This window comes from Phycisphaerales bacterium (assembly GCA_040221175.1).
Taxonomy (GTDB): domain Bacteria; phylum Planctomycetota; class Phycisphaerae; order Phycisphaerales; family UBA1924; genus JAHCJI01.
Genome location: JAVJVK010000013.1, coordinates 1 through 115343, shown reverse-complemented (window position 1 = coordinate 115343; position 115343 = coordinate 1). Strand labels below are relative to the sequence as shown.

The window sequence follows — 115343 nt, the reverse complement described above, 5'->3', positions numbered from 1 at the left end:
AGTGTCGAGCCGAAACGGCCGATATGCAAGGTAGAACAGGACCGCGCGGTCGAACGGACGGGCCGTTCGCTCGTAGGTAGGCAAGTAGTGGACGGGCCGCGGGAAACGACCCTGCGGCCGTCGGGGTTGGCGGACCCCAGCACCGGATGGAACCGCCGATTTCACCGTGAGGCAGCCGTAGCAATGACAACGATCGCGACGCAGACCCAAGGCTCCGCGGGGGCCCCCGCCCTCGACGACGAGAATCGCAACCCGGTGTTCGACGAGCTTGGGTTTCCCAAGGATCCGAACAATCTGTACACCCAGACCGTCGGCAGCATGCTCCATGCCGCCGACATGCTGGATCTGCAGCACCGCGTCAAGATCATCCTGGCCCAGCCCAAGAACGAGATCATGGTGCACTTCCCCGTCCGCCTGGACGACGGGCACCACCACCTGTTCAAGGGCTACCGCGTCCAGCACAACAACGCCCTGGGCCCGTTCAAGGGCGGCCTGCGATTCCACCCCGACGTCCACCTCGATGACGTGAAGGCGCTGGCGTTGCTCATGACCATGAAGTGCTCGCTCGCACGCCTGCCTCTGGGCGGCGGCAAGGGTGGCGTCAAGGTCGACCCCCGCAAGCTCAGCCCCGACGAGATGGAGCGCGTGACCCGCCGCTTCACAAGCGCCATCATGAACGACATCGGGCCCGACTACGACATCCCCGCCCCCGACGTGGGCACCAACGCCCAGCACATGGCCTGGATCGCCGACACGTACCAGATGTCCAACAGCAAGAGCGCCTACGACGGCATGCGCGTCGTCACCGGCAAGCCCGTCGAGGTCGGCGGCTCGGTCGGTCGTGAGAAGGCCACCGGGCAGGGCGTCGCCGACGTTATGGCCGAGATCCTCCCGCAGATCAAGATCCCCATCGAAGGCCTGCGCTTCAGCATCCTGGGCTTCGGCAACGTGGGTTCGTGGGCCGCCCGCATCCTCCAGGACATGGGCGCCACCCTCATCGCCGTCATGGACCACTCGGGCGCCCTCCGATGCGACACCGGCATCGATGCCCACGCCCTGAGCGAGTACAGCTACGAGCACTACGGCATCGCCGGCTTCGAGAAGTCCAAGGCCGCCACCGAAAGCGGCAAGGACGGCAAGGGCGCCGACGCCATCTCGAAGGAAGACTTCTACAGCACCCCCGTCGACGCCTTCATCCCCGCCGCCCTCGAGCAGATGATCGGCCCGCAGGAGGCCGAGATGCTCCAGTGCCGCGTGGTGGCCGAGGGCGCCAACGCCCCGTGTACCCCCGCCGCCGACCGCGTGCTGCAGCGCCGCGGCATCGAGGTGCTCCCCGCCATCCTGTGCAACGCCGGCGGCGTGACCGTGTCCTACTTCGAGTGGGTCCAGAACAAGGCCTGCCAGATCTGGGACGTTGAGACGGTCGACCGCGAGCTCAACAAGGTCATGTGCATGTCCGCCCGCCGCACCCTGCTGGCCCGCCAGCGCTACGAGTGCGACATGCGTACCGCCGCCTACCTGGCCGCGCTCGATCACATCGGCCGCGTCTACAAGACCCGCGGCATCTTCCCGTAAAGACCCACAACGTCTCAACCAAGGCCGCGTGCGAAAGCACGCGGTTTTTCATTGCCCCTAGAGCACGCCCTGTAGCGCCGCCCGCACCTGCGACACCGTGTCACCCGTCGGATCGATCCGCACCGCCTGCCAACCCATCGCCCGCGCCGCCGCGACGTTCCCGTCGAGATCATCGAAGAACACGATCTGCGATCCCGACGCCCCGGCCGACCTCTCCAAAGCCTGATAGAACCCCACGTCGGGCTTAGCGGTACGATGCAGGTGGCTGGCGAGTTGGTGCTCGAGTAGGGCCGCGGCGGTGAACTCTTCGCGGCGCGTCCAGTGCCGGGCGTTCGTGTTGCTCAAGAGCGCACTCTGCAACCTCTCATGGCCCGCCAATTCCTCGGCCAACCGCCTGGCTCCCTCGTACTCGTGCAGCAGCCACGCGTCGTGCAACCGCTCGATGTCGCGTGCCGAGTACCCCGGCGAGAGCTCGGCCACGGCCGGAAAGTACTGCTCGCAAGGTAACTGCCCGAGTTGATACGCCTCGGCCAGCTTCCGTCTCTGGGCGCGTATGTCGTCGCTCACCGGTGCTTCTGGCAACGGCAATCCCGCGGCGGTACATGCCTCTTCCCAGCCGCCACAGATACGCAGCAGCACACCGCCCCAGTCCAGGCACACCACGCGGACGTCCTCGGGCCGCTGGATGCTCATGCGTTCGGCAACTGATCCGGCTTCATCACCTCGGCCATCGCCTCGGTGGCGAAGCTCCCCTTGGGAAGCTCAAACCCGCAACGCACGTACGTCCCGTGCGCGTCGGCCCCGCCTTCGACCTGCGGATACATCAGCGGCACCCGCAGCGGCCGACGATCGCCCTCCATCGATCCACGATGACGCCTGGCGAACCTTGCCAGATCCTCGGGGGTCAGGCCAAACCGCTCGAGCGCCTCGGTCTCCATTCGGCCGGGCTCTCCCGAAGCCGTCCGCATCGAAGGACCCCACAGCGGGCCGGTCGGGCTGACCTCCAGCCTTGCCAGACGTTCGGCCAGTTCGCTGCTCTTCGCTTCTTCCGCGCTGACCACGAAGGTCGTTCGCCCGGCTCCATGCACGACCGCGACGTCGCCCTCGACCAGGGTATCAAGCATGTCCAGCCGCATGCGCTCGCGGAGCACGTCGTTGAAGATCGCGCTCTGCAGGGCGCTCACCATGAAGCCCGTCTCATTGCGCCCCAGCCGCTCGATGGCCGCCTTGGCAGACTTGCCCTGCACCAGCGCGTTCAGCACGCGCCGCTCGCCCTGGGCGCTGTGCGGCAGCTTGTTCAGTGCCTCGGCGTGGTCACCGGCCGCGTATGCCTCGCGAGACTCATCGGTACGGCCGTCGGGCGTCGGGCCCAGCAGCAGGTCGCACGCCTCTTGCGCCTCGCCCAGCACCAGCGCCCGGCCGATGCGGTGATTGGTGTTCCACTGACCAAACCGTTGCTCGCCCACCGAGTTGGCCAGCCCCTTGCGTTCGAGGATGCCCAGCGTCTTGTGGGCATGCAACACGCTCTGGGGGTGGACGCCGCGCACACGGATCGAGAACCCGTTGCCCGCCAGGTGCCCGCGCCGCATCTTGCGATCGTGCATCTCGGCCCACAGGATGCGCACGCGATCGTCCCGCAGGTCGGGGAAGTCTTCAATCCGCTTGCCCGGCACGTGCACCGTGACGTGCTGTCGGGTGATGGCCGTCTTGTCTTTCAGTCCCGCGTAGCCAATGTCGCCTTCGCGCACACCAAAGTGCCGCGCGAGCATGCCGATCAGGTACGACGTCGACAGCCCCTTCTTTTCGACGAAAAGCATGAGGTGCTCGCCCTCGCCCGAGGGCGGATACAGCGGCAGTTCATCGACCAGGAAGTCGTCCTCACGCTGCTTGAGCACGCCGCCGATGCCCGGTACGCCCTCGCTGCGGTACAGCGTCTTGGGCGGTGAGCCCGCCGTCGAGCCGGGAGGCATGCCTGCGTGGTGGCGCTCCATCAGAAGGGAGGCCCTTCGTCCTCGTCGTCGTCTTCGTCGGGCTCGAACTGGTCCTCGAGCGGATTCGTGCTCGTTGCCTGTGCCAGGACGTGCTCGGCGACGTAGATCGGGACACTCAGCCCGATGCCCAGCGCGATGGCATCGCTCGGCCGGGCGTCGACCTCCACGATCTGGCCATCCGCATCCCGGATGCTCAGCACCGCATAGAACGTCGCCTCCGACAAGTCGGTGATGGCGACCGATTCGAGCGAGGCGCTCAGGCTGTCCAGGATGTTCGCCAGGAGATCGTGGGTCTGCGGCCGCTTGACGGGCACCCCGCTCAGCCGCCGCTCGATGGCCTGGGCCTCGGGCAGCCCGATGACGATCGGGAAGGTCCGCAACTCATCCTGGGGCGTGCCGTTGTCCGAGACTTCCCGCAACTCGATGACCTGGTAATCGGTCAATTCGCGGATGAGAATGCGCGACAACTCCATTCGTACCGTCATCGCCGCCTCCCTCCGCCGGGCGCCAGTGCCCGGGCCTGCAGAACATCGAAGGCTCGCCGGCCCGCACCGTCAACGCGCCCGACCCATCCCTCTACCATCCGTGCGTGCTCAAGACACGACGCACCAGCGCCGAGCCACGCATCGAGATGGCCCCCATCATCGACGTGGTCTTCCTCCTCCTGACCTTTTTTGTCTTCTCCCTGCTGCTCCTTTCGCGTGTCAGCGTGGTCGATCTGGACTTGCCGGCCATGGGCTCGGGCGAGCCCAGGCAGGGTCCGCAGGCCATCGTGGTCGCCGTCGACAGCCAGGGCATGGTGTTCGTCGACGGCCAGCCCGTGGGCCCGGCTTCGGCCCAGGGCCAGCCGCTGGCGGAAACCACGCGGACCGCGCTGATCGATGCGATTAAGCTCTCCGCCGGCCCCGGAGCCACGCCGGCCGACCAACCAGCCACCAAACCCACGATCCGCCTGGAAGTCGACGAGCGAGGCGTCTCCGGCGCCCTGCTCCGCGTGCTCGACGTACTGCGAACCCAGGGATACGAGGCAATCGAACTGGTGGGCTCCCCCGCCGAGCCAGAAGCGACTACGCCCGCGACGCCCGCCCAAGGCGATCCCTGACCATCGCCGCTTCGTAGCATTTCTTTCATGACTGGCAGCAGACATCCTAGAGCCGTGTCCATCGCTCGGTGGGCCATCGCCCTGCCGGCGAGCGTTGGATGCCATGCGCTCGTCGCCGTGCTGCTCTTGCGGGGCGGGGTCGACCCTGGGAAGATGGCCGAGGCGGCCGAGCGGATGCCGCCACTGGAAATCCCCGTCAAGCTGGGCATCGAGAAGAGCGACGCCGTCACGCCAAGCTGGCTGGGATTCGAAACGTCTACGCCCCACGTTGCCGCGCCATCCACCACCGAGCAGAGCCCGCTGACCCGTGCCGAGGGAAGCCAGCGGGACAACTTCGCCCGAACCATGGCCGCGAGCCTCCAGGCCAGCACCGCCCAGGCACTCGCCGAGGCCCGGACCCTGCTGGACGTCTTCCGCGATCGGCTGGCCCAAGCCCAGGCCGAAGCACGCCAACGGCGAGAGGCACAGGCCCAAGAGCAAACCGAAGCCCCGGCACAACCAGCCGAAGAACCCACGCCCGAAACCGTGCCCGCCGAGCCAACGCCCGCCCAGGACGATCAAGGGGAGGGCAGCCCGGGAATCCACGACACGCGCTCGGCGCCGCCCTCGAGCGAACCGACGGACTTGCGACGGCTGGAACTCGGACGCGTCGTCTCAGCCCAGGGCCTGCGCATTAACACGACGCGCATGCACCTGACGAGCTTGCAGCGAGCCTACCGACCTTCGCAGAGCCCGCTCGTCGAGATCTTCTTCGATCACGAGGGCAAGGTGTCGCAGGCACGTGTGCCGCCCGGCCGCGGCTCGGGCCGCTCGGACATCGATCAGGCTCTCATCAACGCCATCTATGAGTGGACCGCCCAAGGCGAACCGATCGACCAGTTGCAGGAGGGCGACGCCCCGTTGCTGATTCGCATGAGGATTCTGATGTGATCATTTCGCTGCTGCTTATTGGGCTCTTTGAAGGACTGGCCCAAGACGGGCGCGTGCCGCCCGCGAGGGTCGATCCGACCTCGATCCCGGTGCCCGCCTCGACCGAGCCCGTGTTGCCCAGAGGGACGAGCCAGGAGCAATCCGAAGCACAGGAGTCGGCAACAGACTCCGCCGCTTCGGCCCGTGGCTCCAGCCGCATCGACTGGAGCCGCCAGCCCGCGACGATCGCGCCACGCCAGCACCAGCCCGCGTCGATCTTCACCGACGAGGCGTACCGGCACGCACGGGTGCGGTCATTGCTGGTGGCGGCCCTGGAGGGGCGCGTTTGAATTCGGCCGGTTGACCTGGATCACTCGCCCAGCAGGGCGCTGATCTCGTCTTCGACCGGGTTGGACACCTTCCGCGTTGGCTTGGACTTCTTGTCGTCCTCGGCCTCACTAGAGGCGTCGGTATCGTCGTCGTCGTCCACGCCGGTGTCGGCCGCGTCGAGCTTGGCGATCTGGGCGTCCAACTCGGCGTCGGCGTCCTTCTCGGCCTGGTCGTCCTTGGCCTTCTTGCGCTTGGCCGCCTCGACCTTGTTCTTGTCGGGCGCCAGCACGATGCTCGCCTGCCGCATGACCCACCGCGGGGCCATCTCGACCTTGGCGATGTCGCTGAGCTGCTCGACGATCTCGGCCAGGCGTTCGAGCCCAAGCTCCTTGTGGACCATCTCGCGACCGCGGAAGCGCTGGGTGATCTGGACCTTGTGGCCCTGCATCAGGAAGCGTCGGGCCTGGTTCACGCGGATCTGCACGTCGTGGGGGTCGATCTTCACCGACCGGCCCAGGCGCACTTCCTTGATTTCCTGCTGGCCCGTGGTCTTGTTGTCCTTGCGCTTGGACTGCTCGTACTTGTACTTGCCGTAGTCCATGATCTTGCAGACCGGTGGCCGCGTGTCGGGCACGATCTCCACAAGGTCAAGGCCAGCCTCCTGGGCCATGCGCATCGCATCTCGCGTGTCTACCACGCCAACCTGCTCGCCCTCGGCCCCGATCAGCCGGATCGGGCTGATGCGAATCATGTGGTTGACCCGGGTGCGTTGCACGGGGCCGGCGTCGCGGTAAAACCTTCGTCCTCGGATGGGTGTTCTCCTTCAGGGTCGCCGGTGATGCACCGGCTTCGTGCTCACGCCGGAACCGTTCCGGCGAAACTCCAGAATTCCGGCCGCCCGGCCGCCACTCTCCTCCAGAAAGCGGCAAGCGACCAAATCACTCACGCAAGGGCTTACACCCTTGGCGGCGTCGTCCCGGCCGGGCCGTGCGCCCAGTCCAGCATCGGTTCGCGGTGGTGGCCGCTCAAGTCTGGCGGCTCATCGTGCCCGTCACGCCGTAGAGAATAACAGATCCACGCATGCCGAGCAAGCCAATTTGTGCGGGATTCTCCACACAAACTGCAAACCACGGGATCGCCGGGGATGTTCCGTACGTGGTCAAGACTACCCAATCCCGACGGCCGCTCATGCCAACTGGATCAGGTTGATCACCAGGCTGATCGCCAACAGCACGCCCAAGGCGATGAGCAGCGGCGTCCGGAAGTCGCTGCCCCCGGCTGCCGGCTGCGGTGGCTGCATCTGCTCGGGAGCCGCGACGCTTGCCGTCTCCAGGTGGCTCAGCGACGCCAGATCGGCCTCGTTCAGCCCGCGGTGGGCCAGCGGCGGAGCCTTGCCCTGTTTGACGGCGTCGAGATCGCCCATCAGGTCAGGGATGCTCCGATACCGCTGCTCGCGCTTCTTGGCGAGCATCATCTCGATGACCTCGCTGATGCCGCCGCTGAGTTTCGGATTCGCCTGATCGGGCGGCACCACGTCGGCCTTCAGGTGCTTGTGCATCACGCTGGTGGGGTTCTTGCCGTCGAAGGGCACCGCCCCGGTCACCATGTGATACAACGTGGCGCCCAGCGAGTAGATGTCCGCCTCGGCGCCCACGTTGGTCTCGCCGCGGATCTGCTCGGGGCTGATGTAGAAGGGCGTGCCGAAGGCCTTGCCCGCCTCGGCCTCTGCGGCTTCCTTGTCGCTCATGGCGCGGGCCAGGCCCATGTCGGCCAGTTTCACCACGCCGTCCTTGGTGATCATGATGTTCTTGGGCTTCACGTCGCGGTGGATGATGCCCCGCTCGTGGGCGTGGCCCAGCGCCGTAGCCACCTGACGCACGATCTCGATCGCGTCGGCCTCGCTGAAGCGCTTGTTCTTCACGATGTCGTCGTACACGGTGCGTCCGTCCACGTACTCCATCACGAAGTAGTGGTACTCGCCCGCCTTGCCGACGTCGTAGGCCTGCACGATGTGCGGGTGGTTGAGCTGCGCGGCGGCACGGCCCTCGGCGTAGAACCGCTCGATGAATTGCGGATTCTGGCTGAACTTGCGCGGCAGCACCTTGATGGCCACCAGGCGATCAAGATTCAATTGCCGCGCCTTGTACACCGTCGCCATCGCGCCGGCGCCCAGCTTGCCCAGCAAGCGGTAGCCGGGAATCTTCTGCCCGCTCCGCTCGGCGTCGAGTATCGCCTTCAACCGAGCGATCTGGCGCTTGGTGACGAAGTCCTGATCGATCAACTCGACCGCGAGCGATCGCTGGCCGGCTTCTTCGCCCTCGGCCGCGCCAACCTCGCGGAGTCGATCCTTGCACAGATCGACTTCTTCGCGGGTTGCCAGCCCATAGTCGACGACCAGCCGGCCCAGCGCGGTATCAACGTTCGACCCGCCCTTGGCCACCTCGGCCATCGCTGCGTCGAGATCCTCGGGCGTCGAAACGCCGCTCAGCGGCGTGATGCCCGATCGATCCATGGCCGGCAGGGCCGCCGTCCGGCTGCCCGACAATGCGCCAGTACCCGAGGCCGAAGCTTCGGCGGACTTTCTGGCAGGTGTCGGGGTTGGGTCGGCCATTGCTCGTAATACCGGATTCTCGAAGTCGCTCCCGTTGATGGGAGGGGAACATAGCGGCTCAGCCGCGCACGGACAAATCCTCGCGGAATCACCCGGCCGCGGCCCGGGCCCGCCGCAGGTGTTATCGACGCCCGCGGGCACCAAGCCCAGCGGGCCTGCCCGAACGGGCCACTTTCGCTCCCCACCGGGCTGACGATTCGCACGAGACGGCCGAAAGTTCGCGCCAGGTTCGGCATTTCCGGCAGCCGGGGGGTACCCATTCCGGGCCGATAAGGCCGCTACCGTTGCGGTTCCCGCCCTGTCGCTAGCAGGGACTTGAGAAGGCTCGCCCATGGTCATCGGAACATCCCGCCCGCGAAACCTGGGGCCAATCCACGCCGGCCCGCTGCTCTACGGAGACTGGGGCACCAGCCGCCTGTACGTGCTGGGATTGGCGTTCCTGTACACCGGGCACGCCAGCGTCGTCTATCTCGCCGCGATCGGCGTGCTGATGCTGGCGGTGAGTTGGATCTACACGCACATCTGTCGCTGCTACCCCGATGGTGGCGGCGTCTACTCAGCCGCACGAGACGTCAAGCCGGTGCTCAGCGTCATCGGCGCCACCCTGCTGATGAGCGGCTACATCATGACCGCCGCCATCAGCGTGATCGAGGCTTTCCATTACTTCGGCGTGCCGCGCGCCATCACCTTGCCCCTGGCCGTCGGCACGCTCGTGGGCATCGGCGCCATCAACTGGCTGGGCTCGAAGCGATCGGGCCAGTTCGCGCTCATCATCGCCATCATCGCCATGGTCGTCTCGGCCATCCTGGCCGTCCTGGCCGTACCGCTCTTCATCGACGGGCTGAGCACCATCAGCTTCGACTACTTCACCCAGGTTGGTCCCTTCGACGCCTGGGTCAGCTTCGCCAAGATCTGCCTTGCGCTCGCCGGACTGGAAGCCGTCGCCAATATGACGGGCATCATGAAAAAGCCCGTGGGCAAGACGGCTCGCCGGACGATCTGGCCGGTCAGCCTCGAGGTCGTCGTGCTGAACATGGTCTTCGGCATCGCGCTGGCGGGCATGAGCACGACGCTGAACACGCACCAGCCCGACGAACTGACCTACGGCCCGAAGCTCTCCATGACCCACCACCAGGTGGTCGAAGCCGTCGAGGCCGGAGAGATGAGCCAGGACGAGGCCGACCAGCTCGAAAGCGTCATCGCCTATCGCGATACCGCGATGAAGCGCATCGCCATCGAGAGCGGCCAGCGCATTACGGGCAACGACACCGCCGCCTTCATTCTGGGCAAGGTTGCGGGCGTCACGTTCGGCCTGCTCTTGCTCAGCGCCGCCAATACGGCCGTCATGGCCATGGTCAGCGTGATGTTCGCCATGGCTCAGGACCGAGAGCTTCCGCGATCACTAACCAGGCTGAACTACTCGGGCGTGCCGTGGGTGGGCCTCATCGTCGCGGTCGTGGTGCCTACGGGCGTGATCCTGGTGGAGCAGGACGTGCAGGTGCTGGCCAAGCTCTACGTGCTGGGCGTGTGCGGGGCCATCAGCACCAACATCCTGTGCGGCGCCGTCAATCGCAAGCTCGACATCCCGCGAGTCGTGCGCCTGTTCATGTGGATCTTCGGCGGCATCCTGGCGGCCGTCTCAATCACCATTGCCGTCACGCAGCTCGAAAGCCTTGCCTTCAGCGGCGGCCTGGTGGTCCTCGTGCTCACGATGCGCGCGCTGGTGCAGGCCAAGCGCAGCCGCGAGCCGCAACCGCTCGAAGCGCCATCCCAGGGATGGCTGGCCGAGGTTCGCCGGGAGCCCATCGCCCTGGATTCCAGCAAGCCCCGCGTCATGCTCGCCGCCCGCGGTCGCTACCAGTCCGAGTTCGCCGTCGATCTGGCCCGCAGCCGCGGGGCCGTGCTCTTCGTCATCTTCGTGCGCACGTTCCGCGTGGCCGACCTGGGCCCCCAGCGCCTGCCCAGGATCGACGAAGACCACGAGGCCCAGGAAGCTCTTGGCACCACCATCCTGCTGGCTCGCGAGCACGGCGTGCCGTGCGTGCCCATCTACGTCACCAGCAACGACGTGGTGCACGAGATCCTCGACTACACCGTCACCTACGGCTGCGACACGCTCATCATGGGCGAGAGCCGTCGCCCCCTGCTGGCACGGAAGCTCGAAGGCGACGTTACGACGCGGATCGCCCACGACCTGCCCGGCGAGATCGCGCTCATCACGCGCTCGGCCAATACGCCGCACGCCATTCGCTCGAACAGCTAGCGTGCTCGCCCGTCGAGAAGCCGTCCGTCTTTCCAGGCCGGAAACTCGGCCCGCCAGGCGCGGAACGCCGGGACGTCCAGGTCGACGGTCAGCACCGCTTCCTCTTCGCCCAGTTCGCCGATGATCTCGCCCTTGCCGTCCACCGCGACCGTGCCGCCGGCGTAGGCCACGTGCGGGTCGTCTCCCCGACGATTCACCGCGAGCATGAACGCCTGGTTTTCAATGGCCCGAGCGATGGCGAGCGCCCGCCAGTGGGACTGCCTGGCCGCCGGAAAGTTGGCGATGCAGGTGAAGACCTCCGCCCCCTTTTCCAGGCCGATGCGATAGAGCTCTGGAAAGCGAAGGTCGTAGCAGATGGTCGGGCACACCGTCAGCGATGCATCGCCCGACGCCCACGCGAACGTCTCCACGTGCCGGCCGCCGACGAACTTCTCGCTCTCGCGGCCATAGGTGAAGGGGTGGATCTTTGCGTAATCGCACAGCAGCCTGGGCTCGCCGCCATCAACGCCGGGGGCGAACACCGTGGCGTGGTTGGTGGCCTTATCGCAGCCACCGTTTGCGCAGCCGGCCACGGTCCGCCCGCCGATCACGACCGCGCCAAGGTCGTCGGCCACTTGGGCGAGCCAGCGCTGGGTGGTGCCGTCGTCGGCCGTCGTCTCGGTATTCAGGGAGAACCCGCTGTCGAACATTTCGGGCAGCAGCACCAGGTCGCCCGACCCGACGTCCACGCCGTCCAGCAGCCGGTCGACGCGGGCGAAGTTCGCCTCGCGGTCTTCCCATACGATGTCCAGTTGGACCAGATGCGCACGCATGACGACAGCATAGCGGGCGGGCCCGAGATCCCGCCGTTGCCAGCCGTGCGCCTGCTGCTGGCTAGCGGCAGCGTCCGGCGGCGGGATCTGCTGACGAGGCTGGGCGCGGACTTCCACGTCGTACCGGCCAGCATCGACGACGGCCAGCTCTCACCACCTTCGACCGCTTCGGCCATCTCGTGGACCATGGCCATGGCCTACCTGAAGGCACGCAGCGCAGCACAGGAACTCGCCCCGGGCAGCTCGGGCTTCATCGTGGGCGCCGACACGGCCTGCGAGCTCGACGGCAGGATCATCGGCAAGCCAACCGACGAGAACCAAGCACGCCAGATGCTTCGATCCATGGTCGGCCAGAGCCAATGCGTGGTCACCGGCGTGGCGGTCATCGATGCCAGCCAGCCCCGGGGCCCGCGGCTCGTCGTCGCCGACGTTGCCCGGGTGACCTTCGGCATGATCTACGAGGACGCCATCGATCGCTACCTCGTCACGGGGGCATGGCGCGGCAAGGCGGGCGGTTACAACCTGACCGAACGCATCGGCGATGGATGGCCGATCACCGTCGAGGGCGACCCAGACACGGTCGTCGGCCTGCCGACACGTCGCCTGGGCGGCTGGCTCGGCCATGCGCAATCATGGGGCGCCCCCGAGTGAGTGGCCTGGCGCCCATCTGGATTTCCGGTCCGCTCGCGATGGTCACGCTGGTGATCGTGGCGGCACACCTCCTGGCCATGCGCGGCGCCGACATGCCCGAGAGCCGGCGGCGAATCCGCACGGCCAACGGCTGGCTCATCCTCATCACGGCTCCGGTGCTGGCTATCGCGTTCTCGGTAGTTTCGCCTGCCAACCCGAGGCGTTTCGCACTCGTGTGGGCCGTGGCGATCCTGCTGCTGGGCCTGGTCATCCTCATGGCGTTCGTCGACATGGCCAACAACCTCCGCCTGGCGCGCCACCAGCGCCGTCAGCTTGGCCGATCGATGGGTCACAGCCTGCGCCAGCACCTGGCCGCGCAGCGGAAGGACGACGATGGCCCGTGATCGCCGCGCCGACCACGGGCCCATGCCGGCCGTGCTGCGCCCGCTGGCCCCGCTGGCCGAACGCCTGTATACCCGGGCGATCGCCCGTCGCAACGCTCGCTATGACGCGCGGACCCGAGCGTCTGCCTTCTCCCCCGGAGGCCTGACGGTCACGCTCGACCGCCCGGTGATCTCGGTGGGCAACCTGAGCGTGGGCGGCACGGGAAAGACGCCCACGGTCCAGCTGATCTGCAAGTGGCTCCTGGACGCCGGCCGCCATCCAGCAATCGCCATGCGCGGGTACGGCGCACGAGACGGCCTGAGCGACGAAGCCGAACTCCATCGCGCCGCCTTGCCCGATGTTCCCCTGGCCATCGGCCCAAATCGCGTCCAGCAGCTCATCCAGCTCTTCGCGAGTCCACAGGGCGAGAGCGTCGACACGATCGTGCTCGATGATGGCTTCCAGCATCGTCGTCTCGCACGCCAGCTCGACATCGTGCTCATCGATGCGACGCAGGATCCGTTCTCCCAGCGGCTGTTGCCCGCTGGCTGGCTGCGCGAACCGGTCGCGAGCCTGGCGCGCGCCGATGCCGTCGTGCTCACCCATGCCGATCGAGCGCGTCCCGCCGACGTGACGCGCATCGAGGCCGAGCTGCGCCGACGCTTCCCCCGTCTCATGATTGCCCACGGCTCGCATGCCTGGGCCGATCTTCTCGTCTCGGTCGAAGGCGACGAGCGGACCGAACCCATCGAGTGGTTGCGCGGACGCAGGTATGCTCTGGCGTGCGCCATCGGCAAGCCCGAAGCCTTCATCGAGCAAGCCGAACGATCCTTTGGTTCACCCACCAGGCAGATGGTGCTGCGAGACCACGACCCGTACGCGCCCGCCACCATCCAACGCCTCATGCGCTTGGCTGCCGGCTGCGACGCCCTCCTGGTGACGCAGAAGGACTGGACCAAGCTGGCTCACGCGCCCGCTGAGCAATGGCCCTGCCCGATCGTTCGCCCGAGCCTGGAATTGCAGCTGGACACCGGCGGCGATGCACTCGTCGACGCCGTGCTGGCGACCTCGCTGTGGCAAGACCCCGTGGACGAAGAATCGGCGGGCCGCGAATCGGCAGATCACCATGAGGCAGGTTGAACGCGGATTCATGTCCGATTCACGGCCGCACCAGATTCGACCTGTATGCTCTCTTTGATAGTGGTCCGCACGTTACTGCGTTCGGATACAAACCACCCGAAAGGAGCACACCCATGACCGTTGTGACAGGTCTCTTCGACACGCCCGGCGATGCTGCCGCCGCCGTCCACACCCTCGAAGCCCGTGGCATACCCGAGAACGAGATCAGCATCATGGCCGGCGAGAACTTCAAGAAAGACGCCTTTGCCATTGACTCGCACTCGAAGCTGCCCGAAGGCGTCGCGATCGGCGCAGGAACGGGCGGTGCCGTTGCGGCCCTCGCCGCCGGCCTGACCACCGTCGGCGCCGTTGCGACCGGCGGCGCGGGATTGCTGGTTGCCGGACCGATCGTCGCAGCGCTCGCGGGCGCCGGCGCTGGTGCGGCAACGGGCGGCGTCGTCGGCGGTGCGATTGGCGCTGCGATTCCCGAGCACGAGGTAAAGCACTACGAAGACGCCGTGCAGAAGGGCTCGGTGCTCGTGGGCGTGCACTGCGACGATTCAGACCACCAGTCAATCGCCAAGCAGACTTTCAAGGACTGCGACGCGGATCGCGTCTCCAGCGCCTGATCGGCCGCACACGGCTGGCTCAAAGCCCGCCTCAAAGAGAAAACGCCATCCTCGGCCACGAACGGCTGAGGATGGCGTGCCTGGTTTCGGCCCGCTCGGTTATTCGAGCACGATGATCTCCACGCGACGGCTTTCGCGCTTGGTGCCCTTGGGCTTGGCTGGGCCATATGCGGCCGAGTGCACGCGGTCGTTGCTCAGGCCCTTGGAGACCAGGTAGCTCTCCACCGCCATGGCTCGCTCGGCGCTCAAGCGTTCGTTGGTCTTCCAGTCGCTCTTCTTGATGGGATCGTTGTCGGTATAGCCCGCCACGCGGATCTCGGCGTTCGGATACCTCTGCTGGATGACCCGCACCACGCCATCGAGCACGCTGCGGGCGCCCGACTTGATCGTGACCGAGCCCGAGTCGAACAGCACCTCGCCGGCAATGTCGACCACGACCTCGCCCGGTCGGCGGCTAACGCCCGCGCCCAAGCCCTCGAAGCCGGTCATGTCGCCCGGCGCCGGCTGGGCGGCCAGCTGTGCCGCCAAATCACGATTCTGCTCGTCCAGGGCGCGGTAGCGGGCCTCCGCATCGCTGAGGGCCATCTCAAGGCTTTCGTTGACGCGGCGGAGTTCCTGGTTCTCCATGACCAGCGGGTCGTCGGGGTTCGGGCCGTTGCTCGCGCAGCCCACCGTCGCCAGCGCCACGGCCAGCAGCACCGACATACAGGCCACACGAGAGATCGAATTGCGAAGCGAGACGCACATGGGCATGCCTTGGATCCTCCAACGCCGATGCGGAGCGGAATGCAACGGTCCGGCAACGCCCCCTCCGTGAGGGCAACCGAACACCGCAACCTTATCGGCGAGACCGCCCCGAAAGCTGTCGCTTGCGAGCAAAAACCGTGCAGGGGCGCTTTTTGACCGTGGCGACCGGCCATGGGTGATCCGTCAGCGTTTTCCCCATTCAGGCCGCATCAGCCGTGACTCTGATGTCGTATACATCGCCATGACGAGAACCAACCTCTTTACCCTCATCGTGCTGCTTTTGGTAGCTCTGGCGGCGAGGTACTTGACGATCGTCTTTTTCGATCTGGCTGCCATCGGGGCAACCAACGGCGTCATACGAGATCTGTCAGCCTCCGAGGCGGTATCGGACTCCGACTTTCAGGATGCGAGTAAGGCTGTTTATGACGCGATCGAGCAGAACACGGGTTACAGGCTCGTCGTTCACTTGGTACTAGATGCAGTGATAATCGTGTCAATGCTGTGGTGGATGGGTTCGCGTCGCCATGCGTCATCTCGGGCGGTATCGACGGCCCATTCAACGAGCCGGATTGGGTGACAACAGACCGAGCCCCGCGCGCGAGTGAAGGGGATGGATGTCCGGATGTGCATGCCGATCAAAACGCCTTGCATCCGGCCAAGATTTCGGGTACAACTCTGGCATGAGCAGGTACGCCAGGGGCCAATCGATCGCCAGCATGCTGGCCCTGACCACAATGGTCGGCCTTCTGGCTCTTGAAATGGCGCCCGACGCGTCGTGGAAGATCAGGATCCCGATGGTGATCGTGTTCGTGCTTGTCGCGGCGATGGCGCTTGCTTTCGCGATCCTCACTTGGTTCGATCGACCGAAACGCTCGAAGCCTCAGGCTACGGAAGATTCACCGGCTGCCCCGTCATCAGGCTCAGCCCGAACTCAACCGCCGGCTTGAACAGCAGCACCAGCACGGTGGCGATCGCAAGCGAAGGGCCGTAGGGCATCGCCCGCCCCACGCCGCGGCTGAGCGAGAGGCTGTAGAAAGTCAGCAGGATGCCCACGAACGCTGCCCCGAAGAAGGCCAGCACGGCATCGACCCAGCCCACGCAGGCCCCCACCGCGGCCATCAGGTGTACGTCGCCCAGGCCCATGGCCTCCTTGCCGAAGCCCAGGCTGCCGAACAGCCGGATGGCCCATACCACGCCGCCACCCACAAGGTAGCCCAGGAGCGAGCCGCCCAGCACGTCCAGCCACAGCGGGCACAGGCCCTCGAACGAACCGGCCAGGACGAATCCGGCGATCGCGAGCACCATGGGCGGCGCCAGGAAGGCCATCTCCTTCACCATCTCGCGCCGGGCGTGCGGATAGGCAATCCACACCTCGGCATCGCTGGCCTCTTCGGACGCGTCCTGCGATCGTGCCGGCACGAGCAGCCGCAAGGGAACCCCGGCGAGCACCGGGCCGATGGCCGCCCCGATGCCCGCACCGATGCCCGGGGCGTAGCCCAACACCCCGGCCACGACGCCACCGGCAATGGCGCTGAGCAACACCAAAATCACGACGATCGCAGGGCCGCGCAGCCAGCCGGTCTGCGGTCGCCACTGGCCGGTTTCGGAGGCGTCCATCTCCTCGAGCGTCGGCAGCGGCGGCAGGCCCTGCTCCTTGCGGTGGGCTTCTTCCCATGCCTCGGCGTCGGCGAAGCTCCGGCGGATCAGGCCCAGCTTGACCAGCAGCAGCGACACGCCAAGGCCCACGACGCCGCCCACGCCCAGCCCGAGGCTCGCCCAGCCGTGCGAGGGAATCGCCCATCGCCAGGCCATCTCGCCGCCGGGCATGGGATACTCGAGGCCCTTGATGGTCATGAACACGCCGTAGCCGGTGTGGATGAGCACGCCCGCGAGCGTGGCGAACCACGGCAGGACCAGCGGAATCATGGTGGTCTTCAGGTCGGTCAGCGTCATCGCCAGCAGCGAACCGAGCAGCAGCAGCACGACGGCGAAAATCGGCGCCGATTGCGCCGGCACGCCGTTGTACCGGTCGACCGCCGCCCAATCGGGCCGCAGGGTCGCCAGGTCGAGCCCGAGCACCTCGAAGCCCGAGCTCGTCACGCTCATCGCGGGGATCAGGTACCACGCGATGTAGAAGACCGTAAAGAGGCTGGCCGCGAACAATTCGACGAGCGGATACTCGGGGGATATGGGCGTCCGGCAGTAGCGACACCGACCCCGCAGGATGACCCAGCCGAAGATCGGGATGTTGTCGTTCCAGCGCAGCCGGGTCTCGCACGCCGGGCAGCGCGAGGGCGGCGTGACCACCCCGATGCCACGAGGCAACCGATACGCCAGTACGTTGATGAGCGACCCCACGCACGCGCCGAAGGCGAACACGAACAGCAGGGTGGCCACTCGGGGCAGGATAATCAGCAGGTCTTGCACGCGTTCAGGGCTCCGGCAGGGCTATCGGCCAGATCGCTCGGCAGGGTCAATCGGCCTTGCTCGCCTGCCCGTCGGCTCCCTCGGCCTGGAGTTTGCCCGTCACGTCTTCGATCCGCTGCTCGGCGTCCTTCAGAAGGCTGCGGCACCGCGCCAGGAGCCGAATGCCCTTCTCGTACTCACCGATGGACCGCTCCAGCCCGCTCTGGCCGGTCTCGATCCGCTCGATGATGGCCTCGACCTCGGCCAGGGCCTCCTCAAAGCTCGGCTCGGGCCGGGACGCATCGGGTTTGGGCTTCTTCTCGGCCATGGACTTCAATCTCCCGGATCGCCAAACAGGCCCGGCTGGGGCGGTTCGCTCTTCTTCGTACGCCTGGACCCGGCAGGTCGGCTTGCCGGCGCTTGCCCGCCAACCGTCGAGCGTACCCGCCCGTCGGCAAGCGTGGTGACCAGTTCGTCTCCGGCCGACACCGCCGTCGCCGAGCGAACGAGCCGACCATCGCCAAGCGTGGTATAGGAATACCCCCGCGCGAGGACGGCCTGCGGCCCGACGGCTCGCAACTGACGCTCCTGGGCATCCAACGTCTGGCCCGCGGCGCGAAGGCGCTGCGCCACCGCGCGCTCCAGACGTTCGGCCACGTGATCCAGCCGCTGCGCTCGGCGAGAGAGCTCGGCGGCGGGCTTGTGCGCATCGAGGCGCGCATGCAGCCGTTCGAGCCGAAGCGTGGCGTGGTGCATCCTTGTGCGCAACCGGTCGGCCAGTCGATCGGCGGATCGCTCGAGCCGCCCGCGTGCATCGGCGGTCATGGTCGCCGGGTTCGCCATCGGCCGGCGACGGGCGAGGGCCTCGATTGCGCGCGCGGCCTCCGCCGTCCGGCGCAGCAGCGCGCCACGCATCCGGGCGTAGGCAAGGTCGACCTGCTCGAGCAGCGTGTCGCCATCGGGCGTCAGCCGCATCGCTGCCTGCGTAGGCGTCGCGGCCCGGACGTCGGCCACCAGTTCGGCGATCGTCGTATCGGTCTCGTGCCCGATGGCCGCCACCACCGGAACCGGGCACTTCAGGATCGCCTCGGCCAACGCTCGGTCGTTGAAGGCCCAAAGGTCTTCGGCCGACCCGCCGCCACGGGTGATGATGATCGCGTCCACGCCCATCTCCCGATGACGGCGAGAGAGGGCCACCAGCTTGGCGCGCAACTCGGCGGCGGCCGATTCACCCTGCACGCGCGCATCAACCAGGGCGACTTCCACGGCCGGGCAACGGCGACGCATCGTGTCCAGCACGTCCTGCAAGGCGGCCGAACTGCGGCTGGTGATGACAGCCACGCGGCGCGGGAACGTGGGAAGCGGCCGCTTGCGAACCTCGTCGAACCAGCCCAGCCCGCGCAACTCCTCGCAGAGCTGCTTGAACGCCAGATCCAGTGCGCCGGCCCCCACTGGCTGCGCGTTGGTACCGATGAACGAGAGCTTGCCCGCCTTGGCGTAGAACTCCAGGGACCCGGTGACGACGACCTCGAGCCCGTCGCGCAGCACGATTCGATGCTTGCGCACCACGTTGGCGAACAGCACGCACGAGATCACCGCCTCGCCGTCCTTGAGGTCGAAGTACAGGTGCGTGCGATCACGCAGCCCGCTGACCTCGCCCACGACACGAAGCGGGCTGGCCACCCCCCGCCGGATGGCCCCGTCGACCAGCGCCGCCAGCTCGCGCACCCGCATGGGCGCCTCGCCGCCAGACGCCGGACTGGATGGCTCCGGCTGGCGCGGGCGGGAGGCCATCTTGGATGGATCGAACAGCGGGCGCGTCATCCACAGATTATCGCACCCCAAAAAGGAAGGGCCCCACCACGCAGCAGGGCCCCCCAGGCAAAGAAGGAGAACGTTCTCGGACGAGATCAGTCGGCGGACGCGACCGTCGCCTCCTGCTCGGGTTCGGCAGAGGCACGCACCGTTGCCTCGTGGGCCTTCATGCGCTCCAACGCGGCGACCAGGCGGGCACGGTCAGACGCAGGCGCCTGCACGCGGAAACCCCCGCCTCCGCTGGCGCCTTCGGGCATGCGGATCGTCGCTCGGGGCACGATGGCGGCGCGGTCTGCGCCGACGCGCTCACCGGCATAAGAGGTCACCGCCGCGTTCTCGCGCAGCCACGCGAGCCTGGCTTCTTCCAGACGATCGGCCACGTACCGCTGGGCGCGGACGAAGCCGTTGGTCACGCGGGCGTAGTTGCGGATGGTTCCATCGACGCGAATCTCGAAGCGCGACGGGTCGTTCTGACGCTCGTGGGGGTTGATGACAAACCGCTGGAATGGCTCGAGCCGATCCATGGTCGGCACTTCGACGACGATCCGGGTCTCGCCCTGAGCGTCGCTGGAGGACGTGGCGGCTTCCACCGTGCGCACGTCGCTGACCGGGTGCAGGCCCTGGGCAAGGGCCGAGCCGGCCATCGCGCCACAAGCAAGCAATGCGATTGCAGTTCCGTTCTTCATATCTTCACTTCTCCCGCTCTGCCACCCTCCGGGCGGCGTGTGGGTCAGACCCCCTGCACAGGACTATTCAACCGCATAAACCAATCTGTTGCAAGGCTTTATGCATCGAGAGCCAAAAATGGTTCAAGCACACGCCCGGAGGACCCGCACAGCCTGACTTATCCGGACTTCCCGGCCGTCATGCCCGCATAGATCGACTCGACCGCGGCCACGTGGGCGGCTCCAACGTGAAAGCGCTCGATGGCTTCCAGGCCCTTGCCGCGGCGCTCCTCGGCCAGCCGCTTGTCTTCGAAGACGCGGCGGAGTTCTTCGGCCCATCGATCGGGATCACCCGGATCGAGTTGCGTGACCCCATAGTCCGGGCCGAGTTCGTCGATGATCGGATCCGTCACCGCCGCGACGAGGATGCCCTGGGCGTGGGCGTCGAGCACCATGCTTCGGTGTTCGTGCAGGGCCTCGGGCACAAGCAGCGCGTCGACACGCAGGGCTGGCTCGCGGTGGGCCTCGACCGAGGGCACGAAGCTCACGTGCTCGGCCATGGCCAGTCGCTCGACCACCGTCCGCAGGTGAGCATGATGGGCCGCGTCGGCATCAGCGAAGATGAGCGGGGGTTGATCGCCATCGAGCCGAACGCGCGAGAGCGCTTCCATCGCATGGGCCCAGCACTCGCGATCATGGCCCGTACCCGCCAGCAGGACGGCTGGACGATCGCCCGCGGCCATGGGCCGATCGGCACCCGAACTGGGCTCGGCATGGACGCCCCAGCGGACGAGCCTGAGGTGCCGGCTGTCGAGTTTGCGAAGGCAGCGACGTTCCAGGCCCGGGCTCGGGACGCTTGCGATGACGCGATCGTCAACGCTGTCCAGGTGTGCGCCGCCCAGCGCGTCGGCCAATGGCGCGCTGTAGACCTCCAGAACGAGCCCGGCCCCCAGCAGGCCTGCCGTTTCGAAGGCCAGGGGCCACGCCTGGGCGCCGAACACGTGAACGAGCGCGACGCCGTCGCTGCCGCTCGACTCGAGGGCCTGTTGCGCCAGGCTCCGCGCCCGGCGACCGAGCGGCGGCAGCGGGCCGTGGGGCGTGTAGCCGATGGCCTGGGAGAACACCCGCCCGTCGAGCAACTCGGGCAGCGTATCGGGCACGGCATGGAACACGCGCGTGCCGCCGGTAACCAGGCCGACCTCCAGCCGCGAGAGCAGATCGCGCTCGCGCGAGGCGAAGTCTTCGTCGGCCAGGATCATGACGGCGGGCATGGCGCCTCGCTTGGTTGATGCAAGGGCGCTCAAACGCTGGCAACGGCCTCACGCTTAGCGCGATAGTTCAGGTCCGGCGGGCGGCTCTCGTGGTCGCTGACGGCACGCGTCCGCCACACGCCGACCCAGTGGCCCTTCTCGACTTCCTGGAGGTAGTAATCGCCGGCGGGTTCGTCCTTGGCGGCAAGGTCTGCCGGCGGCTTGTGCCAGGGCCACCACGGGCGCACGCCCTGGTCGGCTCCGGGCAGGCGCTTGAACTGGGCCTCGTCTTCGACGACCTCCTTGATGGTCACCAGGCGATCGAGCCGGCTGCCGATCTTGGGAATGCTCGCCAGCAGCCCGCGCGTGTAGGGGTGCATGGGGTTGTCGAAGACGTCGAACACGGTGCCGTACTCGACTACGCGCCCGGCGTACATGACGCATACCACGTCGGCGTTCTCGGCCACCACGCCCAGGTCGTGGGTGATGAGCATGACGGCCATGTCCATCTCGTCCTTGAGCGACGAGAGCAACTCGAGGATCTGAGCCTGGATGGTCACGTCCAACGCGGTGGTCGGCTCGTCGGCCAGCAACAGTCGCGGACGACAGGCCAGGGCCATCGCGATCATCACGCGCTGACGCATGCCACCACTGAACTGGTGGGGATAGGCCTTGATGCGCTTCTCGACGTCGGGGATGCCCACCGATCGCATGGCTTCCAGGGCGATGTCACGGGCCTTGCTCGCGCTGACGCTCTGGTGTAACAGGATGGCTTCCATGATCTGATCGCCCACGGTGTACACCGGGTTGAGGCTGGTCATGGGCTCCTGGAAGATCATGGCGATGTCGTTGCCGCGGATCTCACGCATCTCCTTTTCGCTCTGGCGGAGCAGGTCGATGGTGTTGCCGTCCTCGGTTCGGAACTGGATCTGACCGCGATCGAAGCGGCCGGGCGGACGGGGCACGAGTTGCATGGAACTCATCGCCGTCACGCTCTTTCCGCAGCCGCTCTCTCCCACCACGGCGAGCGTCTGGCGCGGGTAGATGGTCATGCGCACCCCGTCGACGGCCTGGATGCGCGGACCATTCCCATTGTCGAACGAGACGGCAAGATCACGCACCTGGATCAGTGGCTTGGCGTTGGGATCAACGTCGCCGGCCTTGGTGCTCTTGAGTGTGGTCGCGTCGGTCAAGTCGGGACTCCGTAGTCGTCTGGCTCGTTCTTCGTCCGGGGGTGTGGCGTCGGCACCGTGATCACACGCGGGCCTTCTTGAGCTTGGGATCGATGGCGTCGCGGAGCGCCTCGCCGATGAGGTTGTAGCTCAGCACGGTCAGGAAGATGGCAAAACCGGGGAAGATGGCCAGCCACCACATGAACTTGCCAACCTGGTTATTCGCGTCGCTCAGCAGTCGGCCCCAGCTTGCCTGGTTTGCAGGCCCCAGGCCCAGGTAGCTCAGCACGGCCTCGGCAAGGATTGCCGCCGCGATGGCGAATGATGCATCCACCAGCACGGGCGTTACGCCATTGGGCAGCATGTGCTTGAACAGCACGCTGCGAAGCGGCAGGCCGACCGAGCGGGCCGACTGGACGAAGTCCTGATTTCGAAGCTTGTAGAACTCGGCGCGAATGAAGCGTGCGCTGCCCGTCCACGTGACGCACCCGATGATGGCCATCATGACGTAGGTATTGCGGGGCAGCACGGCGGCGGCGACGATCAGCAGGAACAGCAGCGGGATGGCCATGAAGACCTCCACCACGCGGTAGAGCAGCATGTCGACCCATCCGCCGAAGTAGCCCATGAGCGCGCCCACCGTCACGCCGATGACCACCGCGATGGCCGTCGAGACCAGCCCGATAGAAATCGACAGCCGGCAGGCGTGAAGCAACTGGCTGAGCATGTCCTGCCCGCCCGAATCGGTGCCGAGCACGTACGCTGGCCCGGGCAGCGACTCGAGCAGATCGATCGCGCCCGCCACGTCCAGATCGGGATCTGCCGCCGCTGCCTCGGCCACGACGGCGAAGGCCACATCGGGATCGGTCGGCAGCGTGTCGGCCGCGTAGCCGAGTTGGTCCTCGATGGCAGCGAGCACTTCGGCGTCCAGCGGCATCTCTTCCACCGGCGTGCCCGTGCTGCGCGATCGATCGCTGAGCGCGACGTCTTCCAGACCCTTGAGCACCTGTGAATACACGGTGCTGCCCGGCGGCAGGAGGTCGACGGCCGTCCCGCCCTGGTTGGGCGACCACGGGATGATCGTGTAGATCGCGCTGATGCGGCCCTGGGTCTCCTGGGCGACGTAGCGGAAGTTGGGCAGCGGCGTGGACCAGCGGACCGCCATCAGCCCGAACATCACGAGCCCCACCAGCAAGGCGACGCCCGCACGGTTGCGCAGCTTGTTCAGGGGGTGGGCCACGATGAAGAGCCCGCCGATGACCGCGGCGATGATGAGCGAGGCGATGGTCTCGAAGTACGGCTGGCGCTCGAAGGCACGCAGCCACGGGGCCGCGTCGCGGTTGGCCGCCTGCCCGCTCACGATCGAGTGCACCAGCATGGTCAGCCCGGCCTGCAGCGAAACGGTCAGCAGCACCTTCGCGCGATCGCCACGCGAGCCCCACCAACGAGGCACGAGCAACACCAGCCCCACCATCGCACCAACCAGCAGCGTGAGATCGACCACCGTGAGGTAGCGCAGCAAGGGGCTCCGCACCGGCGCCTGCTCGTCGATGCCCGCGGCGATGCCAACGAGCGAACCGATCGCAACGAGCCAGAGCACCGGCGTGGTGGCGATGCGCGCCCGCCGCGAAAGGTCGAACGCGCCGGCCGCCCAGACGAGACCACCAGTGGCCGCAAGGTCCACGATGATCTGGAAGGCGAAGCTGGTGGCTTGCCCGTCCTGGGGTCGGCCCAGCAGGAACTGCGCGAAGCCATAGAGCGCCGAGCCGAGTTCTTCCTCGCTCTTGCCGATGAAGAACTGGGCGAACACCCGCAACGCAAACACGCCCGTCACCAGCAAGGCAAGACCGGCCAGCGCAGGCATGGGCAATCGACGAGGCGCGAGTATCCATGCGGCCGACCAGATCAGGGTGAACAGGATCAAGCGGACGCCATCGAAGCTGGTGATGGCAGGGCCGAGATCACCCAGTAGCTTGGCCAGCGGGTTCACGTCCGGCTGGGCGACCATCAGGATCGGATGTCCATTGGCCACCAGCGGCGCAAAGACGGCGAAGAATGCGATCATCGCCACCCATGCGATGCCGATGACCGCGCCCGGACGCTTGAAGACCTGCTTCCAGGCCTCGGTCCAGAAGCCTTCGGCCGGCCGATGCCCGATGCCCTGCATCAGGTGCACGCCGGTGACCGAGGTCAGCTCCTGCTCGCCCTCGAAGTCGCCGGGGGCGCGCATGTCCTTGCCCGGATCGTCCATGGGCCCGGGCACGCCGCCGGCCTCGCTCGATGTGGTCGGTTCGTTCTTCATCAGTCGTAGGAGATCCGTGGGTCTGCAAGGGCATACAGGATGTCGGCAAGCAGCAGCGCCAGCATGTTCACCAGGCCGACGATCAGGGCGTTGGCCATGAGCAACTCGCGATCACGCAGCCCGATGGCGTCGATGATCAGGCTGCCCATGCCCGGCACGCTGAAGATGCGCTCGATGACGACCGAACCGCCCAGCATGGCCGGGAAGATCGAGACGAACATCGTGATGATCGGAAGCAAGCTGTTGCGGAACACGTGGCGGAAGACCACGTCCTTGTGCGAGACGCCCTTGGCCTTGGCCGTGCGCACGTAGTCGGCGTTGAAGTTCTCCAGCATCGCTGCGCGAGTCTGCTTGCTCAAGATCGCAAAGCCGGTGTACACCAGGCACGCCACGGGCAGCACCAGGTGCCACAGCGTGTCGAGGATGTAGCCCCGCTGCCAGCGCCCTTCGACCACCTGGGGCAGCATGGTCATCGACTCGGCCTCGGGCGAGTGCAGCCCGGTGACGGGGAACCAGCCCAGCCAGTCCTTGCTTGCCAGAAAGCCCACCGCCAGCACGCCCGCCCACACGACCGGGATCGACCACAGGGCCACGTAGAAGGCTCCCAGGCCCACGTCGACCAGCGAGCCCTGCCGGCTGGCGGCCAGCACGCCCGAAGGAATGGCAACGAAATAGATGATCGGCACCGCGATCAGGTTCAGCATCAGCGTGACCGGGAGCGCCTCCCAGATCAGCGTCGATACGGGGCGCGAACGCGAGAAGCTCATGCCCAGGTCGGGAGCGGCAAGCGACACGGTGCCGGGGATGATCGGCACGCCGGCCTGCCGGAACAGCTTGGCGTCGAACACCGCCTGCGAGCGCGCCGTCGCGTTCAACAGGAGCTCGTAGTCGCGCAGCATGTCGGCGGCGCGAGCCTCGGCCGTTGCCCAGAGCGCTTCGTCGGCCGACGCGAACGCGCTCTTACCGATGCGCTTTGCGGGTCCGGGCTTGATCTGTCCGCGATCCTTGACGGCTTCGGGGTGGTCGATGGCCTTGGCCAGATCGCCCATGGCGATCTCGAACCGCGTGCGCGATCCCAGGTACGCCGCACGCACCTGGGCGTAGTTGCCTGCCGCTCGGCGATAGATCTGGGCGCGGGCCTCGGCATCGTCCGGAGGGACGACCTCTGCGGCGGGCTCGGCTTCGGGCAAGTCTTCGGCAAACCACTGCCACAGGGGCGGCGCATCGATCTTCTTGGGCTCGGAGAATCGCTCGCCGCTCGGCGTGAACTGGTCGCGGGCGCCGAACTTGATCGGGCTGACCCGGCCAAGCCACCGCACGTATTGGACGAGATACGGCGCATCGAGCCCGTATCGATCTTCGAGGTATGCCCGCTGCTGGGCGACGCTACCGGAGTCCATCTGTCCGCCGCCCGAAACCTGAAGGGCGGCGCCGACGCCGCCGGGGCTCATGGCCACGAGAAGGAAGATCAGCAGGGTCATGCCGATCACCGTGGGGATCATGAGGAACAGGCGTCGGATGATGTAAGTGGTCATACGCGGTGGCGCTCGTGAACGAGGAAATGGATCGCGGCGCGAGCCGGGGCGCGAACGCCTCGGGCGACGTCAGTTCTGCGTGGGCTGGCTCTCGCGGCCGACCCAGAACTCGGCGTACTGCAGGCCCGAGTTGTACTCCTGGATGTTGCCCGACCGCTTGGTCGTGAAGCGAATCCAGGGGATCTCGTTCATGAACGTGTACGGCTGCTCTTCGTGATAGACCGAGTGCAGCTCGTGCCAGACCTTCATGCGTTCATCGAAGTCCAGCGTCTGACGTCCCTTCTCGATGAGCGTGTCGGCCTCGGGGCTGTTCCACTGGATGAAGTTGTCGCCCTGGTTCTCGATGTTGTCCGAGTGCCAGATCTGGTAGGGGTCGCTCTCGGGCGCCGAGGCCGACCACGCGAAGGTGATGGCGTCGAAGTCGCGGCGGTTGAGGATGTCAACGAGCACCGACCAGTCGATGGTGCGCAGCTGCATGTCGATGCCGTAACGCGCAAAGTCGGCCTTCATGAAGTTGGCCATCTGGAGCGTCGAGTCGGACCCGTTGGAGAAGGTGAACTCGAAGGTGAAGGGGTTGCCATCTTCGTCCTCGAGCATGCCGTCGCCGTCGCGGTCCTCCCATCCGGCCTCGGCCAGGAGCGCGAGCCCGGCGTCGGGGTCGTGCGGCCACGGCTCGATCTCGGGATTCGACTGCGGCGTGGAGCTGAGGAACGGGCCCGTGGCCGGACGCACGAGGTTCTTGGAGATGTCACGACGGATGCGATCGCGGTCGATCATCATCGTCATGGCCTTGCGGACGCGGGCATCGTGGAAGGGGGTCAGCTTCTGGCCGTTGCGTGGGCCGCACTGCCAGGCGATGAAGGAGTAGCCACCGCGCATGTTGTACCAGATGCGGGGATCGTGCTGCTCCAGGAATCGCTGATCGGCACGCTGCTCGACGAACTGCTGGGCGTTGGGACGCATCATGTCGCCGCGGCCGCTGTTGTAGGCGATGAGCTTGGTGGTGTAATCGCTGATGACCGTGATGCGGTAGCTGTCCAGGGCGGGCTTGGGGCCCCAGTACTGCTCGTTGCGCACCAGAACGATGTCGCTGGGCGGGCTCCACTGCGAATCGGGCGAGACCGTCGCGAAGCGGAACGGACCCGAGCCGATCGTCAAGGCCGTGCTCTGGTTATACCGCGTGGGACTGGCGATCCATTCCTGATAGATGTGCTTGGGCAGGATCTTGAAGCCCATCGCCTGGTCGAGGTTATCGAACCGGGGCGTCTTGAAGGTAAACTCGACCACGCGACTGGTCTCGGGATCGCCGATGACCTCGATGTCTTCGATCGAGTTGTACACGCTGCGGAAGCGTTCGGCCTCGATCTGCATGTTGAAGAGCAGATCCTGATACGTCCAGCGGACGTCTTCGGCCAGCACGGGCGAGCCGTCGCTGTAGCGGGCCTCGTCGCGAATCTTGACGCGCAGCCACGTGCCGTCCTCGGGGTACTGCCATGCCTCGGCCAGCAAGCCGCGCATCTTCAGCGTCTTGGGGTCATACCAGCCCAGGCTCTCGCAGACCAGGTCCACCACGCGACGGCCGTAGACGTCGGCGTAGGTGTACGGCGTGAGCTTGGGCGGCTGGCCCTCGTAGATCTCGGTGAACTCGCCCCCGGGGGTGAAGCCTTCGTCGTCGCGCGGGTCGCTGGTGAAGGTCCAGGGCTCGCTGACGGTGACCTCGACGCCTTCCCGGGCCCAGTCGGTACTGGCCGGAGCGGTATCGGTGGTCACCGGTTGGCCGCCGGGCATGGGAGCGCCCTGGCCGGCGACGACGACCGGGCGGCGGGTGATCTCGGTCTCCAGCCGGACGATCTGCTTCTCGAGGGCTTCGAGTTTGGCGTTGGCCTCGACGGTCTTGTCCCAGCGGCGGTCATCCTGATAGATGGCCACCCAGACGCTGACGAACAGCCCCAGGATGAGCGCGATGACGATCAGGTCCTTCAGACCGAAATTGTTCTGCATAATCCAAACCTCGGCGGGTCTTTGACCCCAGCAGGCGTGTTCGGCTCTCGAGTGGGCGCAGTGATAAAGAGCCACCAGCACCCATCGCTAGTGTAGCGTGCAGGGATTATGAAGCCCGAGGCCCATCGCGGCACTTGCGCGGCCTAGCCGACCCTCAAACAGAACACGGGCCCACACGCCGCGAATGCGGCGTACGAGCCCGACAGGGGGAACCCGATGGGTCGCGATCAGGCGGCGCGGGGGCCGTCGTCGTCGCCGTCCAGATCGAACCGGTCGATCAGGTCGCGGAGGTTGTCAAGCCGGCGCTGGGTCTGCTCCAGAGCCTTGTTGACCTGTGCGACCGAATCGCCGGCCGGACCCACCGACAGCCGCAGCGGGCTGTCCGGCGCCGGCGGCGTCTTGGCGCGTTTGCCTTTGGGCGACGGACCTTCGGGCGGGGTTGTATCGGTATACGTAAGCATCGCTATGGCATCGGCTTAGCCACACGATGTCTTTGCGCCGATCGCCGCGAATCGGCGCGCGAAACACGGTTTGGGCCGCTCCAATCGGCATGCGCGATGCGGAATGACGTTCGGACGTTGTTATTGGGCCCTGGCGGCCCGGCGCTCTGCTTTGCTGCGGATCTTGGGCTCGGTTCCTGCCGCAATGCGGCTGAGATTGCCCCGGTGGCGGACTACCACGAGCAGCGCAAGCAGCGTGGCGATTGCAAGCATCGGATAGACCGCCGGCCGCAAACCACCATGGACGAACGCCGGGACCAAGGCCGCCCAGATGGGAACGCTTGCGGCGGCGCAGACCGACGCGAGACCGACGTATCGCGACATCTTCAGGACGATGAGCCAGACCAGCAATCCGCCGACGACGGCGACGGAAAGCACCCAGAACACGCCCAGCAGGGCGCCGAGCCCCGTCGCGACCCCCTTGCCGCCCCGGAAACCCAGATAAGGCGAGAACATGTGTCCCAGCACGGTGGCAACCGGCGTGAGCAGCCAGAGCCATACGTCGGCGGACGGCGCGTCGAGATCGGCCAGCGTGCCGAGCGCAAGCCCCGCGGCAAGGGTCGGCAGCAGGCCCTTGAGCACGTCGAGCGTGAAGCACAGGTTGCCCGGCCCACGTCCGAGAACTCGCTTCACGTTGGTGGCCCCGATATTGCCCGAGCCGGCCTTGAAGATGTCCACGCCCTTGGCACGGGCGATGAGGTAGCCGAAGGGGATGGCCCCGATCAGGTAGGCTGCGGCGGCAAGGACGAGGGCAAGGAACACGGGGCGAGGGTATGGAGCCGGTTTGGTGCAAGAAGCGTTGGCGGAACGGCCGGTTTGGGGTAGGCTATTGGTTCAGGCCTACTTATCTAGAGGAGGGGGCGAGATGGATACGCGGATCTGCATGGCGGCGGTGCTTGGCCTCGGATGTGTGGCGGTGGCCCAAGAGACGGTCTCGATCGACCTGGCAGGCGTCCGGCTTGAGGACGGGCGCGACGTGTCGCGGAGCAGTGCTCCGGACACGATCACTCCGGCCACGCGGTACCGCTACGAGGTTTCGGGCATGGTGCAGGGCAGCGGCGTCGTGCTGGGCTCGCTGTTTCCCGATCCCACGCCTCTGGCCGACGCACTCGAGCAGCTCTCGCCCGGGTCTTCGGACTTCCTGACCGGGGAGGTCGACAACCTCGCCGGCACGCATCCGTTTCAGGTGCTCGGCGAGACGTTCATGGGCGAGGAGACGCTGGCGGGCATCACCGTGCGTTTCGCGGCGACGTTCGACGCGGGCATCGGCGCCGACGACGTGGCGTTCTTCAACATTCGCGACGTCACGCTCTCGCCGAGCTTCCTCGTGGGCTCGCTCACGTTTACCGAGGGCACGGCGTTCATCGAGCGCGTCGAGATCGACTGCCGGGCGGACATCGACGGCGATGGCAGCCTGACGATCTTCGACTTCCTTGCGTTCCAGAACGCTTTCGACATGGGCGACCCGATCGCGGACTTCGATGGCGATGGATCGCTGACGCTGTTTGATTTCCTGGCGTTCCAGAACGAATTTGCGGTGGGCTGCGGCTAAGACGGTTCACCGCCACGACGGGAGACGGCATGATCTCGAGCATGCTCGAGCGAATCCTCGCAGCGCCGTCGGTGCACGTCGGCGTCGCTCGGGGGCTGGTCTTCGTGGCGGTCGCGATCATCGTGTTCGCGCTGTTTGATCGCCTTGCGCGGGCCGCGGTGGGCGCGCGCCGGCGGCACTGTCCCAAGTGCCGCTACTCGCTCGATGGGTTGGCGGTCGACGATGATCGCTTCCTGTGCCCCGAGTGCGGCTTCCGCAGCACGCCCACGCGGACGGGCCGGTTCGAGCGGTATGACTGGCAGCCGCGAAAGCGACTGCTGTTCCTCGGCGTGGTGGTGTTGCTGGCGTCCACGTTCACGTGGTGGTGGTTCGAGCGGCCGGCACCGGGGCCCGCGCAGCCGCAGGCTGCCCGGCACCTTCCGCCGGCGCCCTATCCCCCGCCACCGCCCAGGCTGCCGGGATCAAACTAGCACGTCCGCCGCCGCTCAGTATGGATTGATGGGCGTGAAGGGCAGGACGATCGAGACGAGGATGAGCACGATGATGACCCACTCAAGGGTTTCGAGACGGCGCGTGCCGGCGACGCCTTCCATCTTGTCGTAGAGGTTGTCGGTGGCCTCGAGCTTGCGGCGGACGCTGGCGTGCCAGGCGGGCAGGTCGAGCCTGCTTGCGGCCACGCGGTAGAGGCGGGCCAGGTACTGGTTGCCCAGGAGCTTGATGGCGTTGTTGACGCCCTCGAACATGACGGCGGCGTCGGTGTGGGCGGCGGCGACGCGGCCCAGGATGCGGCCGGTGGCAAAGCCCGGCCAGATGCGACGCTTGATGAGGTCGTTGAGGGTTTCGTCGGCGTGGTCGAGGATGGCGTCGAGCTCCTGGTCGAGCACGCGGAGCTCGAGCAGCTCGACGTTGGCGTGCTGGAGGACGGCGATGACGTCCTGGGGCTCCTTGTCGAAGAGCACCGCGGCGTTCCAGTCGATGATGGCCAGGTCGTTGTCCGTGTAGGCGATGCGGCCCGAGAGCGTTCGCTCGGCCTGTTCGTGCGAGACGGGTTCACGCTCGGCCTCCAACGCCATGGCCAGCGTTGCCTGGAAGTCCCTGGCCAATTCCTGGGGGTTGGCGTCGGCGGGCCACTGCTCGATGGAAAGGACGGTGTAGTCCTCGACGGCCTCGTGGAGCTTGGGGCGGACGACGGCCGAGCCGATGGCCTCGATGATGCGCTCAAGATGGGCCCTGGCATCGGCCTCGAGAGCCGCGTTGTCGTGCAGGGCGCAGGCCAGGGCCGGGAGCTGGTCGAGCGAGGTGGGCAGCGGGGTCCGGTAGGTCAACAGGGCGGCGCCGAAGTCGTAGAGCAGCAGTTCCACGCTGGCATCGGTCATCGGCGCCGACGGGCCATCGGCCAGGGGAATCTGGTTTCCCGAGAGCACGAGCATCAACGGCGGCGGGCTGTAGTCGAACCAGACCGGGGCCGGACGGCGTGCGCGGACGACGCGGCGGCGGGTGGCTTCCTGCACCCAGGGCTCGGCCCTGTCCAGGTCGACCTGGAAGCCGATGTCGAAGGCGAGCATGGTCCAGGCCCAGCCGGCGATGTCGACCGAGCCGCCTTGGGGCGAGGGATTGGGTTGCGTATCTGGCATGGGAATCCACGAGGCTGGAAATAGCGCGGCTGCTGTTGACGATATACACTATCGACACCTCGCCGGGCGCGGCCACGCACATCGCGTCGGCCCGCCGAATAGCCCGGCTCGTGGGTGGGGATCGGTGCATCCGTGGAACAACCCGAATCTGGCGCGCCCGCACACTCGCGGCAGCTGGACATCGACATGCTTCCCCAACCGGACGACGAAACGTGCGGGCCGACCTGCCTGCACGCGGTGTATCGGTATTGGGGCGACCAGCGGCCGCTTGGCTCGGTGATCGAGTCGGTGCGTTCGTTGAACAACGCCGGGGCCGGTCGCGGCACGCTGGCGGTCATGCTGGGCGTGCACGCGCTGGCCCAGGGATACTCGGCCTCGCTGTACACGTTCAATCTTCAGATGTTCGATCCCACGTGGTTCGACGCTCTAGGCCAAGCGGACCCGCGGCTGCTCGGCGAGAAGCTTGCGGCCCAGGTGGCCGCCAAGAGCTACGAAGACATGCGCTTTCCGGTGGCGACCGAAAGCTACCAGGAGTTCGTTCGGCTTGGCGGTCAGATCCTGTTCAACGACCTGACGAGCGAGTTGGTGTCGGGGTTCATTAGTTCTGGCCGACCGGTGTTGACCGGGCTCAGTGCGACGTACCTGTACAAGTGTGCGCGCGAGTATGGGCCCAATGACGATTACGATGACGTTCGCGGCGAGCCATCGGGGCACTTCGTGGTGCTCCATGGCTACGACGAAACCGCTCGAATGGTGCGCGTGGCCGACCCGCTTGCCGACAACCCGGGCTTCGAGGTCCAGGGCTATGAGATTCCGCTTGCCCGCCTGGTGCCGGCCATCATGCTGGGCGTGCTGACGTACGACGCCAACTTGCTCGTCATCGAACCGAAGAAAACCGTCTCGGAGGCCAACGGCCAAACGTCATGAAACCCTTGTTGATCGTTGACTCGCCCAAGCGCTTCCCGATGGACGTGCCCGGCGCGGAGACTGTTTCCGCGTACCGGTATCTCACCGACCCGCAACTGGCGCACGGTCGCGGGCGCAAGGTGTTCAACCTGTGCCGGAGCCTTCGCTACCAGGCGTCGGGCTATTACGTCTCGCTGCTGGCCGAGGCACGCGGGCATCGGTGCCTGCCGTCGGTTGCGGCCATTCAGGACATCCGGCTCGCTGCGGTGGTCAGACTTGCGGGCGACGACCTTGACGAGTTGATCCAGAAGAGCCTGCGGCGCATCAAGAGCGAAGCCTTCGAGCTGAGCGTGTACTTTGGCCACAACATGGCCGAGGGTCACGAGTCGCTGGCGCTGGCGTTGTTCAACGCTTTTCCGGCGCCGTTGCTGCGGGCACGCTTCGAGCACAATGGGCACTGGCGGCTTGCATCGGTCCGCGTGATCGGCCTGGCGGACGTTCCCGAAAGCCATCGTTCGTTCGTGGTGCAGCAAGCCGAGCGGTACCTGCGTCGAGCCCCGCGGAAGGCCAAGGAGTCTCCGGCGGCTCGATTCGACCTTGCCATCCTGCACGATCCCGACGATCCGATGCCGCCCAGCGACAAGAGGGCGCTCTCGCGATTCATCGAGGCGGGCGAGAAGATGGGCATCCGCTGCGATCTGATCGACAAGTCGGCCGCGGGTCGGATCGCCGAATACGACGCGCTGTTCATCCGCGACACGACGTACGTGGACCACTACACGTATCGCATGAGCCGGCGGGCAGCGGCCGAGGGCATGGTGGTCATCGACGATCCGCAGTCGATCGTGCGGTGCACGAACAAGGTGTTCCTGGCCGAGACGCTCGGCAGGCACAAGCTGGCGGCGCCCCGCACGCTTGTGTTGACGCGCGACAACGCGGTGGAGGGACTTCGGTCGCTGGGTTTTCCGTGCGTGCTGAAGCAGCCGGACAGTTCATTCTCGGCCGGCGTGTCTCGCGTCGACGGCGAGGAAGGCCTCGATGCCGTCCTTGATGCGCAGTTCGAGCACACCGACCTGATCGTGGCGCAGGAGTATCTGCCCACGGACTTCGACTGGCGCATCGGCGTGCTGGCGGGGCGGCCGTTGTTTGCGTGCCGATACGGAATGGCGCCCGGGCACTGGCAGATCGTCAACCACAAGACCAGGGGCAAGTCGAACGCCAAGTATGGCGACTGGCAGACCATGCCCGTGGAAGAGGCGCCCAACGACGTGGTGAAGCTGGCGGTGAAGGCTGCGGCGCTCATGGGCAACGGGCTGTATGGCGTGGACCTGAAGGAAGTGAACGGCAAGCCGATCGTGATCGAGGTGAACGACAACCCGAACATTGATTCGGGCGTGGAGGATCAGGTGCTGGGCATGGAGCTGTATCGCCGGATCATGGAGCACTTCTTCTGGGAGCTCGAAGCCCGATGAGTAGCGCGGTCCAAGCGTGGCGGAACTCGATTGGCCTGTTCGGCGCGTACGGCGTCGAACTGGAGTACATGATCGTCGATGCCCAGACGCTCGACGTGCGGCCGGTGGCCGACGAGCTCTTTGCCATGATGAACGACGGCGACCAGAGCGTGGGCGAAGCCGAGCCCGACGGGCCCGACGGCCCGGTGAGCTGGTCGAACGAACTGGTGCTGCACGTGCTGGAGCTGAAGACGCAGAAGCCCGCACCGTCGCTCGATGGTCTGGCAGGGCATTTTCAGCGGCACGTTGGCATCGCAAACGAAAGGCTGGCACAAATGGGCTGCCGGCTGCTGCCCACGGGCGCGCACCCCTGGATGGATCCACTGAAAGACACCAGGCTGTGGCCCCATGAGTACACCGAGGTCTACAAGGCCTACGACGCCATCTTCAACTGCCAGGGGCACGGCTGGAGCAACCTGCAGAGCACGCACCTGAACCTGCCCTTCGGCAACGACGAGGAGTTCGGGCGCTTGCATGCGGCGCTGCGGCTCGTGCTGCCACTGGTGCCTGCGATCGCGGCCAGTTCGCCCATCCTCGAAGGCCGGTGGAGCCCCGTGGCCGACCAGCGGCTGGAGTACTACCGCAACAACTCCAAGCGCGTGCCGCTCATGGCCGCCAAGGTTGTGCCCGAGCCGGTGTACACGCGTGAGGGCTATGAGCGCGACATCCTGGGAAAGCTGTACGACCAGCTCGCGCCGCTGGACCCCTCCGGCGTGCTGCGGCACGAGTTCGCCAATGCGCGCGGCGCGATGGCGCGCTTCGACCGCGGCGCCATCGAGCTGCGATTGCTGGACATCCAGGAGTGCCCCGCGGCCGATTTGGCCGTCGTTCGGCTGGTGAGCGAACTGGTGCGGGCGCACGTGGAAGAGCGGTGGATGCCCTACGAACAGCAGAAGAAGGTCTCGACCGACGCGCTGTACGACGTGCTGCTGGAGACCATCCGCACGGCCGAGCGCACGCGCATCCGCGAGCGATCGCTGCTGGACGCCCACGGCGTCGGCGGCTCGCTGGTGTGGGCCAAGGACCTGTGGCAGCGGCTGGCCGAGCAGGTGATGCCCGAAGGCCACGAGGACACGGCGGTGATGGGCCGCCTGCTCAACGCCGGCACCCTGTCCAAACGCATCGGCGGGGCGATCAAGCGATATCCGACGCGAAACGAGCTGCGTGAGGTGTACCGCGAACTGGCCGACTGTCTCCGGGATGGGACGCTGTTCCGTGCGTGACGAACCCACGTGGGCGCCCGAGGTGGTGGTCCTGTCCTGCGAGCATGGCGGGCACGACGTACCCCCGGCATATGCATACCTGTTCAAGGGGGCCGACGACGTGCTGGCCAGCCACCGCGGGTGGGACATCGGCGCCCTGGGCGTGGCCCAGCGGATGGCGTGCGTCACGAGCTGGCCGCTGGTGGCGTGCACGTTCACACGATTGCTCGTGGAGCCCAACCGCTCGCCCGACTCGGGCACGCTCTTCAGCAGGTACACGCAGGGGCTGGATGACGCGACCAAGGCGATCATCACACGCGACTATTACGAGCGCCACCGCGGCAGCGTCGAACGGGTGGTGGGCGACGCCATTGGCGCGGGCCGGCGGGTGCTGCACGTGGGCGTGCATTCATGCACGGACGAACTCGACGGCCGCGTGCGGGAGCTGGAAGTTTCGCTGCTGTTCGACCCGGATCGCGAAAGCGAGGCCGAGATCTGCCAGGCGTGGAACACCGAGCTTGCGATGCTCGAGCCCGCGTGGCGGCTGCCGTTCAACGAGCCGTACAAGGGCACCGACGACGGGCTGACGACGTGGCTGCGCGGGAAGTTCCCCGGGGACTACTACGCGGGCGCCGAGGTTGAGGTGCGTCAGGGCCTGATCGCCGGCATGAACGCCCGGCGGCACGTGGGCGACGTGCTGGTTCGGGCGCTGTCTGCGGTGCTCGCCCCTTCCGTCAAGCCGGCGATCGGCTGAGCGTTCCGGGCGTAGACTGGGCCATGATCCACCCCGCCCCGACCACCAAGATCGCCCCCGGGCTTGCCCGCGCGACGTTTCGCGAGGCCGTGGCCGCTACGGCCACCCGGCCGGCCCACGTCCGCCTTGGCTTTGCCAACACCAGCTACGACCTGCACCTGCTGCCGACGGCGCCGGTGAAGGCCGAGCCGGGCGACAAGGTCTTCGGCACGATCCAGGCCCGGGCGCGTCGGGTCGATCCGGTGCCCAGCGGGGGCCTGTACGTTGAGCCGGTCATCGGCCGGCCGCGGCGGGTGCAGGGGCGCATCGTGGGGCACGCGGCCGACACGATCATCGTCGACGCGGGCGTGCCGTTCCACTGCACGCTGACCGACGAACGCCAGCACGCCAGCGACTTCAAGGTGGGCGACATGGTGACCTTCGCCGTGCTCGACGGCGCGAGCTTTACGCCCAAGGCCGACGCCTGAGGCCCGGCCCCGTACTGGCGTACGGGGCGTGAAGGGGGAAGCGGCCCATGCGCGACACGCCCGGCGAGGACCGACCGAATCTCGACCCACCCCCGGGGCCCCTTCCCGAGAGAGGGCAGGCGATCCCGCCGAACCTGCCCGGCGAGATCACCGAGGCCGCCAACGCGCCCGTGCACGCCGACGCGAAGTCGGTGCCCGCGATGGCGGCGCCACCGGTGGAGCGTGACAACCCCCTCACGCGTTCGTGGGCGGGCATGCTGGGCATGGGTTTCTTGGCCGTCACGCTGCTGGTGTGCCTGCTTGGCCTGTTCTGGACGCTCAACCCGGCGTCACCGAGTTACCCTGGCGTGAGCGAGGGCTCGAGCGTGGCGCGGTACAACGCGGGCAGCGCCGAGTACGGGCGATTGCCGCCGTGGTGGGCCGTGGGCGAAGAGAGTGCGCTCAAGCTCAACGCGCTGGTGCCGGCCGAGGCGGTCGACCAGGTTGCGGCCGAATTCAGCGTGACCGAGCGCGAGGCCCGGCAGGCAACCGAGGGGGAACTGGCCGACGCCATGGCCGAGCACTGGGTCTACGACGGCAACCGCGTGTCGATGATCCTGGGCACCGACGTGCTGGGGCGCAGCCTGTTGTACCGCGTGATGACCGGCGGGGGGATCTCGCTTGGGATCGGCCTGAGCGCCGCCCTCATCAGCGTGTTCATCGGGACCTTGTACGGCGCGATCTCGGGCTACGCGGGCGGCAAGACCGACGCGGCGATGATGCGCGTGGTCGACGTGCTCTTCGGCCTGCCGTACATCCTGCTGGTCGTGCTGCTGGCGGTCGCCAGCGACGCGGCGATCGACGAGTACGTCAACCAGCAGAAGGCGCGCACGGCCTGGACCGATGCGCGCGAGCTGGACGTGCTGGGCCAGAACGCCAGCGAGCGCGACGTCAGCACGTGGCGGGCCGAGCCGTTCGAGGCCGGCTCGCCGCTGGACCAACTGGCGGATCGGCTCGGCCTGCAGGACGCCGTCGCCGGCGTGGTCCAGGCCGCGGCCGACGCGGGGGCGGCTCCAGACGAGACCAATCCAGACGAAGCCAACCCCGAGGGCGCGCCCGTGCTCTCGAACGGCGCCGTGCTGGACGCGATGGCGCTGAGCGCCCGCCCGCCCCGGAAGCTTGGCGACTCGACGATGCTGTTCCTGGACCTGGTCGTGCTGCTGGTGGCCATCGGCGGCGTGAGCTGGCTGACGATGGCGCGCGTCATCCGCGGCCAGGTGCTGAGCCTCAAGAGCATGCCCTACATCGAGGCGGCCCGCTCGGCCGGCGCGCCCACGCGGCGGATCTTCTTCGTGCACCTCTTGCCCAACCTGCTGGGGCCGATCATTGTGTACGCGACGCTGACGGTCCCGCTGGCGATTCTCCAGGAGTCCTTCCTGAGCTTCCTGGGCATCGGTGTGAAGCCCCCGCTGCCCAGCTGGGGCAACCTGGCGGCCGACGGGCTGAACGAGCTGAACCCCTACGAGAGCCTGTGGTGGCTCATCCTCTTCCCGTGCCTGCTGCTGGGCGCGACGCTGCTGGCGCTGAACTTCGTGGGCGAGGGACTGCGCGAGGCGTTCGATCCCAAGCGCGGGCGGCGGTAGTCCGGCTCGCGAGCGACGGACGGGCTACCGCGTAACGCCCGGCACGGACGGCCCCATCTTCGCCACGACGAAGGTGATGTCGTCGTCCTGGGACGCCTCGCCGCAGGCGGCGATGTGGTCGGTGCGGATGGCGGCTGCGATCTTCTCCGCCGTCTTGCCGGCGTTCTCGCGAATCACGCGCTCGAGGCGCTCCTTGCCGTAGAACTCACCTTCGATCGTGCGGGCCTCCCACAGTCCGTCGGTCGAGAGCACGACGACGTCGCCGGCGGCGAACGGCCCCTCGGTGTCGGTCTCGTAGGCCTGGCCCGCGAAGAGCCCCAGCGGGATGCCGCCGCCATCGAACTGGGCGAAGCGGTCTTGCTTGGCAAGGTAGACGATGGGCGGATCGTGGCCGGCCGACGCCCAGTCCATCTCGCCGGTCTCGCCATCGAGGACGACCAGGAGCATGGTCATGAATCGCTTGCCGCCGGTATCGCCGACGAGCAGCTCGTTCAGGTGGGTGAGCAATTCACCCAGCGAAGCCGGTTCATCGCAGCGGCTGCGCAGGATGCCGCGCGCGGTGGCCATCAGCATGGCGGCCGCAACGCCGTGGCCCATGACGTCGCCGATGGCCAGCGCGACGCGCGCTTGTCCGTCGCCTTGGCCCCCGGCCAAAGGCTGGACGTCGAGGTAGTCGTAGTAATCCCCGCCGGTCTCGTCGCAGTACGTGCTGTGGCCGGCGATGTCCAGGCCCGTGACGGTGGGCGGCTCCTGGGGCAGCAGGTTCTTCTGGACCTCCATCGCCACGAGCAGGCTCTCGCGCACGCGGACGCGGTCGCGCAGGTCCTCGGCCATGGCGTTGACCGCTTCGGCGATCTGGCGCAGCTCGCTGCTGGGCTCGGGCCGCACGCGCTCGTCGAGCTCGCCCTGGCCGACGCGGCGGATCTCGCGGACCAGCCGCCGCACGGGCACGGTGGCGGCGAGCCCGACGCCAAGGCCCAGCAGGATGGTCGCCAGCACCGCGATGAGCGTGGCGCGGTGGCTGCTCGCTCGCGCGGCGGCTACGGGCGCGAGCAGCTCGGCCTCGGGTACGGCGGTGATGATCCGCCAGTCGAGCCCGGGCAGGCCGCCGAAGGCCGAGACGCGCACGAGCATGGGCTCGCCTTCCACGGGCACGACCGCCCGGCCATCCGCGCCGGCCGAGAGCGCGGCGTCGACCACGCCTGCCATTTCGCGCACGCGAGGGTCGTCCATCGATGCCGCCACGGGCACGGTGGGCACGCCTTCGACTTCCACCGCCGCGGGCACGTCGCCGGTGGGCAGCGAATGGGCGATCAGCCGGCCGTTTGCGTCGAGCACCAGCACGAAGCCCGCCGTCCCGACGCGGAGCGTGCGTAGGAAGTCGGAGAGGTCCTGCAGGCTGAACTCGGCGGCGAGCACGCCCAGGAGTTCGCTCGAGTCTTCGGATCCTTCCCGATCGAAGACGGGCTCGACGAACGGCAGGCCCAGCGTGGTGGCCTGGCCGTCGCCGTTCACCCAGGCGTATGGCTCGAGGAACGTGGGGCCGCCGGCCTCGACCGCGCCGGCGTACCACGGCCGGGTGCGCGGGTCGTAGGCGTACCCGCCGATCCGTTCGATGGTCGCGCCCGATTCGTCGAGCGAGAATTCCTCGATCCACAGCGCGCCGTCCCGGGCCGTCTGTTCGTCGGATATGGCCAGCTCGGGGTAAGGCTTGCCGGGGTAGCGGTAGACCCACGCGGCGTGGCCGTCCGCGTTCCCCCAGGTGACGCCGCTGATCATGTCCATGGCGCGGGTCAGGTCGAAGAGCTGGTCGTGCCAGCTCCTGGGGTCGCCCGCGTCCAGGCGGCCCGAGTGGATGCCCTCGCGCTGGAAGCCCGTGGCCCGCGCGGGCATGCTCAGCAGCGTGCGCAATCGCTCGTTGATGCGCGCGTGGATCTGGGCCATCTCCGCCGCGTTGAGCGTGCGGGCGCTCTCTCGGGCGTTGCCGCTCCACAGCCCAACCAGCACGAGCGCGGCCACGGCCACGGGCAGGCCCATGAGCAGCGGCAGCAGGATGCGGATCGAGACGCGGCCGAGCATGTCCTGGCCCACCATTCCCAGGGTGAGGCCAAGGCTACCCCTGCCGACGATGGCGCGCCTTGGGCCGGGGCCGGCCGGGGGTTGACCCTGAGGCGCCTCGCCGGCGGGGGTCCGTCCTTTCGCCTCGCCGGAGGGGGGTTCGTCTTGTCGCCTCGCCGGCGGGGGTTCGTCTTGGCACCTCGCCGGCGGGGCCGGGCGCGGGCTGCGCCCGACGGGGGGTGCAGGACGCGAGCGTGAGATATCTGGCGCATGCGAAGCGGGAGGCGGCCTCCGGCCTACCTCCCCTTCCCAACCTTCGCTCTACAAGACGCTTCTGACGGGTCTCCCACGCTGCACGCGGTGCTTGAGGGCCTCACGCGACGGCGCAGCCGCGCATGGCCCCGCTGGCGAAGCGTCAGAACGAAACTTCACCCCGCCCGCTCGCGCGCCGCCGGGCCGCCCTGGCTGCCCTGGGCGCCGAAGGTGAACAGCGCCGGGCTGCTCCACGGGCTGGCGTTGTTGTTGGGCAGCACGGCCCGCACGCGGTACTGCACGCTCTGCAGGCCCACGGGCACGCCCGGGTCGGTGAACTGCTTCTCGCCGGTGATGGCGATCGTGTTCCACTCGCCGAGCTGGCCCTCGATGGGCGTGCTTGCACGCTGGATCTCGAAGACCGCGCCGGCGGCGGTGACCTTGAAGGCCACTTCCATCGATCCGCCGGTGATCGAGGTGAGCTCGACGTCGCTGGGCTTGGGCGGCGCGGGGCGCTCGCTGGGCTCCTTGGGCGGGTCGATCTCGGCCCGCACGTAGACGCCGGGGTCCTTGGTTTCCTTGAAGTACGAGTCGATGGTCGACATGCACGAGCCCAGGCGGTCGAGCAGCACGTCGAACTTGTCGTTCTTGTCCGTGGTCGCCGTTTTCGCTGCGGCCAACTTTGCGACGCGGTTATTGAAGGCCGCTTCGGCCTGGGAAACCGCATCGGCAAAATCCTGCAATTGCTGTGCGCTGAGGCCCGTGTCGGGCGGCCCGGCCTGCCCGCCGCTCCACACGGTGGAGTGGTGGCGCGACCATGCCAGGAGGAGGGCTTCACGGCGCGGATAGCGAGTTGAGTTCGTCATGATCGACTCTCCAGTTTGCCCCACGAGCGGACCCACGGCACCGTGCCGCAGGGCCCCAGGGGCGGTCTGGAGGGTTCATCGGGGTGATCCGGGGGCGACTTCATCAAAAAACGGCAGATTGAGAGAGATCCTGCGGGCGACCCAGCGAGCGTGAGCGGGTCAGGCGATCGAACCGCGAATCGATGCGGTAGAATCGAGCAATGGCAGACGACGTCCGCCAGCTCGTGGGGGCGGGCCGCTACGCGGAGGCGAAGCGGCTACTGCTCGAAGCGTTCCGGGAGGACCCGGGCGACTACGAAACGCTGTTCCAGCTCGGCTTCGTGTGCCAGACGATGAAGGAATATGCGGCGGCCGAGGCGTACTTCCGCAAAGCCCTCGCTGTCCAACCCAGAGCGCACTCGGCCATGCACAACCTTGGCCTGTGCCTCGAGGCCCAGGGCGACACGGCCAATGCTCGCGAGTGCTATGCAAACGCACTCAAGCTAAAACCTGATTACGCCGCGGCCCGCGATCGGCTGGACGCCGTTGGCGGATCATCGACTCCGACGAACCCAGGACCGGCACGGCCCACGGGCCGCGAACGACGTGCGCTGAAGAAGCGTGCGCGGCGCGAACGCTACTACCGCCGCATGCAGCGCCGGCTCGATCGACGGCTGCACCCCCTGCGCGTGGCCATCAAGTGGATCATCTTCGTGCCGCTGTTCTTGTTGTTCGTGGCGTTCATGGTGTGGGGCTGGCAGAAGATGTCACAAATGCGCTCAACGTCTCCGCAGCAAGGCGCGCCTTCGTTCCCGGATGTTACACCGCAGAAATCAGCGGTATCACCGATCCAACAATCGCCCGGAGGCCCGTGATGCCAGAGGAGTCCGACGCCCAGGTCGTTCGGACGGTATGGCAAGGGGGCTTTCTGATGCCTTCCCAGGAAGGTGCAATTGTATATCAAATCCACACACCAATAGTCGATCCCGACGAACCGATCGGAAATGCTGCAATATGGTTGGCCAATCGAGCGCAGTACAACCACGAGCAGGTCCATCCGGAAAAAGCCCATCGCCCCGGAATATACACCGATCCGGCAGAGATTGAGAAACTCCTCGCCGAAGCTGTTCTGCCCGAGATTGCGCCAGACGAGCAGGTGCATCGGATCGTCATGCGTCTGGTCAAGGAGCCAGATTCAACGTATCGCGGCCAATTCGGAGTGGAAGTTGTTGCTCGCCCGGAAGAGCAAGTGGTTGAGCTTCCACCGACGCCGCCACCCGAGCCAGAGCCTATTCAGGACCCAGATCCAGACCCAGATCGAGATGCAAATCCAGCTCCGGATCGGACGCCGGGGCCAGACACGGGCAATGCCGCCGGCAGTATCCAGGTATTTCCGATCCGCACACCGGTTGAAGTGACCTGGGACGCCGACGGTAACCCCGTCCTCACACCCGTCGATTCAGGGCCGGCATTCCAGCCACTCAATGACGCGGGCGGCGCTGACGTCGGCGGTGGAGACGCTGGTGGCGGCGGTGCTGATGTCGGCGGTGGAGACGCTGGTGGCGGCGGCGATGACGCCGGCGGTGGAGACGCTGGTGGCGGCGGTGCTGACGTCGGCGGTGCTGACGCTGGTGGTGGCGGCGGTGATGTCGGCGGTGGAGACGCTGGCGGTGGCGGCGATGCCACCGGGGGCGATGCCGGAGCTGGTGACACAAGTGGCGGCGGCGATACCACCGGGGGCGATGCCGGAGGTGGCGAGGCATACCCGAGTTCCAGCTTCATCGAGGTTGAAGTGACGTGGGACGCCAACGGCAACCCCGTCCTCACGCCCGTCGACTCAGGGCCGTCAGTTCAGCCGCCCAACAACGACGCGGGCGGAGATGGTGCGGATGGTGGCGGCAATTCAACAGGGGGCGGCGACGCGGATGCCGGAGGCGGCGATGCCGGAAGCGGCGGTGACTTCGCGCCCCAGCCCGACGAGGGCGTGAGCGGTGGCAGCGATGCCGGAGATGGTGGCGGCACGGGTGCGGGCGCAGGCGATGCGGGAGGCGGCGGCGACTTCGCACCCCAGCCCGACGAGGGCGTGGGCGGTGGCAGCGATGCCGGAGGGGCCCCCGATGGGGGAGGTGGCTCTGGAGGTGACCCCGGTGGCGGTGGGTTTGGCGACCTTGATGAACACGGCGGCATGGGCGACATCGGCGGCGGCTTCGACGGCGGCATGGGCGGCGGCATGGGCGGAGACTTCGGCGGTGGTGGAAGCCACACGCATTGAGCCGCCAGCGCCCCAGCCGCCGTGATGCTCTCGCGCGCGGGGGGGCGTCCTGCCCGCGCTCTTTGAGCTGCAAGTGCACGAGCTCGACGCTCGATTCGCGTGACCCGGTCGGGATCCGCGGTCACGTCCGAGAAGAGCGTCGACGCACGTAACTCGAACAACACGCCGCTTCCTGCGTCCGGCGCGGGTTCTGGACGTCCACCAGGCCCCGCCAGAACGCGCCCGCGGTGTTCTGGGCGGTCCCCGAGGAGTGCCGTGTGTTCCCGGCAGAGTTCTGTGGCCTCCCCAAGAAGTTCTGTGTGTTCCCCGAGGAGCTCCGTGGCCTCCCCGCGGAATTCTGCGTGTTCCCCACGGAGCGCCGTGGCTTCCCCGAGGAACTCGGGTCGTTGCCACAGGAGTCTTGTGTGCTCCCCGCGGAGTTCCGTGGCTTCCCCGAGAGCTTCTCAGCCGTCGCTTCGGTCGCGTTGAACGTCGCCCGCTGCCAGGACCCCTCACCGGCGTGGATTTTTTCGGCGTGGGTTTCGTGAGCAAGGGGCGTGCCGTCCGCTTGCGTCGGACCGAGGCCGCGACTTCGACGGCCCGAGCACCACCCACCAAGGGGGCCCAGGTATGGGCGCACGCACGAAGGAACTGGATCCCATGAACCCGATGACCCACAAGACTCTGAAGACTCATATGACTCGCACGACTCGCAAGACCCAAACCCTCCTTGCCGCCCGCCCGCTCGCCCTCGCGCTGCTGGCCGGGGCGGCCATCGCCACCGGCGCCCCCGGCGCTACCGCCCAGGACGGCGGGTTGTCCGTCCGCCTGGACGAGCCGGTGATCTCGGCCGGCCAGGCCGTGGGCGTGGGCGTGCACGGCCACGTCTCGGCCGACATGTACGCCCTGGCGTCGGTCGGCTTCGACGTCTGGGCGGCCGCACCGCAGTGGGAGGCGGCCAGCAGCGGGGCGATGGTGGGCGCGGTGGTGCTGGGCGCGAGCTACGCCCAGGCCCACGACCCGGCCGCGGGCGTGCTGGCCGATCCGGCCAACCCCATCGCCATCTGGAGCGGCACGTGGCGGCCCGACGTCGCCGGCCCGGCCTTCCTGCCCGTGCACGCGCTGCCGGGGGACTTCTGGGTGTACCCCAGCGACCTGACGGCGTCGTCCGCGCCGGTGTCGACCCCCACGGGCGGCACCGATTGGCTGATGGTCGATCCGATCGTCGTCCCCGGCCTGGGCTTCGTGGCGCCCGGCCAGGGCACGCGCATCGACGTCCTGCCCGGCGGGAGCATTGTGGCCGAAGGCGGGGGCGGGACGACCACGGCCGCCCTGCTGCTGCCCGCCGTGCAGGCCGCCCGCGAGGCCGCCCGCCGCGCCCAGATCCACAGCGACAAGTCGACGCCCAAGCTGTGCGAGTCGATCCTGACCGGCACGGTGCACGACAAGGCCGAGACCCAGATCACCTACACCAAGGTGCCCGGCGCCGAGCTGTACGAGATCGACGTGCAGAGCGACCTGGACCTCAGCGCCATCCTGCTGTGCCTGATCGGCCCCGATGGCGAGCTGATCTGCCAGAGCGTCGTGGACACGCCGGTCTTCTTCGGCCGCGTGCCCGAGTGCCTGAGCTTCGCCATCGAATCCGATCACGCGACCGGCGTCGATAAACTGGTGATGACCACCTGCGACGACGAGCCCCTGTATGTCGAGATCCCCCGCGTCTTCGAGGGATTCACCCGCGAGCCCGTGGAGCTGCGCCTGCACGCGGGCTACCTCACCGTCGGCGACATCAAGGGCGAGTCCCTGGAGGTCCACGGCGAGGACGGCGGCGTCGCCCCGAGCCTGACCATCGAGTACGGCCTGCCCTGCGCCGCTGACTTCGACGGCGACGGTACGCTGACGATCTTCGACTTCCTTGCGTTCCAGAACGCCTTCGACGCGGGCCTGCCCAGCGCCGACTTCGACGGCGACGGCCGGCTGAGCCTGTTCGACTTCCTGGCCTTCCAGAACGCCTTCGACGCGGGCTGCCCGTAAAGCGCCCGGGCACGCGCGCTCGGCCCACAGCCTGACCCACCGACCGGCCACGCGCCGGTCTTTTTCTGTGTTGCAGTCTGGCGGGCAGGCCGCGTGCGGCGCCGCCGCTTCGGCCTGCGTACTTCTCTCTCCGCAGAACACCCCAGCGTGCAAGCGCCATGCCGTCAAAATGACGCGCGCGGTCGCATATGGGCGTGAGTACGCCGCGCACTTTACGCTGTCGTTCATTGGCCCCGGTGTTCTTCGTATGGGGCTCGTGCATTCTTGAACGTCAAACGAACGTTTCGTGCCTCGGCTCTCCCCCGGAACCGGCCCGCACGGCGCGACACGGTGTCGCATGCCGCGAGCGGGACGTGACCGTCACCGGATCAAAGCAGGAGTGAAGTTATGCATTTGCGAAACGCACGCACCATGACCGCCGCCGCGACGCTCGCGCTGGGGGCGAGCCTCGCCCACGCCCAGCCGCTCTCGGCCTTCGGCCTCGCCCACGAGGCCGTGGGCGACGCCGTGCTGCGGCCCACGGCCGACGGGCTGCTCGTCGCCGGCATCGGCTCGAGCGGCCAGGACGGGGTCCGCGTCGGCCTGGGGGAGGCGGGCTTCCACGTGGTCACCTTCGAGCCCCCGCCCCTGTCAACGCTCCCCGAGGGCGCGTTCCTCGAGACCACCGCCTTCGGCGAGGTCGACGGCCAGACGGGCTCGCCCGTGTGGTCGCTGCGCTCGACGGCGCGCGGCGGCGCGTCGCAGGTCAGCGTCGACGCCACGCGCCTGCGGCCCGACGGCCTGCGGCTGGTCGCCCAATTGGGTGGCCAGACCGTCAGCGAGACCTTCGTGGCCGACCTGGACCCGGAGCTGGTCATCGTCGACATCCCCCGGCTGGAAGGCTGCATCATCGACCCGGTCTGGCAGATGGAGCCGGAGATCTGGGCCATCATCGGCTTCCCCACGCCGGCCGAGCTCACGCTGCTCGGCGGCCGGCCCGTGCAGGCCGACCGGGTCATCATCGCCACCGAAGGCATGCGGGCCGACGTGGGCATGCTCTCGAGCACCGAGATGCGGAGCGCCGGATACGGGCAGTTCGAGCTGCTGGACGAGGCCCTGGGCATGTTCGACTTCGAGCACCGCGTGCTGGGCGAGGCGCTCTTCGACGCCCGCGGCGGCCAGCTCACCATCGCCAACATCGGCTCGAGCGGTCTGGACGGCGTCAGCATGAGCTGGCTCGAACAGACCGGCCCCCGCGAGGGCTTCGACGTCGAGATGGTCGCCCTCCCGCTGCGCGGGCCCGACCAGGGCCTGCTGCTCGAGGCCACCGGCCGCCTGCCGGGCGGCGACCTGGTCGCGCTGGGCAGCTCGAGCATCAACAACGGCGTGGTCACCGCCGAGTTCCGCGACATCGGCGCCCAGACGGCCACGCTCATCGGCCTGCTGGACGGCGTCGTGGTCGACCGCCGCGAGGTGCCCGCCGGCGACCGCGTGATCGTGATGGACGAGATCGTCGTGCATGGCTGCGGCAAGCAGCCCTCGCTGCCCCTGCCCCCCTTCCCGCCCTTCCCCTGCTTCATCTGGCGCTTCGACGAGACGCTCATCTCGCCCATCGTCGGCCCGCCCTACCGCGCCGACGAGGTCCGCATCCTGGCCTCTGATGCCACCGTGCCCTTCGAGGGTCTCGAGAGCTTCAGCATGCGCGCCAGGGGCGTCGACCAGATGACCATCCTCAGCGAGTCGTTCGCCATCGACTGCGTGGCCGACTGCGACGGCGACGGCCAGTTGGACTTCCTGGACTTCCTGTGCTTCCTCAACCAGTTCGACGCGGGCGATCCGGCGGCCGACTGCGACGGCGATGGCCAGCTGGACTTCCTGGACTTCCTGTGCTTCCTCAACGCGTTCGACGCCGGGTGCCCGTAAGCCGCTGACACGACAGAAGGAGACTTGAACATGCAACGAATCACACGCATCACGACCCTGCTCGCCCTCGCCACCGCCACGCCCATGGCCTTCGGCCAGCTCTACGGCTGGGAGATCAGCGTCGGCGATCCCACGCTGGGCCCCCTTGGCAGCGGCTTTCCCCAGTCGACCACCATCACGGTGAGCGCCAAGTTCGACGACACCGTCGACTTCGCCTTCGCCAGCGGCCTGTTCGACCTGGTGGGCACCGACCCGCTGGGCCCGGGCATCGCCGGGGTCAACTGGACGGCCAACGGCCTTCTCACGCCCTTTGACTTCTCGGGCACGTCCGACGGCGTGCTGACGACGACCGGGGCCATGGGCGTGCTGCCCGGCCAGCTTCACTTGCCCCTGCCGGGCGGGGGCACCGTGGGCGATTCGAGCAACCCGGCCGTCGTCTGGACCATCGACTACACCGCCACCGACTTCAGCACCGATCGCATCATGCCGCTGGAGACCATTACCGACCCGGGCCCCAAAGGCTTCTGGGTCTACACGTCCGCGAGTGGCTCCTCGTCGCGGCAGATTTCCACCGCCCTGCTGATGGAGGGCATGGGCGAGATCCGCATCATCCCCGCGCCGGCCTCGCTGGGGCTGCTGGCCGTGGCGGCGGGCACGATGGCCGTGCGTCGCAGGCGCCCGCGGTAAAACCGTGTATCTGGTCGTCACCCCCCCGAGCCACTCGGCACGCCGACGAGCGTGCCGAGTGGCGTCCGCACTGCGCCGCTCGTGGTTTGCGTTGAGCAGCCGGCGATGAACGTGTACCGCACAAACAGCGCATAGCTGGCCAGCAAGCGGCCGATCGTGATGAGCGTGGCCAGCGGAAACTTGCTCCACGCCGGAATGGCACGAACAAGAACGCGGTGGACAACGCGAACACCAGCGGTAGGTGGGCGACGCGGCAGGCGGCAACTCCGGGGGAGGCGCCGATCTCTTGCCCAAGCCCGACGAGGACTCGGGCGGCGCCCTGTGGCTTCCCGGCGGACCTCGGGTCGCTCCCCGCGGGCTCCGGCGAGGGTCCGCAAACGCCCGGTGGCCGGCGTCCGGCCCGTGTTCTCGGCGTCCATCCCATCCCTCGCGGGAGGGGCTCGCTGGCGAGCGGCTCCCTCCCCGCTTCGTCGCTCCGTCTCTCCGTCTCTTTCCCCCTGCGTGCCTTGGTGCCTTCGGCCCCCCATACCATCCCCCCCATGTTCAAGATCGACCTGCACACGCACATGCTGCCCGCGACCATCCCCGATTACGCCGCCAAGTTCGGGTATGGGGGGTGGGTGAACCTGACGCCGATCGCCCAGGACGACCCCGGCCAATTCGCCGGCGGGGCCCGCATGACCATCGACGGTAAGTTCTTCCGCGACGTCAAGCCCAACTGCCTGCACGCCGAGCCCCGCCTGAAGGACATGGAGCTGCACAACGTGCAGGTGCAGGTGGTCTCGACGGTGCCGGTCATGTTCGGGTATTGGGCCAAGGCCGAGGATGCGCTCGAAGTCTCCAGGTACCTCAACGACGACCTGGCCGAGCGCTGCCGGGCGCACCCGGACCGCTTCATCGCCCTGGGCACGCTGCCGATGCAGGACCCCAAGCTTGCTATTCAAGAGCTCGAGCGGTGCATGAAGGACCTGGGCATGGCGGGCATCCAGATCGGCAGCCATATCGAGCGTCCCGGCGCACCCGACTGGAACCTGTGGGAACCGGCGCTGCTGGACGTGTTCGCCGCGTGCCAGGACCTGGGGGCGGCGATTCTGGTGCACCCGTGGGACATGATGGGCCGCGACCAGATGGGCAAGTACTGGCTGCCGTGGCTGGTTGGCATGCCCGCCGAGACGGCGCGGGCGGTGTGCGCGATGATCTTCGGCGGCGTGTTCGACCGGCTGCCCGACCTGCGGGTGTGCTTCGCGCACGGCGGCGGCTCGTTCCCCTACACGATCGGGCGCATCGAGCACGGGTACAACAGCCGGCCGGACATCGTGGCGGTCGACTGTGCGCAGAACCCGTGGAGCTATCTTGCTGATTACGGCCAGCCGGCCCGGTTCTGGGTCGATTCGGCGGTGTATAGCCGCAACGCCCTGCGGTACCTCGTCGCCATGATGGACGAGCGGCGCGTGGCGCTGGGCAGCGACTATCCGTTCCCGCTGGGCGAAGCGAAACCCGGAGCCATGATCGATTCGATGTACGACCTGACCGACAAGACGAAAAGACAGCTCCTCAGCGGCTCGGCGCTCGAGTTCCTGGGCATGGACGAGTCGCGGTTTCCCGGGTTGGTGGAAGAGCGCAAGGCGGCGCGCGAGCGGCCGGCGACCTTTCCCGCGGAGACGGGGAAATGAGCGAGAAGCTGTTCGAGGAAGCCAAGAGGCTCGACGCGGCGGACCCCTTGAAGGGCGAGCGCGCGTTGTTCGCGATTCCGAAAGACGACGCGGGCAACGAGGTCGCCTACTTCACCGGCAACTCGCTGGGCCTGATGCCGCACGCGGCCCGCGACGCCGTCACGCAGGAACTGGACGACTGGGCGACGCTGGGCGTCGATGCGCACACCAAGGGCCAGAACCCCTGGTTCAGCTACCACGAACGCTTCCGCGAGACCGGCGCGCGTTTGGTCGGCGCGAAGCCCGGCGAGGTCGTCATGATGAACGGCCTGACGGCCAACCTGCACCTGATGCTGGCCAGCTTCTACCAGCCCGAAGGCAGCCGCACCAGGATCATGGTGGAGGACGCGCTCTTCCCCAGCGACGACTACGCGGTGGAGAGCCACATCAACCACCGCGGGCTTGATGCCAAGGCGAACATGATCCGCCTCACGCCGCGCAGCGGGGAGGACACGCTGCGGACCGACGATATCGTCGGCGCGATCGAAGAGGCCGGCGACACGCTCGCGCTGGTGATGCTCGCGGGCGTGCAGTACCGCACGGGCCAGTGGTTCGACATGCCGGCCATCACCGAGGCGGGGCATCGAGTTGGTGCGAGGGTCGGCTGGGACTGCGCCCACGCGGCGGGCAACGTGCCGCTGCAGCTCCACGACACCGGGGCCGACTTCGCCGTGTGGTGCAGCTACAAGTACTGCAACGCCGGACCGGGGGCCATCGCCGGCTGCTTCGTGCACGAGCGGCACGCGCAGAACTTCGACATCCCCCGGCTGGCCGGCTGGTGGGGCAACGACCCCGCGACGCGCTTCAAGATGGAATCGGGCTTCGTGCCGCGCGCGGGGGCGGATGGCTGGCAGCTGTGCAACCCGCCCATCCTCGCCATGGCGCCGCTCGCCGCGTCGCTGGAGATCTTCGACCGCGTGGGCATGGCCGCCCTGCGCGAGAAGAGCCTGCAGCTCACCGGCTTCCTGGAGCGCTCGATCACCGCCATCGCGCCCGCGGCTCGCATCATCACGCCCAGCGATCCGGCCCAGCGCGGCTGCCAGCTCTCGATCGGCTTCGGCGAGCACGCCCGCGACGTGCGCGACGCGTTGCAAGAGCACGGCGTGGTGGCCGACTTCCGCGAGCCGGACGTGATCCGGCTTGCGCCCGTGCCGCTCTACAACACGTTCGAGGACGTCGCCCGCGCGGCGACGACCATCGCCCGCGTGGCGACGCCGGCCGGCGCCTGATCAGCCCTCGCCGGCGACCAGATAGAACCGATCGACCTCGACCTCGTGGCGGCCGGCGGGCTCGCCCGCGTCGTCGAGGATGACCAGGCCGTAGCGGCCCTCCATCGTGCCCCAGCTGGAACGCAGCGGGCAGTAGCTGGCGTACTCGAAGTGGCCGCCGGGGCGCAGGACGGGCTGCTGGCCGACGAGGCCCTCGCCCTGGACGATCTCCTCGACGCCGTGGGCGTCGATGATGCGCCAGGCGCGGTCGGTCAGCTGGATGGCCGGGGCATCGGCGGGCCCGTCGTATTCGACCAGCACGCGGTAGGCGAAGACGTGCATGGGCTGGCTCGGGTCGCTGCGCTGGGGCAGGTACTCGGGCTGCACGCGGATGCGCACCCAGCCGTCGCCTGCGGCCGTGGGCACGCGCGTGGTGGTGTCCGAGCCGTGTTGGCCGGGCTCGACGCTGCTGGGCATGTGCGAGGCCATCGGGTCCATCGCATGAACCCTAGCGCCCTCTCGGCCGCGGGCTAGCGGCGCGGCGGGCGGCCCTCGGCCCTGCTGCGCGCCCGCAGTCGCGCCTCGGCGCTCAATCTACGCTCCGAGGCGCCGCGGCGCGGGGCCTCGGCCTCGGCACCCTTGGCGCGCACGGCCCGCGACTTGCCATTCTTCCGACGGCTCCGCTTGCGCGAATCGTCCTCGCCCGGTTCCTGAGGCGTCACGGTGTCTCCCTCCTGCACGCCGTCGCCCGCATCGGCGTCGGCGGTCTGTTCGGTCTCGAGCTCGGCGCCGGTCAGGTCGAGCACGCCGGCGAATCGCTCGAGGCTGCCGCGCACGCCCGCCATCTCGCGCGAGAGCTCGGCCCCGGCGATGCGCAGCAGCGCCGCCAGCGGCCTGGGCATGCCGTCTTCGGTCTGGCGCAGGTCGAGCAGTTCGGTCCAGGGCTCGAGCGCCGCTGCCAGTTCGGTCAGCCGGTCGGCCACGCCCTCGGCGGCGTGGCGCTCCTGCTCGCACGCACCCAGCACGGCCTCGGCCCGCTCGATGAACCCGCCCAGCGAGCGTTCGGCCGAGGCGACGCGCGCCTCGAGGCGCTCGATGGGCACGCTGGCCAGCCGCTTGCACTCGCGGTCGACCTGGGCGAGCTGGTCCTTGAGCTTGCCCGCGACGGCATCGCGGTCGACGCCCTCGGGCACGCCGTCGCCCGCGCCGATGGTGGTCTCGACGCACGCCAGACGTTCTTCAAGGCTCGGCACGGCCGAGACCAGCGCCGCCATCGCCGATTCCACGCGTCCCAGGGCCTCGTCGAGCGCCGCGCCTTCGGGCCGCTCCTCTCGTGGAGACCCCGCCGAGGTGGCGGAATGGTGATCGGAAGCGCTGGACTTGGCCGTCGCGTTGCTGGCCTCGTCGTCGGTTGGTTGGTCTTCGCCCGACTCGATGAACCGCGAGAAGCTGCCCAGCAGCCCGCGGGTCAGGGCGTCGACTTCCGGCTCGATGCCGCCCGGTTCGATGTCGCCCGATTCCCCCTCGACGGTGACGCCCACGCGTCCGGCGATGGCGTCGTCCTGGCACTGGCAGCCGTCGCAGGCACCCTGGCACTGGTCGTCGGCGTGGCGGATTTCTTCGATTCGGCTCATGGCTTGCTCCGGTCTGGCGTGTCCTCTTGCAAGGTCCATCGACCGTCCGCAAACGCGGATTCAGTCCAATATGGCCTGAATCGAAAAAATCGCGCCAGCCGGCAAAAGCCGCATTCCTACGATGTCAGGATGCCTGAAACGCTGACAAATACCGTCCAAACACCCGCCCAACGCCTGAAGTCTGCCATGGAACGCGGCTGCGTCATGGCTCCGGGGGCCTTCAGCGGCCTGACCGCCCGCGCCGTCGCCCGGCACGGCTTCGAGGCGGCGTACGTCTCTGGAGCGGCCACGAGCGCGGCGGCGGGCGTGCCCGACGTGGGCCTGCTGACCCTCGACCGGTTCGTGGCGACGGTGCGGGAAGTGGTCGATGGGTCTCGGCTGGAAGCCGGAGGCCCTGCGTTGCCTGTGATCGCCGACGCCGACACGGGCTTTGGCGAGGAAGAGATGACCCGCCGAACGGTCATCGAGTACCAACGCGCCGGTGCGGCGGGCCTGCATTTGGAAGACCAGGTGTTCCCCAAGCGGTGCGGGCACCTTGACGGCAAGACCTTGCTGCCGGTCGAGCAAGCGACGAGCAAGATCGAATGGGCCGCGCGGGCGGCGCGCGAGAGCGGCGATCCGGACTTCATCGTGTGCGCGCGCACCGACGCGCGTGGTGTCAGCGGCATGGACGACGCCATCGAGCGGGCCACCCGCTACGCGCAAGCCGGCGCGAGCATGATCTTCCCCGAGGGCCTCAAGGATGAAGGCGAGTTCGAGGCCTTCGCCAAGGCGATGTCGAAGGTCGAGGTCGGCGGCGCGGATCGGTCACCCTACATGCTGGCCAACATGACCGAGTTCGGCAAGACGCCGATCATCCCGCGCGACCGCTTCGCGCAGATGGGCTACCACTTCGTGATCTTCCCGGTCTCGACCCTGCGCGTGGCGATGAAGGCCGTCGATCGACTGCTGGCCGGGCTGGCCGAAGACGGCAGCGTGCAAGCGAGCCTGGACGGCATGCAGACGCGGGCTGAGCTTTACGACTTGCTCGGCTACACGCCCGGGGAGCCTTGGGCGTTCCGTTGATGCATTAGTGCTCGGCCCACCACGTCTCCAGCAGAGCCTCGGCCGCACCGGCGTACACCACCTCGAGCAAGTCCTTCGGTAGCGCGAACCCCTGAAGAGGCGGCGAGCCCATCGCATCGTGGTTCTCAGGGTCGATCATCGCAAGGTCGGGGTCGGCGATAGGGCTCGGTCCTTCATACTTGCGTTCCCACAGCGTGCGCAGGGCCCAGTAGCGGCTGGCGTAGAGGTCGAAGGCCTCGGCCTCGCCGCTGGCTTGGTGCGCGCCGAAGCGGTTGTTGGCGTCGTCGCTGGACTCGAAGTGGTCGTCGAGCGTCACGATGTCGGACCCGAAGAGGATGCGGCCGCGCCATTTCTCGAGAAAGGCAATGAACGCGTCGCGCGGGTGCTTACTGAGTTCACGGACCATCCACTTGGTCGCAGAGGTGTCCAGGTAGATGTTGTCGTGCCGCGTGAGCAAGCCGTCGAGGAACGTGAGGTCCTCGGGCCAGCCGCCCATGTGCGCCACGAGCCAGGGCACGCCGAAATCGTCGGCCATGCGCTCCAGCGGCTCGTAATGCTCCAGCTTCGTGCCGTACGTGCTCGCGTCGGCGTACTTGGTGGCGAACCACGTGTCCGGGTCGGCGATGTGTGCCTGGAACATGTAGCCCAGCGAGACCGCCTCGGCGGCCAGGTCGCGACGAAGCGGGCTGTCGATGCGGATGATGTCGGCGTCGGCCACCGGGTCGAGCATGTCACGCAAGCGCGGAGCGGCCCAGAACTTGAGCATCCGCGAGCCGAACTCGCCATGGAAGCGCCGCATGTTCTCGAAGAAGCCCTCACGCATGGCTCGCCGGCGGTCGTCGCTCATGTACTCGGGGATGGCGACGAAACGGATCTTGTCGCCCAGTGCGTCGCGCATCGCCGCCGCCTGGGACATCTGCGTCTGCGAGTACACCCGCTTCACGCCGTAGGCGTCCATCGCACGCTCGTATACCAGGGCGGCCTTGGACCCGTTGATGTGGGCGTGGCTGTCGATGATGGGAACGACGGGCGGGCCAAAGCGTGCCGCCTCGGCCAGGTAGTCGAGCCCGAGCAGGTTGGCCGGGGTGGCCCGTACAGTCTGGGATGCGTGCGGCTGGCTCATCGACCACTCTAAACCCCCGTGAAGGGGCCGAGGATTCCCCGGCATCGAATTCTGGGGATCGCCCGCGCATCGTTCTGGCCCATGACTGGCTGGTGGGCCTGCGGGGCGGCGAGCGCGTGCTGCACCATATCGCCCGCGTGGCGGGTCGGCTGGGGCACGTCGAGGCCATCCTGACGATGTTCGATGATGGGCGGCCGCTCACGCCCGAACTCGACGCACTGCCGCGCCAGGTGTCCACCTTCGGATCGCTGCCCGGGGCGCTGGCGGCTCGGCGGTGGATGCTGCCGCTCTATCCATCCGGCGTCGGCCAGCTCACCGATCGGCTCGCGGCGATGCATCGCCGCCGCCCGATTGATCTGCTCGTGTCAACCAGTTCGGCCGCCATTAAGGGGCTGTGCCCGCCGCCCGGCGTGCCGCACGTGTGCTATTGCCACAGTCCGGCGCGGTACCTTTGGTCGCAGGCCGATCAATACGGCGGCCGGCTGCAACGGCTGGGCCTGCGCATGTTCGGCGGCTCGCTCCGCGCGTGGGATCGCTCAACCGCCGACCACGTCAGCACGTTCATCGCCAACTCGACCCACGTGGCCGGGCTGATCGAGCGGGCGTATGGCCGCGAATCGACGGTCATCCATCCGCCCGCCCGCACCGACTACTTCACGCCCGGCGAAGAACTGCGCGGCGAGCACTGGCTGTCGGTCGGGGCCATCGAACCCTACAAGCGGTTCGACACGGCGATCGAGGCTGCGAAGCTGGCGGGGGCGGAGCTACGCATCGTCGGCGACGGCAGCGTGCGGGGTGAGCTCGAGCGGTCGGCGCCGTCGAACGTGAGTTTCATGGGACGGCTGAGCGATGAGGCCTTGCGTCACGAGATGCGCACGGCGGCGGTGCTGCTCTTTCCGCAGGTCGAAGACTTCGGTATCACGGCCGTCGAGGCCCAGGCGTGCGGGCTGCCCATCGCGGCCAGGGGCGAGGGCGGGGCGCTCGACATCGTGCAGGACGGCGCCACGGGCGTGCTGTGCGATGGATCGGCGAGCGCGATGGCAGAGGCGGCGAAGCGTGCGAGTGCGTGTGGTTCGCGGGCGTGCGTCGAGAACGCCCAGCGATTCAGCGAGGATCGATTCGAGGCGGCTATCGAAGCCGAACTGATCGCCCACGTCGACGCGCGAGCACCTCGGCCGGCACACCCACCGCCAGGCAGCGAGGCGGCACCGCGCCCCTGACCACCGCGCCCGCGCCAACGATCGCCCCGTCGCCCACCTCGACCCCCGGCAGCAGCGTGGCGTTGGCGCCGATGAGGCACCCCTGCCCCACCACCACCGCGCCGCATAGCACGGCCCCGGGCGCGACGTGGCTGGCCCGACCGATGCGCGCATCGTGCTCCACCACCGCGGCGCTGTTGATGATGACGTGCTCGTCGATCGTTGCGCCGGCGTTGATCACGGCGCCGGGGCCAACGAACACGCCGTCGCCGATCACGGCGTCGACGCTGACGATGGACATCGGATGAATGATGCTCGCCGCCACGCCTTCGAGCATGCCCAGCACCTTCATGCGGGTGGCGACGTCGCCGATGCAAAGGTGCCATGGCTCGGCCGCCTTCTCGACGGGCCCGAGATGATCGAGCCCGGGCGCGGTGGCGGCTGGGTCGTCGTCGACGAAGCCGGCCATGGCCATGCCGGCCGCGCGTGCGGCATCGGCCACGACCTTAGCGTGTCCGCCGCCGCCGACCAGGGTGATGGGGTTGGTCATGCCTGTGCTATCGGCATTAGCCGCAGCCGGCGTCGAACTCGTTCTGGAAGGCCAGGAAGTCGAACAGCGTCAGTTCGCCGTCGCCATCGAAGTCGGCCTGCAAATCGCCCGCGTCGAAGAGGTTCTGGTAGGCCAGGAAGTCGAAGATGGTCAATTCACCATCGCCGTCGATATCAACGCGGCAGGGCTCGCCCACCTCGATGGCGACGTTGTCGAAGACCGCCAGAATGCCGTCAAGTTCACCCGGCACCGTCCCACCGCGCGCGATGAAACGGATGCGCTCGAACTCAACGCCGGCGATCTCCATGCGGGTGTGCTGGATGTCGTCGGGCAGCGCGCCAGGGTGGATGAAGCAATCGCTGACGACTACGTCGTCACCCACCAGGCCCTCCAGGCATACTTCGGTGCCTTCCCAGTTCGAGCGGCCGAGCCAGAAGAGGTCGAGCCGGGCGGTGCTGGCGTTCTGGCCGATGCTGCCGATCCACTGATGGGTGCGCGTGAAGCCCAGGACCGGGCCGGTGGACCATGAGCCGGTGGTCATGACGTTGACCGGACTGAACTCTGGGAACGAGCTGATCGAGCCCGTGCCGTTGGTGGCGGCAAACTGAACCTGGTTGCCGCCGGGGAACCAAAGATTCTCGGAAAACGTGATGCCGCCGTCCTCGAACGTGCGTCCCAGGAAGCCCGAGGGCAGGCTGTCGAAACCGGTTTCTTCCGCGAGGGCCAGACCCGAGGCCAGGCCTGCGGCCACCAGGCCGGCGATGCGTGTGCGCGGTCCAATCATCTCTGCGTCTCCATTCGGCCCCACCGAGCGGACAACTCTCTCACGATCCGTACAAACACCGATGGCCGGTGGGCGCCGCCCATCGGCCATCGTTCTTATGCAGGATGTACGCACGTTGCCCGAGGGGCGTTGCGTGCGGTAGGAATCAGCGGCGGCGACGCACGGCGGCCAGGCCACCCAGAGCAACCAGTGCCAGCGACGCCGGCGCGGGCACGATCACGATGCCGCGGGTGTCGACGCCGTCGACCAGCACGGTCACGCCCGAGCCATCGAGCTCGACCTGGCTGATGCGGCCCAGGCCCGAGCCAAAGTTCTCGTCGAACACCAGGCGGTCGTTGAATGGATCGTACTGGATCTCCTCGGGCTCGTTCAGGCCGTCGACCAGCAGACGGATGGAATCGAACGCGCCCGAACCGTCGAGCGTCATCTCATAGATGGCCCCGGCGTTGCGGTCGGTCAGGTACACCAGGCCGTTATTGGGATTGACGGCCAGGCCGGCGGTGTCGAGCAGCGGATCGGCCAAGCCGGTGACGGCCGTGTCGGCCAAGTCAACGACGAGTTCCTGGCTGCCCGAGAGCGAGCCATCAATGTTGATGCGGAAGAGCGCGCTCCCAGTGCCGAGTTCGCCCGGGCCGACCACCGCGCCGCTGCCGTTGGGGCTGGTGACGAGGTAGCTGTCGCTGCCAAACTCGGGCGCCAGGCGCGACGCACCCTGGTAGCGCGGCCGGGGGATGGACAGGTCCTGCTCGAAGATGGTGCTGACGGTGCCGCCCGGGGTGATGCCCAGGATGCCCTCGACGCTGCCTGCGCCGGGCGAGAACGGGTTGTTCACCGTGATGAAGTTCCCACGGCCGGCATCCCACTGGAGACCGATGGGGTTCTCGATGGGCATCCCTGTGGCCACGGGCGTGATCGACGGCGTGCCGAACGCGCCGTCGAGGCGATACAGGCCGCTGGTCAGGCTGGGATCGAAGTTGGCCGCACCATCGTTGAAGTAGAAGCTCGAACCAACCTGCACGATGCCGGCCAGGAACGCGCCGGGGTTGGTCACGTCGATGACCCGCGTGTGCGCGCCGCCGAGGTACCCATCGATGCCGGGATCGGCCTGGTTGGTGAACAGGAACTGGGAGTCCTGCGCGAAGCTGGCTCCGGCCACGGCAAGCAGCGTTGCCACGGAAATCATCGTCTTGCTCATGTCTGTCTCCTCGCTCTTTGCTGGTCGCAGGTTGCCGCCTGCACCCGAGCCGCCACGGGCATCCTCAGGCCCGTAGACACGTTCGTTGAGATTGTACTCGATGGATGCCATCGCCCACACTAAATTTTGCCCAGAGTGCCATGAAGGCCACCCGAAGCCATGCGAGCCGTGCGTATTTTCCCGAATTCGCCCAACTTGCCGAACGGCTGGGCGGGTGGCAGGCGTTGAACTCAACGTGGAGCCGATGTAGACTTGGCCCGCCAGTCTGGGGATTGGTGTAATGGTAGCACCGGTGATTCTGGTTCATCTAGTCCAGGTTCGAATCCTGGATCCCCAGCTTATCCACAATGCCCCGATTCCGGGGTTGAGTTCGTAAGTCGATCTAAATCAGAAACTTGCGATGTTAAGCCTTCGTGAAGTCCGCGGCTTTCCCCGGGGATGGTCCGTTGGTTGCTACGCCCCCAGCACTCAGCATGCGTCTCTGGGCAGATCCGAGGCCCAAGGACGCCAGATCGGCCGCTTCGAACCAGCGAGCTCGGGCGCCTCGATCGGCCCGCGTCCGGCCGGCGTGGACCGCCCGAGCGACCCAAACTTGGACGCGGACCGCCCGGTGGGTTGTGGCAAACCCGAATTTCCCTCGATCGACTGGCGGTTCGACGGATGACCCGAGGCCCAGCGCCTCGAGCGTGCCTGCCAGCGGTATCGTGCGGCTGCCAGCGCGCTCCACGCTGGGCGGCTGCCAGAGCCCACCCCATAGGCCGCCGGACGGGCGCTGCTCGAGCAGCACCCGCCCGCGTCTGTCGGTCACCACGACCGCCGAGATCGCCAGCGGCTTCCTGGCCGCCCGCGTCTTGGGCGCTGGGATGCGTTCGGTCAGGCCGTGCTCGAAGGCGCGGCAACGAGATCGCAGCGGGCAGTGCGGACACCGAGGCGCCGACGGCGTGCACACGGTGGCGCCCAGTTCCATGATGCCCTCGTTGGTGCGCGGCACGTCGTCGCCCGCGGCTTGTGCCAGCGCTTGGGCGCGCTCCCAGGCCCACCGCTGTACGCCCGGCGAATCGGGGGCGCGTTCGACGCCGTGCACTCGCAGCAGGACCCGGGCGACGTTGCCGTCCACGATGGGCGCCGCCGCACCAAACGCAATGGACGCCACGGCGCCGGCGGTGTATCGCCCGACGCCCGGAAGTTCATGCAGATCGTCTAGGCCCTGCGGGACGTTTCCGCCGTGACGCTCAACGATCGCAACGGCGCAGGCGTGGAGCAGGCGCGCCCGTCGGTAGTAGCCCAGCCCGCTCCACAACGCCAGGACGTCGTCCACCGAGCGATCCGCCATGGCCGAGGGCGTGGGGAACTGCGCGACGAAGGCGTCGAAGCGCTCTGCCACGCGGGCGACCTGGGTCTGCTGGAGCATGATCTCGCTCATGAGCGAGATCCACGGGTCGCGCGGCTCGGTGCGCCATGGCAGCGCGCGGGCGTAGCGGGCAAACCAGCGTGCGATGGCGTGGGCGATGCGCCGGTCGTCGACGCGATTGCCGTGGGGCAGCTTGGTCTGTTCGCGATCAGCCATCGGCGTCGGGCCCGGGATCGAAGGCCTCGATGGCGGCCTTGGCCTTTCGCTTGATGGTCGGCCATTTGGCATCGGGCGCCTTGCCCACGGTCACGAAGTCGTGGTGGATGAGCACGACGCGGACGCCCTCGATGGCATAGAGCGCCCGGGCAAGAACGTCGGTGCAATCGTCTCCGGGCGGCTCCCGGTAGCTCCGAGGCGCGTCGGCGAGAGCGCCCTCGACCAGCACCTTGACGGCGTTTGGGTTAGGCGTGGACTCGAAGCCGGTGACGCGGGGCATGGTGGGCCTCAGCGTAGGACCTCGACGGGCGTACAGTGACCGACCTGGCCCCCGGAGGCCGGGCTCTGGAAGGGGTTACGGCAGCGGTGGACCTGGCAATTGCCATCGGTGACGCGCTCAAGCGCATGGCGGGCTATCCCTGGTGGGAAGTCGGGTTTGAGCTTGCGCTGATCGCCCTGGTGGTATGGGGCATCCTGCGTTTTATCGAGGGCACGCGGGCCGCGGGCGTGATGAAGGGCCTCGTGGCCGTGCTGCTGATCGGGCTGGCGGCGCGGATCTTTCTTTCGCTGGTCGGTCGCGAGGAAGCCTTCGAGCGGCTGGGATACCTGCTGGACCGCGCGGGCGTGGTCGTGGCCATCGGCCTGGTCGTGGTGTTCCAGCCAGAGCTCCGCCGGGCGCTCACGCGGCTGGGCGAGGCGCCGATCTTCCGAAGCACGCCCGGCGAGATCGCCCACGTGGTCGATTCGGTCGTCGAGGCGTGCAGCTACTTCCAGAAGGCAAAGTTCGGTGCGCTCATTGTGATGGAGCGGCGCACCGCTCTGGGCGGGCTGGCCGAGGGCGGCACGCGCCTGGGCGCCGAGGTCAGCGCCCGGCTGCTCCAGAGCCTGTTCTTTCCCGGTACGGCATTGCACGATCTGGCGGTCATCATCAAGGGCCCCATCTTGCACGCGGCGGGGGTGCAGCTTCCGCTGGCCAGCGCGGGCGAGATGCCCGATGCGGGCTTTGGCGCCCGCCACCGCGCGGCGGTGGGCATCACCCGCGAATGCGATGCGCTGGTCGTCGTGGTGAGCGAGGAAACCGGGGGCATCCGCATCGCCGAACGCGGCAAGCTGAGCGACCCGATGACGCCCGAAGAGCTGCGCCGCGCCCTGCAGGCCGGCCTGCACAAGGACGTGCCCGAACGACCCTCGACCGCCGAGGAGGCGCGATCCGATCGGGCGTCCGACGCCGACGACGGCAAGGGAGACGGCCGTGGCTGAGAGTGCGCCCCGCGATGTCACGCTCCGCGCCCGCATCCTTCGCCTGGTGCTGGTGGTCGTGCTGAGCATCGCCATCTGGACGTTTGCCGAGGCGCGCAGCCTGACCAGCGCGACGCGCACCGTCACGCTGGTGCTGACGGCGCCCACGGGCTCGCCCCTGACGGCGTGGGCCGACCCAGAACAAGCCCGGCGCGTGACCGTGGCCCTCCGCCTGGAGGGCTCGCGCGCTGCGCTGCAGCGCGCGGGCCAGCGATTCGACCAGCCCATCGAACTGCTCATCGGCGACGGGCTCTCGGCCGAGACGGGCCGGCAGACGGTCTCGCTTCGCGACACGCTCCGCGACCACGCCGTGTTCGACCGGTTGGCGGTGAGCCTGGTGAGCGTAAGCCCGCCCTCCATCGACGTGCGCGTGGACGAACTGGTGCAGCGCAGCGTGCCCATCCGCGTGCTGGCGCCCGGGGCCGAGCTGAACGGCCCGCCGGTGGCCGAGCCGGCAACCGCGACCGTCACGGGTCCATCGTCGATGCTCGGCGGCGCAGGCCTGGACACCCTGGAGGCCACCGTGCCCCAGGACGACATCGAATCGATCGGATCGGGCAGCACGGCCCGGGTGCCCAACGTGCCGCTGACCATCCCCGAGCCGTGGCGCAGCGACCTGGTGCGCGTCGAGCCCGCGACGGTGACGGCGACGCTGGCCCTGCGCGACACCATCGAGAGCCACACGCTCTCGAGCGTTCCGGTGATGATCCGCCTCTCGCCCACGCAACTGCGCCAGTGGTCGGTGCGCATCGCGCCCGAAGAGGCCTACCTGCGCGACGTACGCGTGAGCGGGCCCAGCGAAGCGGTGCAGGCCATCGCCGCGGGCCGGGCCCGCGTGGTCGCCACGCTGTTCCTCGAGGGCGTGGAACTGTCGCCGGGCTCGGCGGAGTTTGCCGCACGCCTGTCGGGCGAGGTCGAAGGGCTGCAGTTCGAGGTGGCCGACAACAACGTGCCCGTGCAGGTCACGGCCATCGAGCCGGAGGGCGAGGGCGGCGAGAACTAGTCATTTGATTTTTCGTTGACTCGTTCAGTCATCATCGCCGTCGCCCGACAAGCGCCCGGCGATCGGCCAGACCACCCAGAGCAGCGTGAACAGCACGAGCACGATGCCCGCCATCGTGAGCACGCGCCAGGGCCAGGGCGGCAGCAGGTTCAGCACGGTCTGGCCCTCCAGCTCTGGCCCGAGGTAGCCGTAGTTGAGCCCGGTGATCCAGTTGAGCACGACGAGCGGGACCATCCAGCAGAGCGAGGCGAAAATGGCGGTCCTCAGGTCGCGCAGCTGCGGGCGATAGCCGCGGACGATGATGTCGTAGATGGCCCCGCCGACGATCTGCGTGTGGCTGATCCAGAAGAGCCAGAAGCGCGGGTCGCCCGGCCCCTGCACGACGGTGGGCGTAAAGAACGCCTGCGTGCTCAGGCCGATGCCCCAGAAGTAGAGCACGGTGCGCAGCCAGCGCGTGCGACGCGTGTGCGCGACGAGCAACGCGAAGGGCCCCAGCCAGCCGACGACGTCGCACAGGTGCAGCGGCAGGCTCTTGCCGACGTCGAAGTGCGCCGGCAGCAGCCAGTAGACGGTCGTGATGGCCTGCTGCACCAGCCAGAGGATGGCCCAGGCGTGCGCGACGCGCCGCTCGCCGGCGGTCGTCGAAGCGCGGCCAAGGGCGACGAAGGCGACGATGCAGGCGACGCCCGCGCCGGCGGCAAGGTAGTGCGTGGGCGTGAAGGGCGCAAAAGCCGGCAGGGCCGTCACGCACCCGCCCCCCCACCGACGGCCTTGTGCTCGTGGCGGAGCTGGCCGCAGGCGGCAGCGATGTCTCGCCCGCGGCTGGCGCGCACGTGGGTGGTGATGCGGGCGTCGGTCAGGATGTCCTGGAACGCGCGCACGTCCTCGGTGCGCGGCCGCTGGAACTCGAGCCCCTGCACCTCGTTGTAGCGGATGAGGTTGATGTTGGCGCGCATGGCGCGGGCGAGGTCGGCCAGGAGACGCGCGTGCTCGGGGCGGTCGTTGACGCCGCGGAGCAGGATGTACTCGAGCGTGATCTCGCGGCCGGTCTTGTCGAACCAGGTCTGGCAGGCCGTGAGCAACTGATCGACCGTCGCGTGCTCGGCCCAGGGGATCAATTGGCGGCGCAGCTCGTCGGTGGGCGCGTGCAGGCTCAGGGCGAGGGTGACGGGCAGGTCGAGCTCCCTCGCCAGGCGCTCGATCGCTTGGGGCAGGCCGACGGTCGAAATCGTGATGCGGCGCGCGCCGATGCCCATGCCCCAGGGCGCCGCGATGGTGCGCACGGCGTGGGTGACGCTCCTGAAGTTGGCCAGCGGCTCGCCCATGCCCATGAAGACGATGTTGCTGATGCGGCCGACGCCCTGAAGCTGGTTCAATCGCCAGACCTGCTCGACGATGCGACCGGCGGATAGATTTCCATCGAGCCCGCCCAGCCCGCTCGCGCAGAACTTGCAGCCCACGGGGCAGCCGACCTGGCTGGAGATGCACGCCGTGCGGCGCTCTCGCGTGTCGGTGCGGGGCTTGAGCTCGCCCTTGGGCGGCCAGGGGATCATGACGCACTCGGTCTGGCGGGCGGTGTTGCTGTAGGGCATCCCACCGGCCCGACCATCCTGTCCGAGGATCGGCAGGCGGTTGCCGGTATCGACCGTCGCGTGCTCGGCCGAGGTCGTGCTCAGGTCGTCGGGCCACTCGATGAGCAGCTTCTGCGTGCCGTCGGTGGCCAGCTGGTGGGCGACGGTCGGCCCGCTCAGGAACGCCATCTCGCGCGCGAGCGTCTCGCGGTCGCGCTTGCTCAGGTCGGTCATCTGGCCCGGATCGACCACGCCGCGCTCGTAGACCCAGGTGAGGATCTGCTTGGCCCGGAACGCCGGCATCGACCGCTCGCGGCACCAGTCGGCGAGGGTCTGCGGCGTGAACTGGAAGATGTGGTGCTCGGGGTGGCGCACGGGGGAGGGTAGGGGCCAGAGCCGGCCCCCACCGCTGCCATCGGCTCAGTCGCACCCCGCGTCGAAGGCGTCCTGGAACGCCAGGAAGTCGAAGATCGTCAGCTCGCCGTCGCCGTCGAAGTCGGCCTGAGCGTCGCCGTCCTGGAAGAGGTTGAGATACATGAGATAGTCGAAGATCGTGAGGGCGCCGTCGCCATCGAGATCGGCCGCGCAGGGCGGCGCCTGGCAGGCGTACCTCCCGACGTAGGCGCTGGCGACGCCGTCGAGCTGCGAGAAGCCGCCGCCGGCGTACAGGGCGGATCCGCCGGCTTCTGGAATGGAGCGGAGCGACACAACGGCGCCGTCTAGCTGTCCCCCGCGTCGCGTCCAGGCCACGCCGTCCCATCGGGCGAAAGTCCAAAACTCCGAGAGCACGGAGTCGTAGAAGCGACCGCCCACGTACAGGGCCGGACCCGAGCCATCGTCGAACACTTCGAGCGAATCGGCGATTCCACGCGTCGGCCCGTCGAGCGCGTGCCACGTGGCCCCATCCCACGCCGCAAGGTTTCTGGTAAAGCGACCCTCGATGTCTCGGAAATGGCCCGCGAGATAGAGCCGAGAGCCCGAACCGTCGTCGTGTGCGTGCAGGGAGGTAATCAACGGATCGACGCTCGTGATCCCTTGGCCCAGCGGAATCCATTGCTCGCCCGCCCAACGGCACACGCCGGCGTAGCGCCTCCCGCCGTCGAAACGAAATGACCCGGCGGCATAAAGGGCCGGACCGTTCCCGTCGTCGAATACTTCCAGGGCTTTTACCCAGGCGAACTCATGATCACCTGCAGGGCTCCATTGCGTACCGTCCCAGCGGGCCACGCCGGATGACCGCTCGCCGGGAACTGGACCGAAGGCGCCGGCTACGAAGAGCGAGTGACCACGGCCGTCGTCGAAGCTCTTCATCGCGTTGATCGTCGAAAAACCATTCGTGGGTCCAACGCCGACCGGCGACCAGCGGGTACCGTCCCAGCGGGCGATCGATCCCGCATCGGTCGAACCCGCCCGGGTGAAGTCACCGGCAGCGTAGAGCGAAGGTCCGCCTCCGTCGTCGTGCACCGCTAGGCTGGTGACTTGGGCATCGACGCCGTCGCCCAGTGGTGCCCACGCGTTCCCGCCCCAGCGAGCGATGAATGCCGTTTCGTCGACGCTGGCACGGGTGAACCCACCGCCGGCGTAGAGCGCAGCCCCGGACCCGTCGTCAAACCACTCGAGCGCCGCGACTGGGCCGTTCATGCCCGTGCCGAGGGCGTGCCATCGGGCGCCGTCCCAGGCGGCAGTCCCGGCCAGGGGCGTCCCCCCAGCCGAAGCGAGGCCTCCACCAGCCACGAGGGCGGGCCGACCATCGTGCTCGAAGATCGTCAGACCGCCGATCGATCCGTCCACGTAGCCGCCGAGCGCGTGCCATGCCTGGCCGTCCCATCGCGCGAGGCCGCCGCAACGCATGGCCCCGATCATGTCGAAGTCGCCGCCCACGAACAGGCTCGGTCCATCGCCCAGGTCGGCCGCAAACATGACGGCCGGGGTGTACTGCTCGAACGCAAGCCCTTCGACGGCCGCCCATCGAGTCCCGTCCCAGCGTGCCATGTGCGATGCATCTTGCCCATAGATGATCGAGAACCAGCCGCCCACGTAGAGCTCCGGGCCCGAGCCGTCGTCGTAGATCTCCATTGTGGCGACGTCGGGGCTGAAGCGGTCTCCCGGTGATCCGAGCGGCGACCAGGACTCGCCGTCCCACGCGGCAATCGACTGCACCGCGACGTCGTCGATCTCGCTGAACTGGCCACCGGCGATGAGCAGATCGCCTTGATCATCGCGCCACGTCTCGAATGCCTTCACGGGCCCCCGAGCGCCCGAGCCGAACGCCGACCATTGCGTGCCGTCCCAGTATGCGATGCGGCTGGCCTCGACCTCGCCGGCCCGCTGGAAGTAGCCGCCCGCCACGAGCATGGGGCCGTCCGGCCCCTCGAAGGCGTGCAGCGCGGCGACCGCATCGTCGATGCCACCACCAACCGCGGTCCACGCGTGGCCGTCCCACCGGGCGACGTTGGCGGCCTCGACGCCACCGGCGAGCGAGAACCAGCCGCCCGCATACAGCGCCGGACCGCGCCCATCGTCGAAGACGGTCAGCGCGTAGACGCGCCCGTTGATCCCCTCGCCCAGCGGCTCCCACGCGTGCCCGTCCCATCGGGCGATGTTGCCGACCACGGCGAAGCCGGCCACGCCGTACTGGCCGGCGACGTAGACCGCCTCGCCCCGGCCATCGTCGAAGGTGGCCACCGCCTGGGCGTACCCCGTGCCCGGCAGGCCGAAGAGGTCGGGCGTCCAGCCCATCTCGCACGGCTGGGCCATCGTGGCGACGGCGGACAGGAGGCAGGCAAGAATCGAACAGGATCGGGCTCGCATGCCCATTCTTCCGCGACCGATCGTCACCGGTTGCAGCGAGATGTTCGGCGTTCACCAAACAGATGGCACGTCCGATAGAGAAACCGCCCTGGCGCCCCCGAGAAGAGTTTCTACACGTGTCGGAGGAGTTCCTGACGCGTCATGAGCTCCTCCTGACGCGTCAAGAATTCCTCCTGACGCGTCCGGAACTCCTCCTCACGCGTCAGGAACTCCTCCGCACGCGTCAGGAGCTCCTGCTGACGTCCGAGGAATTCCTCCTGACGCGTCCGGAACTCCTCCGAGCGCGTCGGGAACGACGGCTCCAGCGCGTGATGGGCCGTCGGTCAGCCCTTGAGCAGCTCGGCCAGCTCTCCGGTCGGCTCCTCGAACGAGCAGCTCCCATAACTGAGGGCGAAGCGGGTGCGCTGCTCGACGGCGGTGGCGACGGGGACGGTGTGCTGCTTCCAGCCGATGTGCTGGTCGGAGAGGACGAAGTTGCGGCCGTTGGTCTCGGCCATGAGCTGGAGCGCCGTGTCTTCGTCGATGGCCCTCGCGCCGATCAGGATCGCCGCGACGAAGGTGTTGACGAAGCCCTGCATCGGGCCCATCGGCGGGTTGTCCTCGTAGGTCAGCCGGTACTCGCCCGGCAGCGCGTGGTGCAGGCCGGCGGTGCACTTGAACGCGACGCCCGCGGTGCGGCAGGCCTGCATGAAGCCGACGATCGGCCCGGCGGGGAGCATGGCGTCGGCCGTGACGCCCCCGCAGCGGATCTTGGCGGCCGCGCCCGTGCCGGCGAGCGCGGCGATGTAGCCGCGGATGTCTTCGTTCTGCGCGACCGGCACCTCCATCGCGATGGCCAGCTGCTCGGGCACGGCGTCGAGCAGGGCGTCGACGTCGGCGACGGCCTTGAGCGGCGTCTCGATGGCGTCGACGACGGCCAGGCCCTGGCTGGCGTCCTCGTGGCGGTGGTTGAATTCGCGGATGTGCTCGAGGCTCTCGGCCAGCGGCGTGGCGCTGTCGTGGGGCACGATGGCGCTGAGGCGCCAGGGCTCACCGTCGCCGGCCATCTCGGGGTAGCCGCTGGTCGCGAACGTGCCGGGCATGAGCATCTGGCCGGCCTTTGTGAACTCGTTCAATCGCGCCGCCGGGCAGACGAAGCGGCCGAGCATGGGGGCCCGGGCACTGCGGTGGTATCGCGCGAAGTTCTCGACGGCCGGGCCCATGCCGAGCTTCGAGGGCGGGAAGAGCCCGGCGTAGTCGATGAGGCCCTTGGTCAGGGCCTTTGCGGCTTCGGGGAGGGCGGTGCTGGTGGTGGATTGGGCCATGGTGGAGGATAGGGGAGGGGCGTCGCGGCCGAGCCCGGGGTGGCTCGTGGCTTATAGGACGGCGTCGGGCCGCATTGGCCGGATTCGTCGGGCGTATCTTGGCCCCCCGGATCGGCATGCAGTACCATGTTTGGCCGGCTTGGTGGGCGCGCGAGGCGTGCGGGCGTTGCCGAGTGGCCGCTGGATAACGGGTGAAGAGATCGGAGCGTGCGGGCGGCGGCGTGGCCGGCGTGCGGTGCGCGGGGTGGGAGTGGGAAAGGGAGCTGCATGAGAACGGTGAACCGGCGTGGGTGCGCGCTCTTCGGGCTGGTGGTGGGCGTGGTGGGCGGCGCTGCTATGGCCCAGCCCTGCGGCGACCCCTGGTGGCCGGGCCCGGGGTATGCCATCGACTCGACCGACACGATCGACTCGGCGGCCTATGCCGACCTGAACGGCGACGGGCTGGTGGACGTGGTGGCCACGACGGTTGGCCCCAACGAGTATCACGTGCTGCTGAACCTGGGCGACGGGCGGTTCGAGGCGCGGCCGGGGGAGCCGTCCACGGGCGTTTTGGGCAAGATCATCCTGGGCGACATCGACGGCGACGGGAACAGCGACCTGCTGGGCCTGGGCACGGTCGGGTCGATCCTGCTCAACACCGGCGACGGGCGGTTCGATTTCATCGGAGAGTTCCCCCTGGGCTCGGGAGCGGCCGACCTGCGGCTGGTCGACCTGGACGCCGACGGCGTGCAGGACCTGGTGGTCTCCAATGGGACGTCGCAGGACGTCAGCGTGCACCTGGGCCAGGGCGGGGGCGCGTTCGCCGATCCGGTGCGGTACACGGCTATGGGGTTGCCCAACCAGCTCGAGATCGCGGACCTGGACGGGGACGGGCTCGATGACGTGATCGTGGCTTCACGGACCAACGACGTGGTGCACATCTTCTTCAGCATGGGCGATGGCACGCTCTCCGAGGCGATGTCGGTGGCTTCGGGCGATCGACCCCAGCAGCCCCGGGCGGCAGATATGGACGGCGACGGCGACCTGGACCTGGTGGTGCCCAACTCCGACAGCGCCGACATCACGGTGCTGCTCAACGACGGCGCGGGGGGCTTCCCGATCAACCGCCGGTACCCCGGGCTCATCGCGCCGTTGCGCGTGGCCCTGGGCGACATCGACCTGGACGGCCACGTGGACGTGGTCGTGTCCGATCCCGCCGCCCGCAGCCTGACGGTGTGGCACAACCGCGGCGACTCTTTCCTGGAAGATCCATACTCGTTCTACGCCGGCCAGCTGGTGGGCCAGCCGGAAATCTTCGTGCTGGACGGCTCGGGCCGTCCGGGTGTCATCATCGCCGCCAATACGAGCGTGAATACGTTCCAACCATCGGGCGACCGATTGCGGACGCAGACCGTCATCGACGCGGACGTGCTGCCCCAGGACATGACGCTGGCGGACATGAACGGCGACGGGGTGGACGACCTGGTGATGGCGCTGCGGGACCCCGCGGCTACGGGCATTCGCCTGGGCCGTGGCGACGGAACGTTTGCCCCGGCCGAGCGTTATGGCGCTTCGGCGGAATCGCGGGGAGTGGCCACGGCCGACTTCGATGGCGATGGCGACCTTGACTTCGTGACCAGCCACGGGGAGGACCGCGCGCTGTCGGTGATGTTCAATCGGGGCGACGGGACCTTCGTGGGCCAGCGGCGATACTGGGCGGGATCGTCGCCGACGATTGCCCGGCAGGCCGACGTCAACGCCGATGGCATGACCGACCTGATCGTCGCGAACCGGGTCGCCGTGAACGTGCTGCTAGGCACCAGTGGATCTGGCTTCGAGCCGCGCGTGGAGTATCCCGTTGGCGATGTCGTCGAGGGCATCGACGTTGCTGACCTGGACGGCGACGGCGACCTGGACATCGTGACGGCCAACGAGAACAGCGAGGACCTGAGCATCCTGGAAAACCTGGGCGGCGGCGTGTTCGCCGTCGAGCGGCGGATCAACCTGCCGGCCTCTGCCAACAAGGTGATCGCGTTGCACGCCGACGCGGACGCGAACCTGGATCTGGCCGTCATGAGCCGGGACGCGGACATGGTGTACGTCCTGGCGGGATCGCCCACGGGCTTCGTCGCACCGGTGGGCTACGCGGTTGGCGACTTTCCGGTCGACACGGACGCGGGCGACGTTGACGGGGATGGAGACCTCGACCTGGTCGTGGCCTGCCGGAGAACCGAGGATATTCGAACGCTCTACAACGACGGCGCGGGCGGCTTCGGCCAGCAGTCATCGTTCCTGTTCGGCTTTCCCATCGATCGCGTCCGCCTGGGCGATCTCGACGGCGACGGCGACCAGGACATGGTCCACTCGCTCGCGTCGGGCTTGTACGTTCGCATGAACCTTGGCGGCGGGCTCTTCGGTCCGACGACACTCGTCGAGTTTCCGAGCAGCCAGTCCACGTTCCTCGGCCTCGCCGATCTCCAGTCCGATGGCGACCTGGACATTGTCATGAGGCTGAACAGTCAGGACTTCATCGGCTACGCACTCAACGACGGGAGCGCCGGCTTCGGTGCGTTTGATCTCCTGCCCGTCGGTCGCGCACCGCGCGATGCGGTGTTCTTCGACCACGATGGCGATGGCAACCAGGATGTTGTGGTCGTCAACAACCAGGACAGCGACGTCAGCCTCATCCGGGGTGACGGGGACCTGATGTTCGAGCGTCAGACCCTGCTGCCAGCCGCCGAAAACCCCACGAAGGTGGTGGCGACCGACATTGACGGCGATGGCGCACCTGACGTGGTCGCGATCACCGGCGGGCTAAGCATCTACTTCGGCAACAGCGACGGGACGTTCGAGGACGAGTTGCGCCTGCCCGTGGGCACCCGGCCGGTCGCGTTGGCCGCCGCCGACGTGAACGACGATGGCTTGCTGGACCTGGCAACCGTGAACGAGACCAGCGAGGACATCAGCATCATTCTCAACACCGGTGGGCGTTTATTCGCTGAGCAAGCGCGGTATCCCGCCGCTGGCAGGCCGGCGGACCTCGGCTTTGCCGATGCCAACGCCGACGGCGACCTGGATCTGCTCGTGTCCGTCGTGTTCGACGACGAGGTCCGGCTGTACGCCAACGCGGGCGACGGCACATTCGGGATTCGCTGGGCGGCGCGGGTGGGCGACGCGCCCCGTCAACTCGAGGTCGCGGACGTGAACGCCGACGGCCTGGACGACATCATCGTCCTCAACACGAACAGCGACGACATCAGCGTGGTGCTGAACACCGGTGATAGCCGGCTGCTGGATGGGCAGCGGTACGTGGCCGGGGAGGATCCGGGGCCCATGCTCGTGGCGGACCTGCAGGGCGATGGCGTTGTCGATTTTCTGGTCAGCGTGCCGCCCGACGGCCAACTGCGCGTGCTCGAAGGATACTGCACATCTCCGCGGTGCCGGGCCGACTTCGACGGCGATGGGTCGCTGACCATCTTCGACTTCCTCGCGTTCCAGAACGACTTCGACGCGGGGAAGCTCGCGGCCGACTTCGATGGCGACGGCGATTTGACGCTGTTCGACTTCCTCGTGTTCCTGAACGAGTTCCAGGCTGGGTGTGGGTAAGAGGTGATCGATATGTTCAACACGCATCGCGGCCTAACCCGTGGGATGATCGTGTGTGCCGCGATGCCGGCGAGCCTGGCGTTTGCCCAGATGACGTGCGAGGGTGTGCGATTCCCTCACGCGATCTACACGGGAGGGGGCATCGACGTTGTCCATTTGGCCGATCTGAACGGTGACGGACGGGACGACCTGATCACGAGTTTTCAGTCCTCGCTACCTTCTCTGAACGTTCGGCTGGCAGGGGAACATGGGTACTTCGGCGAGGCCGCTGAGTATGGCGCGAGGATCGGCACATCACGTATCCGAACCGCGGACTTCGACGGCGACGGGCACCTTGACATTCTTGTGGGAAAGCGAAGCGACGTGCCCGCGTCGATCTTCTTTAACCTCGGAGATGGCGCGTTTGGCGAGCCGATCCTGGTCGACCTGGGCGGCGGGCAGCCGGGCCTGGACGTCGCCGACGTGAATGGCGATGGGACCCCTGACATCGTCGTGTGCGGGCCGGAGTTCACCTTGCCCGGCGAGGTCCGCATCTTCCCCAACGACGGGCAGGGCGGGTTTGGCGCCGCCATCGTTCGCGAGGTGGGCGGCTTCCCCACGTCGGTGGCCCTCGGAGATTTCGACGGCGACGGCCACCCGGACATCGTCACCGCGAACACGCGGGACAACACCATCAGCGTGCTGCTCAACGGCGGCAACGGCCTGTTCTCGATGCCCGGCCGCAGCTATTCGGGGGGCTTCGAGGTCAGCACGATCGAACTTGCCGACATCAACGGCGATGGCACACTCGACATCGTGCTGGGCAGCGAAGAAGAGACCTTCCGAAGCATGACGATCTTCCCCGGCCTGGGCAACGGCCGGTTCGCGCCCGCATTGGACTATCCCACCGCCGTCGCACCACGGGAACTGGAGATCGCCGACCTGTCGGGCGACGGCATCCTGGACGTGGTCGTGTCGGGCCTGCGCGAGGACAACGTGGCCGTGCTGCTGGGCCGTGGCGATGGGATCTTCGAGGCGCCCAGGACGCTGCGTACGCCCGAAGACGCGGCGATTGCGGTGGGAGACGCCGATGGCGACGGTGTGCTCGATCTGGCGATCGCACGCAACAGCACGGGCGTGGTGCTGGGCGATGGCGCGGGCGGGTTCCGATTCCGCCGGAGCGTGGATGTTGGATTCGAGGTGCTGGAAGTTGCCGCGCACGATCTCGACGGCGACGGCGACCAGGATATCGTCGCCGGCGGTCGGGTGGGGAGTACCGATGAGACGATCGAACTGATCTGGAACGACGGTGGTGGGCGGTTTCGCCAACAAGCCCTCGCCGCGGGCGGCGCCTTTTCCGTCGGCATCGTGGTGGACGACTTCACCGGCGACGGACTGGCGGACATCGCAACCCGGGGCCCGCTTACCACGATCTGGGTGCTTCCGGCGATCCAGCCAGGGCAGTTTGGCGAGCCGATCGTGAGCGAACTGGATGAGGGTTCGAATGGCTTTACCGCCGGCGATCTGAACGGCGATGGGCTGCCGGACCTGGCGTTCCTTCGACGCAGCAGCCCCGACACCGTGGCTGTCATGTTCAACCTCGGCGGCGGGGCCTTCGGCGGATACACGCAGTGGTTTCTGACCGATGATCCCAACGACATTGCCATTGGCGACATCGACGAGGACGGCAATTCTGACGTGGTCCTGACGCTCGATCGCAATGAGGTGGCCGTGCTGCGCAATCTGGGAGGCGGGAGCTTCGCCGATCCTCAGTACGTCCGCATCGGGCGGGAGGAGATGTATGGGCTGGACCTACACGATGCGGACGGCGACGGCGACCTGGATCTGTTCGCGATCTCCGAGGCCGATCTCCTGGTCGCGCGTAACGACGGCGCGGGCGGCTTTCCAGAATGGACAACCTACCCGGCGGTCACCTCCGAACTGTTGAAGATCGTCGACGTCAATCTGGACGGCTTCGCCGACGCGGTGATCGGCGCAAGCACGATCCTGCTGGGCGATTCGGAGGGCGGCTTCTCTCCGCCGCTCAGCCACGAGACCGGAGGCCGCGACACCGGCATGGCGGTCGCCGACATGGACGGCGATGGCAAGCCCGACCTCATCGCGGCGGCGCGTGACCGATTCAGGTTCGGCATCCTGTACAACGAGACGCCGTGCGAGGGGTGCCGCGCCGACTTCGACGGCGACGGAGCGCTGACGATCTTCGACTTTCTGGCCTTCCAGAACGCTTTCGATGCCGGAGATCCGCGGGCCGACTTCGACGCGGATGGTGAGCTCACGCTCTTCGACTTCCTGGTCTTCCTGAACGAGTTCCAGGACGGATGCGGCTGATCATCTGCCTGGGCAGGCCGCCGTCCACCGAGCGTATAGTGAACACCGCGTCTGGTACGCCATGCCCCTGTAGCTCAGCTGGATAGAGCAGCGGACTTCTAATCCGCAGGTCCCTGGTTCGAATCCAGGCGGGGGTGCTTGGAGTTTCGCCTCGTCGGGCAGAGCCCCCCTCGGCGAGGTAGGAGATGGGGTAGGCGTGGTAGGTTGAAGGGGGTGGTAGAGGGGGAGGGGAAGAGGTCTCTGCCTCCCTCGATTCCTAACCTGTTGCCATGAGCACGAACCACACGCTTGTTCTCATCCGCCACGGCCAGAGCGTCTGGAACGCCGAGAATCGGTTCACCGGGTGGACCGACGTGGACCTGAGCGAACAGGGACGCAGCGAGGCGCAGAGGGCGGCCGAGTTGATCCGGGTCGAGGGGCTGGACTTTGACTATTGCTACACGAGCGTGCTCAAGCGGGCCATCCGCACGCTGTGGATCGTGCTGGACGGGCTGGACCGGATGTGGCTGCCCGTCGAACGCTCGTGGCGATTGAACGAGCGGCACTACGGGGCGCTCCAGGGCCTGAACAAGGCCGAGACCGCCCAGAAGCACGGCGAGGACCAGGTCAAGATCTGGCGGCGCAGCTACGACGTGAGGCCCCCGCTGCTGGAGGCCGGCGACGATCGGCTGCCGGGCGGAGACCCTCGGTATGCTGGGCTGGCTCGGGACGAGCTTCCGGCGGGCGAGTGCCTGAAGGACACCGTCGAGCGGGTGCTGCCGTGCTGGGAAGGTGAGATCGCCGCGAAGGTGAAGGCCGGCCAGCGGGTGCTCATTTCGGCCCATGGCAACAGCATCCGGGCGCTGGTGAAGCACCTGGACCAGATTTCCGACAGCGACATCATGGGCGTGGAGATCCCCACCGGCGTGCCGTTGGTGTACACGCTCGACGAATCGCTTAAGCCCATTGAAAGCAGGTACTTAGGCGATCAGGACGAGGTCGAGGCGGCCCAGGCGGCCGTCGCGGCACAGGGCAAGGCACGCTGAATCCGCTCGGCGCCGGGCGTAACGCCCGCACGGAGTCCGCATATCCCCTATGCGCAGGCGTCGCTGATTCACTTATACTGCGCACACACGACCACGCCGCGACGCGAGCGCGCGGCGGCATTGTCCGGCCCATCGCCGGGCGGCAGGAGCAGACCATGACCAAGCGTGATCGACTTCGCACCCTGGCCGGCCTGGCCGGCGCTTCCCTCGTTGCGGCGGGCGTGTGCGCCCCGGCACTGGCGCAGGACGGCAACCAGAACGAGGGCCAGGCGGCAAGCCAGATGGTGGGCGCGCACCGCGCGGCCGAGAAAATCATCGCCGACTACGAGGCGGTGGAGATGCCCGCCTACGACGCGAGCCGCCGGGCCGAAGAGGGCTACCGGGCCGAGTACATGGAAGCACGGACCGAGGCGATGCGCAAGCAGGCCGAACTGATCGGCGAGCTGTACCGCAGCCATCCGGCCCATGATCGTCTCGTCGAACTCATGCCCGTTCGCTGGAACGCCCTGATGGGGATGGGCGAGGCCGAGCGCGTGCTCGAAGAGTCAAAGGCGCTGGCCGGCAAGACCGACAGCAAGGCCCTGAAGGCCGAGGCGCTGTTCGCCCACGCCAACGCGGTGGCCCGCACCACGCAGTACGACCCCGCACAGGTTGGCGAGGCGGCCGAGCTGTTCGCCGCGGTGGCCCCCGAGGACCCGCGCAACGCCACGCTGATGATGATGACGACCTACTACCAGACCGACTCGGATAAGGTCGAACAGACCTACCGGACGCTGGCGGCCGACTTTCCCGAGACCCGCGAGGGCAAGCAGGCGGCGGCAAAGGTCTACCAGCTCGACCAGATCGGCAAGCCCTTCGAGTTGAGCTTCGAGGAGGCCACCAGCGGCGAGCCCATCGACATGAGCAAGCTGCGTGGCAAGGTCGTGGTGGTCGACTTCTGGGCGACCTGGTGCGGGCCGTGCATCGCCGAGATGCCCCACATGAAGAAGCTCTACGCCGCCTACAAGGACAAGGGCGTGGAGTTCATCGGCGTCAGCCTCGACCAGCCGCGCAACGAGGAAGACCCCAGCAAGGACGGCCTCGTGAAGCTGCGCAATTGGGTGAAGGACAACAACGTCACCTGGCCGCAGTACTACCAGGGCAACGGCTGGAGCAGCGAGTTCTCCAGCGGCTGGAAGGTCCGCTCGATTCCGTGCGTCTTCCTGGTCGACCAGCAGGGCCGCCTGGTGACCCCCAACGCCCGCGGCAAGCTCGACGAGATGATCCCCGAGCTTCTGGGCATCGAGCCGATCGAGCTCGAGGGTGAAGAGCAGGAGGGCTGACCTGGCGCTTGGTGTCGCCTGAGACGTCGCTCAAATTCGTCCAAGAGGCCCGCCAAACGGCGGGCTTTTTCGTTGGTTGCATACATTTCTTCCATGAGCCACCCCCACTCTGCCGTCAGCGTCGAGAACAAGCCCGAGCCGGTGTTTGCCCCGCCCGCGGGGGCCCAGCGGGCCGAGCCCGAGGGGGCGATGGTCGACGTGATGGGCGGGGCCAGCCGGTGGACGATCCCGCTTCACGAGCACGGGTTCGTCGCGCTGGTGGACGCCATGCCGCGGCTGGTGCCCGAGGGACAGACGGCCGACCAGGCCGTGGTGCAGGCGGCCCGGGTGAGCTATGGGGCGGGCACCAAGAAGGTGAACGAGGACCGCGGGCTCATCCGCTACCTGCTTCGGCACGAGCACACCACGCCCTTCGAGATGGTGGAGTTCAAGTTCCACGTGTCGATGCCGATCTTCGTGGCGCGGCAGTGGATCCGCCATCGTACCGCCAACGTGAACGAGTACTCGGGCAGGTACTCGGTCATGCCCGATCGCTTCTACCGCGTCGACCTGGAGCACGTGCGCAAGCAGAGCACGAGCAACCGGCAGGGCGGCGAGGACGTGCTGAACACGGGCGACGCCGAGGAACTGAAGACCGCGCACGAGTTCGTCGAATACCTCGACCACGTCGAGGGGCTGTACAAAAAGTACGAGAAGCTCATCGAGCAGGGCGTGAGCCGCGAGCTGGCGCGCGTGGGGCTGCCAACAAGCCAGTTCACGCAATGGTACTGGAAGTGCGACCTGCACAACATCCTGCGGTTCCTGAAGCTTCGGCTCGATCCGCACGCGCAGCAGGAGATTCGCGACTACGCGCAGGCGATGCACGACCTGATCGCGCCCATCGTGCCGGTGACGATGGAGGCATGGCGCGACTATCACCTCCAGAGCATGCGGCTGACGCGGCTTGAGATCGAGGCCATCGCCGGCCTGGCCAGCGGTGGTTCGGGCGAGTTGAACAGCGACAACAAGCGAGAGAATGCCGAGTGGCAGGCCAAGCGAGAGCAACTGGGCCTGGAAGCCAAGCGATAGGCCAGCCATGGCGCTCCGGCTGCTCCAGATCATCCTTCCCAGGCGGCACGACCTTGAGGTCCGCGAGGTGGTTGGCCGCCGGCCTTCCAGCACGATGTGGAGCGAGCCTGCCAGCGAGGATCGCGTTCGGGTGAGCATCGTCCTGCCCAAGGAAGAATGCGATGATCTGGTTCGCAAACTGGACGCGCAGTATTCCTCGGTCGATGGCTTCCGCCTGATCCTCGAGGCCATTGAGGCGACGCGGCCGCAGATCGAAGAACCCAAGCCCCCACCCGAGCCGGACCCGTCCGACGACGACGGGACATCGAAGCTGCGCGCGTTCTTTGGCGGGCGGGTCGCGGGCGATGAATTGGTCGACGAGATGCTCGCGGGCGCCAAGCCGTCGCGCGTGTTCTTTGCGATGGTGGTGCTCTCGACGGTGGTCGCCGCGGCCGGCCTGGTGCAGAACAGTGCCGCGGTGATCATCGGCGCGATGGTGATCGCGCCCCTGCTGGGGCCGAACCTCGCCCTGTCGCTCTCGCTGACGCTGGGCGACCTGCGGCTGGCCAGGCGTTCGCTCATGACGAACATCATGGGCGTGGGCGTAGCCGTGACGCTTGCGATGGGCGTCGGGCTTTACGCGCAGGCCAGCGCGGGCGCAGACGATCCTCAGACGAGCGAACTCTTCGCCCGCACCGTGCCGCGCGTCAGCGACATCGCTATTGCGCTGGGTGCGGGGGCCGCGGGCACGCTGGCATCGACGACGGGTGTACCGGCCACGCTGGTGGGCGTCATGGTGGCCGTCGCGCTCCTGCCGCCGCTGGTGACCTTCGGGCTGCTGCTGGTGAGCCCCAACGCGACGATGGCGCAGGCGGCCGGCGCCTTGCTCCTGACGGCGACCAACGTGATCTGCATCAACCTGAGCGCGATGGCAATGTTCCGGCTGCAAGGCGTTCGGCCGGCCACGATGCTCGAGAGCCGCCGCGCCCGCGCGGGGAGCACGTACGCGATGCTGTTCTGGGCGCTCTTGCTGGCGGCGCTGGTGGCGATCATCATCGCGTGGCCGGCCGTGATCGATCGCTTGCCGGGCGGCGCGCAGTTCCTCGACGCGGCCGAATCGTCCCAGGCGACACCGGACGGATCAGGCTGACGCGGGCGGGTTCAGTTTGACGCAGCCTCGAGATCTTCGGGCCGCACACGCTCGGGCGCAAAGGCCATGGCAATCGAGATCGTCGACACGAAGAAGAGCAGCGTTGCAACCGGCAGCGTCCAGCCCAAGGCGTCCATGGCCCCGCGACCGAACTGCGGCGCAGGGGGGCCGCTCTTTGGCATGACCATCAGCGACGCGTCGAACTGCCAGGTACCGAACTGGAGTTCGTCATCGCGTCGCTCGGGCGCGGGCTCACCGGCGCGCCGGGCCTCGCTGACGCGGCGGTTAAAAGCTCGCTCGCTCTCGGGAAAGCGGAGGACTTGCTCTCGGAAGCCGCCCTCGGGAAGCAGTTCGACGAACTGGAAACGCCAGTCGCCGCGCATGACCTGGCCGAAGCTGTCCTGATCGACGCCCGGCCTCTGCAGGCGAACGACCGCGGCGAGTCGCTCATCGGCGGTGCCCGCGTCGATCTCGGCCATGAGTTCCTCGATCGACTTGCCGCTGCGCGGCGCGAACCGGAGGACCTTGAGCCACGCGTCGTGTCGCTGCAGGCCGGGCACCTCGGTGGGCAGGGAGGTCAGCCCGGAGCGAAGGCGGATGGTGTCCTGGCCGTACCGCAGGACGACGACGTCGGCTCCGTCGGCGTCCACCTCGTCGGTGAAGCTGACGGGCGTGTCGTTCCACAGGAACTCGCGAGCGGTGATGGGCTGGAAGACGTAGAGCTCGCGGCCGGAGTCGCGGTTGTAGCGGTCGAGCCGCTGGGCCATGAAGTATCCAAGAACGACGACCGCCGCGAGGCTGAGGAGTGCGGTCGTAAGCCAGAGGGTGCGTCCGCGGTGCCATGCAAATGGCTTGCGCGTGATCTCGTTCCCGGTCGTGTCCATGGTCTCCGTTCGGTTGGTGTGGCTCAGTGCTCCCCGCCGTGGGACTGGTCCTTGCCGTGAGCGCCCTCGGTAGCCGCATCGGCGCTGAACAGGCCCGCCGTGAGGCCGTGCATGGCGCGCGTGCGATCGGGCGAGCGCATGGGCTCGTCGTGCCCGTGGTGCGGGTGCTTCTTAGCGGCTTCCTTCTCGTAGGCAGCCTCGCCGATTTCCTGGATCTTCTTGTCCTTGGCGTACTGGTACATTGCGACGCTGATGGTCTCGTCCTCGCCACGCGTCAGGTTGCCCAAACCGCCCGCCTGGATCTGCTTGGCCTTCCAGTCGTAGATCTCGGTGCGGTTGCCAAGGTCCATGGCGGTCAGGCCGATGAACAGCCCCACGCCCATGAGGGTGAAGAGGAAGACGAGCAGGTTCAGGCGGTTATCCCACTTGAGGTGCATGAAGATCGCCACGACGAAGATGGCCTTGATGGTCGCGATGCTCATGGCGATGAACACGTTGACCAGCGTGGGAATCTCGAGCGCGAACACCTCGGCCACCCAGATCTCCGCTCGCGAGGCTGCGACGGTGAGGATCGTGAAGAACACGAGGACGCCCAGCACCGCACGCAGCATGAACTTGCTGGTCACGTGGTGGTCTTCGCCGTCGTGGCCGTGCTCGCCCACCCCGTGGTGCTCGGGGTGGAACGCGTGCGGATCGGCCATGTAGTCGGCGTACTGCGCGTCGGTCATCTGCGAGGGGTCGGGCCGGGGATGTTCGTGCTGGGCGTCGCTGCTCATGTCTGGCTCCGAAAGTGGTCTCGAGGTCGTCCGTCGTGTCCCGCGGCGCGTCAGTGGATGAGGTACAGCAGGGGGAAGAGGAAGATCCAGATGAGGTCGACGATGTGCCAGTACAGCCCGATGTTCTCCATCGCCAGGTAGTTCTTGGGTCCGTACCAGCCCTTGGCGTTGCGGTAGATGAGGTAGCCGATCAGGCCCATGCCGATGACCACGTGCGACGCGTGGATGCCCGTGGCGGCGTAGTAGAGCGACCACCACATGGGCTCCATGGGGTTCTCGGCGTAGGGATAGTTGAACAGGACGCCGGGCCGCTTGCCCTCGGCCCACTTGGGCCCGTACTCGAAGATGAACTTGATCAGGAGGAACGCAAGCGCACACAGCCAGGTGATGACCAGGCAGATCTGCGCCCGGGCCTTGTCGCCCAGCTGGGTATGGCGGATCGCGGCGGCCATGGTGTAGCTGGACCACAGCAGAATGAGCGTGTTGGCGCCACCGTAGACCCAGTTGAGGTAGTGCGACCCGTTGGCGAAGGCCTCGGGGTACAGCATGCGCATGATCGCATAGCCGCAGAACAGGCCGGCAAACAGCAGCACCTCGGTGCCCAGGAAGAGCCACATGCCCAGCTTGCCGGCGTCGAACTCGTCGTCCCTGGTCCGCCAGTGGTGGCCCTTTTCGACGGTTTCGTGCAGCGGCTTGGGCCCGGCGGGCATGTCACGGCCTGAGGGTGGATTCATCGTGCTCATACGAGGCTCTCTTTGGCAATCACGGCGGGACGAACCGTCCCGATCGTCGGCAACTCAGTGCAGATCGGTCTTCTCAGGCAACGGATACTCGGCCGGATCGGTGTGCGGGGGCACCACGCGGTCGTACGCGTAGGGACCATGCTTGACGATCGGCTCGTGGGCGAAGTTGTGCTCATCGGGCGGCGAATCGGCGTGCCACTCGAGCGTCATGCCGCCCCAGGGATTGGCCGAGGCGGTCTTGCCCTGGAGCAAGGCGTGGATGAACGTGAACAGGTGGACGAGGAAGCCGGCCAGCAGCATCCACGAGCCAACCGTCGAGATGATGTGCATCCACTGGAACTCATCGGGATAGCTGGCATACCGGCGCGGCATGCCGTGGGCTCCCATGATGAACTGGATGAAGAAGGTGGTGTTGAAGCCCAGGAAGACAAGCCAGAAGCCCAGCTTGGCGGGCGTCTCGGCGTACATCTTGCCGAACATCTTGGGCCACCAGTGGTGCAGGCCCGCCAGGAAGGCGATGACGGTGCCGCCGAACATGACGTAGTGGAAGTGGGCCACGACGTAGTAGGAGTCGTGGAGGTGCATGTCGGTGGACAGCGTGGCCAGGGGCAGGCCGGTCAGGCCGCCGATGGTGAAGAGGAACAGGAAGCCCAGCGTGTAGAGCATGGGCGTGTTGAAGACGATCGAGCCCTTGTAGAGCGTCGAGATCCAGTTGAAGACCTTGATGGCCGTCGGCACGGCCACGAAGAAGGTCAGGAAGCTGAAGATCGCCGCCGTCAATTCGCCCTGGCTGGTGAACATGTGGTGGCCCCACACCAGGAAGCTCACCGCCGCGATGCCCAGCGAAGCGAAGGCGATGGATCGATAGCCGAAGATCGGCTTGCGGGCGTGGACGGTGATGGTCTCGCTGATCACGCCGAAGGCAGGCAGGATCATGATGTACACCACCGGGTGGCTGTAGAACCAGAAGAAGTGCTGGAAGAGCACCGGATCGCCGCCCAGGCGCGGATCGAACAGGCCGAAGTTGAACAAACGCTCGAAGATGAGCATGAGCGTCGTGATGCCGATGACCGGGGTGGCAAGCACCTGAATGATGGCCGTCGCGTAGATGGCCCACACGAACAGCGGCATGTCGAACCAGCCCATGCCCGGGGCGCGGAGCTTGTGCACGGTGACCACGAAGTTCAGCCCCGTCATGATGGAGCTGAAGCCCATGATGAACACGCCCGTGATCATCGCGACCAATCGCCAATGGTCGGCATCGGTCATGGTTGAGTACGGGGTGTAGAGCGTCCACCCGGTATCGATGCCGCCCACCAGGGCCGACGCCAGCGCGAAGAGCGAACCGAAGACGTAGACGTACCAGCTTCCCAGGTTCAGGCGGGGGAAGGCCACGTCCTTGGCGCCGATCATGAGCGGAAGGAAGAAGTTGCCCAGGCTGGCCGGGATGCCTGGCACGATGAACATGAAGGTCATGATGGCGCCGTGGAGCGTCATGGCGCGGTTGTAGATGTTGTTGGCTGTCGCGCCGTCGCTCGCAAGGAAGGCCAGGCGCTGACCCGTGGTCACGCTCTCGCCCGCCTGGTTGATCACGATGCGGGTGGGCTCGAGCAGCTCGAATCGCACCGCGAGCGCCATGACCCCGCCCAGGAAGAACAGGATCAGCAGCGCCGTGAGGTACATCACGCCGATCTTCTTGTGGTCGACGGTGGTCGCCCAGTTGGCGATGTCGGCCCACAAGCTGCCCTTCGAGGTCAGGTAGGACCCATGGTGGCCGCCGCCGTGCTGGGGGGCCGAACCGGCATGGGAGTCAAGCGAACTCATCGTGCGCCTCCAAAGTCAATCTGCACAGCAGCGGCATCAGCCACCGCTGGGGGTTCCTTCCATCGATCCATCCGACGCGCCGGCGTCGCCCGCAGCGTCGGCGCCCTCCCCGGCTTCGCCCTCGGCGCCGTCGGCGTCGGGGTCGACCTGGGTGGCGGCAAGCTCGGCCTCGGGTGTGGCTTCGCTCAGCGTCTTCATATACGAGATGATCCAGCCAAGCTGCTCGGGGCTGATGGCCCCCTGGTAGCTCACCATCTGGTTCGGGTAACCGGCACGAATCTTGGCCGCCGGGACGTAGATGGATTCACGGATGTGGTTGTCGTCGGCAAGGATTGTGCTGCCGTCGGCGTACTGGTGCTCGGTGTTGTAGAGGTTCTGCCACGTCGGGCCGGTGCCGGCCGAGCCATCGACGGAGTGGCACGAGAAGCAGCCGTTCTGCTGGGCCACGATGCGTCCGCGCTCGGCCAGGGTGCCGCGGGGCGAGCCGAAGATTTCGAGCTTGGCTTCGTAGATCTCCTGGGGCACGATGCGGATCAGGCCGGCCATCTCCGAGTGGTTGTCGCCGCAGTACTCGGCGCACATCAGGATGTGGTCGCGATAGGGATAGGCGCCGAGCTCGGGGTCCTCCATGATCAGCGAGGCGTCGTCGAGCGGATCGGGCACGAACGTGTAGCTGGTGTAGCGGTTGGGGAAGATGTCCTGCTTCACGCGGAAGTCGGGAATCCAGAAGCTGTGGATCACGTCGCGGCTGGTCATGCGCAGCAGCACGGGCGTGTTCTCGGGAAAGTACCAGACCGGCGCGGCCTGGCTGGTGAACGTCTGGCGTCCATCCTCGGCGCTGGCGCCTTCGGTCTCGGTGGCGGTTTCGGTCGTGATCTGGCCGCCGGGGTACTCCAGCGTCCAACTCCACTGGAAGGCCATGAGGTTGGCCTCGATGGCGCCGACCTTGTTGTAGTTCAGGTTGATGTACCCGCGGAAGCCCTCGAAGAACATCACGAAAAAGAAGATCGTGGGGATGATCGTCCAGGTGATCTCCAGCGGCGTGTTGTGGCCGGGGCTGGCGGGGGCGGCCTGGCCCTTCCGCCGGCGATAGCGGATGGCGAAATAGACCATCAGCACCATCAGAACGACGAAGAAGGCGACCGAGAGCCACCAGATGAACATGAACATCCAGTCTGCTTGCCGACCGGCACTGGTATAGCTCTTGCCCCCGAACCAGAAGAGATCCTGGAGATTGGCCGAGGCTAGGGCGGCCGAGAAGTTCGCCACAGCGGCGTTCATCACGTTCATGCGTGGGCTCCCGCGGCACGCCCAGCCGGGGCGCCGCCGTCAAGTCCTGAATCTTCGTTGGTGTGCGCAGACGCCCGCCGACCCTTGGCCACGCGCTCGCTCAACTTGAGGGCGATGAGCAGGCCGAGCACGAGCAGGATCGTCAGACCGGCGCCCGCCCGCATCACGCGGAAGGCCGCCAGGCTGTACGAGTTGCTGTTGGGGTCGTAGGTATAGCAGAACAGCAACACCCGGTCGCCAAAGCTGGCGCCGACGCGACCATCGGCCGCGTCGAGCAGTGCCAGCCGAACCTGCCGGGATGGATAGTCAAACCCATAAAAATACCGAGAGACGGTGCCATCGGGCGCCAGCACGACCGCGCCGGTGGCATGGGCATACTCGTCCACGTCGGGGAGGTAGCGGTACCCGAAGCCAACCGAATCGGCAATGGCTCGCGAGGTGTCGCCGCTGGCGCGGAAAAACCGGTAGCCCTCGGCGACGGTGTCGGTCTCGCCCTGGTTCTTCTCGTAGCCCGAGCGGTACAGCATCGCGTACTGCTGGGCCTGCTCTTGTGTATTCGTCGGATCGAATGACACCGCCAAGACGTTGTACTCGTCGCCGATGGTCCAGTCTTCGATGCCGTTGAAGGCCTTGTTGAGGTTGCCGAGCATCGCCGGGCAGGCCACCGGGCAGTCGTAATAGACCATCAGCAGGATGGTGGGCTTGCCTCGCTCGGGGGCATCGTCACTGTCGAAGAAGTCACCCAGGCGAACCGACTCACCATCGCTGGTGGTCAACTGGGCGTCCAGCGGAACCTGGCTGCCGAGCTTCTCCTCGATGTCCAGCCCGCGAGCCTGGACGGGGACTTCCTCCTCGATGATCTGGGCGCACGCCGTCACGGACAGCCCGAGGGCCGCCGACGTAATCGAGAGTGTGCGCAGGATCGAGTTCATGGCGTTGCGGTGTTCCTTATCGCTGCCGATAGTCCTGGAGGACCTTCTGCCGGGCTTCGTCGATGGGGATGCGTGCGGCACCCTCGACGATCTGGCCCGACCAGCCGTACTGGGTGAGTTCTTCGAGCGTCTCGGCCTTGTACGCGTTGGCGTCGACGGCCAGTTGGAGCGTCTCGATGTTCTTGACGCGGGCGTTCTGGACGTAGCTCTTGAAGAAGAGGGCCACGCCGATGATCGAGATCACCACGAAGGCCAGCATGCCCATGTAGAAGATGAGCAGAGCGCGGGTGTCGACGTGCCCGGCATGCTCCTGCTGGGGCAGGCCCTCTTCGCGCGTGTGTGCGAACCAGTCGTCGTGATTGTGGTTGGCGCTCATGCTCTTGGTTCCTGTGGAACAGTACAAATTACTGTACGGCTGATCTTGTTCCGAGCTTGAATCTCCGGGCCGGAGCCACGGGAACCCCTATGGCTCCCAGTGTTGACGGCTCAGATGTAGTTCTTGTGGCCCAACGCTTCGGGCATACGGGGTTCCATGCGATTCACGAGGGGAGCCTTGGTAAGCCTCCAGATCAGCACGCCGGTGTACAACGCAGCCACGCCACCGATGCCCGCGATGTCCACCCACAAGCCTTGCATGAAGCCCACCGGGTTCTCGAGGGTGACCCCGAGCGACGGACGGATGATCCAGTAGAGATCGACGACGTGCATGAACAGCAGCCACGTGGCGACGGTGCCATATCCCAGCGCCGTGCGCCGCATCGCACGCGGGAACATGAGCACGAGGGGCACGAGGAAGTGGCCAAAGACCAGGAACATGGTCAGGCCGGGCCACTCGGTCTTGCGGAACATGAACCAGGTGGTTTCCTCGGGGATCTGGCTGTACCAGATGAGGAAGTACTGGCTGTAGGCGATGTAGCCCCAGAACACGATGAACCCGAACATGAACTTGCTCAGGTCGTGATGATGCTCTTCGGTAATGAGGCCCTGCATCTTGCCCTTGGACCGCAGGAAGGTGAGCAGCAGGGCCATGGCGGGGAAGGTCACGAACAGGGTGCCGGCGAAGAAGTAGACGCCCCACATGGTGCTGAAGAACTTGTAGTCGGTCAGCGCCATGAGCCAGTCGAAGCTGAAGAAGGCGGTCGCCAGCGCCATGACCACCAGGCCCCAGGCCGAGTGGAAGGCCAGCTTGTTGGTCAGCCAGCGGTCGCCCGTGCGCTCCTGCTTCCGCGAGATGCTCCAGACCAGCCGGCTCATCCCGACCCAGACGAGCACGTAGAACGCCATGCGGGCGCCCACGAAGATGGGGTCGAAGTAGGCCCCCTTCTTGGTGATGAAGTACTCTTCGTCGATGATGTCGGGCGTTAGCCAACTGGAGACCACGCCCACGTGATCGCTGGACACCGAGATGATCTCGGAGATGGCAAACAGAACGACGCCCAGGACCGGCAGCCAGATCAGGGCGGCGGCCTGCTCGAGCACGCGCTTCATGGTCACGTGCCAGCCGGCGGCGCCGACGGCGTTGATCATGATGAAGAACAGCGAGCCCAGGCTGAAGCCCAGGACGCTGAGCGTTCCGATGAGCAGGATGCCCTTGACGTGGAGGATTGCCGCGTGGGTGCTGGTGGGGCCGGCGAGCACGAACGCGCCGATGATCGCGATCACGATGCCCAGCACGCCCAGCCCGGCCAGGCCCTTCCAGACCAGGCCGACGCGGGCGGGCTCCAGCGTGATGTTCTCTTCGCGCAGAGCCGGATCCTGCAGGTGGGCGGGCTGGTGCTCGGCCACGGGTTGGTTGGCGGAGATGCTGCTCACTGACCACCCCCTTGCTCGGTCGAACGCGTCGATCGACCGCGAGGATCGAGTTGGTCTCTGGCCTCGGCGGGCAGGGACTGCGGGTCGTTGTCGAAGGCCTGCTGCAAGACGCGGATATGGGCCACGACTGCCCAGGTGTCTTCGATGCTCAGGGCGTGTCCGTAGCCGGGCATGCGGTAGCGGCCATCGGGGTGCTTCAGCCCGTTGCGTGCGATGTGGAACAGGTAGCCATCGCCGGCCGTGGGCTCGCTCAGGTCCTTGTACTTGGCGTCGTGGAAGCTGGGAACCGGGGCCGACCAGCGACGCCCGACCATGCCGTTGCCGTCGCCGGCGTAGCCGTGACAGGCGGCGCAGTAGATGTTGAAGCGTTCCTCGCCGCGAGCGAGCAGTTCACTGGTCAGCTCGGTGGGCATGCGTTCGATGAACGTGCCGTCCTCGTTCAGGCCGGCGTAGACGCTCGCGCCCTCCGCGAGCAGGTCCTGCCGCTCGCTGATGAACGCGTCGGCCCACTCGGACTGTTCGCCCAGCGTGGACTCGGTGAAGGTAAACGCACCGAATGCAACGGTGCCCCCCACCGGCGGTCGCATCTGCCGGCCATCGGCAAACAGGGGCGTGGCAGCCTGCGGGCTGAAGTTCGGGTTGTCGTCCATGTCCGGGAAGAATTGCCGCGGATTCTCTTCCGAGCGATCGCCGCGGCAGCCCGCGAGCGTCGCCGTGGAGACAATCGCTGCCGCGGACAGCGTCAGGATCATGGTCAGCCTGGTGGTTCGGCGTTGCATGTGCTTATTCCTCCACCAACTCGACGTGGGTGGCGCCGATCTCTTCGAGCATCGCGACGGTGTCGGAGCCCTGGAACTTGGGATCGCCAGCCTCGATGACGATGACGAACTTGTCGTCGCTGACGCGCAGGAAGCGCTCGTTCTTGAGCAGCGGGTGGTTCCATCGCGGCAGGCCATTGAGCGCCAGCATGCCGATGAGCGACGCGAACGCCGAGAAGAGCACGCCCAGTTCGAAGGTGATGGGCACGAACGGCTCCCACGCGGCGTACGGCTTGCCTTGGACGACGAGCGGATAATCGACGCCGCTCATCCAGTACTGCATGGCAAGGGCCACGGTGATGCCCGTGATGGCGCCGCCTGCCACGATGAGCGGCAGCTTGGTGCGCTTCATGCCCATGGCTTCATCGATGCCGTGGATCGGGAACGACGCGAACACGTCCCACTTCTTGAAGCCCGCATCGCGGACCTGCTCGGCGGCGTGGTAGACGTCGGCGGACGAGGCGAACTCGGCCATGATGCCGTGGACGACGCCGCCCTCGGGCGTGCGGAATCCGTGATCGGGACGGGATGGAAGTCCGAGGATGCCCATATCAGTGTCCCTCCCCTTCGGTGCTGGGGGCGGAAGTGTCGGGTTCGTTCGTGCCGTGGCCCACGCCGCCCGAGCCCGGGCCGTGCGCCTGGTTGTGTCCGTGGCCGTGCCCATGGCCGTGCCCATGCGGGTCGGCCTCGGGCAGGATGGCCTTGATCTCGGCGATCGGGAAGATCGGAAGGAATCGCAGGAAGAGCAGGAAGAGCGTCATGAAGATACCGCACGAGCCCACGAAGGTGAGGATGTCGACCCAGGTGGGGTAGAACATGTGCCACTCGCCGGGAATGAAGGCCCGGTGGAGGCTGGTGACGATGATCACGAAGCGCTCGAACCACATGCCGATGGTCACCAGCAGCGCGACGATCCAGATCACGATCGGGTTGCGACGCAACGCCTTGACCCAGAAGAGCTGAGGGCTGAGCACGTTGCAGGAGATCATGGTCCAGTAGGCCCACCAGTACGGAGCGCCATCTTCGTGCAGCCAGAGGGGCAACGCGCGGTTGAAGGCAAAGACCGAGTACTCGAAGTCGTTGCCGCCGTACCAGGCGATGAAGAACTCCATCGCGTAGGCAAAGCCCACCAGCATGCCCGTAAGCAGCAGGATCTTGCTCATGTTCTCCAGGTGGCGGAGGGTGAGCAGGTCCTTCATGTTGGGGAACAACTCGCGAGCGGGGATCAGCAGGAACAGCACCATGGCGAACCCGCCGAACACGGCGCCAGCCACGAAGTAAGGCGGGAAGATCGTCGTGTGCCATCCAGGCAGGATCGAGGTCGCAAAGTCGAACGACACGATCGAGTGCACGCTGAGCACCAGCGGCGTCGACAGGCCGGCCAGCAGGATGTAGGCCTTCTCGTACCGCATCCAATGCCGGCTCGAGTTGCGCCAGCCAAGCGAGAGGAAGCCGTAGATGAACGACCGCAGCGTGTCGGGCTTAAAGGGCGTGAAGGGAAGGCGAGGCTGGTGCGGGTCCTTCAAGAGTCGAAGGTCGGCCCGGTCACGCAGGGTGGCCAGGTCGGGAATCATGCCCATGAACCAGAAGAGCAGCGACACGGTGGCGTAGGTGCTCACCGCGAACACGTCCCACAGCAGCGGACTACGGAAGTTGGGCCAGATCCAGTTGCTGTTGGGCACCGGGGCCAGGAACCAGGCCATCCAGGCCCGGCCGACGTGGATGCCCGGGAAGATGCCCGCGCAGATTACCGCGAAGATGGTCATGGCCTCGGCAGAGCGGTTCACCGCCGTACGCCACTGCTGCTTGAAGAGGCAGAGGATGGCCGAGATCAGCGTCCCGGCGTGGCCGATGCCGATCCAGAACACGAAGTTGGTGATGTCCCACGCCCAGTCGACCTGGTTGGTCAGGCCCCAGACGCCCACGCCCGTGATGATCAGGTAAAGGATCATCAACTGGCCCATGCCCGCGATGCTGGCGGCCAGGCCGAACAGCGGCAGCCACCAGCGGCCGGGCGCCTTCTCGGCATACCCGCAGACGATCTCGGTGATCTCGTGGACCGAGCGGTTGTTCAGCACCAGGGGAGCGCGATAGGACGGGTCCTCGGTTAGCGAGCCGTCGCCGCTGCCCGGTTCGGGCGCGAAGCCCGAAGCCTCGGGCGCGCGGCCCGCCAGTCGTTCGCTCGTGCGTTGGTCCGGAGGAAGTTGGCTCACAGCAGGCCTCCCTGGGGCATCGCACCCTTGAGCACCTTCAGGCTGAGGGCGTAGCCGGCGTCCTCGTCACGCCGGTCGAGATCGATGAAACTGGCGCCCCGGCGTGCGTGCGGTTCGCCGCCGTGGTCGCCATCGTGACCATCGCCATGGCCGTGCTCGTCCATGTGCTGGTAGTGGGGCTCCAGGCCCTTCTTGACCCACTTGACGTCGTGCGGGTGCCAGTCGAGATACTTGTATCGGTCCTTGTCGAGTTCCTTGAGGATCTCGGGGTTTGGGTTGTAGACCGCCATGAGGTGCGTCGTGCGTGGGCGAGTGTTGAGGTAGCCCAGCACCGCGTAGTTGCGCCCGCTCTCGCGCGTCTTGGTGACGGCGCTCTCCGGATCCAGGATGTCGCCGAAGACGATGGCGCCGGTGGGGCAGGCCTGCTGGCAGGCCGTCTGCACGAAGCCCTCGGGCACGTTCTCGAGGCCCTTGAGCTTGGTCTCGATCTTGGCGTTGTTCGTGCGCTGGATGCAGTAGGTGCACTTCTCCATCACGCCGCGCGAGCGGACGGTGACGTTCGGATTCTTGCCCATCTTCTCGATTTCGGTGAGTTTTGCACGCAGCCGCGGCGGAATGAAGTGCTGGTTGGGCGGCAGCTTGTCGTCGAAGATGCCGCCGGTGGCTCGGCTGGTCTCCTCGTTCAGCCCGCCTTCAAGACGCTTGGTGGCATAATCGAAGAAATTGAACCGGCGCACCTTATAGGGGCAGTTGTTCGCACAATACCGCGTGCCGATGCAGCGGTTGTAGACCATGTAGTTGTGGCCTTCGGGGCCGTGCACGGTGGCGTTCACCGGGCACACCGTCTCGCACGGCGCGTTCTCGCAGTGCACGCAGGCCACCGGCTGGTGCAGGATCTCCTCGGGCTCGTTGAGCTCATCGCCCACGAAGTAGCGGTCGACGCGGATCCACGTCATCTCGCGACCCTTGGCCACTTCCTGCTTGCCGACGACGGGGATGTTGTTCTCGCTCTGGCAGGCGATGGTGCACACGCCGCAGCCGATGCACGAGCCCATGTCGATGGTCATGCCCCACTGCGGGCTCTTGCTGTACGTCGAGCCCGGGGCGGGATCGCCCGTGCTCTCGTTCATCGGGTTCTCGTAGATCGACTGGTTCGGCGGCGCGTGGCTGACCGTGCCGAGCTGCTCGGCGAAGTTCAGCTCGCTCTGGGCGAGTTCGTACTCGTCGGTGTAGTCGATCTTCAGGTCGCCGTACTTCTGCCACGCGGGCAGCTCGACGCGACGGACGATCTCCGTGCGGCCTTCGAGCGACCAGTGGTTCTGGGTGCTGGCGATCCAGTAGTCGCCCGGCACGCGCTGCATCTCGGCGCCCATGGCCGCGTACTGCCCGGCTTCGCGAAGCTTGTAGGTGTCGAAGCCGGCGCCCTCGGCGATCGCGCCGCCGCGAGTGCGGCCATAGCCAAGCCGCAGGACGACGGTGTCGTCGGCCAGGCCCGGGCAGATCCACACGGGCAGTTCCAGTTCGCGGCCGCCCACGTTCAGGCGGACCATCTTGCCCGTGGTGTGCTCGCGCAGGTAGACGTGCTTGGGGTTGTCGCCGCCGGGCACCAAGCCCATCTTGCGGGCGGTGCCCGGGCTGATGAGGGCGGGGTTGTCCCACGTCGTCATGCTGCCGATGTCGGGCAGCTCCTGCAGCCACGCGTTGCTGGCAAACCGGCCATCGAGGGTTCGACCCGGAGTGAACAGCACGTCCATCGACTCGGCCGCGGGCGCGGCGGTCAGGCGGATGGTTCGAACGGCATCGGCCAGATTGCCCAGGTTGGTCGTGGGCGTACGCGCAGGCGTGGCCGAATTGGCAACCAGACCGTCGTGCAGAGCCCGGCGCCAGCGCTTTTCGAACTCACCGCGAGCCGAGACGCCGAAGCGCTCCCGCATCACGCTGCGCCACACGGCACGCACGATGTGGTGGCCATCAGGCCACGTGGGCAGGTCGCTGCCGCCCTCGTCCGACGCCGCGTCTTCGGGGAAGACGTCGTCGGCGTTGCCCATCCGCGTGGGGCCGTCCTGTCCGTCGACCACGACGGCGCCATGCTTGCGCGCCGTTTCTTCGAGGTGCGTCAGTCGGGCTTCTTCTTCGAAGGTCTCGCCGGCGAGGAAGGCCAGCAACTCGATCTCGCTCTTGCCGAAGTACAGCGGCGCGACCATGGGCTGGACAACGCTCAGTGTGCCATCGGCGGCGACGACGTCGCCCCACTGTTCGAGGTAGTGCGTGCCGTTGAGGCGCCACGTCGACGCGGCGGCCGTTTCGGTGTCCTGCACGCTCAGGGTCACCCGGGTGGGCACCTTGGCGAACCGCTCGGCAAAGCGTGCCTCGGCGGGCGCGTCGTACACCGGGTTGGTGTTCAGGCACACCACGGTGCTGATCTGCCCGGCGTCCATCGCCTGGGCGAGCGACACCAGGTCGGCATGGCCGTTGGCGGCCAGGTCGGCGGCCATCGGGCGATAGCGGACGACCGGCCCGACGGCGCCCAGAGCGGCGTTCATGGCATGAGCCAGCGCGTGCACGCCCAGGGGCAGCGACGCGCCCACGAGCACGATCGATTCATTGCGGTGGGCGGCCAGGTCGGCGGCACACTCGCGGATCCACACGTCGTTGAGCGTCACGCCCTGGGGCGTGGGCACCGCGTCGAGCGCGGCGCGGATGCCAGCGTCGCCGCCCAGCTCGGCCATGAGCGCCCGGGCGAGGGCCACCACGAACGCGGGCTGCAGCGAGGGCGCCAGCCGCATGCGATGGTCGGCCTTGCCACCCGTGACGGTGAGCGAGCCCTCGACGGCGTAGATGCGGCTCATGTCGATGGGGGCGCCGCTGTCGTCCTTGGCCTTCATCGGAGCTCGATGGGCCATCATGCCGCGAGCGCTGCGCAGGGCGTCATTGTCCTCGTATGCCGGATCGCACTGCACGAACACCATCCGCTTGGCGTTCTCGAGGCGCAATTCCTGGGTCATCGGCTGGCCGAAGGCCAGGCGCGTCGCCTCGACGGCGTTGGGATTCTCCAGTGGCTCGTAGGCGATCCACCGGGCGTTGGGCCAACGGTTCTTGACCGCGTCGCGCATCGCATCGCGGCTGGGGCTGGTCTGCTTGCCGGCGACGAACGCCAGGCCGCGCCCGCCGGTGGCGTCGTACCGCGCAAAGCCATCGTTGCTGCGCGCCCAGACGCCGAAGTCATCCCACGTTGCCTGCAGCGGGCCTCGGGCGGGGTTGTCGTAGGTCACCTGCATCAGGCGATAGGGGTCGTACATGTCCAGCACGCTGGCCTGCGACCACACGCTCGAACGGCCCTGGTTGATCGGGTGCAGCGGATTGCCCTCGATCTTGGTCGGGCGGCCCTCGTGCGTCTCGACCAGCAGGCCCTCGGCTCCGCCCCCGGGCAGGGGCATGGCGGTGGCGTAGTACTTCGCGCGGCCGGGGACCTGATCCTCGGGCACCTCACGCGAGTAGGGCATGATCGTGTGCTCGGGGCGGCGGCAGCCGGGAATGGTGGCGGCGCCGGCGAGCGCCAGCGAGGCGCCCATGACCTTCAGGAAGTCTCGACGCGAACCTTCCAGAAGTTCACTGGCGCGCGCGGGAAACTCGCGATGCAGCCATTCGCGGAACTCGGGCTTGTCGACGAACTCGTCGGCACTGCGCCACACGGCGCGGCCGGACGATTGAGCGAGCTTCCTGGGTGCGTGGTCGACCTCGCGCTTGCCGCGGGTCGAGGGGCACTGGTCGATGGTCTTCTCTGCCATGCGGTTGTTCTCCGGCTGGCAAGCCTGATTCGGGCAGGGCGATCTCGAGCGAAACTAGTAGTGGCAGGCGCCGCAGTTCTCCGGGGGCATCTGACGGATGCCCTCGAGAACGGCCTGGACGCTGGCGGTCTGGGCCTGAGTCCCGGCCATGTCACCGAGCCAGGTGGTCTCGACCCACTCCAGGTCGGTGACCTTGTCGTGGGGCACGAGATACATCGCGGGGTCGTCGTGCCCATCCATGGCGTCGCCGATGCCGCGGTGGCAGTCCAAGCACCAGCTCATGCTCAATGCCTCGGCCTGATAGACCACGGGCATGGCTTCGATCTGGCCGTGGCACGAGTAGCAGCTCACGCCTGCGTTGACGTGCACGTGGTGCGGGAAGTTGCGCACGTAGTCGGGCAGCTTGTGGATGCGCTCCCAGGGAATCGACGCATCCTCGGTCCATGCGGTCCGAACGAACTCGACCTTCTCCTTGGGGTCGTACGCCGGCGCGAGCATGCCATCGGTGTGGCAGCCCATGCACGTCGACACGGGGGGCACGTTTGCCTCGGCCGACTTCTCCACGTGCGTGTGGCAATAGCGGCAGTCCATGCCGAGCTTGCCGGCGTGGATCTGGTGGCTGAAGCCCGAGCCTGGCTGGGTGGGCATGTAACCCACCTCCCAGTACTTGGGCGTGAAGTAGTACGTCACGATGGAAATGGCGGCGATCAGGCCCAGGGCCCCACCGATCGCGCCCACCGTGGGCAGCACGTTCATCCAGACGGGGAATCGAACGGACACCGGACGCCTCCCGTGCAATCCCCACGCGGCTCCCGCCCACCCATGGACGGCCGCGTCGGGCCTAAACAAGCGTCGCCGGGCCTCTCGGCCCAGCGTTGCCCCAATATTCCCACCGAACGACCCAAAAAGCAGCGGCGGCGTACACTTAGACAGAAAAAAGTACTGTTTTACGGAAAGTGAGACGGAGTCTCAATGACCGCCAACCAGCCCGCCATCGCCACTGGATCAGCCGCAGCCGCGGTCGATGCTATCGAAAACCAAACGGCCGGCGTTTCGACGCGATCGATCGTCGGGCCGACGGTCGTGCTCGGCTTTGCGACCGCGATCACGATGTGGTTGGTATGGCTTATAGGACATCAGCCATGGCTCGATCTCCCCGCGAGCATCGCCGGCCCTGGCATGGGGCTGGTCATCGTGGCCGGGTCCGCACTTGCCGGGGCGTTTGGCGGCCGACGGCTGGGCTGGGCTTCCGGCGGAGCGACTGCCTTGCTGGCTGCCCTCCTGAATCTGTTGATCATGGGCTCGCTTGTTTCCGAGACCATCGACGGCGCCGAGCCGGCTCAGGGATCAGCCGGGCTGACGCCCTCGGCCGGCGTGGCGATGCTGGGCTTCCTGGCGGCGAGCGCGGTGGGCGGGGCGGTGTGCGGGCTCATCGGCAGCCTGATCAAGGGGCCGTTGCCGACGCGGCCGGCGGCGTACTGGGCATCGCGATTCGCGATCGTGGCCTTCGCGGCCGTCGCGCCCCTGCTGCTGCTGGGCGGCCTGGTGACCAGCACGGGGTCGGGCCTTGCGGTGCCGGACTGGCCGGGCACGTACGGCGCGAACATGTTCCTGTATCCCATTGCGCTCATGGCCGATCCGCGCATCTTCCTCGAACACACGCACCGGCTGTTTGGTTCGCTGGTGGGCATCACCACCATCGCACTGGCGGTGTTTGTGTGGTCGACCGCGGCGCTCCGGCGTCGGTTCGACGTGCCTGTGTCCGTGGCCGTGGTGGTGCTCGTGGGGGCGGTGCTGGTCGTGGGGCTTCGTCTGCACATGGCCGAGGACCTGGGCGGCATGGCCTTCGGAGGCATCGCAGTGGCGGTGGCCGTGGCCAGCGTGGCGTGGTTCCTCCTGGCTCTGCGGGCCGATCGGCCTGCACAGGCGGCCGCGGCGCTCATCCTGATGGTGAGCGCTCAAGGCGTGCTTGGCGGCACCCGAGTGACCGAAGCGAACCCACTGCTGGGCACCATCCACGGCGTGCTCGGTCAGGCGTACTTCGCTTCCATGGTGATGTTCGCGGCCTGGCTCTCGCCGGCGGCTCGTGCGTTGCGATCGATCGATCGTCCGCGGGCCTGGGTGCGCGTGGGCGCGTGGGCGCTGCTGGTGTCGCTGGTCTTGCAGTTGATCATGGGGGCGATGTACCGGCACGGGAGCATGGCCGCCGAGCCCACGTCGTGGTCGGGCCCGGCGCTGCACGGGCATATGGGATTCTCCATCGTGGTGGTCGTGCTGGCGGCCGTCGTGGGCTTTGCGCTGATGGGGCAGGGCTCCGGACCGTCGCGCGAGAGCGGCGAGCCTGGCGATGCCCGCGGCGCTCGGGTGTGCGGCCGGCTTGGCAAGTTGCTCTTTGCCGCGGTGATTCTCCAGTTCATCCTGGGCTGGGCGGCTTTTGCCCTGGTGACCGGCGGCGAGCGGCGAGTGGTTCCCACGGCCGAACAGTTAGCGGACGCTGCGAGCGTGCCGGCGGCCACGGCATTGGTCACGTTCGCCCACCAGGCCAATGGGGCCCTGCTGCTGGCCACGACCAGCGCGGCGATCGTGTGGGGCGGGCTCGTGCTGGCATCGCGGAAGTCCCCGGCGGTGGAACCCGCGGCGGTCTGAACCCACCAACAGCATGACTACGTATCGTCGGGCGGCGTGCAATGCTCGGGCCGGTTGTTGCGTTGGGCTGATGCGGACGGCCGATGAGTGGCGTGGGGCGCTACGGGTTCGTTCGCGCGGCGTGCACACGGTGGAGCACAACCATGCCCGGCCAGAACCAGGGAACCCAGCAGGACACGCGGGCCGAGACGCTCGCCGAGCGGCAGCGGCGTGAGCGTGTGGACCTTCGCCGTGTGTGGGAGCCGATTGAAGCTTCGGAGTTCGGCTTCGACCAGGCGAGGCATCTCTTGTGGCGCGCGGGATTCGGAGGGACGCCCGGACAGATCTCGGCCATTGCAAGCATGGGTCCCGAGCGCGCGGTGGACTATCTTCTGGAAACGCCCGACGCGCCCGATGCGGCGGTCGAGGCCGACCTGTTCGACCGCAACATCATGCGACCGTACACCGAGGAAGAGCGGCGCATCGCCGCCCAGGCCCGCCGCGCCCGCGACGAGGATGCATTGGCCAACCTTCGCGCGATGCGTCAGCAGGCCCAGGTGTGGGATCGCCGGCAGATGCGCGAGATCCAGCGGTGGTGGCTGACGCGGATGATCGAAACACCGCGGCCGCTGGAAGAGAAGATGACGCTGTTCTGGCATGGGCACTTCCCCACGAGCTACCGCACGATCGAAGACAGCTACCACATGTTCCTGCAGAACCAGCGCTTCCGCAAGCATGCGCTGGGTAACTACGGCCAGTTGATGCACGAGATCATCCGCGATCCGGCCATGCTGGCGTACCTGGACAATAACGACAGCCGCAAGGGCCGGCCCAACGAGAACCTGGCCCGCGAGCTCATGGAGTTGTTCTCCATGGGCGTGGGCAACTACTCCGAAAGCGACATCAAGGAAGGCGCCCGGGCGCTGACGGGCTACACGTTCGTCGACGATGAATTCGTGCTGAACCGCGAGAACCACGACGATGGCCGCAAGCGCATCTTCGGCCGCACGGGCGAGTACGACGGCGACGGGTTCGTCACGGCTATTCTCGCTCAGCGGGCGACGAGCGTGTACATGACCCGCAAGCTGTACGAGTTCTTCGTCGGTGGCCTGCCCGAAGAACCTCGCGAGTACTCGCCTGCGCAGGGCGCGGTACTCGACGAGATGCAATCCACGTTCGTGCAAAAGAGGTACGAAGTAAAGCCGCTGCTCCGAGAGCTCTTGATCAGCCGCCACTTCTACAGCGAAGCGGTGCGCGGACAGCGGATCAAGAGCCCGGCTGAGTTGGTCGTTGGCGGCGTGCGCGAGCTTCGGACGCCGGTGCGGGATCTTTCGGCCCTGCTGGACGCGATGGAGTTGATGGGGCAGAGCCTGTTCTTCCCGCCTTCGGTTGCGGGCTGGGCGGGCGGTCGTGCGTGGATCAACACCTCCACCATGTTCGTTCGGCAGAACACCATGGCGTTCCTATTGACCGGCCGTAAGCCCAACGGCCCCGACGCCCTGGCCGACATGCAGCCCTACGAGCCCGAGGCGATCATGGCCGAGCTTCGCGAGGCTTTGGGCGCGGGCGACGACGAGCACACGGTTCGGAGCGTGCTTCGGTACACGCTCGGCCGGACGCCTTCCCATGCGATCTCGTCGCTGAAGGACGTGCTCGAGCGTCGCGGCGGCGCTCGCGATGGTGAGGCACTGCGTGATATGCTGCTGCTGGTGGCGGCGATGCCCGAATACCAGCTCTGCTAGGCGGCTCTGGAAGACCCGGGAGGAGTTTCAGCATGGACCTGCACGATTCGAAGGCCTTTACGCGGCGCGCGTTCCTGGGACGAGGGATGATGCTGGCTTCGGCTTCCATTGCCGCGCCGGGGTTCGTGCAATCGGCGGCATGGGGGCTTCCCTCGCCCAGCGCCTTGCTCAGCAGCCTCGCGGGCGTGCCCGAAGACCGCGTGCTGGTCGTCGTGCAGCTTTCGGGCGGCAACGACGGGCTGAACACCGTGGTGCCCTACGACATGGATGAGTACTACCGTGCACGGCGGGGCATCGGCATCGCCAAGGACCGCGTGCTGCAACTCGACAGCCGCCAGGGTTTGGGCCTGCACCCCGCGCTCGCGCCGATGAAGGAGATGTACGACGCGGGGCTCTGCTCGGTCTTCCAGGGCGTGGGCTACCCAAATCCGAATCGCTCCCACTTCAAGAGCATGGACATCTGGCACACCGCCGACACCAGCGGCACGGGTGACGGCTGGATTGGCCGATATCTTGACAGCGAGTGCGTGGGCTTCGGCAAGGGCGAGAGCGGATCGCTCGAGGGCGCGAACGCGGGCCCGCCAGCCGTCGCGATGGGACGTACGGCTCCGCTCGCGATGCAGGGTCGGAAGGTAAATCCGGTTTCGTTCGAGAGCGCCGACGTGTTCCGCTGGTTGGGTGAAGACCATGATCGCACGCTCAAGGGTGAATACGACCGCCTGAACCGGCGCGAGGTGGCATCGGCCGACACCAACGAGGCTTTCCTGACCAAGACGGCACTGGATGCGCAGGTCAGCAGCGACCTGATCCGTCAGGCCGTCTCCGCCCAGCCCCTGGTGCGATACCCCGGCAACGGGCTTGCACGCCAACTGTCGATGATCTCGCAGATGATCCGGGCCGGGCTGAAGACGCGCATCTACTACGCCACGCTTGGTGGCTTCGATACGCACGCGGGCCAGGGTGGCGCCAACGGGCGCCACGCGCAGCTGCTGGGCCAGATGGCGCAGTCGATCCGGGCGTTCTATCAGGACCTGAAGGAACAGGGCAACGATGGCCGCGTCATGACGCTGACCTTCAGCGAGTTCGGGCGGCGCGTGTCGCAGAACGCCAGCGGTGGCACCGACCACGGCACGGCGGCGCCGATGTTCCTGTTCGGCCCGATGGTGCGGCCGGGCGTGCATGGCACGCATCCTTCGATGAACGACCTGGACGGCGGCGACCTGAAGCACACGCTTGACTTCCGGCACGTGTATGCCGGCGTGCTGGACAGCTGGATGGGCGCCGATGCGGAGGCGATCCTGAACCGGCGTTATCGGCCGGCACTGGTGCTCGGTAAGTCGTGATGCGGACGTTCGGAATTGCCCAACCGTGACAGTCGGCGTTCCCCAACAGTCGCAGGGCCGCTTTTGGCCACAGCAAGCCGCGTGACGAAGCCGATCCATCGCACAGACGGGCTCTCGATGATGCGAGCCCCGTTGGAGGCGGTGGATGTTCACACGCATGCGCAATGGCTGGGCTCTGTCGATGGCGAGCTTGGGGCTGCTCAAGGAAAACAAGAAGCTCATCGTGTTTCCCTTGCTCAGCTCGATCGCCTCGCTGATGGTCGTGGCGAGCTTCGTGGCGCCCATCGTCGGTACGACGACGGGACGGAACATCTTCATGAGCGAGGAACAGACGTCGGACGCCGGACCGATGCTGGTGATGTTCCTGCTGTACTTCTGCTGCTATTTCGTGACGCTGTTCTTCAATTCGGCGCTGGTCGGCGTCACGATGATGCACCTGGACGGGCGGCCCTACAAGCTCAGCGACGGGCTTCGGATCGCGTGGGATCGGCTCAGCTTGATACTCATGTGGGCGGTCATCGCGGCCTCGGTGGGCTTTGCACTCAAGATGATCGAGCAGCGATCGAAGCTTGTGGGCAAGATCATTGCGCTGCTTCTCGGCTCGGCGTGGACGGCGATGACGTACTTCGTCGTGCCGGTGCTGATCGTGGAGCGGGCGCCGGCCCACAAGGCCATCGGTCGCTCGTTCTCGCTCGTGAAGCAGACGTGGGGCGAGGGGCTGGTCGCCAACTGGGCCAATGGGTTGTTCGTGGGACTGGGCGTCGTGGCCGGCTTCTCGGTGATGTTCCTGGCGATGATGACTGGCGATCCGATCATCGGCGGGCTCGGCATCGTGCTGGGCCTGGCGTGGATGGGGCTGATGGTGCTGGTGTCGATGACGCTCGAGTCGATCACCAACGCCGTGCTCTACGTATACGCCCGCACGGGTAGTTCTTCCGACGGCTTCGACGATCAACTGCTCGACATGGCATTCGCGGGCAAGGGCGGCAGCGCCGGCATCCGCATCGGCAATGAACGGCCAGAGGCTGAGGAAGAGCCGGTTGCGGCCAAGCCCTCGTTCGGAGGCATGCCCGCAACCCTGCCCGAGCGACCCTCCGGACCGTCGCTTGCGGACATGCGCAAGAAGGCGGCCGAGGGCGATGCCGCCTGACGCAGGTCAGTCGCCCGAGTCGGGCGCATCGCTGAGGTGAACGTTGCGCGCGAGGTCTTCGCGGGTTCGCTCGTGGAGGTGATGGTCGGCCAGCTTGTCCTGGGCGGCCTCTGCCTTCTGCAATGCTCCGCGGCTGGGGACGGCAATGTGACAGATGGGATCGCCCGGCGCCACGCTGGGGATGGTGGTCATGCCCAGGATGACGCCGGCCTGCGGCGCTTCGATGACGTTCTGTTCGTTGCCCAGCAGATCGGTATTGGTGGCGATCGGGTCGCCCTTGGCGATGAATTCGCCGGGAGAGACGTGGAAACTCAGGAAGCCGCCGCGATCGGCCCGAACCCACTTGGATGAATCGGCCTCGATGCGGTACGCGGGCTTCTCGGGCTCGCCTTCGACCATCCCCAGGTGGATGAGGCAGTTGCGGATGCCGCGCACCGCATGTTCTACGTACGTTGGTTCGACCTTCCAGACCTCGCCGGCCTCGAGGATGAGCGTGGGCACGCCCGCATCGCACGCCGCGGCTCGGAGCGAGCCATCCGGCCCAGCGCCGTGCATGGTCAATTCGGCGCCGAAGGCGCGGGCGAACTCGGCGATGGCCGGGTCTTTCAGGTTCGCACGAACATTTGGAAAGTTGGTTCGGCGGACGGCAGCCGTGTGCAGGTCGATGCCGAACTGGCATGGCTTGACGAGACCTTCAAAGACGGCGTGCGCAAGCCGGGCGGCCAGGCTGCCCGTGGGCGAGCCGGGGAAGCTGCGGTTGAGGTCGCGACGATCGGGCAGGTAGCGGCTGTTGCGCTCGAAGCCCATGAGGTTGACGACCGGAACGAGCACGAGCGTGCCGGCCGAGAGCGTGAAGGGCCAGTTCATCAGGATGTGGCGGATCGCGCCGGTACCGTTGATCTCATCGCCATGGACCGCGGCCGTGATGAACACGGCCGGTCCGTCGGCCTTGCCGCGCCAGACGCTGAATGGGATGGCGATGTCCACGCCGGCGTAACTCTCGGAGACCACGAGCCGGCCTTCCTTGTGCTGCCCGGGCTTGACGTCCAGGTCCGTCCACGAGAGCACGCCGATCCGCTGGGTCACTTGTCAGCCTCCAGCGCCTCGACGAGTTGCTTGTCGAGCTTGCCGATGCGGGCCTTCTTCGTGCGCTTCTTCCGCCCTGGGACGAGGTCTCGCATGGTCTCGAGCTTGCCGTAGCAGAGCAGGCGGTCGCCCGACTCGAGCACGCGTGAGCCCTTGGGATTGGAGAACACCGCCGTCCCCCGATTGACGGTCAGCACGGTAAGGTCTCGCTCTCGCAGGCCCGAGGCCTCGATGGTCTTGCCGACGAACTCCGAACCCTCGGGGATGTGGAGTTCGGCGACGCCGTAGCCCGTGCTGACGGTGAGGCGCTGACGGATGTCGATTTCCGGGAAGTCGACCTGGTTGGCGATGTAGTCGATGATCGAGCCCGCGACGTCGAGATCGGTCGCGCCCTCGATGCCCTCCATGCCCGGCGAAGAGTTCACCTCCATGACCTGCGGACCCTCGTTGCTTTCCAGCAGGTCGACGCCAGCCACGCGGAGCCCCATGATCTGCGCCGCCCGAACGGCCGCTTCTTCGTAGGCGGCATCGAGCGTGACGGGCTCGGTTCGCCCGCCGCGATGCACGTTGCTTCGAAACTCCGTGCCCTGCGCCACGCGGCGCATCGCGGCGACGACGCGGTCGCCGACCACCAGGGCGCGGATGTCCTTGCCCTTGCTCTCGGCCACGAACTTCTGGACCAGCACGTTCTGCTTGGCACCCTGGAGCGTCTCGATGATGGCCTCGGCGACCTTGTTGGACTCAGCCAGGATCACGCCCACGCCCTGGGTTCCCTCGATGAGCTTAATGATGACCGGCGCGCCGCCGATGCGATCGATGGCGGGCAGCACGTCGTTGCGGTCCCGCACGTAGCACGAGTGCGGGATGCCGATGTCGTGGCGGCTCAGGATCTGCATGCTGCGGAGCTTATCGCGCGAGTTGAGGATGCCGTTGGCCGTATTGGGCGTGTAGACGTCCAGCTGCTCGAACTGACGCACGACGGCGGTGCCGAAGTAGGTGATCGAAGCGCCGATGCGGGGCAGGATGGCGTCATAGTCGCCAAGTTGCTTGCCGCGGTAGAACAGGTCCGGGTCGCCGTGTTCGAGATCGATGGAAAAGCGCAGGGTGTTGAGCACCTTGACCTTGTGGCCGCGTTTCTCGGCGGCCTGCTTGAATCGGCGCGTGCTGTAGCACTTGGGTGCGGTGGAGAGAATCGCGAGCTTCACGGGGTTGCCTTTCTGCGTTCAGGATCGGAAGAGGTCGAAGAGAGCAGGTTGCGGGCGGACGGATCGACCAGGGCAAGGCCCGCGATGGCGCGGCGACCGACCAGCATCCGGCAGAGCATGCCCTTTCGGCAGACCAGCCCGACCTCGGCCTCCATCGAGAGGGGGCCAATGACCAGCGTCGTCTTGACGACCGGCCGGACCTGCACTTGACCATTGCTGGGCTTGACGATCGACTCTCGGACCACGTCGGCCTCGACCCACTTGGTGCGACGCTCGGGTCGTTCACGCATGACGACCTCGAAGCGGACGCGGGCGTTGGGCAGTTGCTCGAACGTCTGGACGTGGATGGCGCTGGTGCGGGCGCCCGTGTCGATCTTGGCGCGCACGCCGCGAATGCGCCACTCGGGCAACGCGACACGCTCGCGCCAGCCCACGATGTACAGCCTGTCGTCTTGATCGGCCATCGGCGTTCCATTGTAGCGAGCGCACGAGAAAGCCCGGTCAATCGACCGGGCCTTGCGTGAATACTTGGCTGGTTCAGCGATCGGCGGGATCGATGCCGAAGCCGCTGCGGTCGGGTTCTTCCGGCCGCTGCGGGGGCTGGTAACCCTCGCGCTCGATGGCCTCGAGCAGGTAGTCCACGGCCGCGTCGATCTGCGGATCTTCGCCGCCGGCAAGCTTCGTGGGATCATCCATGACGTCGATGTCCGGATCGACGCCGTGGCCCTCGATGCCCCAGGTGCCATCAGCGCGATAGAAGCCGAAGTTGGGCACGGCGGTGTAGCCGCCGTCGATGAGCGGGGGCACGCCGCTGATGCCCACCAGGCCGCCCCAGGTGCGCCGGCCGATCAGCGGGCCCAGATCGTTGTGCTTGAAGAGCCAGGGGAACATGTCGCCGCCCGAGCCGGCCGAGCCGTTGATCAGCATGGCCTTGGGGCCCTGGTGGCTGTCGTAGGGCCAGGGCCAGTCCTTCCCGTCGCGGCGGTACCAGTAGTTGGTGCGCGGCCGGTTGAGCAACTCGATGAATCGCGTGGGGATCTGGCCGCCGCCGTTCCAGCGGTCGTCGATGATCAGGGCATCCTTCTGGATCTGGGCGTAGAACTGGCGGAAGAGCTCGTTCTGGCCGTTGACGCCGGTATCGGGCACGTGGATGTAGCCGATCTTGCCGTCCGAGGCTTCCTCGACGTACTGGCGGTTGGACTCGACCCAGTCGCGGTAGCGCAGGGCCTGGTCGTTGCCGATGGGCTCGATGGTGTAGGTACGCTCGTTGATGGCCTCTTCGTCGCCGGTCAGGCTGTCGACGACGGTGATGGTCGTCTGCTGGCCGACGGTGCCGATGAAGGCGGCCCAGGGGTCCTTCGATGCGTCGACGGGCTTGCCGTTGACGTGGGTGATGATGTCGCCCTCTTCGACGTCGACGCCGAGGGTGTCCAGCGGGTTGCGCGCGTCGGTGTCCCAAGGGGCGCCGCCGTACATCTTGGTGATGCGGAAGCCGGACGCTTCTCCGTCTTCGCCGTTCTCGGTGACGGCCTCGAAGTCGACGCCCAGCAAACCGACGTTCTCGCTGGGCTGGCCTTCGACGTCGCCGCCCCAGTAGTAGGCGTGGCCCACGTTGAGCTCGGCGATCATCTCGCCGATGATGAAGCTCACGTCTTCGCGGCTGGCGGCGTGGTCGACCATCTGCGAGTAGTGGTCATAGACCGCGTCCCAGTCGACGCCGTGCATGTTTTCGACGTAGAAGAAATCGCGATGGCGACGCCATGCGTCCTGCACGAGTTGACGCCACTCTTCGCGCGGGTCGAGCTGCTTGCGCAGGTCGTTGGGGCTCAGCGCGCCTGACATCGACTGGCCCGCGCGGGCGTCGGCGATCTTCCAGCGGTTGCCGGCCCCGGCCAGCAGGATTTTCTTGCCGTCGCCCGAAACGTCGACCATCTGCGCCCCGGCGACGACGGTCTTCTCTTCGATCTCGTCACCCGACATATCGATGATCTTGACGGTGGGCGCGCCGCCGCCAAAGCTGTTGTAGAGCAGGTGGCCCTGGTTGTTGCTGACCAGGCCGTTGAAGCTGCCGGCGGCGACGGGCAGAGCGAAGCTCCGGGCCTCGAAGCCCTCGAAGGTGATCTCGGTGGGCTCGACCTCACCGTCGTCGCCGCCGCTGCCGGCCTCGTCGGAAATGATGCCGTCGGGGACCTCGGTGCTCTGGCGGGTGGCGGTGAATGGGCCGCTGCCCTCGAGCGGGCCCGAGATGCTCCATGTGCCGGTGAGGGTGTCGCCGCTGAGGGTTGCCTCGGTCTTGGAGGTCATGGGGCCCTCGCTGCTGGTGGTGACCAGCTTGCCGGTGGCCTCGTCGAAGGTAACGCTGTCGTAGTCGGAGGTCTCGCCCTGGCTCTCGCTGGCGCCCACGAAGGTGCCGTCGTCGAGCTTCTTGAAGTACATCGTGACCTCGAGCTCGTCCATGGGCAGGCCCAGGGCGGCCAGGCCCGTGGCGGTGCCGGCCCAGGTGCCCTCGATGGGGCTCAAATCGGCGGCGGCCTCGTCGCCTTCATCGCCTTCGCCCTCGTCGGCGGACTCGTCGGCTTCGTCGCTTGATTCCTCCGCGTCTTCGTCTTCGGGCTTGTCTTCTTCCCAGGTCTCTTCATCGACCTCGACCAGACGCGGGTTCTCGACTTCTTCGGTCAACGGCACCGCGATGAGGCGGCCGGCGTTGGCGTAGATGAAGCTGGCGCCCACGGTCTCGTACTGCGGGCTGGTGAACTCGCGGTTGGACGTGTAGAACAGGTACTTGCCGTCGCGTCCGAAGACGGGCGAGCCATCGCCGAAGTATCCGCTGGTGACCTGGTGGGTCGTGCCGTCTTCGGTGTCGTGGATGAAGATGGCCGCCGTGAGCATGTTGCCTTCGGTCTTGGCGTAAGTGACGTAGCGGCTGTCGGGGCTCCAGCTCACGCTGGGCACATTTGCCATCGGCTCCTTGTCGAATTGGTTGGCTTCGCCGCTCTCAACGTCGATGAGGTACATCTCGCCCGACTTGTCGATCGCCAGCAGGGTCTTGCTGTCGGGCGACCAGGCCATGGACATCCAATACTTGCCGTCCATGTCGGTCAGTTGGCGGGTTTCGCCCTTGCCGTCGCTCTGCACCAGGTGGATGTTGTACTCGCCGCTCTCGTCGCTGGCGTAGGCAATCCACCGGCCGCTGGGGCTCCAGGCGGGGTTGCGCTCGGCCCAGCGGCTGGTGTCGGTGAGCTGGCGGGGCGGGCCGTTCTCGGCGGGGATGGTCCAGATGTCGCCACGGGCCTCGACGACCACGCGCTTGCCGGTGGAGCTGATGCCGCCGGCCTGGATGTGGTCGGCCGCGTCGACGGTGCGCGGACGCACCGCAGGCTTAGCGCCTGGGATGGTGACGTTGACTTCGCTCACTTCGTTGGCGTCCAGGTCGAGCAAGTGCAGCTTGGTGCCCAGGCTGAAGACGATGGCCGCGTTGTCGCCGCCGGTGATCGATGGGAACTTCACGTCGTTGTCAGTGAAGTTGGTGACCTGGGCGCGCTCGCCGCTGTCCACGTCGTAGCGCCAGATGTTCAGGCGGTGGTCATCGCCGGCGTCCGAGACGTAATACACCGAGTCGCCGTGCCACATGGGCAGGCTGTCGGTGCCCTCCCAATCGGTGATCTGGCGGCTCTCGTTGGTGTTGATGTTGAACAGCCAGACGTCGCTGGCCATGCCGCCGCGGTATCGCTTCCAGGTGCGTGCATCGCGTTGGATGGGCGTGTAGGCAAGCCAGGTGCCGTCGTCGTTCAGCACGCCGTTGGCGCCGTAGGGCACGGGCATGCGCTCGGGCAGGCCGCCATCAGCCGGCACGCGGAAGACCTCTTGCTGGCGCCCCAGGCCGGCGGTGCCGCTCATGAAGAACATGACGCCCGAGTCGTGCCACTGTGTGGGCGTCTCGTTGGACGGATGGTGGGTCACGCGCTCGGGCACGCCACCCTCGATGGGCAGGGTGTACAGGTCGCGATCGCCGTCGTAGTTGCCCTGGAAGACCACGTGCTGGCCGTCGGGGCTGAAGCGGGGGAAGAGCTCCTGCCCGGGCGGGCTGGCCAGCGGCTCGGCCCGACCGCCATCGCGCGAGACGAGCCACAGGTCGTTGCCGTAAGAGAACACGATGTGTTCATCGCTGACGGCGGGGAAGCGGAGCATGCCGGCGTAATCGCCGTCCTGCTGGTCGCCTGCCTGGCGGGCGGACAAGGGTTGTCCCGATGCCGCGACAATGCGAGCGGGCTCGGCGGTGCTGGTCTCAGCCGAGCCGGCACACGAGACGAGCATGGCCTGGGCGGCCAGAACGGGAACGACGGTTAGACGCTTATCCATGTAGAAACACCTCCAGATCGGGCAGTGTACGGCACCGGCCCACCGATCGGAGGGCAAGGGCCGGGCTCGCGGGGACGCGCCGGAAGCGGCGGTCCGGCAGGGTCATTCGGAAGGTGGGGGCTGGACTTACGTCTGGCCTACGGACAGCCGGCCGCGAAGGCGTCCTGGAAGGCAAGGAAGTCGAACAGCGTGAGATCGCCATCGTCGTCGAAGTCTGCCCTCGGATCTCGGTCCTGGAAGAGATTCTGGAAGGTCAGGAAATCGAAGATCGTGGTGGCATCGTCGCCGTCCAGATCGGCTGGGCAACAATCGGAGATGTCGAACACGTGCAGGCCGTCATGAGAGACGGCTACCGCGAGTCCGCCCAGGAAGTCCAAGCCGGTGTCTCCGCTATCCAGAGCCGTACGACCGGCATATGTGGGAGCAAAGGGATTCCTGACATCGTACACGAACGCCCCCGAACCACTGGCCAGCAGCACGTTTCCGCTCCGTCGGAGAGACTGAAGGGCGCCGCTAGGCTGATCGATTTCGCGAGCAACGAAGGGCATGGCGGGATCCTCGACGCTGACGATCGAGAAACGTTCTCCTACCACCGCAACAGCGTCGCCGCCCAGGTACTCGATGTCATTGGCGAATCCAGCCACCGTCGCTTCACCAAGGATCATGGGATCGGCCGGGTTGGCGACATCGACCACAACGATGCGTGCATCATCGAAGGTGTCTCCAACCTTGAGGAAGAGCCTGTCGCCATCCAGGATGGTGCGTGTCGCGGTCCCAACGGGCAGAGCGGCGATCTGCTGGAGAGATGCTGGGTTGGCTGCGTCGTAGACGACCAGTCCGGCATCCGCGCTCGGGGCGAACAGGGTGTCGTCGCGGATGCTGAGGTCGAGCACGGGGCCGGCCGCCGGCGTGCTGCCGATGACTTGTGGTTCTGCCGGGGACGAGATATCGATCGTCAGAATCGCCGGCTCGGACCCGAGCGTCGGCAGATAGAGCGTCTGGCCCGCGACAGCAACCCGGGTCGACACGTCGTCGATGGGCAAGGTTGCGATGAGCGCGGGAGCCGCGGGATCGGCCAGATCAAAGACGTGCAGGCCGGCGTCGCGGTCGCCCACGTAGCCAAATCCCTCGTGCACGGTGAGTGCGAAGGGTACGAGTTCGACCAGCGACTCGCCGACGACCGGCGGCTCGACTGGGTCGGAGCTCTCCAGCAGACGCAGGCCCTCGACGGACTGCCCGATCGAGACGAGACCGTCACGGACGGCCAACGCTCCGACACTGCCGTACGTGCTGTACTGGCTTGTCAGCTCCGGCGAAGTCGGATCGGTGATGTCGAGGATGTCGATGCGGCCGCTGCGAAAAGCGACGAACAGTTCGTGCCCTTGCACACGCAGGTCAACGGCGGTTTGCGGGGGCTCATAGGACGCGGCAAGCGTCGGCGCAGCAGGATCGCTGATGTCGATAATCTGCACGCCACCACCGCGATCGGGAAACTCAACACCGTCGGCGATGAACGCGTAGTCGTCGCTGAGCACGACGCGGCGCGCCAGCCCTGGCGTGTCGAGCCCCGACACGATCTGAGGGTTGGCAGGATCGCGGATGTCGATGACCCTCAGGCCCATCTCGCCATCGGCGATGTAGGCGTACCCATCGCGTACGGCGACATCCCGGGCGTGCCCGGGTGTATCGACGATGCCCAGAGCCTGGGGCGCGACGCCAGAGATGTCGATCGTCTCGAGGCCGGCCTGTCCCGCGGCCACGATCGCGATGTCTCCAACGAGTTGCACCGCATACCCGTCGCCGCTGCCAATGAGCCCCCCCACCCCGCTGGCGTTGAGCGGGTCCTCGATGTCATAGATGCCCAACACCCTCGTGTCCGAGGCGACATACATCTTCGAGTCGCGGATGGTGAACCGGCGGGTGTTTCCCGAACCGAATGAGGCCACCATCTCCGGCTGGGCCGCGTCGCGGACATCGAAGACGATCACGCCGTTCCTGAAGCGTGAGGAGGACGCGACGAACGCGTAGCCTCCATCAAACTCGACGTGCTCGGCGGTGAGGCCGAAGTCGGCCGCCCCCAGGAAGTCCCGCTCGGCGCAGCGGATGCCCGTGGTTTGTGCGGCTGCGCTGGCGGCGATGCCGCCGAGAAGGATCAGGCTTGCGATCTTGAACTTCATTGGTGATTCCTCGATTCTGAAGGATCCAAGCCTTTCGCTGGGATCTCGGATGTGGACTTGGATAGATCCATGGGCGTGTTGGCAACGCCGGCCGGGCAAACCCAGGGTTCGGTCGCGCTCGGCGATGTGCTCCAGCCGGCTGGCTGATGTTCCCCGCGAGCTTGTACCGGGCCGGCGACACTCGGTTGCACCCCACTTTTCGATTTTGGGTCGCCCAGCTCCGGCCGGGGTCACAGTGAGGCAGCGACTCCCTCGTTTCAGAATGGTGATCGCCATTTTTTCGGCCCCCTACCGTTGGCCATGAAGTCGATCGCCGCGCAGATCATGATCCTGACCCGCCAGCGCCGGACCCAGCGCAACCTGAAGGTGCTGGGGTGGTTCATGGCGGTGCTCGTCGGCCTGATGGCGGTCAACACGGTGCTCTTTCACGTCATTATGGAGTACGAGGGGCAGGAGCACTCCTGGCTCAGCGGCCTGTACTGGGTGCTGGTCACGATGAGCACGCTGGGCTTCGGCGACATCACCTTCGAGAGCGACCTGGGGCGTCTGTTTTCCATCTTCGTGGTGATCAGCGGCACGATCTTCCTGCTCGCGCTGCTGCCGTTCATGTTCATCCAGTTCTTCTACGCGCCATGGATGGAGGCCCAGACCGCCGCCAGGACCCCGCGCGAGCTGCCCGCGACCACGCGCGACCACGTCGTGCTGACCCACCTGGACGCGGTGACCGAGTCGCTGATCGCCAAGCTCCAGCAGGTCGGCCAGTCGTACGTGGTGCTGGTGCCCGACGTGGAGCACGCCCGCAAGCTGCACGACCAGGACGTCCGCGTGATGGTGGGCGACCTGGACGACCCCGATACGTACCGGGCGGCCCGGGTCTCGAGCGCCGCCATGGTGGTCACGACGCGCAACGACGCGCAGGACACCGCCGTGGCCTTCGCCGTGCGCGCCGTGAGCGAGACGGTGCCGGTGTTCGCGACGGCCGACCTGGGCGCGTCGGTGCCCATCATGGAGATGGCCGGCGCCACGGGCGTGATCCGCCTGGATCGCGTCATGGGCCAGGCCCTGGCGCGGTGCATCTCGGGCGGCGACGCCGTGACGCACGAGGTGGCCCGCTTCGACAACCTCATCATCGCCGAGGCCAGCGCGGCCCGCACGCCCCTGATCGGCAAGAGCCTGCGCGAGAACCGCCTGACCGACCTGGGCGTGAACGTCGTGGGCCTGTGGGACCGCGGCGTCTTCCGCCCGGCCCGGCCCGACACCGTGGTCAACGAGCGCACCGTGCTGCTGGTGGCCGGCTCGGCCGAGCAGCTGGAGGCTTACGACGAGCACTTTGCCATCTACAACGTCAGCGCCGACCCGGTGATCGTCATCGGCAACGGCCGCATCGGGCGGGCGACGGCCGAGGCGCTCGAGCTGCGCGAGGTCGACTACCGCGTCATCGAGCGGGCCCAGCGGCGGGTGACCAATCCCGACAAGACCATCGTGGGCGACGCCGCCGAGCCGCGCATCCTCGAGGCGGCGGGCCTGGCCAAGGCCCCCACCGTGGTCATCACCAGCAACAACGACGACGTGAACCTCTACCTCACGCTGCTCTGCCGCAAGCTGCGGCCGGACATCGAGGTCATCGCCCGATGCACGCTGGACAAGCACGTGGCGGCGCTGCACCGCGCGGGGGCCGACTTCGTGCAGAGCTACGCCAGCACGGGCGCATCGGCCTTCTACAACCTGCTGCACCAGGGGCGGCTGGTCACCGTCGCCCAGGGGCTGGAGGTCTTCGACGCCAAGGTGCCCAGGTCGGTCGTGGGCAAGAAGATCATGGACAGCGGCCTGCGCGAGGCGACCGGCTGCACCATCGTGGGCTACCGCGACAAGAACGGCCTGACGGCCAACCCCCCGGCCACCACCGTGCTCCAGGCGGGCAACGAGCTGGTGCTGATCGGCGACGTCGAAGCCCACGAGGCCTTCCGCGAGAAGTTCAACGAGGGCTAGCTTGGCTCACCCCGCCCCTCTACTCCCGGCCTTTACCCCAGCCCTCTACCCCAGCCGGCCGGCGATCGACTGCCACGCCGCCAGGGCGCACACCGCCAGGGCCAGCACCAGCGCCGCGTTGGCCCACCAGCGGTTGGCCAGCATCCGGCCCACCCACGCGCGGCGGTTCATCAACAGCAGCAGCGCCACGGCCAGCAGCGGGATGAACGCCGCGCCCACGATGGCATACGCCTTCTGGGCCGTCTCGAAGCGCACCACCAGCAGCACCATCGGGACCGTCGCCAGCGCGATGAGGAACCCGCGGTAGGGCCATGAATTCGTCGAGACCGGCGCCCTCTTGCCCGACCCCGGCCGCATCGCCCACCAGTCGGCGAAGACGTAGGGCACCGCCTGCCACACGCCCAGCACGCTGGAGAAGACCGCCCCGAACGCGCCGATCAGGAACGCCCATCGCATGAACGGATGCGTCGCGCCGCCGATGCGGTCGGCCACCTGCACGATGATCGACGCCCCGCGGCCCTCCAGCTCGCCCCCGCCGGCCACGCCCGCGGCCAGCACGATCATGCCCACGCCGAAGAGCGCCGTCATCGAATAGCCCACGGCCAGGTCGATGCGGCAGACCTTCAGGTCCTCGGGCCCTTCGCGGCCGGCCTCGCGCATCCAGTAGTTATAACAAATAATCGTCAGCGTGCCGCCCACGCCGCCGATCAAGGCGATCGTCCAGCCCAGCGCCTGTCCGCCCTCGGGCACGCGCGGGACGAAGCCGCCGGCCACCTCCAGCAACGCGGGCGCGGTCATCGCCGCGCTGGCGACGACCACCACGACCATGACGCCGATGCACGCGGCCATGACCCTCTGGAAAAGCCCGAAGCCGCCCAGCCAGACCATCGCCAGCCCGGCCAGCGAGCAGCCGATGGCCCCCGCCCACGCCGACAGGCCGGGGACCATCGCCCCGAGCACCGCCCCGCACGCCTTCATGAGCGCGACGGCGACGAAGGGGCTCCACAAGAGCAGGTACGCGCCGAACACGGCCCACACGATCGGGCCCAGCTTCGAGATGGCCCCTTCCAAGATCGTCGTGCCCGTGGCGAGCTGCCACCGCGCGAGCTGCTCGTTGAGGACGAACTTCACCAGCGCCCCCAGCACGACCGCCCACAGCACGGCCAGGCCCAGCTTGCTGCCCGCGAAGGCGGCGGTCGCCAGGTCGCCCGCCCCCACGCCCGTCGCGGCGACGAGCACGCCCGGGCCGATGAGCAGGAGCAGATTGCGGCGGGCGGGGGCCATGGCCCACGGTACGCGGGGCGCTTACGGGCAGCCGGCGTCGAAGGCGTTCTGGAAGGCCAGGAAGTCGAACAGGGTCAGCTCGCAATCACCGTCGAAGTCCGCGCCCAGGTCGCCGGCGGCAAAGAGGTTCTGGTAAGCAAGGAAGTCGAAGATCGTGAGGACGCCGTCGCCGTCCACGTCCGGGCGGCACTCGTCGGTGAGCGCCAGGGATGCAAGATCGAAGTAGGCGTCCGTCGACGAGCCGCTGGACCGCGTCGCGACCAGCCGCACCACGATGGTCCTGGTGCCCGCGGGCGGCGTGCGGCGGTCGGACGACCGGGACCAATCGAAGACGCCCGACGCCCCGGCATCCTCGAAGCCGGCGCTCTCCAGGATCATGCCGCCCGCATCGACGAACTCCAGTTCGGTCCGGGCGATATCGCGCGCACCGCCCACGATCCGCGACTGCATGAGGATCGAGAACACCGACGTCAGTTCGCCCGCGTCGATCTGCGCGGCACGCGCCGACACGTCGATGCGCTGCTCCAGCGTTTCGACGCTCGCGCCCGTCCGGCCCGTGAAGCAGAAGGCGCCGATGTCCAGGCAATCGGGCACCCCGAGCGAGCCGGACACCGACGTCTCGCGCGGTTGCAAGCCGCCGTCGATCCAACCGGAGACGTCGCCCGTCTCCGCGTCGCCGTTGACGACGAGGTTGGTGTTCAGGGGCTGGGCCAGGGCGATCGCGGGAGCCATGGCAAGGACGGTCGCCGCGGCCTCGGGAAATCGGGTCGATGGCATGTTCTCGCTCCTTCCGAACGCAGGTTACCAGAAATGCGCGGGCGATGCAAGGGCATTTGGCTCGCGCCACGGCGTGCGCGGCTCGCGGCATCGCGTCGCCGGGACCAGACACCACGGTGAGGGCCCAGTCCATCGCGGTGACCGGCCCGTGCATCGCGGTGATTGGCCCCGTCATCGCGGTGAACCCACCATGCATCGCGGTGACGCGGCCGTTCATCGCGGTGATCGGCCCCGTCATCGCGGTGATTGCTCCGTTCATCGCGGTGATCGGCCCGTGCATCGCGGTGAGCGGCCGCGTCATCGCGATGAACGGGACCGGTTCTTCGGGTTCTCGGGCCCGGCGGGGGCGATCCGGGGCGGCACTCCGGATTTCTGAGAGTTCGTAAGTTCCTGTCCCTGCGAGACTTCCAAAAAACTTTGCGAAAACATCCAACTCGGACCAAAGTCGCCTGCCCGCTCCGTCGATCCATGGGGTGTCAGACAGATGTGTCAGACAAGCGTGTCAGACAAGCGGCCCGGGCGTGTGCCCGGCCGAGCAACAACCAGGGGGCCGCGGCGCACGCCGGGCCGCCCGCACAGAAACGGAGTTCCACCATGGGACGCAACATGCCCTCGCAACGAGGGCCCGCACTGGACTGGCTGGGCGAACGCATCGGCCTGTGGACCGAAAACGCCGCGGCGATCGGCGTGGATCCCCTTGACGTCTCGGCCGTGGCCACCGCCACGAGCCAGGCGGCCAACGCACGGGCCGCCGCCGGCGCGGCACGCGCGGCCGCGAAAAACGCAACACAAAATTACTACGACAAGGCCGACGTCGCGCTCGACGGCGCCCGCGATCTTATCTTGCAGATCAAGGCCTTCGCCGCCAGCAGCGACGACCCGCAGGTGTACGTGCTCAGCGGGCTCAGCCCCAAGGCCAACCCTAGCGAGACGCCGCCGCCCGAGGCGCCCAGCGACGTTCGCTATCTCCTGCTGCCCAGCGGCAAGATCGAGCTGCGCTGGAAGGGCAAGGGGCCGCAGGGCACCTTCTACGTCATCACGCGGCAGCTGCCCGGCGAAAGTAACTTTACGACCATCGCCACGGCGACCGACAAGAGCTACACCGACAACTCGGTGCCCTACGGGACCGACCAGGTGCTCTACCAGATCATCGCCCGGCAGACCGACAAGACCGTCGAGGGCCCCATCACGCTCGTCCGCATGGGCGTGGGCAACGGGGCGCAGGGGGAGCAGGTGGCGTAGGGACGCCTCGGCTCGGACGCGCGCCGGGGTGCGGGGCGCACCGTGCTCTGGATCTGCACGGTGGTCCGGACGCACCCTGCTCTCGAGGTACGCCGAAGTTCGACGCCCCGGCGGAGCGCCCCGAAGACGGGACGCTGCGCCGGGGCTCGACCAATGTTGGTGTTCTTGAGGCGCTCGAAGACTCGCTTGCGGGCTGCGCCCGGGCGGCCGGGGGCCGCCGCGCCGCCGCAGGCGCTTTCGCCCCGAAGACGGGGCTCGGCGGCTGCTGCGGCGCCACCGGGCACGCCCACGCGCGCCGGGTGCCCCGCGCCGCCGCCGCCGCCGAGCGCGTCCGCGAGCGAAGTGCGCAGGGGGGGGCGAGGCCCGCCAGGGGCCGG

At 67.3% G+C, this 115343-nt stretch carries 95 protein-coding genes and 2 tRNA genes; 44 read left to right on the top strand and 53 right to left on the bottom strand.

Annotation, left to right across the window (positions count from 1 at the left end; translation table 11 throughout):
• Positions 1-183 precede the first annotated feature (183 nt).
• Positions 184-1575, top strand: coding sequence for a Glu/Leu/Phe/Val dehydrogenase (locus RIE32_10525; GenBank protein MEQ9096686.1), 1392 nt, complete (start codon positions 184-186; stop codon positions 1573-1575).
• Positions 1576-1632: 57 nt separating this feature from the next.
• On the opposite strand, the gene RIE32_10520 is transcribed toward RIE32_10525, so the two are convergent.
• The 3 genes from RIE32_10520 to RIE32_10510 are packed head-to-tail and all read right to left on the bottom strand — an operon-like array spanning position 1633 to position 4051.
• Positions 1633-2268 (bottom strand): HAD-IA family hydrolase, encoded by a 636-nt coding sequence (locus RIE32_10520; GenBank protein ID MEQ9096685.1) that lies wholly within the window; start codon positions 2266-2268, stop codon positions 1633-1635.
• Positions 2265-3545 (bottom strand): tRNA pseudouridine(13) synthase TruD, encoded by a 1281-nt coding sequence (truD, locus tag RIE32_10515; GenBank protein MEQ9096684.1) that lies wholly within the window; start codon positions 3543-3545, stop codon positions 2265-2267. The genes RIE32_10520 and truD overlap by 4 nt, the downstream gene beginning before the upstream one ends.
• A 20-nt stretch (positions 3546-3565) precedes the next feature.
• A complete protein-coding gene (locus RIE32_10510; protein MEQ9096683.1) occupies positions 3566-4051 on the bottom strand; it encodes a bifunctional nuclease family protein in 486 nt (161 codons plus the stop codon).
• Between the two features lie 104 nt (positions 4052-4155).
• Between RIE32_10510 and RIE32_10505 the strand changes: the two genes are divergently transcribed.
• The 3 genes from RIE32_10505 to RIE32_10495 are packed head-to-tail and all read left to right on the top strand — an operon-like array spanning position 4156 to position 5927.
• The gene (locus tag RIE32_10505) at positions 4156-4668 is read left to right on the top strand and encodes a biopolymer transporter ExbD (protein ID MEQ9096682.1); all 513 of its coding nucleotides are present in this window, start codon (positions 4156-4158) and stop codon (positions 4666-4668) included.
• A gap of 54 nt (positions 4669-4722) precedes the next feature.
• The gene (locus RIE32_10500; protein MEQ9096681.1) at positions 4723-5598 is read left to right on the top strand and encodes a hypothetical protein; all 876 of its coding nucleotides are present in this window, start codon (positions 4723-4725) and stop codon (positions 5596-5598) included.
• On the top strand, positions 5595-5927 hold the full coding sequence (locus tag RIE32_10495; GenBank protein ID MEQ9096680.1) for a hypothetical protein: 333 nt from the start codon (positions 5595-5597) through the stop codon (positions 5925-5927). Before RIE32_10500 ends, RIE32_10495 begins: the two co-directional genes overlap by 4 nt.
• 20 nt (positions 5928-5947) lie before the next feature.
• Here the strand turns inward: RIE32_10495 and infC are convergent, their stop codons facing one another.
• Positions 5948-6682 (bottom strand): translation initiation factor IF-3, encoded by a 735-nt coding sequence (infC, locus tag RIE32_10490; GenBank protein ID MEQ9096679.1) that lies wholly within the window; start codon positions 6680-6682, stop codon positions 5948-5950.
• Between the two features lie 411 nt (positions 6683-7093).
• Positions 7094-8518, bottom strand: coding sequence for a serine/threonine-protein kinase (locus RIE32_10485; GenBank protein ID MEQ9096678.1), 1425 nt, complete (start codon positions 8516-8518; stop codon positions 7094-7096).
• Between the two features lie 331 nt (positions 8519-8849).
• Here RIE32_10485 and RIE32_10480 point away from each other — a divergent pair, with 331 nt between their 5' ends.
• A complete protein-coding gene (locus tag RIE32_10480) occupies positions 8850-10781 on the top strand; it encodes an amino acid permease (protein MEQ9096677.1) in 1932 nt (643 codons plus the stop codon).
• Here the strand turns inward: RIE32_10480 and RIE32_10475 are convergent.
• A complete protein-coding gene (locus tag RIE32_10475) occupies positions 10778-11593 on the bottom strand; it encodes a nitrilase-related carbon-nitrogen hydrolase (protein MEQ9096676.1) in 816 nt (271 codons plus the stop codon). The two genes, RIE32_10480 and RIE32_10475, sit on opposite strands and share 4 nt — an antisense overlap.
• On the opposite strand from RIE32_10475, the gene RIE32_10470 reads away from it, so the two are divergent.
• From RIE32_10470 to RIE32_10455, 4 genes are all read left to right on the top strand, one after another.
• Complete coding sequence (locus tag RIE32_10470; protein ID MEQ9096675.1) at positions 11582-12244, top strand: Maf family protein; 663 nt, start codon at positions 11582-11584, stop codon at positions 12242-12244. The two genes, RIE32_10475 and RIE32_10470, sit on opposite strands and share 12 nt — an antisense overlap.
• On the top strand, positions 12226-12627 hold the full coding sequence (locus RIE32_10465; protein ID MEQ9096674.1) for a hypothetical protein: 402 nt from the start codon (positions 12226-12228) through the stop codon (positions 12625-12627). The genes RIE32_10470 and RIE32_10465 overlap by 19 nt, the downstream gene beginning before the upstream one ends.
• Positions 12617-13747 (top strand): tetraacyldisaccharide 4'-kinase, encoded by a 1131-nt coding sequence (gene lpxK, locus RIE32_10460; protein MEQ9096673.1) that lies wholly within the window; start codon positions 12617-12619, stop codon positions 13745-13747. The genes RIE32_10465 and lpxK overlap by 11 nt, the downstream gene beginning before the upstream one ends.
• 113 nt (positions 13748-13860) lie before the next feature.
• A complete protein-coding gene (locus RIE32_10455; GenBank protein ID MEQ9096672.1) occupies positions 13861-14355 on the top strand; it encodes a hypothetical protein in 495 nt (164 codons plus the stop codon).
• 99 nt (positions 14356-14454) lie between these two features.
• On the opposite strand, the gene RIE32_10450 is transcribed toward RIE32_10455, so the two are convergent.
• Positions 14455-15108: an OmpA family protein gene (locus tag RIE32_10450; protein MEQ9096671.1), complete on the bottom strand. Its 654-nt coding sequence runs from the start codon at positions 15106-15108 to the stop codon at positions 14455-14457.
• A 235-nt stretch (positions 15109-15343) separates the two neighbouring features.
• Between RIE32_10450 and RIE32_10445 the strand changes: the two genes are divergently transcribed.
• Complete coding sequence (locus RIE32_10445; GenBank protein ID MEQ9096670.1) at positions 15344-15679, top strand: hypothetical protein; 336 nt, start codon at positions 15344-15346, stop codon at positions 15677-15679.
• Positions 15680-15987: 308 nt separating this feature from the next.
• Here RIE32_10445 and RIE32_10440 read toward each other — a convergent pair whose 3' ends face one another.
• From RIE32_10440 to plsY, 11 genes are all read right to left on the bottom strand, one after another.
• Positions 15988-17529: a prepilin peptidase gene (locus RIE32_10440; GenBank protein MEQ9096669.1), complete on the bottom strand. Its 1542-nt coding sequence runs from the start codon at positions 17527-17529 to the stop codon at positions 15988-15990.
• A gap of 46 nt (positions 17530-17575) precedes the next feature.
• Entirely contained in the window at positions 17576-17836 is a 261-nt protein-coding gene (gene xseB / locus RIE32_10435; protein ID MEQ9096668.1) for an exodeoxyribonuclease VII small subunit, read from the bottom strand.
• Positions 17837-17841: 5 nt separating this feature from the next.
• Positions 17842-19332: an exodeoxyribonuclease VII large subunit gene (gene xseA, locus RIE32_10430; protein MEQ9096667.1), complete on the bottom strand. Its 1491-nt coding sequence runs from the start codon at positions 19330-19332 to the stop codon at positions 17842-17844.
• Positions 19333-19418: 86 nt separating this feature from the next.
• The gene (locus RIE32_10425) at positions 19419-20009 is read right to left on the bottom strand and encodes a hypothetical protein (GenBank protein ID MEQ9096666.1); all 591 of its coding nucleotides are present in this window, start codon (positions 20007-20009) and stop codon (positions 19419-19421) included.
• Between the two features lie 158 nt (positions 20010-20167).
• Positions 20168-21259 carry a glycosyltransferase gene (locus RIE32_10420; protein MEQ9096665.1) on the bottom strand — a complete coding sequence of 364 codons (1092 nt, stop codon included), beginning with the start codon at positions 21257-21259 and terminating at the stop codon, positions 20168-20170.
• 29 nt (positions 21260-21288) lie between these two features.
• The gene (locus RIE32_10415) at positions 21289-22431 is read right to left on the bottom strand and encodes an ABC transporter ATP-binding protein (protein MEQ9096664.1); all 1143 of its coding nucleotides are present in this window, start codon (positions 22429-22431) and stop codon (positions 21289-21291) included.
• Positions 22432-22492: 61 nt separating this feature from the next.
• Entirely contained in the window at positions 22493-24712 is a 2220-nt protein-coding gene (locus RIE32_10410; GenBank protein ID MEQ9096663.1) for an ABC transporter permease, read from the bottom strand.
• Positions 24712-26247 (bottom strand): ABC transporter permease, encoded by a 1536-nt coding sequence (locus RIE32_10405; protein ID MEQ9096662.1) that lies wholly within the window; start codon positions 26245-26247, stop codon positions 24712-24714. The genes RIE32_10410 and RIE32_10405 overlap by 1 nt, the downstream gene beginning before the upstream one ends.
• A 69-nt stretch (positions 26248-26316) precedes the next feature.
• Entirely contained in the window at positions 26317-28248 is a 1932-nt protein-coding gene (locus RIE32_10400) for an ABC transporter substrate-binding protein (protein ID MEQ9096661.1), read from the bottom strand.
• A gap of 227 nt (positions 28249-28475) precedes the next feature.
• Complete coding sequence (locus tag RIE32_10395) at positions 28476-28709, bottom strand: hypothetical protein (protein ID MEQ9096660.1); 234 nt, start codon at positions 28707-28709, stop codon at positions 28476-28478.
• A 120-nt stretch (positions 28710-28829) separates the two neighbouring features.
• On the bottom strand, positions 28830-29510 hold the full coding sequence (gene plsY, locus RIE32_10390) for a glycerol-3-phosphate 1-O-acyltransferase PlsY (GenBank protein ID MEQ9096659.1): 681 nt from the start codon (positions 29508-29510) through the stop codon (positions 28830-28832).
• 103 nt (positions 29511-29613) lie between these two features.
• On the opposite strand from plsY, the gene RIE32_10385 reads away from it, so the two are divergent.
• Positions 29614-30300 (top strand): GC-type dockerin domain-anchored protein, encoded by a 687-nt coding sequence (locus RIE32_10385; GenBank protein MEQ9096658.1) that lies wholly within the window; start codon positions 29614-29616, stop codon positions 30298-30300.
• 29 nt (positions 30301-30329) lie between these two features.
• Entirely contained in the window at positions 30330-30770 is a 441-nt protein-coding gene (locus tag RIE32_10380; protein ID MEQ9096657.1) for a hypothetical protein, read from the top strand.
• 15 nt (positions 30771-30785) lie between these two features.
• Here the strand turns inward: RIE32_10380 and RIE32_10375 are convergent, their stop codons facing one another.
• Positions 30786-31934, bottom strand: a complete 1149-nt coding sequence (locus tag RIE32_10375; GenBank protein MEQ9096656.1) for a hypothetical protein — start codon at positions 31932-31934, stop codon at positions 30786-30788.
• Positions 31935-32120: 186 nt separating this feature from the next.
• Here RIE32_10375 and RIE32_10370 point away from each other — a divergent pair, with 186 nt between their 5' ends.
• The 6 genes from RIE32_10370 to RIE32_10345 are packed head-to-tail and all read left to right on the top strand — an operon-like array spanning position 32121 to position 38396.
• Positions 32121-32861, top strand: a complete 741-nt coding sequence (locus RIE32_10370; protein ID MEQ9096655.1) for a C39 family peptidase — start codon at positions 32121-32123, stop codon at positions 32859-32861.
• On the top strand, positions 32858-34312 hold the full coding sequence (locus RIE32_10365) for a RimK family protein (GenBank protein ID MEQ9096654.1): 1455 nt from the start codon (positions 32858-32860) through the stop codon (positions 34310-34312). Before RIE32_10370 ends, RIE32_10365 begins: the two co-directional genes overlap by 4 nt.
• Positions 34309-35574, top strand: a complete 1266-nt coding sequence (locus tag RIE32_10360; GenBank protein MEQ9096653.1) for a glutamate-cysteine ligase family protein — start codon at positions 34309-34311, stop codon at positions 35572-35574. The genes RIE32_10365 and RIE32_10360 overlap by 4 nt, the downstream gene beginning before the upstream one ends.
• Entirely contained in the window at positions 35567-36307 is a 741-nt protein-coding gene (locus RIE32_10355) for an N-formylglutamate amidohydrolase (GenBank protein MEQ9096652.1), read from the top strand. The genes RIE32_10360 and RIE32_10355 overlap by 8 nt, the downstream gene beginning before the upstream one ends.
• A gap of 23 nt (positions 36308-36330) precedes the next feature.
• Positions 36331-36774 (top strand): hypothetical protein, encoded by a 444-nt coding sequence (locus RIE32_10350; GenBank protein ID MEQ9096651.1) that lies wholly within the window; start codon positions 36331-36333, stop codon positions 36772-36774.
• A gap of 47 nt (positions 36775-36821) precedes the next feature.
• On the top strand, positions 36822-38396 hold the full coding sequence (locus RIE32_10345; GenBank protein MEQ9096650.1) for an ABC transporter permease: 1575 nt from the start codon (positions 36822-36824) through the stop codon (positions 38394-38396).
• Between the two features lie 24 nt (positions 38397-38420).
• Here the strand turns inward: RIE32_10345 and RIE32_10340 are convergent, their stop codons facing one another.
• Entirely contained in the window at positions 38421-40475 is a 2055-nt protein-coding gene (locus tag RIE32_10340) for a SpoIIE family protein phosphatase (protein ID MEQ9096649.1), read from the bottom strand.
• Positions 40476-40882: 407 nt separating this feature from the next.
• A complete protein-coding gene (locus tag RIE32_10335) occupies positions 40883-41572 on the bottom strand; it encodes a hypothetical protein (protein MEQ9096648.1) in 690 nt (229 codons plus the stop codon).
• A 200-nt stretch (positions 41573-41772) separates the two neighbouring features.
• Between RIE32_10335 and RIE32_10330 the strand changes: the two genes are divergently transcribed.
• From RIE32_10330 to kynU, 8 genes are all read left to right on the top strand, one after another.
• Positions 41773-42426 (top strand): tetratricopeptide repeat protein, encoded by a 654-nt coding sequence (locus tag RIE32_10330; protein MEQ9096647.1) that lies wholly within the window; start codon positions 41773-41775, stop codon positions 42424-42426.
• 636 nt (positions 42427-43062) lie between these two features.
• Positions 43063-43347 carry a hypothetical protein gene (locus RIE32_10325; GenBank protein ID MEQ9096646.1) on the top strand — a complete coding sequence of 95 codons (285 nt, stop codon included), beginning with the start codon at positions 43063-43065 and terminating at the stop codon, positions 43345-43347.
• The gene (locus tag RIE32_10320; GenBank protein ID MEQ9096645.1) at positions 43344-43823 is read left to right on the top strand and encodes a hypothetical protein; all 480 of its coding nucleotides are present in this window, start codon (positions 43344-43346) and stop codon (positions 43821-43823) included. Before RIE32_10325 ends, RIE32_10320 begins: the two co-directional genes overlap by 4 nt.
• Positions 43824-44432: 609 nt before the next feature.
• The gene (locus RIE32_10315) at positions 44433-45836 is read left to right on the top strand and encodes a GC-type dockerin domain-anchored protein (GenBank protein MEQ9096644.1); all 1404 of its coding nucleotides are present in this window, start codon (positions 44433-44435) and stop codon (positions 45834-45836) included.
• A gap of 387 nt (positions 45837-46223) precedes the next feature.
• The gene (locus RIE32_10310) at positions 46224-47738 is read left to right on the top strand and encodes an EF-hand domain-containing protein (protein ID MEQ9096643.1); all 1515 of its coding nucleotides are present in this window, start codon (positions 46224-46226) and stop codon (positions 47736-47738) included.
• Between the two features lie 30 nt (positions 47739-47768).
• Positions 47769-48425 (top strand): PEP-CTERM sorting domain-containing protein, encoded by a 657-nt coding sequence (locus RIE32_10305; protein MEQ9096642.1) that lies wholly within the window; start codon positions 47769-47771, stop codon positions 48423-48425.
• 539 nt (positions 48426-48964) lie between these two features.
• Positions 48965-50098: an amidohydrolase family protein gene (locus tag RIE32_10300; protein MEQ9096641.1), complete on the top strand. Its 1134-nt coding sequence runs from the start codon at positions 48965-48967 to the stop codon at positions 50096-50098.
• Complete coding sequence (gene kynU / locus RIE32_10295) at positions 50095-51366, top strand: kynureninase (protein ID MEQ9096640.1); 1272 nt, start codon at positions 50095-50097, stop codon at positions 51364-51366. The genes RIE32_10300 and kynU overlap by 4 nt, the downstream gene beginning before the upstream one ends.
• On the opposite strand, the gene RIE32_10290 is transcribed toward kynU, so the two are convergent.
• Positions 51367-51843, bottom strand: a complete 477-nt coding sequence (locus RIE32_10290; protein MEQ9096639.1) for an ApaG domain — start codon at positions 51841-51843, stop codon at positions 51367-51369. It lies immediately after the preceding gene.
• A 32-nt stretch (positions 51844-51875) separates the two neighbouring features.
• Positions 51876-52979, bottom strand: a complete 1104-nt coding sequence (locus tag RIE32_10285) for a hypothetical protein (GenBank protein MEQ9096638.1) — start codon at positions 52977-52979, stop codon at positions 51876-51878.
• A gap of 129 nt (positions 52980-53108) precedes the next feature.
• On the opposite strand from RIE32_10285, the gene RIE32_10280 reads away from it, so the two are divergent.
• A complete protein-coding gene (locus RIE32_10280) occupies positions 53109-54044 on the top strand; it encodes an isocitrate lyase/phosphoenolpyruvate mutase family protein (protein ID MEQ9096637.1) in 936 nt (311 codons plus the stop codon).
• A gap of 4 nt (positions 54045-54048) precedes the next feature.
• On the opposite strand, the gene RIE32_10275 is transcribed toward RIE32_10280, so the two are convergent.
• Complete coding sequence (locus tag RIE32_10275) at positions 54049-55167, bottom strand: amidohydrolase family protein (protein ID MEQ9096636.1); 1119 nt, start codon at positions 55165-55167, stop codon at positions 54049-54051.
• Between the two features lie 92 nt (positions 55168-55259).
• Between RIE32_10275 and RIE32_10270 the strand changes: the two genes are divergently transcribed.
• Positions 55260-56387, top strand: a complete 1128-nt coding sequence (locus tag RIE32_10270; GenBank protein MEQ9096635.1) for a glycosyltransferase — start codon at positions 55260-55262, stop codon at positions 56385-56387.
• Here RIE32_10270 and RIE32_10265 read toward each other — a convergent pair.
• From RIE32_10265 to RIE32_10255, 3 genes are all read right to left on the bottom strand, one after another.
• The gene (locus tag RIE32_10265) at positions 56296-56916 is read right to left on the bottom strand and encodes a NeuD/PglB/VioB family sugar acetyltransferase (protein ID MEQ9096634.1); all 621 of its coding nucleotides are present in this window, start codon (positions 56914-56916) and stop codon (positions 56296-56298) included. The genes RIE32_10270 and RIE32_10265 overlap by 92 nt on opposite strands.
• A gap of 16 nt (positions 56917-56932) precedes the next feature.
• Positions 56933-57700: a GC-type dockerin domain-anchored protein gene (locus RIE32_10260; protein MEQ9096633.1), complete on the bottom strand. Its 768-nt coding sequence runs from the start codon at positions 57698-57700 to the stop codon at positions 56933-56935.
• A 145-nt stretch (positions 57701-57845) separates the two neighbouring features.
• Complete coding sequence (locus RIE32_10255; GenBank protein ID MEQ9096632.1) at positions 57846-58895, bottom strand: PEP-CTERM sorting domain-containing protein; 1050 nt, start codon at positions 58893-58895, stop codon at positions 57846-57848.
• Between the two features lie 266 nt (positions 58896-59161).
• Between RIE32_10255 and RIE32_10250 the strand changes: the two genes are divergently transcribed.
• Positions 59162-59232 (top strand) — tRNA-Gln (locus tag RIE32_10250).
• Between the two features lie 66 nt (positions 59233-59298).
• Here the strand turns inward: RIE32_10250 and RIE32_10245 are convergent.
• Together RIE32_10245 and RIE32_10240 are read right to left on the bottom strand one after the other, a co-directional pair.
• Entirely contained in the window at positions 59299-60462 is a 1164-nt protein-coding gene (locus tag RIE32_10245; protein MEQ9096631.1) for an A/G-specific adenine glycosylase, read from the bottom strand.
• Positions 60455-60742: a NifU N-terminal domain-containing protein gene (locus tag RIE32_10240; GenBank protein MEQ9096630.1), complete on the bottom strand. Its 288-nt coding sequence runs from the start codon at positions 60740-60742 to the stop codon at positions 60455-60457. The genes RIE32_10245 and RIE32_10240 overlap by 8 nt, the downstream gene beginning before the upstream one ends.
• A 35-nt stretch (positions 60743-60777) precedes the next feature.
• Between RIE32_10240 and RIE32_10235 the strand changes: the two genes are divergently transcribed.
• Both RIE32_10235 and RIE32_10230 read left to right on the top strand, forming a co-directional pair.
• On the top strand, positions 60778-61722 hold the full coding sequence (locus RIE32_10235; protein ID MEQ9096629.1) for a diadenylate cyclase: 945 nt from the start codon (positions 60778-60780) through the stop codon (positions 61720-61722).
• Positions 61715-62764, top strand: coding sequence for a hypothetical protein (locus tag RIE32_10230; protein ID MEQ9096628.1), 1050 nt, complete (start codon positions 61715-61717; stop codon positions 62762-62764). The genes RIE32_10235 and RIE32_10230 overlap by 8 nt, the downstream gene beginning before the upstream one ends.
• A gap of 24 nt (positions 62765-62788) precedes the next feature.
• Here the strand turns inward: RIE32_10230 and RIE32_10225 are convergent, their stop codons facing one another.
• The 4 genes from RIE32_10225 to RIE32_10210 form a co-directional block, all read right to left on the bottom strand.
• The gene (locus RIE32_10225; GenBank protein ID MEQ9096627.1) at positions 62789-63511 is read right to left on the bottom strand and encodes a TIGR02206 family membrane protein; all 723 of its coding nucleotides are present in this window, start codon (positions 63509-63511) and stop codon (positions 62789-62791) included.
• On the bottom strand, positions 63508-64710 hold the full coding sequence (rlmN, locus tag RIE32_10220; GenBank protein ID MEQ9096626.1) for a 23S rRNA (adenine(2503)-C(2))-methyltransferase RlmN: 1203 nt from the start codon (positions 64708-64710) through the stop codon (positions 63508-63510). Before rlmN ends, RIE32_10225 begins: the two co-directional genes overlap by 4 nt.
• A 45-nt stretch (positions 64711-64755) precedes the next feature.
• Positions 64756-67146 (bottom strand): GC-type dockerin domain-anchored protein, encoded by a 2391-nt coding sequence (locus tag RIE32_10215; GenBank protein MEQ9096625.1) that lies wholly within the window; start codon positions 67144-67146, stop codon positions 64756-64758.
• A 323-nt stretch (positions 67147-67469) separates the two neighbouring features.
• The gene (locus RIE32_10210; GenBank protein ID MEQ9096624.1) at positions 67470-68450 is read right to left on the bottom strand and encodes a hypothetical protein; all 981 of its coding nucleotides are present in this window, start codon (positions 68448-68450) and stop codon (positions 67470-67472) included.
• 267 nt (positions 68451-68717) lie between these two features.
• On the opposite strand from RIE32_10210, the gene RIE32_10205 reads away from it, so the two are divergent.
• The 7 genes from RIE32_10205 to RIE32_10175 all read left to right on the top strand — a co-directional run bounded on the left by RIE32_10205 (position 68718) and on the right by RIE32_10175 (position 78907).
• A complete protein-coding gene (locus RIE32_10205) occupies positions 68718-72035 on the top strand; it encodes a VCBS repeat-containing protein (protein MEQ9096623.1) in 3318 nt (1105 codons plus the stop codon).
• Between the two features lie 45 nt (positions 72036-72080).
• A complete protein-coding gene (locus tag RIE32_10200; protein ID MEQ9096622.1) occupies positions 72081-74363 on the top strand; it encodes a VCBS repeat-containing protein in 2283 nt (760 codons plus the stop codon).
• Between the two features lie 63 nt (positions 74364-74426).
• A tRNA-Arg gene (locus RIE32_10195) sits at positions 74427-74500 on the top strand.
• A 132-nt stretch (positions 74501-74632) separates the two neighbouring features.
• Entirely contained in the window at positions 74633-75388 is a 756-nt protein-coding gene (gene gpmA, locus RIE32_10190) for a 2,3-diphosphoglycerate-dependent phosphoglycerate mutase (GenBank protein ID MEQ9096621.1), read from the top strand.
• A 155-nt stretch (positions 75389-75543) separates the two neighbouring features.
• The gene (locus RIE32_10185) at positions 75544-76710 is read left to right on the top strand and encodes a TlpA disulfide reductase family protein (GenBank protein ID MEQ9096620.1); all 1167 of its coding nucleotides are present in this window, start codon (positions 75544-75546) and stop codon (positions 76708-76710) included.
• A gap of 93 nt (positions 76711-76803) precedes the next feature.
• Entirely contained in the window at positions 76804-77778 is a 975-nt protein-coding gene (thyX, locus tag RIE32_10180; protein MEQ9096619.1) for an FAD-dependent thymidylate synthase, read from the top strand.
• A gap of 7 nt (positions 77779-77785) precedes the next feature.
• Positions 77786-78907: a TIGR00341 family protein gene (locus RIE32_10175; GenBank protein MEQ9096618.1), complete on the top strand. Its 1122-nt coding sequence runs from the start codon at positions 77786-77788 to the stop codon at positions 78905-78907.
• Between the two features lie 11 nt (positions 78908-78918).
• Here RIE32_10175 and RIE32_10170 read toward each other — a convergent pair whose 3' ends face one another.
• The 13 genes from RIE32_10170 to RIE32_10110 form a co-directional block, all read right to left on the bottom strand.
• Positions 78919-79791 (bottom strand): hypothetical protein, encoded by an 873-nt coding sequence (locus RIE32_10170; GenBank protein MEQ9096617.1) that lies wholly within the window; start codon positions 79789-79791, stop codon positions 78919-78921.
• A gap of 23 nt (positions 79792-79814) precedes the next feature.
• Positions 79815-80567, bottom strand: a complete 753-nt coding sequence (locus RIE32_10165) for a cytochrome C oxidase subunit IV family protein (GenBank protein MEQ9096616.1) — start codon at positions 80565-80567, stop codon at positions 79815-79817.
• Between the two features lie 50 nt (positions 80568-80617).
• The gene (locus tag RIE32_10160; GenBank protein MEQ9096615.1) at positions 80618-81310 is read right to left on the bottom strand and encodes a cytochrome c oxidase subunit 3 family protein; all 693 of its coding nucleotides are present in this window, start codon (positions 81308-81310) and stop codon (positions 80618-80620) included.
• A 54-nt stretch (positions 81311-81364) separates the two neighbouring features.
• Entirely contained in the window at positions 81365-83134 is a 1770-nt protein-coding gene (locus tag RIE32_10155; protein MEQ9096614.1) for a cbb3-type cytochrome c oxidase subunit I, read from the bottom strand.
• A gap of 36 nt (positions 83135-83170) precedes the next feature.
• On the bottom strand, positions 83171-84424 hold the full coding sequence (locus RIE32_10150; protein ID MEQ9096613.1) for a cytochrome c oxidase subunit II: 1254 nt from the start codon (positions 84422-84424) through the stop codon (positions 83171-83173).
• Positions 84421-85356, bottom strand: coding sequence for an SCO family protein (locus RIE32_10145; protein ID MEQ9096612.1), 936 nt, complete (start codon positions 85354-85356; stop codon positions 84421-84423). Before RIE32_10145 ends, RIE32_10150 begins: the two co-directional genes overlap by 4 nt.
• A gap of 16 nt (positions 85357-85372) precedes the next feature.
• A complete protein-coding gene (locus RIE32_10140) occupies positions 85373-85732 on the bottom strand; it encodes a hypothetical protein (GenBank protein MEQ9096611.1) in 360 nt (119 codons plus the stop codon).
• A 110-nt stretch (positions 85733-85842) separates the two neighbouring features.
• On the bottom strand, positions 85843-87168 hold the full coding sequence (locus tag RIE32_10135; protein MEQ9096610.1) for a hypothetical protein: 1326 nt from the start codon (positions 87166-87168) through the stop codon (positions 85843-85845).
• Entirely contained in the window at positions 87165-87947 is a 783-nt protein-coding gene (locus RIE32_10130; GenBank protein ID MEQ9096609.1) for a cytochrome c, read from the bottom strand. The genes RIE32_10135 and RIE32_10130 overlap by 4 nt, the downstream gene beginning before the upstream one ends.
• Positions 87948-87951: 4 nt before the next feature.
• On the bottom strand, positions 87952-88536 hold the full coding sequence (locus tag RIE32_10125; protein ID MEQ9096608.1) for a DUF3341 domain-containing protein: 585 nt from the start codon (positions 88534-88536) through the stop codon (positions 87952-87954).
• Between the two features lies 1 nt (position 88537).
• Entirely contained in the window at positions 88538-90199 is a 1662-nt protein-coding gene (gene nrfD / locus RIE32_10120) for an NrfD/PsrC family molybdoenzyme membrane anchor subunit (GenBank protein ID MEQ9096607.1), read from the bottom strand.
• A complete protein-coding gene (locus RIE32_10115) occupies positions 90196-93987 on the bottom strand; it encodes a TAT-variant-translocated molybdopterin oxidoreductase (GenBank protein MEQ9096606.1) in 3792 nt (1263 codons plus the stop codon). The genes nrfD and RIE32_10115 overlap by 4 nt, the downstream gene beginning before the upstream one ends.
• Positions 93988-94041: 54 nt before the next feature.
• Positions 94042-94767, bottom strand: coding sequence for a cytochrome c3 family protein (locus RIE32_10110; GenBank protein MEQ9096605.1), 726 nt, complete (start codon positions 94765-94767; stop codon positions 94042-94044).
• 192 nt (positions 94768-94959) lie between these two features.
• On the opposite strand from RIE32_10110, the gene RIE32_10105 reads away from it, so the two are divergent.
• The 4 genes from RIE32_10105 to RIE32_10090 all read left to right on the top strand — a co-directional run bounded on the left by RIE32_10105 (position 94960) and on the right by RIE32_10090 (position 100847).
• Positions 94960-96633: a COX15/CtaA family protein gene (locus RIE32_10105; GenBank protein ID MEQ9096604.1), complete on the top strand. Its 1674-nt coding sequence runs from the start codon at positions 94960-94962 to the stop codon at positions 96631-96633.
• A 143-nt stretch (positions 96634-96776) separates the two neighbouring features.
• Positions 96777-98354, top strand: coding sequence for a DUF1800 domain-containing protein (locus RIE32_10100; GenBank protein ID MEQ9096603.1), 1578 nt, complete (start codon positions 96777-96779; stop codon positions 98352-98354).
• A 32-nt stretch (positions 98355-98386) separates the two neighbouring features.
• Positions 98387-99697, top strand: a complete 1311-nt coding sequence (locus tag RIE32_10095; protein MEQ9096602.1) for a DUF1501 domain-containing protein — start codon at positions 98387-98389, stop codon at positions 99695-99697.
• Positions 99698-99842: 145 nt separating this feature from the next.
• Positions 99843-100847, top strand: a complete 1005-nt coding sequence (locus RIE32_10090) for a DUF6159 family protein (GenBank protein ID MEQ9096601.1) — start codon at positions 99843-99845, stop codon at positions 100845-100847.
• 6 nt (positions 100848-100853) lie between these two features.
• Here the strand turns inward: RIE32_10090 and RIE32_10085 are convergent, their stop codons facing one another.
• The 5 genes from RIE32_10085 to RIE32_10065 form a co-directional block, all read right to left on the bottom strand.
• Positions 100854-101933 carry a M14 family metallopeptidase gene (locus RIE32_10085; GenBank protein ID MEQ9096600.1) on the bottom strand — a complete coding sequence of 360 codons (1080 nt, stop codon included), beginning with the start codon at positions 101931-101933 and terminating at the stop codon, positions 100854-100856.
• The gene (locus tag RIE32_10080; protein MEQ9096599.1) at positions 101930-103138 is read right to left on the bottom strand and encodes a RimK family alpha-L-glutamate ligase; all 1209 of its coding nucleotides are present in this window, start codon (positions 103136-103138) and stop codon (positions 101930-101932) included. Before RIE32_10080 ends, RIE32_10085 begins: the two co-directional genes overlap by 4 nt.
• Entirely contained in the window at positions 103135-103602 is a 468-nt protein-coding gene (locus tag RIE32_10075; GenBank protein ID MEQ9096598.1) for a RimK/LysX family protein, read from the bottom strand. Before RIE32_10075 ends, RIE32_10080 begins: the two co-directional genes overlap by 4 nt.
• Before the next feature lie 73 nt (positions 103603-103675).
• Positions 103676-107497, bottom strand: a complete 3822-nt coding sequence (locus RIE32_10070; protein ID MEQ9096597.1) for a S41 family peptidase — start codon at positions 107495-107497, stop codon at positions 103676-103678.
• 137 nt (positions 107498-107634) lie between these two features.
• Positions 107635-109674: a GC-type dockerin domain-anchored protein gene (locus RIE32_10065; GenBank protein ID MEQ9096596.1), complete on the bottom strand. Its 2040-nt coding sequence runs from the start codon at positions 109672-109674 to the stop codon at positions 107635-107637.
• A gap of 300 nt (positions 109675-109974) precedes the next feature.
• On the opposite strand from RIE32_10065, the gene RIE32_10060 reads away from it, so the two are divergent.
• Entirely contained in the window at positions 109975-111663 is a 1689-nt protein-coding gene (locus RIE32_10060; GenBank protein ID MEQ9096595.1) for an NAD-binding protein, read from the top strand.
• 45 nt (positions 111664-111708) lie between these two features.
• Here the strand turns inward: RIE32_10060 and RIE32_10055 are convergent, their stop codons facing one another.
• Complete coding sequence (locus tag RIE32_10055) at positions 111709-112947, bottom strand: Nramp family divalent metal transporter (protein MEQ9096594.1); 1239 nt, start codon at positions 112945-112947, stop codon at positions 111709-111711.
• 21 nt (positions 112948-112968) lie between these two features.
• Complete coding sequence (locus RIE32_10050; protein ID MEQ9096593.1) at positions 112969-113724, bottom strand: GC-type dockerin domain-anchored protein; 756 nt, start codon at positions 113722-113724, stop codon at positions 112969-112971.
• A gap of 594 nt (positions 113725-114318) precedes the next feature.
• Here RIE32_10050 and RIE32_10045 point away from each other — a divergent pair.
• The gene (locus tag RIE32_10045) at positions 114319-114966 is read left to right on the top strand and encodes a hypothetical protein (protein ID MEQ9096592.1); all 648 of its coding nucleotides are present in this window, start codon (positions 114319-114321) and stop codon (positions 114964-114966) included.
• Positions 114967-115343: the final 377 nt, after the last annotated feature.

Excerpts from the sequence above, each read along its gene's own strand:
- RIE32_10315 (MEQ9096644.1), top strand. The coding sequence starts at position 44,433 with ATGGGCGCACGCACGAAGGAACTGGATCCCATGAACCCGATGACCCAC.
- RIE32_10425 (MEQ9096666.1), bottom strand. The coding sequence starts at position 20,009 with ATGAAGAACGGAACTGCAATCGCATTGCTTGCTTGTGGCGCGATGGCC.
- RIE32_10255 (MEQ9096632.1), bottom strand. The coding sequence starts at position 58,895 with ATGAGCAAGACGATGATTTCCGTGGCAACGCTGCTTGCCGTGGCCGGA.
- RIE32_10365 (MEQ9096654.1), top strand. The coding sequence starts at position 32,858 with ATGAAACCCTTGTTGATCGTTGACTCGCCCAAGCGCTTCCCGATGGAC.
- RIE32_10265 (MEQ9096634.1), bottom strand. The coding sequence starts at position 56,916 with ATGACCAACCCCATCACCCTGGTCGGCGGCGGCGGACACGCTAAGGTC.
- RIE32_10405 (MEQ9096662.1), bottom strand. The coding sequence starts at position 26,247 with ATGACCACTTACATCATCCGACGCCTGTTCCTCATGATCCCCACGGTG.
- RIE32_10300 (MEQ9096641.1), top strand. The coding sequence starts at position 48,965 with ATGTTCAAGATCGACCTGCACACGCACATGCTGCCCGCGACCATCCCC.
- RIE32_10095 (MEQ9096602.1), top strand. The coding sequence starts at position 98,387 with ATGGACCTGCACGATTCGAAGGCCTTTACGCGGCGCGCGTTCCTGGGA.
- RIE32_10455 (MEQ9096672.1), top strand. The coding sequence starts at position 13,861 with ATGACCGTTGTGACAGGTCTCTTCGACACGCCCGGCGATGCTGCCGCC.
- RIE32_10345 (MEQ9096650.1), top strand. The coding sequence starts at position 36,822 with ATGCGCGACACGCCCGGCGAGGACCGACCGAATCTCGACCCACCCCCG.
- RIE32_10350 (MEQ9096651.1), top strand. The coding sequence starts at position 36,331 with ATGATCCACCCCGCCCCGACCACCAAGATCGCCCCCGGGCTTGCCCGC.
- RIE32_10145 (MEQ9096612.1), bottom strand. The coding sequence starts at position 85,356 with ATGAACTCGATCCTGCGCACACTCTCGATTACGTCGGCGGCCCTCGGG.
- RIE32_10215 (MEQ9096625.1), bottom strand. The coding sequence starts at position 67,146 with ATGCGAGCCCGATCCTGTTCGATTCTTGCCTGCCTCCTGTCCGCCGTC.
- RIE32_10465 (MEQ9096674.1), top strand. The coding sequence starts at position 12,226 with ATGGGGCGCCCCCGAGTGAGTGGCCTGGCGCCCATCTGGATTTCCGGT.
- RIE32_10100 (MEQ9096603.1), top strand. The coding sequence starts at position 96,777 with ATGCCCGGCCAGAACCAGGGAACCCAGCAGGACACGCGGGCCGAGACG.
- RIE32_10470 (MEQ9096675.1), top strand. The coding sequence starts at position 11,582 with ATGCGCACGCATGACGACAGCATAGCGGGCGGGCCCGAGATCCCGCCG.
- RIE32_10445 (MEQ9096670.1), top strand. The coding sequence starts at position 15,344 with ATGACGAGAACCAACCTCTTTACCCTCATCGTGCTGCTTTTGGTAGCT.
- RIE32_10260 (MEQ9096633.1), bottom strand. The coding sequence starts at position 57,700 with ATGATTGGACCGCGCACACGCATCGCCGGCCTGGTGGCCGCAGGCCTG.
- truD (MEQ9096684.1), bottom strand. The coding sequence starts at position 3,545 with ATGCCTCCCGGCTCGACGGCGGGCTCACCGCCCAAGACGCTGTACCGC.
- RIE32_10155 (MEQ9096614.1), bottom strand. The coding sequence starts at position 83,134 with ATGAGTTCGCTTGACTCCCATGCCGGTTCGGCCCCCCAGCACGGCGGC.
- RIE32_10090 (MEQ9096601.1), top strand. The coding sequence starts at position 99,843 with ATGTTCACACGCATGCGCAATGGCTGGGCTCTGTCGATGGCGAGCTTG.
- RIE32_10060 (MEQ9096595.1), top strand. The coding sequence starts at position 109,975 with ATGAAGTCGATCGCCGCGCAGATCATGATCCTGACCCGCCAGCGCCGG.
- RIE32_10485 (MEQ9096678.1), bottom strand. The coding sequence starts at position 8,518 with ATGGCCGACCCAACCCCGACACCTGCCAGAAAGTCCGCCGAAGCTTCG.
- RIE32_10170 (MEQ9096617.1), bottom strand. The coding sequence starts at position 79,791 with ATGGACACGACCGGGAACGAGATCACGCGCAAGCCATTTGCATGGCAC.
- RIE32_10055 (MEQ9096594.1), bottom strand. The coding sequence starts at position 112,947 with ATGGCCCCCGCCCGCCGCAATCTGCTCCTGCTCATCGGCCCGGGCGTG.
- RIE32_10310 (MEQ9096643.1), top strand. The coding sequence starts at position 46,224 with ATGCATTTGCGAAACGCACGCACCATGACCGCCGCCGCGACGCTCGCG.
- xseB (MEQ9096668.1), bottom strand. The coding sequence starts at position 17,836 with ATGGCCGAGAAGAAGCCCAAACCCGATGCGTCCCGGCCCGAGCCGAGC.
- RIE32_10410 (MEQ9096663.1), bottom strand. The coding sequence starts at position 24,712 with ATGAAGAACGAACCGACCACATCGAGCGAGGCCGGCGGCGTGCCCGGG.
- kynU (MEQ9096640.1), top strand. The coding sequence starts at position 50,095 with ATGAGCGAGAAGCTGTTCGAGGAAGCCAAGAGGCTCGACGCGGCGGAC.
- RIE32_10210 (MEQ9096624.1), bottom strand. The coding sequence starts at position 68,450 with ATGGCCCAATCCACCACCAGCACCGCCCTCCCCGAAGCCGCAAAGGCC.
- RIE32_10520 (MEQ9096685.1), bottom strand. The coding sequence starts at position 2,268 with ATGAGCATCCAGCGGCCCGAGGACGTCCGCGTGGTGTGCCTGGACTGG.
- RIE32_10525 (MEQ9096686.1), top strand. The coding sequence starts at position 184 with ATGACAACGATCGCGACGCAGACCCAAGGCTCCGCGGGGGCCCCCGCC.
- RIE32_10065 (MEQ9096596.1), bottom strand. The coding sequence starts at position 109,674 with ATGAAGTTCAAGATCGCAAGCCTGATCCTTCTCGGCGGCATCGCCGCC.
- RIE32_10285 (MEQ9096638.1), bottom strand. The coding sequence starts at position 52,979 with ATGAGCCGAATCGAAGAAATCCGCCACGCCGACGACCAGTGCCAGGGT.
- RIE32_10175 (MEQ9096618.1), top strand. The coding sequence starts at position 77,786 with ATGGCGCTCCGGCTGCTCCAGATCATCCTTCCCAGGCGGCACGACCTT.
- RIE32_10370 (MEQ9096655.1), top strand. The coding sequence starts at position 32,121 with ATGCTTCCCCAACCGGACGACGAAACGTGCGGGCCGACCTGCCTGCAC.
- thyX (MEQ9096619.1), top strand. The coding sequence starts at position 76,804 with ATGAGCCACCCCCACTCTGCCGTCAGCGTCGAGAACAAGCCCGAGCCG.
- RIE32_10130 (MEQ9096609.1), bottom strand. The coding sequence starts at position 87,947 with ATGCAACGCCGAACCACCAGGCTGACCATGATCCTGACGCTGTCCGCG.
- RIE32_10185 (MEQ9096620.1), top strand. The coding sequence starts at position 75,544 with ATGACCAAGCGTGATCGACTTCGCACCCTGGCCGGCCTGGCCGGCGCT.
- xseA (MEQ9096667.1), bottom strand. The coding sequence starts at position 19,332 with ATGACGCGCCCGCTGTTCGATCCATCCAAGATGGCCTCCCGCCCGCGC.
- RIE32_10125 (MEQ9096608.1), bottom strand. The coding sequence starts at position 88,536 with ATGGGCATCCTCGGACTTCCATCCCGTCCCGATCACGGATTCCGCACG.
- RIE32_10400 (MEQ9096661.1), bottom strand. The coding sequence starts at position 28,248 with ATGCAGAACAATTTCGGTCTGAAGGACCTGATCGTCATCGCGCTCATC.
- RIE32_10280 (MEQ9096637.1), top strand. The coding sequence starts at position 53,109 with ATGCCTGAAACGCTGACAAATACCGTCCAAACACCCGCCCAACGCCTG.
- RIE32_10475 (MEQ9096676.1), bottom strand. The coding sequence starts at position 11,593 with ATGCGTGCGCATCTGGTCCAACTGGACATCGTATGGGAAGACCGCGAG.
- RIE32_10480 (MEQ9096677.1), top strand. The coding sequence starts at position 8,850 with ATGGTCATCGGAACATCCCGCCCGCGAAACCTGGGGCCAATCCACGCC.
- RIE32_10075 (MEQ9096598.1), bottom strand. The coding sequence starts at position 103,602 with ATGGCCGATCAAGACGACAGGCTGTACATCGTGGGCTGGCGCGAGCGT.
- RIE32_10380 (MEQ9096657.1), top strand. The coding sequence starts at position 30,330 with ATGATCTCGAGCATGCTCGAGCGAATCCTCGCAGCGCCGTCGGTGCAC.
- RIE32_10395 (MEQ9096660.1), bottom strand. The coding sequence starts at position 28,709 with ATGCTTACGTATACCGATACAACCCCGCCCGAAGGTCCGTCGCCCAAA.
- RIE32_10375 (MEQ9096656.1), bottom strand. The coding sequence starts at position 31,934 with ATGCCAGATACGCAACCCAATCCCTCGCCCCAAGGCGGCTCGGTCGAC.
- RIE32_10450 (MEQ9096671.1), bottom strand. The coding sequence starts at position 15,108 with ATGCCCATGTGCGTCTCGCTTCGCAATTCGATCTCTCGTGTGGCCTGT.
- RIE32_10385 (MEQ9096658.1), top strand. The coding sequence starts at position 29,614 with ATGGATACGCGGATCTGCATGGCGGCGGTGCTTGGCCTCGGATGTGTG.
- RIE32_10330 (MEQ9096647.1), top strand. The coding sequence starts at position 41,773 with ATGGCAGACGACGTCCGCCAGCTCGTGGGGGCGGGCCGCTACGCGGAG.
- RIE32_10360 (MEQ9096653.1), top strand. The coding sequence starts at position 34,309 with ATGAGTAGCGCGGTCCAAGCGTGGCGGAACTCGATTGGCCTGTTCGGC.
- lpxK (MEQ9096673.1), top strand. The coding sequence starts at position 12,617 with ATGGCCCGTGATCGCCGCGCCGACCACGGGCCCATGCCGGCCGTGCTG.
- RIE32_10160 (MEQ9096615.1), bottom strand. The coding sequence starts at position 81,310 with ATGAGCACGATGAATCCACCCTCAGGCCGTGACATGCCCGCCGGGCCC.
- RIE32_10150 (MEQ9096613.1), bottom strand. The coding sequence starts at position 84,424 with ATGAACGTGATGAACGCCGCTGTGGCGAACTTCTCGGCCGCCCTAGCC.
- RIE32_10050 (MEQ9096593.1), bottom strand. The coding sequence starts at position 113,724 with ATGCCATCGACCCGATTTCCCGAGGCCGCGGCGACCGTCCTTGCCATG.
- RIE32_10245 (MEQ9096631.1), bottom strand. The coding sequence starts at position 60,462 with ATGGCTGATCGCGAACAGACCAAGCTGCCCCACGGCAATCGCGTCGAC.
- RIE32_10420 (MEQ9096665.1), bottom strand. The coding sequence starts at position 21,259 with ATGCCCGCCGTCATGATCCTGGCCGACGAAGACTTCGCCTCGCGCGAG.
- gpmA (MEQ9096621.1), top strand. The coding sequence starts at position 74,633 with ATGAGCACGAACCACACGCTTGTTCTCATCCGCCACGGCCAGAGCGTC.
- RIE32_10335 (MEQ9096648.1), bottom strand. The coding sequence starts at position 41,572 with ATGACGAACTCAACTCGCTATCCGCGCCGTGAAGCCCTCCTCCTGGCA.
- RIE32_10240 (MEQ9096630.1), bottom strand. The coding sequence starts at position 60,742 with ATGCCCCGCGTCACCGGCTTCGAGTCCACGCCTAACCCAAACGCCGTC.
- RIE32_10105 (MEQ9096604.1), top strand. The coding sequence starts at position 94,960 with ATGACCGCCAACCAGCCCGCCATCGCCACTGGATCAGCCGCAGCCGCG.
- RIE32_10140 (MEQ9096611.1), bottom strand. The coding sequence starts at position 85,732 with ATGAGCGCCAACCACAATCACGACGACTGGTTCGCACACACGCGCGAA.
- RIE32_10340 (MEQ9096649.1), bottom strand. The coding sequence starts at position 40,475 with ATGCTCGGCCGCGTCTCGATCCGCATCCTGCTGCCGCTGCTCATGGGC.
- RIE32_10290 (MEQ9096639.1), bottom strand. The coding sequence starts at position 51,843 with ATGGACCCGATGGCCTCGCACATGCCCAGCAGCGTCGAGCCCGGCCAA.
- RIE32_10200 (MEQ9096622.1), top strand. The coding sequence starts at position 72,081 with ATGATCGTGTGTGCCGCGATGCCGGCGAGCCTGGCGTTTGCCCAGATG.
- RIE32_10115 (MEQ9096606.1), bottom strand. The coding sequence starts at position 93,987 with ATGGCAGAGAAGACCATCGACCAGTGCCCCTCGACCCGCGGCAAGCGC.
- RIE32_10205 (MEQ9096623.1), top strand. The coding sequence starts at position 68,718 with ATGAGAACGGTGAACCGGCGTGGGTGCGCGCTCTTCGGGCTGGTGGTG.
- RIE32_10510 (MEQ9096683.1), bottom strand. The coding sequence starts at position 4,051 with ATGACGGTACGAATGGAGTTGTCGCGCATTCTCATCCGCGAATTGACC.
- RIE32_10305 (MEQ9096642.1), top strand. The coding sequence starts at position 47,769 with ATGCAACGAATCACACGCATCACGACCCTGCTCGCCCTCGCCACCGCC.
- RIE32_10165 (MEQ9096616.1), bottom strand. The coding sequence starts at position 80,567 with ATGAGCAGCGACGCCCAGCACGAACATCCCCGGCCCGACCCCTCGCAG.
- RIE32_10045 (MEQ9096592.1), top strand. The coding sequence starts at position 114,319 with ATGGGACGCAACATGCCCTCGCAACGAGGGCCCGCACTGGACTGGCTG.
- RIE32_10070 (MEQ9096597.1), bottom strand. The coding sequence starts at position 107,497 with ATGGATAAGCGTCTAACCGTCGTTCCCGTTCTGGCCGCCCAGGCCATG.
- RIE32_10275 (MEQ9096636.1), bottom strand. The coding sequence starts at position 55,167 with ATGAGCCAGCCGCACGCATCCCAGACTGTACGGGCCACCCCGGCCAAC.